General features: G+C 67.9%; 98 protein-coding genes and 24 pseudogenes (2 of these 122 only partly in view). 62 read left to right on the top strand and 60 right to left on the bottom strand.

Annotated elements, in window-relative coordinates; all coding sequences use genetic code 11:
• Positions 1-398, bottom strand: the 5' portion of a protein-coding gene (locus tag FNV62_RS51870; protein ID WP_143630332.1) for a hypothetical protein. It extends 259 nt beyond the left edge of the window; only the first 398 of its 657 coding nucleotides appear in the window; it begins with the start codon at positions 396-398; the stop codon falls past the left edge of the window.
• Between the two features lie 454 nt (positions 399-852).
• On the opposite strand from FNV62_RS51870, the gene FNV62_RS51865 reads away from it, so the two are divergent.
• From FNV62_RS51865 to FNV62_RS56595, 3 genes and pseudogenes are all read left to right on the top strand, one after another.
• Positions 853-1,887 carry a helix-turn-helix domain-containing protein gene (locus FNV62_RS51865; protein WP_225900723.1) on the top strand — a complete coding sequence of 345 codons (1,035 nt, stop codon included), beginning with the start codon at positions 853-855 and terminating at the stop codon, positions 1,885-1,887.
• A gap of 278 nt (positions 1,888-2,165) precedes the next feature.
• Positions 2,166-3,617, top strand: coding sequence for an NF041680 family putative transposase (locus tag FNV62_RS51860; RefSeq protein ID WP_143604719.1), 1,452 nt, complete (start codon positions 2,166-2,168; stop codon positions 3,615-3,617).
• A gap of 124 nt (positions 3,618-3,741) precedes the next feature.
• Positions 3,742-4,279, top strand: a pseudogene (locus FNV62_RS56595) (hypothetical protein).
• On the opposite strand, the gene FNV62_RS51850 reads toward FNV62_RS56595, so the two are convergent.
• Positions 4,236-4,877, bottom strand: a complete 642-nt coding sequence (locus FNV62_RS51850; RefSeq protein ID WP_143614779.1) for an IS5 family transposase — start codon at positions 4,875-4,877, stop codon at positions 4,236-4,238. The pseudogene FNV62_RS56595 and the gene FNV62_RS51850 sit on opposite strands and share 44 nt — an antisense overlap.
• A gap of 448 nt (positions 4,878-5,325) precedes the next feature.
• On the opposite strand from FNV62_RS51850, the gene FNV62_RS54935 reads away from it, so the two are divergent.
• Together FNV62_RS54935 and FNV62_RS54930 are read left to right on the top strand one after the other, a co-directional pair.
• Positions 5,326-7,128 carry a tyrosine-type recombinase/integrase gene (locus FNV62_RS54935; RefSeq protein ID WP_205522495.1) on the top strand — a complete coding sequence of 601 codons (1,803 nt, stop codon included), beginning with the start codon at positions 5,326-5,328 and terminating at the stop codon, positions 7,126-7,128.
• A gap of 9 nt (positions 7,129-7,137) precedes the next feature.
• Positions 7,138-8,190, top strand: a complete 1,053-nt coding sequence (locus FNV62_RS54930; RefSeq protein ID WP_205523197.1) for a tyrosine-type recombinase/integrase — start codon at positions 7,138-7,140, stop codon at positions 8,188-8,190.
• Between the two features lie 6 nt (positions 8,191-8,196).
• On the opposite strand, the gene FNV62_RS51835 is transcribed toward FNV62_RS54930, so the two are convergent.
• Positions 8,197-8,706, bottom strand: a complete 510-nt coding sequence (locus FNV62_RS51835) for an NUDIX domain-containing protein (RefSeq protein WP_143611722.1) — start codon at positions 8,704-8,706, stop codon at positions 8,197-8,199.
• A gap of 92 nt (positions 8,707-8,798) precedes the next feature.
• Positions 8,799-8,993, bottom strand: coding sequence for a transposase (locus tag FNV62_RS56590; protein ID WP_225900722.1), 195 nt, complete (start codon positions 8,991-8,993; stop codon positions 8,799-8,801).
• A gap of 333 nt (positions 8,994-9,326) precedes the next feature.
• Here FNV62_RS56590 and FNV62_RS51825 point away from each other — a divergent pair, with 333 nt between their 5' ends.
• A complete protein-coding gene (locus tag FNV62_RS51825) occupies positions 9,327-10,055 on the top strand; it encodes a DUF2625 domain-containing protein (RefSeq protein WP_144316274.1) in 729 nt (242 codons plus the stop codon).
• On the opposite strand, the gene FNV62_RS51820 is transcribed toward FNV62_RS51825, so the two are convergent.
• A protein-coding gene (locus tag FNV62_RS51820; protein WP_225900944.1) for an IS5 family transposase occupies positions 10,005-10,855 on the bottom strand; the annotation gives its coding sequence in 2 pieces (ribosomal slippage) (positions 10,005-10,528 and positions 10,528-10,855; 852 coding nt in all). The two genes, FNV62_RS51825 and FNV62_RS51820, sit on opposite strands and share 51 nt — an antisense overlap.
• Positions 10,856-11,130: 275 nt before the next feature.
• Here FNV62_RS51820 and FNV62_RS51815 point away from each other — a divergent pair.
• Entirely contained in the window at positions 11,131-11,667 is a 537-nt protein-coding gene (locus FNV62_RS51815) for a hypothetical protein (RefSeq protein WP_143630328.1), read from the top strand.
• Between the two features lie 178 nt (positions 11,668-11,845).
• The gene (locus FNV62_RS51810; RefSeq protein ID WP_164331906.1) at positions 11,846-12,121 is read left to right on the top strand and encodes a hypothetical protein; all 276 of its coding nucleotides are present in this window, start codon (positions 11,846-11,848) and stop codon (positions 12,119-12,121) included.
• A 65-nt stretch (positions 12,122-12,186) separates the two neighbouring features.
• On the opposite strand, the pseudogene FNV62_RS51805 reads toward FNV62_RS51810, so the two are convergent.
• Both FNV62_RS51805 and FNV62_RS51800 read right to left on the bottom strand, forming a co-directional pair.
• Positions 12,187-13,020 (bottom strand): annotated as a pseudogene (locus tag FNV62_RS51805) (IS5 family transposase); the annotation flags it as partial.
• 138 nt (positions 13,021-13,158) lie between these two features.
• Complete coding sequence (locus tag FNV62_RS51800; RefSeq protein ID WP_143630326.1) at positions 13,159-13,662, bottom strand: GNAT family N-acetyltransferase; 504 nt, start codon at positions 13,660-13,662, stop codon at positions 13,159-13,161.
• 333 nt (positions 13,663-13,995) lie between these two features.
• Here FNV62_RS51800 and FNV62_RS51795 point away from each other — a divergent pair, with 333 nt between their 5' ends.
• Positions 13,996-14,469, top strand: a complete 474-nt coding sequence (locus FNV62_RS51795) for a hypothetical protein (RefSeq protein ID WP_143630324.1) — start codon at positions 13,996-13,998, stop codon at positions 14,467-14,469.
• A gap of 33 nt (positions 14,470-14,502) precedes the next feature.
• Here FNV62_RS51795 and FNV62_RS51790 read toward each other — a convergent pair whose 3' ends face one another.
• The 3 genes from FNV62_RS51790 to FNV62_RS51780 all read right to left on the bottom strand — a co-directional run bounded on the left by FNV62_RS51790 (position 14,503) and on the right by FNV62_RS51780 (position 17,435).
• Complete coding sequence (locus FNV62_RS51790) at positions 14,503-15,015, bottom strand: DUF3291 domain-containing protein (protein WP_143630322.1); 513 nt, start codon at positions 15,013-15,015, stop codon at positions 14,503-14,505.
• 32 nt (positions 15,016-15,047) lie between these two features.
• Positions 15,048-15,728 carry a helix-turn-helix transcriptional regulator gene (locus FNV62_RS51785; RefSeq protein ID WP_143610846.1) on the bottom strand — a complete coding sequence of 227 codons (681 nt, stop codon included), beginning with the start codon at positions 15,726-15,728 and terminating at the stop codon, positions 15,048-15,050.
• 201 nt (positions 15,729-15,929) lie between these two features.
• Positions 15,930-17,435, bottom strand: a complete 1,506-nt coding sequence (locus FNV62_RS51780) for a GMC family oxidoreductase (protein WP_143652485.1) — start codon at positions 17,433-17,435, stop codon at positions 15,930-15,932.
• 889 nt (positions 17,436-18,324) lie between these two features.
• Here FNV62_RS51780 and FNV62_RS56585 point away from each other — a divergent pair.
• Positions 18,325-18,576 carry a hypothetical protein gene (locus tag FNV62_RS56585; RefSeq protein WP_240363102.1) on the top strand — a complete coding sequence of 84 codons (252 nt, stop codon included), beginning with the start codon at positions 18,325-18,327 and terminating at the stop codon, positions 18,574-18,576.
• 19 nt (positions 18,577-18,595) lie between these two features.
• Positions 18,596-18,673: pseudogene (locus FNV62_RS57355) on the top strand (hypothetical protein); the annotation flags it as partial.
• Between the two features lie 270 nt (positions 18,674-18,943).
• Here FNV62_RS57355 and FNV62_RS51770 read toward each other — a convergent pair.
• Positions 18,944-19,421, bottom strand: a pseudogene (locus FNV62_RS51770) (helix-turn-helix domain-containing protein); the annotation flags it as partial.
• Between the two features lie 180 nt (positions 19,422-19,601).
• On the opposite strand from FNV62_RS51770, the pseudogene FNV62_RS51765 reads away from it, so the two are divergent.
• Positions 19,602-19,835 (top strand): annotated as a pseudogene (locus tag FNV62_RS51765) (transposase family protein); the annotation flags it as partial.
• A gap of 410 nt (positions 19,836-20,245) precedes the next feature.
• On the opposite strand, the gene FNV62_RS51760 reads toward FNV62_RS51765, so the two are convergent.
• Positions 20,246-20,857 (bottom strand): TetR/AcrR family transcriptional regulator, encoded by a 612-nt coding sequence (locus FNV62_RS51760; RefSeq protein ID WP_143630319.1) that lies wholly within the window; start codon positions 20,855-20,857, stop codon positions 20,246-20,248.
• 237 nt (positions 20,858-21,094) lie between these two features.
• On the opposite strand from FNV62_RS51760, the gene FNV62_RS51755 reads away from it, so the two are divergent.
• Together FNV62_RS51755 and FNV62_RS51750 are read left to right on the top strand one after the other, a co-directional pair.
• The gene (locus tag FNV62_RS51755) at positions 21,095-21,541 is read left to right on the top strand and encodes a nuclear transport factor 2 family protein (protein WP_143604809.1); all 447 of its coding nucleotides are present in this window, start codon (positions 21,095-21,097) and stop codon (positions 21,539-21,541) included.
• A 236-nt stretch (positions 21,542-21,777) separates the two neighbouring features.
• Positions 21,778-23,253 carry an NF041680 family putative transposase gene (locus FNV62_RS51750; protein ID WP_143630318.1) on the top strand — a complete coding sequence of 492 codons (1,476 nt, stop codon included), beginning with the start codon at positions 21,778-21,780 and terminating at the stop codon, positions 23,251-23,253.
• A gap of 325 nt (positions 23,254-23,578) precedes the next feature.
• On the opposite strand, the gene FNV62_RS51745 is transcribed toward FNV62_RS51750, so the two are convergent.
• From FNV62_RS51745 to FNV62_RS51730, 4 genes are all read right to left on the bottom strand, one after another.
• Positions 23,579-24,418, bottom strand: a complete 840-nt coding sequence (locus FNV62_RS51745; RefSeq protein ID WP_143630315.1) for a transposase family protein — start codon at positions 24,416-24,418, stop codon at positions 23,579-23,581.
• 64 nt (positions 24,419-24,482) lie between these two features.
• Entirely contained in the window at positions 24,483-24,683 is a 201-nt protein-coding gene (locus tag FNV62_RS51740) for a hypothetical protein (protein WP_225900719.1), read from the bottom strand.
• Between the two features lie 175 nt (positions 24,684-24,858).
• Positions 24,859-25,341, bottom strand: coding sequence for a nuclear transport factor 2 family protein (locus FNV62_RS51735; RefSeq protein WP_143630313.1), 483 nt, complete (start codon positions 25,339-25,341; stop codon positions 24,859-24,861).
• A 392-nt stretch (positions 25,342-25,733) separates the two neighbouring features.
• Positions 25,734-26,744, bottom strand: coding sequence for an NADP-dependent oxidoreductase (locus FNV62_RS51730; protein WP_186003254.1), 1,011 nt, complete (start codon positions 26,742-26,744; stop codon positions 25,734-25,736).
• A 110-nt stretch (positions 26,745-26,854) separates the two neighbouring features.
• Here FNV62_RS51730 and FNV62_RS51725 point away from each other — a divergent pair, with 110 nt between their 5' ends.
• The 6 genes from FNV62_RS51725 (at position 26,855) to FNV62_RS51700 (ending at position 32,376) form a co-directional block, all read left to right on the top strand.
• Positions 26,855-27,448 (top strand): TetR/AcrR family transcriptional regulator, encoded by a 594-nt coding sequence (locus FNV62_RS51725; RefSeq protein ID WP_143630311.1) that lies wholly within the window; start codon positions 26,855-26,857, stop codon positions 27,446-27,448.
• Between the two features lie 480 nt (positions 27,449-27,928).
• Complete coding sequence (locus FNV62_RS51720; protein WP_143630309.1) at positions 27,929-28,531, top strand: sigma-70 family RNA polymerase sigma factor; 603 nt, start codon at positions 27,929-27,931, stop codon at positions 28,529-28,531.
• Positions 28,532-28,556: 25 nt separating this feature from the next.
• On the top strand, positions 28,557-29,336 hold the full coding sequence (locus FNV62_RS51715) for an anti-sigma factor family protein (RefSeq protein WP_143630307.1): 780 nt from the start codon (positions 28,557-28,559) through the stop codon (positions 29,334-29,336).
• A 639-nt stretch (positions 29,337-29,975) separates the two neighbouring features.
• Positions 29,976-30,398 (top strand): ATP-binding protein, encoded by a 423-nt coding sequence (locus FNV62_RS51710; protein ID WP_225900718.1) that lies wholly within the window; start codon positions 29,976-29,978, stop codon positions 30,396-30,398.
• A gap of 286 nt (positions 30,399-30,684) precedes the next feature.
• Positions 30,685-31,026: a hypothetical protein gene (locus FNV62_RS51705; RefSeq protein ID WP_225900717.1), complete on the top strand. Its 342-nt coding sequence runs from the start codon at positions 30,685-30,687 to the stop codon at positions 31,024-31,026.
• Positions 31,027-31,098: 72 nt separating this feature from the next.
• Entirely contained in the window at positions 31,099-32,376 is a 1,278-nt protein-coding gene (locus FNV62_RS51700) for a vanadium-dependent haloperoxidase (RefSeq protein WP_164331905.1), read from the top strand.
• 407 nt (positions 32,377-32,783) lie between these two features.
• Here the strand turns inward: FNV62_RS51700 and FNV62_RS51695 are convergent, their stop codons facing one another.
• From FNV62_RS51695 to FNV62_RS51685, 3 genes and pseudogenes are all read right to left on the bottom strand, one after another.
• Positions 32,784-33,320 carry a hypothetical protein gene (locus FNV62_RS51695; protein ID WP_143630302.1) on the bottom strand — a complete coding sequence of 179 codons (537 nt, stop codon included), beginning with the start codon at positions 33,318-33,320 and terminating at the stop codon, positions 32,784-32,786.
• Positions 33,321-33,596: 276 nt separating this feature from the next.
• A pseudogene (locus FNV62_RS51690) lies at positions 33,597-34,005 on the bottom strand (IS982 family transposase); the annotation flags it as partial.
• A gap of 72 nt (positions 34,006-34,077) precedes the next feature.
• A complete protein-coding gene (locus tag FNV62_RS51685; protein ID WP_164331978.1) occupies positions 34,078-35,040 on the bottom strand; it encodes a zinc-binding dehydrogenase in 963 nt (320 codons plus the stop codon).
• Positions 35,041-35,235: 195 nt separating this feature from the next.
• On the opposite strand from FNV62_RS51685, the gene FNV62_RS51680 reads away from it, so the two are divergent.
• The gene (locus FNV62_RS51680; protein ID WP_097282008.1) at positions 35,236-35,865 is read left to right on the top strand and encodes a TetR/AcrR family transcriptional regulator; all 630 of its coding nucleotides are present in this window, start codon (positions 35,236-35,238) and stop codon (positions 35,863-35,865) included.
• Between the two features lie 113 nt (positions 35,866-35,978).
• On the opposite strand, the gene FNV62_RS51675 is transcribed toward FNV62_RS51680, so the two are convergent.
• The gene (locus FNV62_RS51675; RefSeq protein ID WP_097282009.1) at positions 35,979-36,722 is read right to left on the bottom strand and encodes an SOS response-associated peptidase; all 744 of its coding nucleotides are present in this window, start codon (positions 36,720-36,722) and stop codon (positions 35,979-35,981) included.
• Positions 36,723-37,568: 846 nt separating this feature from the next.
• Between FNV62_RS51675 and FNV62_RS51670 the strand changes: the two genes are divergently transcribed.
• The 4 genes and pseudogenes from FNV62_RS51670 to FNV62_RS58285 all read left to right on the top strand — a co-directional run.
• A complete protein-coding gene (locus tag FNV62_RS51670; protein ID WP_143604799.1) occupies positions 37,569-37,865 on the top strand; it encodes a hypothetical protein in 297 nt (98 codons plus the stop codon).
• A gap of 190 nt (positions 37,866-38,055) precedes the next feature.
• Positions 38,056-38,196, top strand: a complete 141-nt coding sequence (locus FNV62_RS51665; RefSeq protein ID WP_164331904.1) for a hypothetical protein — start codon at positions 38,056-38,058, stop codon at positions 38,194-38,196.
• 457 nt (positions 38,197-38,653) lie between these two features.
• A pseudogene (locus tag FNV62_RS51660) lies at positions 38,654-39,106 on the top strand (ArsI/CadI family heavy metal resistance metalloenzyme).
• Between the two features lie 7 nt (positions 39,107-39,113).
• A pseudogene (locus tag FNV62_RS58285) lies at positions 39,114-39,272 on the top strand (MFS transporter); the annotation flags it as partial.
• Between the two features lie 613 nt (positions 39,273-39,885).
• Here the strand turns inward: FNV62_RS58285 and FNV62_RS51655 are convergent.
• Positions 39,886-40,542, bottom strand: a complete 657-nt coding sequence (locus tag FNV62_RS51655) for a response regulator (RefSeq protein WP_143604798.1) — start codon at positions 40,540-40,542, stop codon at positions 39,886-39,888.
• A complete protein-coding gene (locus FNV62_RS51650) occupies positions 40,539-41,555 on the bottom strand; it encodes a sensor histidine kinase (RefSeq protein ID WP_143630300.1) in 1,017 nt (338 codons plus the stop codon). The genes FNV62_RS51655 and FNV62_RS51650 overlap by 4 nt, the downstream gene beginning before the upstream one ends.
• A 126-nt stretch (positions 41,556-41,681) precedes the next feature.
• On the opposite strand from FNV62_RS51650, the gene FNV62_RS51645 reads away from it, so the two are divergent.
• Together FNV62_RS51645 and FNV62_RS51640 are read left to right on the top strand one after the other, a co-directional pair.
• Positions 41,682-42,416 (top strand): ABC transporter ATP-binding protein, encoded by a 735-nt coding sequence (locus FNV62_RS51645; RefSeq protein WP_143630298.1) that lies wholly within the window; start codon positions 41,682-41,684, stop codon positions 42,414-42,416.
• Complete coding sequence (locus FNV62_RS51640) at positions 42,416-43,204, top strand: ABC transporter permease (protein WP_143630296.1); 789 nt, start codon at positions 42,416-42,418, stop codon at positions 43,202-43,204. Before FNV62_RS51645 ends, FNV62_RS51640 begins: the two co-directional genes overlap by 1 nt.
• Before the next feature lie 414 nt (positions 43,205-43,618).
• Here the strand turns inward: FNV62_RS51640 and FNV62_RS51635 are convergent, their stop codons facing one another.
• The 5 genes from FNV62_RS51635 to FNV62_RS51615 form a co-directional block, all read right to left on the bottom strand.
• Positions 43,619-44,440 carry an IS5 family transposase gene (locus FNV62_RS51635; RefSeq protein WP_225900943.1) on the bottom strand — a complete coding sequence of 274 codons (822 nt, stop codon included), beginning with the start codon at positions 44,438-44,440 and terminating at the stop codon, positions 43,619-43,621.
• 108 nt (positions 44,441-44,548) lie between these two features.
• Positions 44,549-45,985: a hypothetical protein gene (locus FNV62_RS51630; RefSeq protein WP_205522493.1), complete on the bottom strand. Its 1,437-nt coding sequence runs from the start codon at positions 45,983-45,985 to the stop codon at positions 44,549-44,551.
• Between the two features lie 1,209 nt (positions 45,986-47,194).
• Positions 47,195-47,545, bottom strand: coding sequence for a nuclear transport factor 2 family protein (locus tag FNV62_RS51625; protein WP_143630294.1), 351 nt, complete (start codon positions 47,543-47,545; stop codon positions 47,195-47,197).
• A gap of 331 nt (positions 47,546-47,876) precedes the next feature.
• Positions 47,877-48,602 carry a hypothetical protein gene (locus FNV62_RS51620; protein WP_143630289.1) on the bottom strand — a complete coding sequence of 242 codons (726 nt, stop codon included), beginning with the start codon at positions 48,600-48,602 and terminating at the stop codon, positions 47,877-47,879.
• 111 nt (positions 48,603-48,713) lie between these two features.
• On the bottom strand, positions 48,714-49,850 hold the full coding sequence (locus FNV62_RS51615; protein ID WP_164331903.1) for an NACHT domain-containing protein: 1,137 nt from the start codon (positions 49,848-49,850) through the stop codon (positions 48,714-48,716).
• Positions 49,851-50,147: 297 nt separating this feature from the next.
• Here FNV62_RS51615 and FNV62_RS51610 point away from each other — a divergent pair, with 297 nt between their 5' ends.
• Positions 50,148-51,635: an oxidoreductase gene (locus tag FNV62_RS51610; protein WP_143630285.1), complete on the top strand. Its 1,488-nt coding sequence runs from the start codon at positions 50,148-50,150 to the stop codon at positions 51,633-51,635.
• A gap of 510 nt (positions 51,636-52,145) precedes the next feature.
• Positions 52,146-52,997 (top strand): annotated as a pseudogene (locus FNV62_RS51605) (ISKra4 family transposase); the annotation flags it as partial.
• 22 nt (positions 52,998-53,019) lie between these two features.
• On the opposite strand, the gene FNV62_RS51600 reads toward FNV62_RS51605, so the two are convergent.
• The 3 genes and pseudogenes from FNV62_RS51600 to FNV62_RS51590 form a co-directional block, all read right to left on the bottom strand.
• Positions 53,020-53,307, bottom strand: coding sequence for a hypothetical protein (locus FNV62_RS51600; RefSeq protein WP_225900715.1), 288 nt, complete (start codon positions 53,305-53,307; stop codon positions 53,020-53,022).
• 187 nt (positions 53,308-53,494) lie between these two features.
• Positions 53,495-54,661: pseudogene (locus tag FNV62_RS51595) on the bottom strand (RNA-guided endonuclease InsQ/TnpB family protein).
• 374 nt (positions 54,662-55,035) lie between these two features.
• The gene (locus FNV62_RS51590) at positions 55,036-55,668 is read right to left on the bottom strand and encodes a TetR/AcrR family transcriptional regulator (RefSeq protein ID WP_097282023.1); all 633 of its coding nucleotides are present in this window, start codon (positions 55,666-55,668) and stop codon (positions 55,036-55,038) included.
• A 105-nt stretch (positions 55,669-55,773) separates the two neighbouring features.
• On the opposite strand from FNV62_RS51590, the gene FNV62_RS51585 reads away from it, so the two are divergent.
• Positions 55,774-56,508 carry an SDR family NAD(P)-dependent oxidoreductase gene (locus FNV62_RS51585; RefSeq protein ID WP_060894495.1) on the top strand — a complete coding sequence of 245 codons (735 nt, stop codon included), beginning with the start codon at positions 55,774-55,776 and terminating at the stop codon, positions 56,506-56,508.
• Between the two features lie 354 nt (positions 56,509-56,862).
• Positions 56,863-57,486: an NADPH-dependent F420 reductase gene (locus tag FNV62_RS51580; protein ID WP_143630281.1), complete on the top strand. Its 624-nt coding sequence runs from the start codon at positions 56,863-56,865 to the stop codon at positions 57,484-57,486.
• A 263-nt stretch (positions 57,487-57,749) separates the two neighbouring features.
• Here the strand turns inward: FNV62_RS51580 and FNV62_RS51575 are convergent, their stop codons facing one another.
• Positions 57,750-59,279: a MauE/DoxX family redox-associated membrane protein gene (locus tag FNV62_RS51575; protein WP_143610820.1), complete on the bottom strand. Its 1,530-nt coding sequence runs from the start codon at positions 59,277-59,279 to the stop codon at positions 57,750-57,752.
• A gap of 267 nt (positions 59,280-59,546) precedes the next feature.
• On the opposite strand from FNV62_RS51575, the pseudogene FNV62_RS56575 reads away from it, so the two are divergent.
• A pseudogene (locus tag FNV62_RS56575) lies at positions 59,547-59,716 on the top strand (transposase); the annotation flags it as partial.
• Between the two features lie 145 nt (positions 59,717-59,861).
• On the opposite strand, the gene FNV62_RS51565 reads toward FNV62_RS56575, so the two are convergent.
• A complete protein-coding gene (locus tag FNV62_RS51565) occupies positions 59,862-60,845 on the bottom strand; it encodes a helix-turn-helix domain-containing protein (RefSeq protein ID WP_225900714.1) in 984 nt (327 codons plus the stop codon).
• 213 nt (positions 60,846-61,058) lie between these two features.
• Here FNV62_RS51565 and FNV62_RS51560 point away from each other — a divergent pair, with 213 nt between their 5' ends.
• The 3 genes and pseudogenes from FNV62_RS51560 to FNV62_RS51550 form a co-directional block, all read left to right on the top strand.
• Positions 61,059-62,006, top strand: coding sequence for an NADP-dependent oxidoreductase (locus FNV62_RS51560; protein WP_143630280.1), 948 nt, complete (start codon positions 61,059-61,061; stop codon positions 62,004-62,006).
• A 36-nt stretch (positions 62,007-62,042) separates the two neighbouring features.
• Positions 62,043-62,543: a cupin domain-containing protein gene (locus FNV62_RS51555; protein WP_143604786.1), complete on the top strand. Its 501-nt coding sequence runs from the start codon at positions 62,043-62,045 to the stop codon at positions 62,541-62,543.
• Between the two features lie 88 nt (positions 62,544-62,631).
• A pseudogene (locus tag FNV62_RS51550) lies at positions 62,632-62,814 on the top strand (IS5/IS1182 family transposase); the annotation flags it as partial.
• Here the strand turns inward: FNV62_RS51550 and FNV62_RS51545 are convergent.
• Positions 62,762-63,301, bottom strand: a complete 540-nt coding sequence (locus tag FNV62_RS51545; protein WP_225900713.1) for a hypothetical protein — start codon at positions 63,299-63,301, stop codon at positions 62,762-62,764. The pseudogene FNV62_RS51550 and the gene FNV62_RS51545 overlap by 53 nt on opposite strands.
• A gap of 822 nt (positions 63,302-64,123) precedes the next feature.
• Between FNV62_RS51545 and FNV62_RS51540 the strand changes: the two genes are divergently transcribed.
• From FNV62_RS51540 to FNV62_RS51520, 5 genes and pseudogenes are all read left to right on the top strand, one after another.
• Positions 64,124-64,690, top strand: a complete 567-nt coding sequence (locus FNV62_RS51540) for a dihydrofolate reductase family protein (RefSeq protein WP_054228387.1) — start codon at positions 64,124-64,126, stop codon at positions 64,688-64,690.
• Positions 64,691-65,030: 340 nt separating this feature from the next.
• The gene (locus FNV62_RS51535) at positions 65,031-66,338 is read left to right on the top strand and encodes a hypothetical protein (protein ID WP_143630278.1); all 1,308 of its coding nucleotides are present in this window, start codon (positions 65,031-65,033) and stop codon (positions 66,336-66,338) included.
• Between the two features lie 7 nt (positions 66,339-66,345).
• Positions 66,346-67,074 (top strand): helix-turn-helix domain-containing protein, encoded by a 729-nt coding sequence (locus FNV62_RS51530; protein WP_225900712.1) that lies wholly within the window; start codon positions 66,346-66,348, stop codon positions 67,072-67,074.
• 96 nt (positions 67,075-67,170) lie between these two features.
• The gene (locus tag FNV62_RS51525; RefSeq protein ID WP_097282031.1) at positions 67,171-67,725 is read left to right on the top strand and encodes a dihydrofolate reductase family protein; all 555 of its coding nucleotides are present in this window, start codon (positions 67,171-67,173) and stop codon (positions 67,723-67,725) included.
• Positions 67,726-67,917: 192 nt separating this feature from the next.
• A pseudogene (locus FNV62_RS51520) lies at positions 67,918-68,931 on the top strand (integrase core domain-containing protein).
• 253 nt (positions 68,932-69,184) lie between these two features.
• Here FNV62_RS51520 and FNV62_RS51515 read toward each other — a convergent pair.
• The 8 genes and pseudogenes from FNV62_RS51515 to FNV62_RS51490 all read right to left on the bottom strand — a co-directional run bounded on the left by FNV62_RS51515 (position 69,185) and on the right by FNV62_RS51490 (position 75,942).
• Positions 69,185-71,245 (bottom strand): glycosyltransferase family 39 protein, encoded by a 2,061-nt coding sequence (locus tag FNV62_RS51515; RefSeq protein ID WP_143630274.1) that lies wholly within the window; start codon positions 71,243-71,245, stop codon positions 69,185-69,187.
• Positions 71,246-71,324: 79 nt separating this feature from the next.
• Positions 71,325-71,594, bottom strand: coding sequence for a hypothetical protein (locus FNV62_RS51510; protein ID WP_097282033.1), 270 nt, complete (start codon positions 71,592-71,594; stop codon positions 71,325-71,327).
• A gap of 181 nt (positions 71,595-71,775) precedes the next feature.
• Complete coding sequence (locus FNV62_RS57350; protein ID WP_260691804.1) at positions 71,776-72,045, bottom strand: hypothetical protein; 270 nt, start codon at positions 72,043-72,045, stop codon at positions 71,776-71,778.
• 97 nt (positions 72,046-72,142) lie between these two features.
• Positions 72,143-72,355: pseudogene (locus FNV62_RS57345) on the bottom strand (transposase); the annotation flags it as partial.
• A 57-nt stretch (positions 72,356-72,412) separates the two neighbouring features.
• Positions 72,413-72,622, bottom strand: a pseudogene (locus FNV62_RS57340) (transposase).
• 541 nt (positions 72,623-73,163) lie between these two features.
• Entirely contained in the window at positions 73,164-74,075 is a 912-nt protein-coding gene (locus tag FNV62_RS51500; protein ID WP_143630272.1) for an ADP-ribosylglycohydrolase family protein, read from the bottom strand.
• Between the two features lie 328 nt (positions 74,076-74,403).
• Positions 74,404-74,889, bottom strand: a complete 486-nt coding sequence (locus tag FNV62_RS51495; RefSeq protein WP_143604782.1) for a hypothetical protein — start codon at positions 74,887-74,889, stop codon at positions 74,404-74,406.
• A gap of 183 nt (positions 74,890-75,072) precedes the next feature.
• Positions 75,073-75,942 carry an LPXTG cell wall anchor domain-containing protein gene (locus FNV62_RS51490; RefSeq protein WP_144316273.1) on the bottom strand — a complete coding sequence of 290 codons (870 nt, stop codon included), beginning with the start codon at positions 75,940-75,942 and terminating at the stop codon, positions 75,073-75,075.
• Between the two features lie 725 nt (positions 75,943-76,667).
• Here FNV62_RS51490 and FNV62_RS51485 point away from each other — a divergent pair.
• Entirely contained in the window at positions 76,668-77,036 is a 369-nt protein-coding gene (locus tag FNV62_RS51485) for a hypothetical protein (RefSeq protein WP_211179206.1), read from the top strand.
• 160 nt (positions 77,037-77,196) lie between these two features.
• Here the strand turns inward: FNV62_RS51485 and FNV62_RS51480 are convergent, their stop codons facing one another.
• Positions 77,197-77,586, bottom strand: coding sequence for a DUF6461 domain-containing protein (locus FNV62_RS51480; RefSeq protein WP_143604779.1), 390 nt, complete (start codon positions 77,584-77,586; stop codon positions 77,197-77,199).
• Between the two features lie 273 nt (positions 77,587-77,859).
• Here FNV62_RS51480 and murJ point away from each other — a divergent pair, with 273 nt between their 5' ends.
• The 5 genes and pseudogenes from murJ to FNV62_RS51455 form a co-directional block, all read left to right on the top strand.
• Positions 77,860-79,446 carry a murein biosynthesis integral membrane protein MurJ gene (gene murJ, locus FNV62_RS51475; protein WP_225900711.1) on the top strand — a complete coding sequence of 529 codons (1,587 nt, stop codon included), beginning with the start codon at positions 77,860-77,862 and terminating at the stop codon, positions 79,444-79,446.
• Positions 79,447-79,705: 259 nt separating this feature from the next.
• Entirely contained in the window at positions 79,706-80,047 is a 342-nt protein-coding gene (locus tag FNV62_RS51470; RefSeq protein WP_075033765.1) for an ArsR/SmtB family transcription factor, read from the top strand.
• Between the two features lie 3 nt (positions 80,048-80,050).
• Positions 80,051-80,557 (top strand): SRPBCC family protein, encoded by a 507-nt coding sequence (locus FNV62_RS51465; protein WP_144316272.1) that lies wholly within the window; start codon positions 80,051-80,053, stop codon positions 80,555-80,557.
• Positions 80,557-81,192, top strand: a complete 636-nt coding sequence (locus tag FNV62_RS51460) for a dihydrofolate reductase family protein (protein ID WP_143630266.1) — start codon at positions 80,557-80,559, stop codon at positions 81,190-81,192. Before FNV62_RS51465 ends, FNV62_RS51460 begins: the two co-directional genes overlap by 1 nt.
• A gap of 156 nt (positions 81,193-81,348) precedes the next feature.
• Positions 81,349-81,563 (top strand): annotated as a pseudogene (locus FNV62_RS51455) (IS256 family transposase); the annotation flags it as partial.
• A 706-nt stretch (positions 81,564-82,269) separates the two neighbouring features.
• Here the strand turns inward: FNV62_RS51455 and FNV62_RS54920 are convergent.
• The 3 genes from FNV62_RS54920 to FNV62_RS51440 form a co-directional block, all read right to left on the bottom strand.
• Positions 82,270-82,488: a hypothetical protein gene (locus FNV62_RS54920; protein WP_205522492.1), complete on the bottom strand. Its 219-nt coding sequence runs from the start codon at positions 82,486-82,488 to the stop codon at positions 82,270-82,272.
• Positions 82,489-82,528: 40 nt separating this feature from the next.
• Positions 82,529-83,937, bottom strand: a protein-coding gene (locus FNV62_RS51445) for an IS3 family transposase (RefSeq protein ID WP_399221741.1) whose coding sequence is annotated in 2 segments (ribosomal slippage) — positions 82,529-83,571 and positions 83,571-83,937 — 1,410 coding nt in all. Because the reading frame shifts where the segments join, the coding sequence is not laid out codon by codon here.
• Between the two features lie 218 nt (positions 83,938-84,155).
• The gene (locus FNV62_RS51440; protein ID WP_143612551.1) at positions 84,156-85,376 is read right to left on the bottom strand and encodes an IS110 family transposase; all 1,221 of its coding nucleotides are present in this window, start codon (positions 85,374-85,376) and stop codon (positions 84,156-84,158) included.
• A gap of 320 nt (positions 85,377-85,696) precedes the next feature.
• Between FNV62_RS51440 and FNV62_RS51435 the strand changes: the two genes are divergently transcribed.
• From FNV62_RS51435 to FNV62_RS51420, 4 genes are all read left to right on the top strand, one after another.
• A complete protein-coding gene (locus FNV62_RS51435) occupies positions 85,697-86,866 on the top strand; it encodes a sensor histidine kinase (RefSeq protein WP_186003187.1) in 1,170 nt (389 codons plus the stop codon).
• A complete protein-coding gene (locus tag FNV62_RS51430) occupies positions 86,863-87,522 on the top strand; it encodes a response regulator (protein ID WP_143630248.1) in 660 nt (219 codons plus the stop codon). Before FNV62_RS51435 ends, FNV62_RS51430 begins: the two co-directional genes overlap by 4 nt.
• Positions 87,523-87,635: 113 nt before the next feature.
• Positions 87,636-88,271 (top strand): GOLPH3/VPS74 family protein, encoded by a 636-nt coding sequence (locus FNV62_RS51425; RefSeq protein WP_143610806.1) that lies wholly within the window; start codon positions 87,636-87,638, stop codon positions 88,269-88,271.
• 15 nt (positions 88,272-88,286) lie between these two features.
• Positions 88,287-89,894: a carboxylesterase/lipase family protein gene (locus FNV62_RS51420; RefSeq protein ID WP_143630250.1), complete on the top strand. Its 1,608-nt coding sequence runs from the start codon at positions 88,287-88,289 to the stop codon at positions 89,892-89,894.
• Between the two features lie 25 nt (positions 89,895-89,919).
• Here the strand turns inward: FNV62_RS51420 and FNV62_RS51415 are convergent, their stop codons facing one another.
• On the bottom strand, positions 89,920-90,258 hold the full coding sequence (locus tag FNV62_RS51415) for a putative quinol monooxygenase (RefSeq protein ID WP_143630252.1): 339 nt from the start codon (positions 90,256-90,258) through the stop codon (positions 89,920-89,922).
• A 26-nt stretch (positions 90,259-90,284) separates the two neighbouring features.
• A pseudogene (locus FNV62_RS51410) lies at positions 90,285-91,375 on the bottom strand (alkene reductase).
• 118 nt (positions 91,376-91,493) lie between these two features.
• On the opposite strand from FNV62_RS51410, the gene FNV62_RS51405 reads away from it, so the two are divergent.
• Complete coding sequence (locus FNV62_RS51405) at positions 91,494-91,865, top strand: MerR family transcriptional regulator (RefSeq protein WP_143604769.1); 372 nt, start codon at positions 91,494-91,496, stop codon at positions 91,863-91,865.
• A gap of 236 nt (positions 91,866-92,101) precedes the next feature.
• Here FNV62_RS51405 and FNV62_RS56570 read toward each other — a convergent pair whose 3' ends face one another.
• From FNV62_RS56570 to FNV62_RS51385, 5 genes and pseudogenes are all read right to left on the bottom strand, one after another.
• Positions 92,102-92,356, bottom strand: a complete 255-nt coding sequence (locus FNV62_RS56570) for a transposase (protein WP_375336855.1) — start codon at positions 92,354-92,356, stop codon at positions 92,102-92,104.
• Positions 92,346-92,693: pseudogene (locus FNV62_RS56565) on the bottom strand (NAD(P)H-binding protein); the annotation flags it as partial. The gene FNV62_RS56570 and the pseudogene FNV62_RS56565, both read right to left, overlap by 11 nt.
• A gap of 11 nt (positions 92,694-92,704) precedes the next feature.
• Positions 92,705-92,875 (bottom strand): SDR family oxidoreductase, encoded by a 171-nt coding sequence (locus tag FNV62_RS51395; protein WP_225900710.1) that lies wholly within the window; start codon positions 92,873-92,875, stop codon positions 92,705-92,707.
• A 933-nt stretch (positions 92,876-93,808) separates the two neighbouring features.
• Positions 93,809-94,890, bottom strand: a pseudogene (locus FNV62_RS51390) (IS630 family transposase).
• A gap of 743 nt (positions 94,891-95,633) precedes the next feature.
• On the bottom strand, positions 95,634-96,191 hold the full coding sequence (locus tag FNV62_RS51385; RefSeq protein WP_097282063.1) for a hypothetical protein: 558 nt from the start codon (positions 96,189-96,191) through the stop codon (positions 95,634-95,636).
• A 339-nt stretch (positions 96,192-96,530) separates the two neighbouring features.
• On the opposite strand from FNV62_RS51385, the gene FNV62_RS51380 reads away from it, so the two are divergent.
• The gene (locus FNV62_RS51380) at positions 96,531-97,676 is read left to right on the top strand and encodes a PP2C family protein-serine/threonine phosphatase (RefSeq protein WP_143604765.1); all 1,146 of its coding nucleotides are present in this window, start codon (positions 96,531-96,533) and stop codon (positions 97,674-97,676) included.
• A gap of 170 nt (positions 97,677-97,846) precedes the next feature.
• Here the strand turns inward: FNV62_RS51380 and FNV62_RS51375 are convergent, their stop codons facing one another.
• Positions 97,847-98,239 (bottom strand): hypothetical protein, encoded by a 393-nt coding sequence (locus FNV62_RS51375; protein WP_143630253.1) that lies wholly within the window; start codon positions 98,237-98,239, stop codon positions 97,847-97,849.
• Positions 98,240-98,519: 280 nt separating this feature from the next.
• Between FNV62_RS51375 and FNV62_RS51370 the strand changes: the two genes are divergently transcribed.
• Both FNV62_RS51370 and FNV62_RS56560 read left to right on the top strand, forming a co-directional pair.
• Positions 98,520-98,879, top strand: a complete 360-nt coding sequence (locus tag FNV62_RS51370) for a hypothetical protein (RefSeq protein ID WP_143630255.1) — start codon at positions 98,520-98,522, stop codon at positions 98,877-98,879.
• Between the two features lie 748 nt (positions 98,880-99,627).
• Positions 99,628-99,838: pseudogene (locus FNV62_RS56560) on the top strand (SDR family oxidoreductase); the annotation flags it as partial.
• A 24-nt stretch (positions 99,839-99,862) separates the two neighbouring features.
• Here FNV62_RS56560 and FNV62_RS51365 read toward each other — a convergent pair.
• From FNV62_RS51365 to FNV62_RS51350, 4 genes and pseudogenes are all read right to left on the bottom strand, one after another.
• Positions 99,863-100,090: a DUF6480 family protein gene (locus FNV62_RS51365; RefSeq protein WP_054236231.1), complete on the bottom strand. Its 228-nt coding sequence runs from the start codon at positions 100,088-100,090 to the stop codon at positions 99,863-99,865.
• Positions 100,091-100,251: 161 nt separating this feature from the next.
• A pseudogene (locus tag FNV62_RS58280) lies at positions 100,252-100,477 on the bottom strand (CBS domain-containing protein); the annotation flags it as partial.
• Between the two features lie 310 nt (positions 100,478-100,787).
• Positions 100,788-101,488, bottom strand: a pseudogene (locus FNV62_RS51355) (HAD family hydrolase).
• 7 nt (positions 101,489-101,495) lie between these two features.
• Positions 101,496-102,271, bottom strand: a pseudogene (locus FNV62_RS51350) (TIGR03557 family F420-dependent LLM class oxidoreductase); the annotation flags it as partial.
• Between FNV62_RS51350 and FNV62_RS51345 the strand changes: the two are divergent.
• A pseudogene (locus FNV62_RS51345) lies at positions 102,262-103,039 on the top strand (proton-conducting transporter membrane subunit); the annotation flags it as partial. The pseudogenes FNV62_RS51350 and FNV62_RS51345 overlap by 10 nt on opposite strands.
• A 64-nt stretch (positions 103,040-103,103) precedes the next feature.
• Positions 103,104-104,090, top strand: a complete 987-nt coding sequence (locus tag FNV62_RS51340) for a YihY/virulence factor BrkB family protein (RefSeq protein ID WP_143610795.1) — start codon at positions 103,104-103,106, stop codon at positions 104,088-104,090.
• Here the strand turns inward: FNV62_RS51340 and FNV62_RS51335 are convergent.
• Positions 104,002-104,373, bottom strand: coding sequence for a transposase (locus tag FNV62_RS51335; RefSeq protein ID WP_143630259.1), 372 nt, complete (start codon positions 104,371-104,373; stop codon positions 104,002-104,004). The genes FNV62_RS51340 and FNV62_RS51335 overlap by 89 nt on opposite strands.
• A gap of 314 nt (positions 104,374-104,687) precedes the next feature.
• Between FNV62_RS51335 and FNV62_RS51330 the strand changes: the two genes are divergently transcribed.
• Entirely contained in the window at positions 104,688-105,926 is a 1,239-nt protein-coding gene (locus FNV62_RS51330; protein ID WP_375336837.1) for an IS701 family transposase, read from the top strand.
• 212 nt (positions 105,927-106,138) lie between these two features.
• The gene (locus tag FNV62_RS51325; RefSeq protein WP_143614479.1) at positions 106,139-107,260 is read left to right on the top strand and encodes an IS630 family transposase; all 1,122 of its coding nucleotides are present in this window, start codon (positions 106,139-106,141) and stop codon (positions 107,258-107,260) included.
• Here FNV62_RS51325 and FNV62_RS51320 read toward each other — a convergent pair.
• A complete protein-coding gene (locus tag FNV62_RS51320) occupies positions 107,257-108,495 on the bottom strand; it encodes a hypothetical protein (protein ID WP_143630261.1) in 1,239 nt (412 codons plus the stop codon). The genes FNV62_RS51325 and FNV62_RS51320 overlap by 4 nt on opposite strands.
• 90 nt (positions 108,496-108,585) lie before the next feature.
• Between FNV62_RS51320 and FNV62_RS51315 the strand changes: the two genes are divergently transcribed.
• Positions 108,586-109,994 (top strand): IS3 family transposase gene (locus FNV62_RS51315; RefSeq protein ID WP_399221741.1). Its coding sequence is split into 2 segments (ribosomal slippage): positions 108,586-108,952 and positions 108,952-109,994, totalling 1,410 coding nucleotides; the frame shifts between segments, so codons are not numbered across the junction.
• Between the two features lie 233 nt (positions 109,995-110,227).
• On the top strand, positions 110,228-111,070 hold the full coding sequence (locus tag FNV62_RS51310) for a hypothetical protein (RefSeq protein ID WP_164331418.1): 843 nt from the start codon (positions 110,228-110,230) through the stop codon (positions 111,068-111,070).
• A gap of 104 nt (positions 111,071-111,174) precedes the next feature.
• On the opposite strand, the gene FNV62_RS51305 is transcribed toward FNV62_RS51310, so the two are convergent.
• Positions 111,175-111,834: an MSMEG_1061 family FMN-dependent PPOX-type flavoprotein gene (locus FNV62_RS51305; protein WP_060894529.1), complete on the bottom strand. Its 660-nt coding sequence runs from the start codon at positions 111,832-111,834 to the stop codon at positions 111,175-111,177.
• A 245-nt stretch (positions 111,835-112,079) separates the two neighbouring features.
• On the opposite strand from FNV62_RS51305, the gene FNV62_RS56555 reads away from it, so the two are divergent.
• Positions 112,080-112,691 (top strand): transposase, encoded by a 612-nt coding sequence (locus FNV62_RS56555; protein WP_225900709.1) that lies wholly within the window; start codon positions 112,080-112,082, stop codon positions 112,689-112,691.
• A gap of 63 nt (positions 112,692-112,754) precedes the next feature.
• On the top strand, positions 112,755-112,882 hold the 5' portion of the coding sequence (locus FNV62_RS56550; RefSeq protein ID WP_225900708.1) for a hypothetical protein. Its footprint extends 40 nt past the window's final position; only the first 128 of its 168 coding nucleotides appear in the window; the start codon lies at positions 112,755-112,757; the stop codon falls past the right edge of the window.

Genomic DNA, 112,882 nt, shown 5'->3' with positions numbered 1-112,882 from the left:
AGGACGGCGTATCCGTCCAGCGCCGACGGTTCGTAGCCGTTGTACCCGTCGTTCCAGTCGGCCGCGACGATCCGGGTGGGATCCGCCAGCGGCAGGACGACCATGCTGACCCGGGCCACCGCCGGTTCGTCGCCCACCTGAGACCAGTAGAAGCCCGCGTACACCGGCGCCTTGCTGGGGCCGGAGAGCAGGCCGCCGTGAACCCATCGACCGGCGGTCGCCATCCCGTACCAGGTGACCTCCTCCGCCAGTTCCAACTCTCCGACGCGTGCGAACCATTCCGGCCGCATCATTCCCTTCTCACCGTTCCGATTGACGTGATCCACCCACCGCCATAACAGGGCGTCCATGGTGGCCGCTGGGGTGGCGGAAGCGGGCGAATCCTTGGCTGCTGTCATGGCTCACAGCATGGCAGGGGGGTGTGACAGTCCCACCGCGTCCAGGCGGGTGGCCGATGACAAGTCGCAGCTGTGCGTGCCTCCGCCGAGGACGGCGAGCATGCACAGTGTGAGCAGGGAGCCCAGGCGGCAGCGGCGGCCCCGGACCCGGCGGGGGTCGGGTATCCGGCCCAACGCGTCCGCCGGGCAGGTGAGCTGTGAGGGTTCCAGGCAGGTGGAATCGGTGTCCGCGCAGTGGCGTTGCAGGACACCGATTGGGCCACGGCGGCACGTACGCAGGCGATCAGCTCATCCCGCCGCATCAGAACGCATCAGCTCTGCCCCTCGACCGTTGCCATGCGGGTCGTCTGTAGGAAGATTGGCACAGTGCCCACATGAGCCACGGTGACGTCCTGCGGAACACGAGCACCACAGGATGGCGTTGTAGCAATGACGGTGAGGGGATCAGAGAGTCATGCACAGTTCTGGAGCGGGGGTCGACGGCGCGCGTGGGGTGCTCGCAGTGGACTCGACCGCCCCGGGCGCCGCGCCGCGGGGACTCGACGCCTTCCGGCGCGGGTGGGAGACGCAGATCGGCGACGATGTCTTCCAACTGCCGGCCTTCAGCGCGGACACGATCGGTGACTTCCGGGTCAAGGGCAACGTGGCCAAGGTGCACGGCGCGGCGATCGCCGATCTTCACGCCGCGTCGGCAACCCGGACCGCGGACGCCCCGGGCGGCGATCAGGATCTGGTGGCCATGTACGTAGTGCAGCGCGGCGCATGGACTCTGGGCGGCCCGCCCGGTCGCGGCGAGCAGACCGTACCGGCCGGGCAGTTCCTCGTCCGGCACGTCGGACGCCTGACGGCCTTCGAGACGACGGCGCACCTCACGGCGAAGTTCTTAGTCCTGCCACCCGGCGAGCTCAAACCCCTGCTCGGGAACCGGGTCATCACCGGGCCGACGGACTCGGCCGAGATACGCCTGCTGACGGCCCTCACGGACATGATCCACACAACTGTGGCCGACCTCGGCCCAGCCGGTGTGGAAGCAACCCACGGCGCCCTGATCGAGCTGGCCAAGGCGGTGGCGAAGGGCCGGTTCGACGACGTAGAACCCCGGCTGGCTCCCGCGCTCACCCAGGCAGCCAAGGACCTCGCGGACCGCCGGCTCGCTGATCCCGAACTTTCTCCTGCGATGCTTGCGCGTGAACTCAACGTCTCCGTCCGTACGCTGCACCGGGCGTTCGCCGCAGTAGGAGAACAGGTGGCCACCTACATCCGCCACCGCCGACTGCAAGAGGCCCGGCTCGCCCTCACCGCGCCATCAGGTGGCCTGAGTATCTCGGAACTCGCCGCACACTGGCAGTTCGCGGACAGCAGCCACTTCACCCGGACCTTCAAGAAGCACTACGGCCAGACTCCCACCGAGTACGCCCGCTCGACCGGAGCAGCCTCGCTCTCGCCGAACAGACACCTGCCGGGCCACGGGCCGGCCGAAAGCGCGTGACCAAAGGTACGACCGCAGTTCAGCGGATGCCGCCAACTCGTGTCCCAAGCAAGGCAGGGCGGCGCTGTGGGCGGCCTGGGCATGTGACCGCGACGGGATGTCGCCGATGACGGCGCGGATCTGGGTGACCTCATCGGCGGGGCCCTCGGTCTTTAAGCTTGATCTTTAACCTCGCCGGTCACCCGACCTGCTGATCTTGGTTTGTTCCCGGGACAGCAGGGCGGCCGTTCTTCACGCTTCGAGGTGTCGAGCAACGTCGCGTGAAGGAACGGCCGCTGGTGAAGAGTCTCGCCGCTGAACAGTCCGCTGACGCCGCGTTGGGCGTCCTGTCCCACTTTCGTGTCGAGTTCTACGACTGCCTCTACACCCGGGCGGATGCGCTCTTCGAGCTCACCGACGCGGTGCTGTGCTCGGACGGGCCAGTGACGTCGCTGGTCGAGCTGACGCTCACGGCCGAGCACCGGCGCGGGCACGGAGCGATGTACGACGCGGTCAACCATGGCTGGCTGGAGCCGCGCCGTCTGCGCAGGCTGCTGACCTCCACGCCGCTGCCGCGTGCCGCCGACGGGCGGATCGTACTCGCGGTGGACGTGAGCAACTGGCTGCGACCCGACGCCCCCACCAGCCCGGAGCTGCTGTTCTGCCACGTCTACGGACGGGGCCGCAGCGCGGATCAGTTCATCCCCGGCTGGCCTTACTCCTTCGTCGCCGCGCTGGAGACGGGACGCACGTCCTGGACGGCCGTGCTGGACGCGATCCGGCTGGGGCCGTCCGACGACACCACCGCGGTGACCGCCACCCAACTGCGCGAGGTGGTCACCCGGCTGGTGCACGCCGGGCAGTGGCGGCCGGGCGACGCGGACATCCTCGTCGTCATGGACACCGGCTACGACGTCACCCGCCTCGCCTACGTCCTGGCCGACCTGCCCGTCGAGCTGGTCGGCCGGCTCCGCTCGGACCGCGTCATGCTCCGGGACGTCGGCCCACGCCGCTCCACCCCGCGCGGCGGACAGCCCCGCAAGCACGGCGGCGTCCTCACCTTCTCCAAGCCGGAGTCCTGGCACACCCCCGACCAGGCCACGACGTGCGACACCACCCGCTACGGCACAGCCGAAGCCCTCGCCTGGGACCGCATGCACCCCCGATTGCAGGCCCGTGGCCCCTGGCTCGACCACTGCGGCGAACTCCCTTTGATCCACGGCACGTTGATCCGGCTGAAAGTTGCGCACCTGCCCGGTGACCGCGACCCGAAGCCGGTATGGCTGTGGTCCTCGCGCACCGGGATGACCGGCGAAGACGTCGACCTGCGCTGGCAGGCGTTCCTCCGCAGATTCGATCTTGAACATACCTTCCGGCTGTTCAAACAGACCCTGGGCTGGACCGTCCCCAAGGTCCGCGATCCGCACACGGCCGACCTGTGGACGTGGCTGATCATCGCCGCCCACACCCAACTCCGCCTTGCCCGGCCACTCGCCGAGGATCTTCGTCGGCCCTGGGAGCGGCCGGCGCAACCTCATCGGCTCACCCCTGCCCGAGTCCGCCGGGGGTTCCGCCACCTCCGCGTGAAGACCGCCCGTCCCGCCGACGTGCCCAGACCCTCCAAGCCCGGACCCGGACGCCCACCCGGCTCGAAGAACCGCAGGCCAGCCCCACGTCACGAGCCTGGAAAGACCGTGAAACGAATCGAAACCCTCACCGAACACGTCCGCCTGAAACAGCAGCGAGGTTAATGATCAAGTTAAGAAGCTGTTGTCTTTCCGGGTGTGATTGGCGTGTTTCCGCTGGTTGCGGATAGGTGCGTAAGACCCGTGGGAGTAGTGGTCTGTCAGGTCGTCGTTCCCCGGGAGGTCTCGAATGCCGTCAGTCGTTGGACTACTGGAACAGCACGAGCTCTTTGCTCGGCGTCGGGTCGATGGCCTGCGTGAGGAGGCCGACCGTATTCAGGCCGAGCTGGCCGCGGCCGAGGAGGAATGGCAGGAGTGGGCGATCGCCCGGCGGCGGGTCGATACGGTTCTGGCTCCGGACAGCGCCGCTGACGCCGGCCCCCGAGCCGCCGCCGGGCCTCGGGAGGCGGACAAGCAGCCGGCGTCCCGTGATGCGGCCAACCCGAGATCGCAGGTGCCGGTGTGGCGTGAGGAGGGTCGCCTCTTCGGTGCTGTCGGTCGACTACCAGCGCATCCTTCAAGCCGTCGCGGACCGTGTCCGTCTCGGCCAGGGGCCGCTGACCTGCCGGGAAATGGCCGCAGTGTTCGGCATGGACGTGGTGCCGGCGCGGGTGGGGGCATTGCGGTCGAAGGCGAAACGCCTGGTCGCCCGAGGCTGGCTGGCCGAGCCCGCACCCGGCCGGTTCACCCTCGGCCCAGGTGTGGCCGGGCCAGGCAACGGGTCATGAGGGCCGCCATCGACCAGTAGATCATCGCCTCGGCACTGGCGATACGACGCTCGAAGTCGCGGGCCAGGCGGAGGCTTCGCATCAGGTGCGCGAAAAGACGCTCGCCGATCCACCGCTTGGGCAGCACCACGAATCCCTTCATGTTGTCGCTGCGCTTGACGATCGCCAGGACCAGGGCGAACGTGGCCAGGCCGTGCTCGATCAGACTGCCGGTGTAGCCGCCGTCGGCCCAGACCAGGGCCAGGCGATGGTGAGCGGCAGCCACCTGTTCCCGCAGGATGTGGGCAGCGGCGCGATCGCCCACATCCGCAGCGGTGACCATCACGCCCAGCAGCAGGCCGAGGGTGTCGACCACGACGTGCCGCTTGCATCCGTTGGCCAGCTTGCCGCCGTCGAAGCCACGTGTGCCGGCGCCGACGACGGCATCCGCCTTGACCGACTGCGAATCAATCACCCCAGCCGTCGGCAGGGCATCGTGCCCTGCCCTCTCCCGGACCTGCCCCCGCACCCGGTCATGGAACTCCCGGACCAGGCCGCGATCGCGCCAGCGGCGGAAGAACGCATAGACCCGGTCCCACGGCGGGAAGACGGCCGGCATCGCCCGCCTTATGTGGAATCGAGCAGGGCTAGCCTGCTGTCATGGCCCCCATCCCGTGGGGCAAGTTCCCCACTCTCGCTGAACATCAACTGGCCCGACGGTGGCTGCAGTTCATGGCGAACATCGGTCGGGCTTCCAACACGATCGACGCGTACGGGCGGGCGGTCGAGGACCACCTGCGATTCTGTGCAGTTGAAGGCACAGATCCTGTACGGGCCGGTGCGGACACGGTTGCCGCCTGGATCGGGGACATGCTCGACCGGCCCCGCCAGCGATCAGCGAAGGCGTCGCTGCATCCGGAGACGGGACTGGCGAACGCGACCGTCCAGCAACGTCTGGTGGCCGTGTGGTCCTTCTACGAGTACCTGGTGGAAGACGGGCTGCGCGAACGGATCCGGTACGCCGGGGACAGCCGAGCCGCCGTGGCCGTCGTCCGCGGCAGGGGCTCGTGCGGCGCCTCGAGCAGGCACTTTGGATCCCCAACGACGACGTCTGGCAGCGGATCCTTGTTGCGTGCGCCACGGAGCCGCTACGCAACCGGCTCATGGTCGCGCTCGCCTATGACGGTGCCTTGCGCCGCGAGGAGCTGGTCCAACTCGATGTCGGGGACTTCGAGCACGCGCACCGCCTGATCCATCTGCGGGCAGAGACGACCAAGTCCCAGCGGGCCAGGGAAGTCGCCTTCGGCGTCACCTCGTCTCAGCTGTTCGTGGCCTACCTCAACGAACGCCGCGGCATGTTCGGCCGTATCGACGGACCGCTCTTCCGGTCCGCCTCCAACCGCAACTACGGCAAGCCGCTGGGGCCTTCCACCTGGTCAAAGACCGTCGAAGGCATCGCCCACAGGGCCGGTGTCGCACGACTGTCCACCCACACCTTCCGGCACCTGCGGCTGACCGATCTGGCCCGCGCCGACTGGACCATCGACCAGATCGCCCTGTACGCCGGCCACCGAGACTTGGCGACCACCATGCGATACATCCATCTGTCGGCTGGGAGCTCGCTGCCCGGCTGCACCGCGCGTCCGCATCGATCCAGCAGGACAGGGAGAACTTGCTGGCAGCACTGGCGGCAGTCCGGTGAGCGCGACCGAACCGCCAGCACCTGCATCGCTTGCACAGTACTGTGCCAAAACTGCAGCTCAGAGCCCAGTTCTGAAACCGGAAGAACGGGCGGCCCTCAGCCGCCTGGCCGGGCTGGATCATCAGGTGATCCACGAGCGAAACCGCTCGCTCTGGCCCGGCTGATCGATCCGCTGGAGGCGGTCTCGGCTCGGTGGGGCAACGCGCTGACCGACTCGGCCCGCAACATGCTCCTGATGGAGGTCGGCCGACGCTCCCGGGCCTACTGGGCCTGGGACGAGCAGATCTGGACGGTGTTCGTCGCCTCCGTCACGGGCGAGATCCGTCACCGGCGCCGGGCCCACCTGGTGGCTTGGGGCTACCTCTTCGGCGGACACCGGCGACTGCACCACCGCGTCGGGATGCCCAAGCTGCGCCCGCTGGCCGACTTCGTCTTCGGCCACGGGGCCGTCGACCCTGCTCTGGAACAGGTCTGCACGCTGCTGGAACGCTGGGAGACCTCACCGAAATCGCAGCCGGAACTGGTCCGTTCCTCGGTGCTCGATGCCCTGCTCAGCGCCGGCAGCCCGCACTTGAAGGACGTGACTCTGGAACTGCTGCAGGACCTGGTCGCCGACCATCCGGCATCCAGCGCACGGCGCCGCGGGTTATTCAAGATGTCCCGGGTCCTGGCGGCGAACGGCTTCATCCCCGAGCCGCTCACCGGCAGCCACCAACAGCGCGGAACGCGTCCGGAGACCGTGGCCTCGGTCCCGCTGGAGTGGTTGGAGATGGTCCGCTGGCGGAAGTTCAGCACCAACGAGCCCGGCACCATCCGCACCAAGTTCCCCTTGCTGCTGGTGGCCGGGCGCTGGGCGGCCGAACGGCACCCGGAGGCGACGAGCCCACAAGCCTGGACGCGTGACATCGCCGCGGAGTACATCGCGGACGCGGTGATCGCGGTTCGTGGTCAATGGGCCGGCCACAACCGCAACCGCACCGGCTGGGGCGAGCCCTTGAGCGCCAGCGGGAAGGCCGGTCGGGTTGACACCATCCGCAGCTTCTTCTGCGACCTGATCGAATGGGAATGGATCACCCCCAGGTTCGATCCCCGCCGCGTCCTGGCTCTGCCGCTGTCGGTCCGGGCCGGTCGCGACCCGGACCCCCGGATCATCGACGATGCCGCCTAGGCCAAGCTCATGGCCGCCGGACTGACGCTGACCTGCGACGACTTGCGCGCCTACGGGACACCGCGGGCGAAGGCTGCCGGATGGCACGCGAACTACTACCCGATCGAAATGATCCGTGCCCTGGTCGGGGTGTGGTTGTTCGGCGGGCTACGGATGGACGAGATCCGCCGACTCGAACTCGAATGCGTCCGCTGGGACCAGGCCACCGACCCCGACAACGGCGAGACCTACCGCGTCTGTCTGCTGCACATTCCGGCGAACAAGACGACGGCGGCATTCTCCAAGCCGGTCGACCCCATCGTCGGTGAGCTCATCGATGCCTGGAAGGACGTTCGCCCTGCCCAGCCGGACATCACCGATCGCAAGACCGGACAGCGACGCCAGCACCTGTTCTGCTACCGCGCTCAGCTCATCGGCTCCGCCTACCTCAATGACAAGCTCATCGCGATTCTCTGCGCGAAGGCCGGCATCCCCGAGTCCGACTCCCGCGGCGCACTTACGAGCCATCGGGCTCGCGCCACGATCGCCACCCAACTGCTGAACGCCAATGACCCCCTGTCTCTGGCTGACCTGCAGCAATGGCTCGGACACAAGCACCCATCCAGCACCCGCTACTACGTCAAGATCCTCCAGCGGACGCTGTCAGCGGCTTACAAGAAGGCCGACTACTTCGCCCGGAACGTGCGCACCATCCAGGTCCTCGTCGACCGTGAATCCATCCTCACGGGCGCTGCCGCCAGCGGCGAGCAGCCGTGGAAGTACTACGACCTGGGTGAGGGCTACTGCTCTTACGACTTCTTCGCCAAGTGCCCCCACCGGCTGGCCTGCGCCTGCTGCCCGTTCTACGTCCCCAAGACCTCAAGCCGCGGCCAGCTCCTAGCCGTCAAGGACGACATCGACGAAATGCTCGAACAGCTCAACCTCACCGACGACGAACGCGAAGCCCTCGAAGGAGACCGCGAAGCCGTCACCGCCCTTGCCGAACGTCTCACGGACACCCCCACCCCCGCCGGCCCCACACACACAGGGACCTCGGAACGACCGGCGCCTTCGTCCCCCTGACCCAGCTCATGAGCACCGTTCCTGCGAAGAACCCGGGGCAGCACGACAAGCGAGATACCGATCGAAAACCGCCTGGCTATCAGGAGTGAAGGTCCACTGCTGCAGAGCCCGCCGCAGCTCGGACTCAGTCAGCCACCCGTGCCAGGCCACCTCTTCCGGATCGGGGGCGACGATCTCCGGAAGCACGGCGTCACAGACCGCAAGCCAGTGAGGGCTGAGCCCGCCCCGGTTGAGGAACTTGAACCGAAGGCACGCTGTCGCCCGCACTCCCAGCTCCTCCCTGAGCTCGCGAGCAGCAGCCTGCTCATAGGACTCGCCGACTCCCGCAGCACCCCCGACCCCGAGTTCGTAGTGCCCTGGGAAACGGGACAGGTGCTCGGCCCGCCGATGGACGAGAAAACGGCCTTGCCTATCGCGGCACACCACCACGCCCACCCGGTGCAGCCAGCCCTCCCGAACGGCGTCCCGCCGACTGACTACCCCCAGCACACGGTCCTGAGCGTCAACACGTTCCACGAGTTCATCCACGACGCACACGATCGCAGAACCCACTGACACCCGCCCGGAATGCCCGGACAGGCACGCAGTCAACGGCCGTCGGACCGACCTCACCCCACCGAACGAAAGGACACAGCCCTGTCTCGATTCTCAATAACTTGCCACTTGATGCCGTTGTCCACGAGATAGCCGATCGCGTCCAGCATCGCCCGGTGGCAGTACGCTTCCGGCTGCCCGCCCTGGCCCTGCATCCAACCCGGCACCGGCAGCAGCGGCCGCACCACCACCCACTCCACGTCCGTCATGTCGCTCGGATGCCGACGCTCTCGCAGGCGATTGTCGGCAGCGTTTCCGAACCGGTGAGCCAGACAGTTGCACTTCCGAGTACCCGCGGTGGACTGCACGGGCATCGGCACGCAAGACTGCGACACCAGGGCCTCCTGATGCTCGGTGATTCGACACCGGCGAGCTGTTCAGGAGAACCTCCTCGCATGCGCCGAGCACCCGACGACCACCCAATCGAGACGGCCGTTCGAGCACCAAGTCCCCAGAGCATTAAGAGGTCATCTCGATAGGCGGGTGGGTGGTCGAAGCGCCCTGCCGGTTGGGACGTATGGTGCGGGTGCGACGATGCGTGCATGCGTGAGTTGAGCCAGCTGATCGGCGTCGATGAACCGGCCTGGCCGGAACTCAGAGAGACTCTCGATGCAAGCCCGGTGTCCGTCGAGGTGCTTCCACCCGATGGCGATGTGGGTGGGGTGTCGATTCTTCAGCTGCAGGTCACGGCCAGGTCGTACCTGGGCGCGGTGGTGCTGCACTGCGGCGGTCTGGTGGTGGACGACGGATGGCTGCGGGTCTTCGGCAGTCCCTCGAGTGGGGCTGAGCACGGGTTGGCGGGCCTGGCTCGCGTGAATCAGTTCCGTGGAACATTCGACCCAGCGTGGCGACCGGAAACCGGTTTGGTGGTGGCACACGACGTGCTGGGCGGCGTCTTCGCTCTCAACGGCGCCGCTCCCGCCGACGCCGACCGTCCAGGGGCCCCTGGCGAGGTTGTCTACTTCGCCCCAGATTCCCTTCGCTGGGAGGCTCTGGGTGTCGGTCACTCGACGTGGCTGGCCTGGCTGGTGTCCGGGGCACTGGATGAGTTCTACGCCGATCTGCGCTGGCCCGGCTGGGAGAAGGAGGTTCGGGCACTGAACAGCAATCAGGGCCTTACAGTCTTCCCGCCGTTGTGGTCTGCCGAGGCCCGTCAGGACATCTCCGCGACCAGCCGTCGCGCCGTGCCTATGAGAGAGCTGCTTGGCGTCGCACGGGACTCATGCCGACAGTTCGATGGGGTTGACCCGGGCTTTCTCGGCGCCGTGTGAATCGGTCGCCCCGTCCAGTCGGCGGTAGCAGATCAGGGCGGCGGCGATCCCGGCGAAGGCCAGGAAATGCTCCGCCTTACGCTCATAGCGACGATGCAGACGGCGGCAGCCTGTCAGCCAGGCCACCGTCCGCTCCACGGTCCAACGGTGGCGTCCCAGCCGCTGGGAGGACTCGATGCCCTTGCGGGCGATGCGCGGGGTGATGTTCCGGGACCGGAGCCATCGTCGCAGGTGATCGTAGTCGTAGCCCTTGTCTCCATGGAGCTTGGCCGGCCGTCGCCGCCGGGTCCCGCGCCGCGAGCGGATAGGCGGGATACCCCGCACAAGCGGCTCCAGCCCCTGGCTGTCGTGGGTGTTCGCGGCGGAGATGCTGATGGAAAGAGGCAGACCAGTCCGCTCAGTGATCAAGTGGATCTTTGATCCCTTCTTGCCGCGATCTACGGGATTCGGACCCGTCAGATCCCCCCTTTCGCTGCTCGCATATTGACCGAGTCGATCGCGCACCGCGACCAGTCCAGGGTGCCGCGGCCGAGCTCGTCCAGGATCAGTCGGTGGAGCTTCCCCCACACTCGTGCCCGGCTCCACTCGGTAAAGCGCCGGTGTGCGGTCGGCCCGGACGGACCGAAGCCCGGCGGCAGTTGCCGCCACGTGCAGCCTGTCGTGGCCACGAAGATGATCGCCGCCAGCACCTGCCGATCCCCATACCTGCGTCGGCCACCACCCTGGGGGCGTACCGGTGCAGCCGGAACCACCCGCGGGAACAACTCCCACAACCCATCCGGCACCAGACGCTCCACCATCGCCATCACGGCCGCCAGCCTAGTGATCAAGCCAGTTGAGACGATCTCTAACAGGTCGTTAAGTCCGATCTTCCTTGGTTCGTGATCGCTCGATCGTGGTACTGATCGCCGCCCGGGCCGTCTGCCGCTGACCGCCTGCGGGCAGGCGCTCAGCGGCCCTGGCCACGCCTCCAGTAAGCCGACTCCGACCTGGCGCTTTCCCGGGACAGCGGCGGGAGGGGAGGTACTGGCGGAGGCGGAGCAACAGTTCATAGAACACGTGATTCAATGACCGCATGGTGGAGGACCGTACATTTCTGGGGCCGCTGGAACTGGCCAACGGCCGTTGGGGAGTCGGGGACGCCACACGACCTGACGCCCACTGGGTGGAGTTCCGTCCGGACGGGCTCTACCAGCACGAGCCAGACTCCGAGGGACAGTTGATCCCGTGGTCCAGGATCATGAATGGCATCTGGATCACCTGGGGCAAGCACTCCTGGAACACGAACAGCAGAGGCGTATACACGCTGAGGGGAATGGTCGCCACGCGCAACGGCGGCTGGATGCACACGACACTGCGCCACCCGTACGAGGACCACCAGCTGCGCTTCGACCAGCACACGCGCCCGTACCGGGCGGTGGACGCCCTCCGGCTGGAGTCCCTGCTGCGGCAGCTCACCACTGAGGGAAAGCTACATCTCCTCGGCGACCCGGAATGGGTGGGTCGTGCCGCGGCGTACCTGGCCGGCGGGAAGAACCGCTGGATTACCAGCCGTGCACTGCGGCAGGTGGCGGCGGAGGCCCTGGCGGCAGCCGGCCCTGGCAGCCCCTGACAGCCGCCATCGCCATCGGCGCCGTGGGCGGACAACAGACATCAAGGTTGCCACTGCGGACTGGGCACGGCCCTCACCCCGCCATCGCCGGAGAGCACCCTATCTGCGTCATGTGCAAGGTCATCAAGTCCGTTTCTGGTAGCGGCCTCGTTCGGGTTGGGTGAGGAAACCTTGCCGGGTGAGGCGTCCGAGGCGGCTGCGGGTGACGTTGACGGACGCCCTCGTCGATGGGCATGTCGAGGAGTTCGTGCAGCTCACGAGCTCGGAACACCTGCCCGGGGTGCTGGTTGAACGCGTTCACGATGTCCTGGTAAGCGGTGTTCGCCCCGGGCGGATCGGGTTCGGCTCCTGCTGGTGCGAGCTCCGTGATGATTCTTCGAGTGGTGGCCAGATCCGCAAGGCGCGCTTCGCTCTCGGCCAGAGCAGCGGTGAGGTACTCGATCTGACCGCGTAGTTCCGCGGCCAGGGCGGTGCCCTCGTCGTGCTGGGCCTGGAGGCCGGTGAGGAGTCCGATGACGTTCACTCAGCCAGCCCTAGGGTGTCGCGCCAGGTGGGACTCGGTGTGGTGAGGCGGCGGGTCATGTTCGCGGTGGAGGCCCAGTAGACGCGTGAGGCGGAGGTGTCGGGCAGGTGGTCGTACTCACGGGCCAGACGCCGGTGCAGCAGCAATGTGCCGTTCGTCTGCTCGACCACCCACCGCTTCGGCTGCGGGACGAAGCCTTTGCCCTGGTCGGCCCGGTTGCGGCGGACGACCTCGACAGTGATGTCCAACAACGCGCCGTGGATGACGACTTCGTCCTTGAAGCCCTGGTCCACCAGGGCCTTCTCCAAACGCATCCGGCACCGCTCGGCGGCCTGGTCGAGCAGGGTGGTGCCGGCGGCATTGTCGTGGGCGGAAGCGGCCAGCACGACGACGCCAATGATCAGCCCCAGAACGTCGACGGCCAGTCCCCGCTTGCGCCCGGACACCTTCTTGTTGGCGTCCAGTCCCGTCGTGGTCTTGGGGACACCGGCGGTCGCGCGCACGGACTGGGTGTCAAGGATCACGAGAGACGGGTCCTCTAACCGGCGCGCTCTCTCCCGCACCTGGCAGCGCAGGAGTTCCTGGATCCGCTGGTCGAGCCCGTCCTTGCGCCACAGCGTGAAGTAGTAGAACACCGCCGACCAGGCCGGCAGATCATGGGGAAGATAGCGCCACTGGCAGCCCGTCCGGTTCTGGTAGAAGATCGCGTTCACGACCTCCTTCAGGTCGCAGGACCCGGGGTCCCCGGTCGCCGAACGCGCCACCCGATCCTGCTTCCAGGCCGTGATCATCGGCTCGATCAACGCCCACTGCGCATCCGATAAGTCGCTGGGTTACGGCTCTCTGTCCACGCCCGCATCCGAACATGAACATGCCCATCAGGTCGCCCCGTGCAGCGATCATTACCACGATCGAGCGATCGCAGACCGAGGAAGATCGGACTTAACGCCCACTAAGACAAAAGCTACTTACGCGTCGGGGTGCTCCGGCAGGGCGAGCCAGTCCGACCAGGAGATCTCGCGGCCGAGGAAGCGCGGCTGCTCGAACGGCCAGTCGGCGGCGATCCACTGCGGCACCAACTCGTCGAGGGCCCCCTCGACCTTGCTACCCACCAGCTCGTCCACCACCCACCAGGAGATCTCGCCGTCCGCGCCGGCCCTCTCCGGTGGATCGATGTAGACGCAGCCGAGCAGAGCTGTCTCTGCCCTGTCGAACAGCGCGTAGTTGAAAGACTGGTGTGCGGCGATCTCCTTCTCGTGCCGCAACAGGTCGGCCTGGTCGGCCTCGTAGGTCATGGTGGCCGCGGGCCAGCCCCAGGCTGGGCCGAAGATGGTCCACAGCCGCTCGCGCGAACCCATCACAGCCGGATAGTCGAGCGGGGTGTCCGCCTCCCGGATCGGCCGCAGGTGATGACCACTGCCCGGCAGCGGTACCAGGACGGGATGGACGAAGTCATCGGGGAGCCAGCTCATAGCGCCCGACCGTAGCAGCGCGCGGCCGTCCGCTCCCCTGGATTTTCCCCGTATACCGCCAGGCCCTGCTCTCATGCCGGGCAATGCCCGCGATCACCCGATCGAGACTCCCGTTCGATCGACAGACTCCATGATCGGTATGGCAACGGCTTCCAAGGAACTCGGCGCTTCCCAGCGACCTGAGAGGTGGTCCACCGCCCCGCGGCTCACCATTGGATGGTGCTTGCTGCCCGCCTCCCGCTAGGACTTGTCCGGGCGATCTCTGAGGCAACTGCGCCTGACGCCTGCGAATCTCGTTGTCGAGAGTCTCGCCGCGTGAGGTAGAAGGGCGGCATGGATGCCGCCGTACTTGAACAGATGTTGGACGAGACCTTCGATCACGCTGTCGTGCACCACGGGTACACCAACTACATGCGCGACTACGAGGTCATCGTCCATGCGACGGCTGATCCCCGTACCGGCCTCACGCCGTCCCACCTGCGCTACCTCTTCAGGTACTGCGTTGAGGTGCGGTGCGAGACGTCGGTGCCGGCGGAGACCTGGCGGGTCTCTTTGGACGACCGGCTCATCGACCACGAAACCGGCCTCGACCTCGGCGGATACGTCTGGGGCGTGAAGTGGCACTGCCTTTATCCAGGAGCCAAGCTCCTCCCCGAGTCGGAGGCGACCCGACGCTGGTCAAAGGCCCTCGGGCTCGACTTCCACGAGGTGCGCATCGAGCCCAACGCGCACAACCTGGCCTTGCTCTTCTCTGACCTTCAGGTGAGCGAGGTCCCGGTTGGATATGCGCCGTTCGTCGTGGAGTAGGGATCAGAGTGAGTAATCGTCAAGACCTGTGGCTCAGTTGATTGCTTCAGGCTGCGTTGGCGGCGCGGCTTGAAGGTGCTGGACGGCCTCGGCTGCGGTGTAGGAGGAGGCGAAGGTGAACGCGCGGGGGGACGGCCCGTGCGCCCGCAGGTCCGCCAGCCGCTCCAGGGCCTCGTCGACGGTCGGGAGGTGACCGGCGGGGACCCACCAGAGCACCAGGTGCGCCTCGACGTGCCGTTCAAACCATTCGCGGCGCCGCTGCATCGCCGCTAGGTGCCCGCTGCGGTAGGTGAAGTGCCACAGGGCTTCCGGGGTCTCCCACACCGACAGGGTGACGATGACGTTCTCGCCCGCGGGGCGCAGACCGGTGGCGTCGGCCGCCCCCTCCTCCACGAGTCGCCACACGAAGCCGGGCGCGGCGTCGGCGGAGGCGTTGACCGGGTCGAGCATTTCGACGAACGGCGCCGTGCGCGGGTCGTCGAGGGGGTGGCGGAGCGTGGCGACGTTGAGGTGGGCGAGATGGGCGGCATGCGTGGATGCGGTCATGGCCTCATCCCAGCACGGCCCACTTTTCTATGTCAATCACCATTGTTTTTAGAAGTCTCGACCACCACGCAGCAGTCACCCGGCCGGGCGTCCATGCGAGCGTGGACGGGACCGTCCGTGCCGAGCAACCCCTCCAGCAGCGCGAGATTCATGCCGCAGACGAGCGGTGGGAAGCGTTCGGCGACTGCATGGAAGGGGCAGTTGCGCATACGGACAACGCGTGCGGCTGCCCCGGTCGCCCCCTCGACGCCTTCCAGGTGCGGTTCGTAGCCGCGGGCGGCCAGCATCTCCACAGCCTGTTCGAGGCCGCCGCAGGGCGCAGCCGAGCCGCGCAGGGCCTCGCCCCGGCGCCGCGCGGCCGCGCAGAGCTCAGCGTCCAGCCCGGCCTGCTCGGCGGCCTCGGCCAGCAGCTCGGCGGCGGTGCGGTAATCGCGGGCGGGCAGCGAAACCGACCGCTCGCCCCGCGCCCGCGTATACACCTTGGCGGGACGGCCCGCCCCCGGCCCCGAGCGGCCCGTCAGGCGGCGGCTGCCGCTCTCCAGCAGCCCGGCCTCGGCCAGCCTGTCCAGATGGTGCGCAGCGAGCGTGCGCGCCACCCCGGCCGCCTCGGCAGCCTCGTTGCGGCCTACCTCGCGGCCCTGCGCCGCCACGTACTCGTACAGACGACGCCGCACCGGATCCTGCAACGCCGCAATCGCCTCGATGTCCTCCACCCGGCCATTCTAGGAACAACACAGGTTGGAGATAGAACGGCGGGACCCGACCACACCGGCTCTGGACCCGTCGAGCTCGCCGGCCGCCTTGAGTTCGGCAAGCAGGGTGCCGGCAGCTGGTTGAAGACTCCGACCAGCTGCCGGCGGTCCAGGCGTCGGGGATGAGCGCGTTGCGGAAGCGGCGTGGGCGCTGAAGAAGGCTCAGTCGATCAGTTCGGCGGCCCGTTCGGCGATGGCGTAGACGGTCGCGTTGGTGTTGGCCGAGGGGATGGCCGGCATCACCGAGGCATCGGCGACCCGCAGTCCGGCTATTCCGTGCACGCGAAGGTTCGCAGGGTCGACGACGGCATCGGCGTCGGTTCCCATGCGGCAGGTGCCGGTGAAGTGGAAGTAGGGGCCGGTGGCCTTGCGGATGAACTCGTCCACGGATTCGCCGCTCGTCCCGGAGCCCGGCACCGCTTCCTGCTTGCGCCAGTCGGCGAACGCGTCGGCCTCCCCGATGCGGCGTGCCAGGGCCAGGCCCTTGCGCATGATCTCCAGATCACGGTCGTCGCTCAGGTAGCCGGGGTCGACGACGGGAGCGCTGCCGGGATTGGCGTCCGCCAGGCGCACGGTGCCGCTGCTGTGCGGAGCCATCGCAGAGAAAGCAATGGAGTAGCCGTTGGCCGGCGGCTGGCCCCATGCCGACGGGAGCGGTGCGGCGACGACGTAGACCTGAAGGTCCGGCCGGGCCGCGGCGGAGTCGCTGTACAGCAGGCCCATCATTTCGGCCGGCGGGTTGGCAGGAACGAACGGTACGGGCTGGATGGCCTCGTACACCACGCCCGCCATCGGATGGTCCTGCAGATGGGAGCCCACTCCCGGCAGGTCGGCGACGACGTCGATACCGTGTTCCTCAAGGTGTTGTGCCGGGCCGATCCCTGACAGCATCAGGAGGTGCGCGGAACCAATGGCTCCCGCGGTCAGTACGACCTCGGCGCCATCGACGGACAGGTGCTCCCCACCGATGGTGTACTCGACGCCGGTGCAGCGGCCCGCGGTGGTGCACAGCCGCTGCACGGTCGCGTCCGTGACGACGTCCAGGTTCGGCCGGTCGAGGAACGGACGGATGTAGGCGTCGGCCGCGCTCTGACGGGCGCCGCCAGGCAGATTCATGTCACTCCACCCGAACCCGGTCTCCAGCCCGCTGCCGATGTCATCGGCGCGTGCGAACCCAGCCTCCACCGCGGCGTCGACGCCCGCCGTGGCCAGGGGATGGGGTTCCGGGACCGGGGCGACCACGACCGGCCCGTCCGTGCCCCGCACGGAGGCATCACGGCTGCGAGTGCTCTCGCTGCGGCGGAAATAGGGCAGCAGATCGTCGAAACCCCACCCTGGAGCACCGAGGCCGGGCCATTCGTCGTAACCGGAGCGGTGCCCCCGCAGGTGGTAGAGGCCGTTGATGCTCGACGATCCGCCGAGCGCTTTGCCGCGCAGCACGTCAGCGACCCTGCCGGTGCCGGCCTGCACGGTCGAGGCGCCCAGCCAGAGGGATGACGGGTCGAACCCCAGGAAGCCCCAAGGAGATGCCATCGTCTCGGTCGCGTCCCGGGCTCCGGCCTCAAGCAGCAACACCCGCACGCCGGGGCGTTCCGAAAGCCGGGAGGCAATCACGCATCCCGCTGTCCCCGCTCCCACCACGACATAGTCATAAGGACTCTTGCCCATCATGTCTCCGCTTTCCACGGCAGCCTTGTCCGACCACCGGATTTCAGGAAATCAGCTCCTCGACGATCACGGAGCCGATTATGTTTATGTACTAAAGGGGTCTAAAAGTGAGGATGGCTGTCTTCGCGTCAGCCCTATGGGCCGCCCAGCCGCGTCCGGGCTCAGTGCGCGGAAGGCGTGGAACCGGCTGATCAGCAGCAAGCGGGCTCCAGTGGAGCACGGCTGTCCGGGTGGAGGCTCGCCACGCGCCCCTGCTGGTGCGGGCGTTGCTGGTGCTGACGGACACCGAGGTGACCCGGTGACAAACGATCACCTTGACCCGGCGGCACTGGGCACTCCCGATCCGCACACGGCCGATCACCCCGTTGGGGCTGTCCATGTCGGCGCCGGTACCTGCGATGACGGCCACGCGGCCGGAATTCTCTTGGTTCACGAGTTTCTCGTCTTTGATGTTTACCCGTCCAGGAACAGCCCGGGTGTTCCCTCTGCCCTCGAAGCTTAGGAAAACCGACACAGCTCGCACTTGAACCACCGCGACGCCCGTTCGGAACCTGAGCGCCATAAGGCAACCTTGGAGCGCGCGCGGCCGGGCTCACGGTGGAGTACATCGACGACCGGCCGGACGAACCGGCGATGCGGAGGCACTTCTACCGGCTGTGGCAGCCACACGATGCGGAGCTGCGCCGGGAGCTCGGTGACGACCAGGCGGCGCGGGAGGCCGGGCTGGTGCGGCCCCGGTTGGCGACGCGCGAGGCCTTGGCCGTGACGCTGAGGAGGCCTTCGGGTGCAGATAGGGGCACCTGGGCCAGGGCTCGGCAGGTGGACGGGGTGTCGGGTGGCTCGGGTTGCGGTGCTCTCCGCAGGGTCGTGGGGGACGACTTTGGCGAAGGTGTTCGCCGACGCCGGCAGCGACGTCACGATCCACGCCAGACGGCCTGAGGTCGTCGCCGAGATCAACGTCCGGCACCAGAACGCCCGGTACCTGCCCGACGTCGTCTTGCCCGACCGGCTCCGCGCGACAGTAGCCCCGGTCGAAGCGCTCGCCGGGGCCCGACATGTCGTGCTGTCGATCCCGGCCCAGGCGCTGAGGGCGAACCTCGCCGCCTGGGCCCGCACATCGAGCCGGACGCGGTCGTGCTGAGCTCGATGAAGGGGTCGAGATGTACTCCGGGCTGCGGATGTCGGAGGTGATATACCAGGTCACGGGCATCCCGTTCGAGCGGATCGCGGTGCTGTCCGGGCCGAACCTGGCCCGGGAGATCGCCGGTGGGCAGGCGGCCGCGTCCGTGGTCGCGCCCGACGAGACGGCCCCGCACGACGGAGGCCGCACGGGGGCACAGAAAGCAGCCAGGCCTTCTTTCAGCTGTTCAGATCTGTCTCATGTGATCCGTGGTTCAGTCTCGACTCGTTGTCGTGGTACGAGACAGGTGAGCCGACGGGAGTTCCTTTCCGGGCCCCTGAGGAGGGGCAAGAATGGATCTTTCCTTTGTACAGTCTGGGCTGCCCGACCTGGAGGGCAGCATCCGCGCGGTGATCCGCCGCGAGTAGCCGGCGACCATGACCAGCACCGGCGGCCGCCCGACCTGGCCGAAGCCCAGCGGGATGTCCGGGGGCGGGAACCACAGGTCGCACTGACCGATCTCGCCCGGCTCATAGACGGTCCGCGAGGCCGGATCCGCGGCCCGATAGACCGGCCGCAAATCCGGATCCGGTCCTTGAGCACGGTCAGGCCGCGGTCCCAGCGATCCGCTCAGGGATCACCGTCGCCGGCATCTCCGGCCACTGCTCGAGCAGTTCACGGATCTGCGGCTCAACCGCATCCACGATCGAACCCTTCGGTGCCCGCTGGTACTTCGGCGGCGCGTCGTCCGGAATCGCCCTGCGGACGGTGTTCCTCGAGATCCCCAACTTCCTCGCGATGGCCCGCACCGGCATCTGTTCGGCCCTGTGAAGCCGGCGGATCTCCGCCCAGTGAGCGGTGTGCATCGTGAAGTCGCAGGTCACGGGTCTGGTGTGAATGGCGAGTTGGGTGCTCGTGCCGGTCGGCGGCCGATGACCATGGTGTAAATCATCGGGCAGGTCCCGGCTCCGGCGGGATGCCGGGTTCGGCCGCGCCCACGACCGACCCCCGCTACGATCCGTCAGCAGGTCGGCACGCCGTGAGAACCGGACGCCGACCCGGCGGTGATCACCGGTTACAAGGCGGCCCGGAACCGGCCCCTGACCCGCGGTCAGAAGCTGTCCAACAAGGCACTGGCCGCGGTGCGGGCCCCGGTCGAGCACGGCTTCGCCCATCTCAAGAACTGGCGCGTCCTCGGCAAGGTCCGCACCGACCCGAACTGGGCGACCGCGCTGGTGCGGGCCCTGCTCGTGCTGACGAACCGGGAAGTCGCCCGCTGACGGATGATCTTGTCGGTCGACTACCGCTCCGGACCTGCCCGAGCTTCCTGATGCCTACGCACACCAGGCCGTCTGACGTGCGGTTTTCATGATGCACGGGTCTCAGTGCGCCGCGCACTCCCGCAGACCGCCTTCGTCATCGCCACCCCATATCCCGGGCTCGTCTGCGGCATCCTCACCGTCGACCAATACGTCGACCTCTCGCCGACGACGCGCATTACCCCTTTGAAAGCTTCCCTGCCACGACGTCCTGGCAACAATGCTCCCCATTCGATCACTTGGGAGCCTGCCGACCGCGAGGGCCCCGAAGTGGCGCCCTGCCGGGGCAACGAGGGCATTCGGTCACGGGACTTCGGGCTCCCGGACGGCGGACCTACGGGATCCTGACAGCCGGCTGGGGCGGCCCGTCGTCAGCCCCGGGTGGCCCGGTTGGCGCCGTAAGCACGGCTGACGGTGTCCACGATGCCTGCCTTCGCCTCCTGGAACTGTGCATCGTCAATGCCGGACTTGCGCAGGAATTCGATGCCCTGCATGGCCGCGAGCAGGCTCATCGCGGCCTTTTCGATGTCTGTGTCCGACCGGATCTCACCTGCGGCCCTGGCCCGCTGCAGTGCGGTCGTGAAGACGGCGATGATGCGGTCATACGTGCGCCGTGCCGCTTCGCTGACGTCATCGTCCTGCCGGGCGAGCGCGGCGGCCGAGCCGGAGAGGTAACAGCCGTCCTCGGTCAGTCCCAGGCGGCCGCTGTCACCGAAGGTCACCGCGGCCATGAGCCATTCCCAGGCGCTCTCGGCCGACTCCTGGTCCGCCTGCAGCCCGTTCACCTGCTGCTCGCAGTAGTCCCGCAGGCTCTTCACGAACAGACCGTGCTTACTGCCGAAAGCACCGTACAGACTCTGCGACGCCACCCCCGTCGCCTCGCAGAGGTCCGCCATGCTCGTGGCCGCGTACCCAGTGCGCCAGAACTGCTGCCGAGCGGCCTTCAGCACCGTGCTCTCGTCAAATTTTCGTGGTCGCGCCATGGGGAGACTCTACCCCGCAATTTGAGTACACGACCAAAAATGGCGGCGCCGGGCCCTGGCGGGCCGTCCGCCCGGAGGCGATGGAGCAGGTTTTTGGTTGTTCAACCAGAAACCGTGTTACGGTCGTGCCATGCCGCGTACTCCTCGGCGGGCCGACGCGACTCCCAAAACGAATCAGGTCGAAACGGTGCTCCATGGAAACCACGAGCATCGGCAACACGGAAAGCGGAACGAACCATGAACGAAAACGACCTCCACGCGCAGCGCGAAGCAACAGCCATCCAGTACTTCCGCCTGGTCGATGCCGCCGATCCGGCACTCCTCGAACTCTTCGCGGACGACGCGCAGATGTTCTTCCCGAAGTTCGGAACCGCCAAGGGCCTGGCGCAGATCGGGGCCTTCGCCCAAGGCTTCGCCCGGGGCATCGCTGACATCGAGCACGACATCGCGCACTTCAACGTCCTCACGTCCGGCGACTACGTCGTCGTCGAAGGGGCCGTCAAGGGAGAGACGACATCCGGTGTGGAGTTCCCCGACGGATCCTCATCCTTCGGACTCTTCTGCAACGTGTTCGAGTTCCAGGGCGAAAAGATCAAGAGGCTCCACATCTACGAAGACCCCGACTTCGCAGGCACCCACACAGACGGAGCGTCCTGGGGTCAGTCCGTACGTGACAGCATGTAGCCGGCACGACCTGTTCGTGACTGCACCAAGGGGACCGATGGGCTCCGCTCTCTCCCCCCGCGTCAGCGGCCAGCCAGATTCCCCCGCTCGGGCCACTTAAGCTTGTGGTTTATCCTCCGGCTTCGCGCATGTTTCACACGTGAGTGGGGTTTGCCCAGATCAGGGCACGTAGGAACGGCCTTCCGCTGATGCTGTGCTCCGTCACAGATACACCGCTCAGCAGGAAGACCGTGAGTATGAGCCTGTCGTGTGTGAGGGTCCCGCAGGATGCGATCGCGCAACTGTCATGCTTCCGGGCGGACTTCTACGACTCCTTGACCAGTCGTGCGGATGCGCTGTTCGAGCTGACGGACGCTCTGCTGTGCGCGGACGGGCCGGTGAAGACGCTGGTCGGACTGGCTCTTGAGCCCGAGCACCGGCGCGGGCACGGCGCGTTGTACAGCGGTCTCAACCGGGGCCGAATCGAGGTCGCCCGGTTGCGGCGGGTCCTGGCCTCGATGCCGCTGCCTCGGTCAGCCGACGGCCGTCTGGTCCTGGCCGTGGACGTCTCACCGTGGCTGCGGCCCGACGCCGCCACCAGCGACGCCCGCTCCTTCTGTCACACCTACGGCCGCGGCGAGAACAAGCACCTGATGATCCCGGGCTGGCCCGTCTCCTGGATCGTCGCCCTGGAGACGGGCCGCTCCTCCTGGACCGCGCCCCTGGACGCCGTACGGCTGCGGCCGGGCGACGACCTCGCGGCCGTGACCGCCGCCCAAGTGAGGGACCTGGTCAGGCGTCTGGTCGAGGCGGGCCAGTGGAACGTGGGCGACCCGCTCATCTGGATCGTGCTCGACGCCGGCTACGACGTGATGCGTCTGGCCTGGCTTCTGTCCGACCTGCCCGTCGAACTCCTCGGGCGCCTGCGCTCGGACCGGGTCATGCGCCGTCCGGCGCCCTCCCGCGAGGAGTACTACCGGGCCCATCCCCGCGGCGGCCACCCGCCCCGGCACGGCGGCGAGTTCATCTTCAAGGACCCCAGGACCTGGGACACCCCCGACGCGGAGACGAAGACCCTCACCACCCGCTACGGCACCGCCCACGCCCAGAGCTGGTACCGGCTCCACCCTGAACTGCAACAACGTGCCGCCTGGCGGAACCACCCCGGCAGGCTCCCTGTCATCGAGGGCACCGTCATCCGCCTTCAAGTCGACCACCTGCCCAACGGCGGTGACCCCAAGCCCCTGTGGCTTTGGTGGTCACAGCCCACAGCCACCCCGGCGGAGACCGACCAGGTCTGGCAGGCGTTCCTCAGACGATTCGACATCGAGCACTTCTTCAGAATGATCAAACAGACCCTCGGCTGGACCGCCCCGAAACTGCGCGACCCCGAGGCGGCGGACAACTGGACCTGGCTGATCATCGCCGCTTACACCCAGCTCCGCCTCGCCCGCCCCCTGGCCATCGACCTACGCCGCCCCTGGGAACGCCCCGTCCCTTCGAACAGGCTCACCCCCGCACGGGTCCGGCGCGGGTTCCGACACCTGCGTGCCAAGATCCCGACGCCGGCCGCAGTGCCGAAACCCTCCCGGCCCGGCCCCGGACGCCCACCCGGCTCGAAGAACCGCCACCCCGCCGAACGCTACGACGTCGGCCTGCTCCTCGTCACCGGCGAACTCCACCGCCGACCCACACATCACAAAATCGGCACCAAACCACGCCGCACTGGATAAACCACAAGTTAAGTACCTGTGTCACATCCTCTTTCCGCAGGTCAACGGGCCCTGGAGCTAGCGGTGATCAGTTTTGCCGTTCGGTTGAGCGTCGATGGACGCCGAAGCGAACGGCAGCGGGAGGGTTCGTCGGGTGGCTACTGCGAGGGGAGTCGGGGCAGCTTCGGTCCGGCGGTTTCGTCGGGTGAGGCGGCGGGTCATGAGGGTGAGGAAAGCCCACTGAGACCCGTGCATCATGAAAACTGCACGTCAGACGGCCTGGTGTGCGTAGGCATCAGGAAGCTCGGGCAGGTCCGGAGCGGTAGTCGACCGACAAGATCATCCGTCAGCGGGCGACTTCCCGGTTCGTCAGCACGAGCAGGGCCCGCACCAGCGCGGTCGCCCAGTTCGGGTCGGTGCGGACCTTGCCGAGGACGCGCCAGTTCTTGAGATGGGCGAAGCCGTGCTCGACCGGGGCCCGCACCGCGGCCAGTGCCTTGTTGGACAGCTTCTGACCGCGGGTCAGGGGCCGGTTCCGGGCCGCCTTGTAACCGGTGATCACCGCCGGGTCGGCGTCCGGAGGATCGTCGTCGAGGCCGATGAACCCCAGGTCGGCTATGGCGCCGAGCCCGGCGGCCCGCAGGTGGGCGGTGAGCTTGTCGTGGCGGCAGGCGGTGATCTCGGATGTGCGTCCGGGCCGCACCGCGGAGATCCACACCAGTCGGCCGCGGTCGTCGGGGAGCGCGATCACGAGCAGGCCATGGCATCTGTGCTTGCCCGAGTAGTTCGGCCGCTTGTCCGTCCCGGTGCGACGGCGGGTGCGTATCAGGGAGCCGTCCAGCAGGACCACGCCACCGCCCTTTCGGGCGATCTCCTTCAACGCGCGGTCCAGGCGCGGGGCACGGGCGGCCAGGAGGCCGACGACCTTGCGCACCCACCGGCTCACGGTGCTGCGGTGCACCCCATTCCCGTCGGCCAGGTCGCCGGGCCGCTGGTCACAGCGCAGCACCGCCAGCACGATGGCGGCGATCTTCCCGGCGGGCAGCGCCCGCCACCGGGAGCCGATCTTCTTCAGGTGGCCGCGTATCAGGTCGGCGAGGTAGTTCAGGGTGGTGCTCGACAGCGGCAGGCGGGCGGTGTAGACAAGGCCGTCAGGGCCCTCGGCGAGACCGTTGTTTTTCTTCACACCAAACTCAACTGCCGCCGGGGGCCCGCCAGTTACTGTCCTGACCGCCATGGCGTCCGCGCGGTCACGAGCGGGCGGTGAACCGCCCATCGGGCCGCTTGTGCAGCCAGCCGCGGTCGGCGAGCTTGGTCATCTTCGCCCTCAAAGGTTCCAGCTTGCCGCGCACCGCAGTGTCCAGGCCCAGCCGCTCGCCGACCGCCCTGACCTGCACCGGGCCGTCGGCCTCCCGCACGATCGCCAGGATCCTGCGGTAGTCGCCGGGCAACGCACCCTTGTCGACCGTGTCGCTGCGGTGCGGGATGAGGGGGTCAACTTTCGCGTGCCGCCGGCGCGCGTGCCGCCAAGGAAGCCCGCGGACTGCCGACCGGACGGCGCTCCGCGGGGTCCGGCTGGGCGACATCACAGTTGCCCTGCACCGATACCTCAGTAGTCGCTGAGCTTCACGCGGCGTTGTCCAGACCAACGAACACCTTCGCGATACGCCACTCGCCTTCGGCACGCTGCTGAGTGAACGTGTAGAAGCCCGTCGCGATCACGGTCGCGCTCCCGCCCGCGTTCGACGTCAGCATCAGGTAGGCCCACACCACTGCCGTGTCGGCGTCCGCACGGCGGAAGACCATGTTGATCAGGTTGTGCCTTCGCTGATCGGTTTGCGCTTCCGTTGCATCTCGCACCAGGTCGAGAATCGCCGCGCGTCCGACGAAGGGGCCCTGCTCGACCTCACCGGCGATGTTGACCGTCCAGGTGGCGTCTTCGGTCAGAACGCCCGCCAACGTCACCAGATCTCCGTGGTCCAGGGCGAAGACGTAGGGTGCCAGCGTCTGCTGGACGGCGAGCCGCTCCGCAGGGTCGAGATCCACCTCTCCCGCCGGCGTTGTGTTGAGGTGGCTGCTTCCCCAGCCGAAAGCCGCAGTTGTCGTCATATCAAGCCTCGCTCGTGCTCGGTTGTCGGGTGAAAGGTCAGGCGTGCACAGCGACAGCGGCCATCTGGTGTGGCCGGGAGGGCGGAGGACGTGACATGAGCGGTGCGCCGCCTTGCGACCGACCGCTCCACCGTCAGGGCGCCGGACCGCTGCCGCTGGCGACGGTGATGTCCCGGCCAGTGATGTCGCCCTTCCGCCGGCATCAGGAATGCGACCGTCTCGGCGATCTCCTGCGGCGAACCGAGCCGACCGCACGGGTCGGCTCGGTTCGCCGCAGCGAGCATCGCGGCCGCCTGGTCGCCAGGCGCGCCCCAAATTCTCCGCGTCGGCGTCTCGATGGCCGCCGGTGCCCCGAGGGCGAGTGCCGGACGTGCCTATGAAACGGCTCGTTCCTAAGCGACCGTGAGTACGATCTTGCCCTGGATGTGCCCTCGGGCGGCGCGTTCGTGCGCGGCTCGCGCGTCCGCGAGCGCAAACGTGCTGTCGATCGCGACGTGGATTGTGCCCGCGTCGAGCAGGCGCCCCAGTTCAGCGAGTTGCGCGCCGTTCGAGCGGACCTGGGCGCTCGAGACCGTGACGCCCAGCTTCACGGTCTCTTCTTCGTCGAAATCCCCGGGAAGTACGGGGAACTGGGCGCCACCGCGCTTGAGCGTGCGCAGGAAGCGTTTGCTGTCGGGGCCGCCGACGGTGTCGAGAACGAGGTCGATGTCGTGCACGAGTTCCTCGGGACGGCTCTTGGTGTAGTCGATGAACTGGTCGGCGCCGAGTTCGCTCAGGAACGGTGCATGCGCGCCCGATGCCACCGCGATGACACGTGCGCCCTTCCATTTCGCCAGCTGTAGTGCGAAGTGCCCCACGCCGCCAGCGGCGCCGTTGATGAGCACCGTCGTGTCGGCGTCGAGTGCCGTCGGGCGATGCCGTGCCTCCTGGAAGGGCGAGGGGTGATCGTGTCCGACCTCGATCAGGAACTGCCACGCGGTGAGCCCGGCCATGGGCGCCCCGGCGGCGTGCACGTGGTCGATGCCGGCCGGCTTGCGTGCGAGGTCCGACGCGGGCGCGGCCACGTACTCGGCGTATGCGCTGCCGTTGAAGCTGGGAAAACGCAGAAGACCGAAGACTTCATCACCTACGGCGAGGCCGTCCACGTCCGCGGCGACGGCCTCGACGACGCCCGACATGTCCGTCCCCGGAATCACCGGCAGGCTGACCGTCGATTCCGTCTCCCCGGGCATCGCGGTCAGCCCGTCGCGCAGGTACCAGTCCGGAGGATTGACTCCGGCCGCGTGGACGCGAACGAGCACCTCACCCGGCCCCGGCTCGGGAATCGGTACCTCGTCGTAGCGCAGAACGTCAGGGCCGCCGTGCTCATGGAGCCGGACCGCCCTCATCGTGTGTGTCGGCATCGTTTTCTCCTGCCCGCGCTGCGGGATAGGCTTATTCGGATCAGCGATCCACATAAATGGACCACTGATCCGAATATATGGACCACTGATCCGGATAGTCAAGGGGACAGATGCGGGCCGACGCCAGGAAGAACCGCGACCACGTGCTCGCAGTCGCGGGCACCGCCATCACCGAGCAAGGCGTCGACGTATCACTGCGCGACATCGCACGCAGGGCCGACGTCGGGCTCGCGACACTGCTGCGTCACTTCCCGACACGCGAGGCGCTGCTCGAGGCCTTGCTCCGCACGAGCTTCGACGAGATGACGGCACAGGCAGGCGAGCTCGACGCGTCGAGCTCGCCCGAAGACGCTCTCGTTTCGTGGCTACGCGACTGCGTGGCGTGGACAACCGAATATCGGGGCGTGACCGTGCTGATGGCAGCCGCCATCGAGGACACCGAGTCCGCACTCCACGCTTCGTGCGTCACCCTGCGCGCAGCCGGGGCGCGGCTCCTCGCCCGCGCCCAGGCCGCGGGCATAGCGCGGACCGACATTGATGGCACCGATCTGTTCGCGCTGGTAGCGGCGCTCGCGTGGCTCAGCGATCAACCCTCGCTCACCCCACGTGCCGATCATCTCTTCGAGGTTGTCGCGAGCGCGATTCTGACGAGCGCAGGGAGCAGTGATGCCGAGGAGGAACGCCGCCCTCGGGCCCGCAGCTGAAATCGTCGCACACGCGGACCAGCGAACTCGGCCGCGCGCTCGGCAGGAGCGGTTCGACGCCGAGTTCGCCAAGGCGGTCAAGGGCACCGGCATCGAGCCGCGCGCGACGGCTGGACACTGCACCGGATCCGCCACAGCACCCTGACACACGACGCCGAGGGCGGCACGCCCAGCCCGATGCTGCTGGCCCGCTCCCGCCACGCCTCCGACCGCTCCCTGGAGCGGTACGCACGCCCCAGGGTCGACGCGGTCGCCCGGCACGTCGCCGAACGCGACCCCGCCGCCCGACGGATGCGGCCGTCCAAATCCTGGATCTGTTCCGCGAGCTGGCCGATTCGCTGGGCCAGTAGGCACAGGATGATGCGGGTGGCCTGCAGCACCGCCTCTTCACCGTCTTCGCCGTTCTTGCCGTCGTCGGCGAGCCGTGGCGCCGAGCTGCTCGTGCAGGATAAAGCAGCGCATATGCGCGATGATCGACTTATGTCCTGGAGTTCCCGAAAGCGTGACCCAGGGACCGATCCGGATCGCTCCGCGCACCGTGTCTCTGGTAAAGGGACCCTTTCGACCGCAGACGAGGAACTGCTGCGCACTCTGTACGCGGAGCACGCGGGACCCCTGTTCCACTACGTGCTGCGACTGACCTCAGGAGACTGGCAATGGGCGGAGGATGTCGTGCAGGAGACGCTGCTGCGGGCGTGGCAGCATCCCGCCGCGTTCGACCCGGCACGCGGCCCGGCCCGGGCATGGCTGTGTACGGTGGCCCGGCACCTGGTCATCGACGCCCACCGGGCCCGGCGGGCCAGACCGGCCGAGGTCGGCGGCGAGGCGCTGGAGCGAGCCGCCGAGCAGGCACCGGGCGAGGACGAGATCGAGCAGGCACTGCAGAGCTGGGCGGTGGCCGATGCCATCCGGACGCTCACCCCGGACCATCGCGCGATCCTGCTGGAGACCTACTACCGGGGCCGGACCATGACGGAGGCCGCCCGGGTGCTGGGCATCCCGCTGGGCACCGTGAAGTCGCGGACGTACTACGCCCTGCACGCCCTGCGGCTGGCGCTGCAGGAACGGGGCATCGAGCCATGACCGTGGCGGGCAGGGGGCGGTGAGCATGAGTGCGGAGCACGACGCCCTCCGGCTGACGCTGGGTGGATACGTCCTGGGCACGCTGCCCCCGGCCGACATGGAACAAGTGCGCGCCCACCTCGCGGCATGCACCGAATGCCAGGCCGAACACGCCCAGCTGGCGGGACTGCCCGCGCTGCTGACGACGGTGACCGAAGCCGAAGCCTCAGGCCAGACGGTGCCGACGGCCGACAGGGACCTGACCGACCGGCTGGTGGCACGGGCAGCCGAAAGCGCGCAGGGCTCCCTGCCCGAACGGCCCGCCGTGCCCGCGGTGTCGCAGACGCCAGAGGGGGGTGTGCTGGAGAGGCTGCTCCAGCAGGCCGCGGCCCGGCGCCGCAAGTCCTGGCGTCTGCAACTGGCTGGCGCTGCAGTCTCGCTGATGCTCATCGCGGCAGCGGCCGGCGGCACGTGGCTTGCGGCTGCCGGATCCGTGGGCAGTCAGGCGAAGCCACCCGGGTCGACTACCTGGCGCACTTTCTCCGGAAGCGATCCCACCACCGGTGTCTCCGCCTCGGTGAAGGTCTCGCCCTCTGCCTGGGGCAGTCTCCTGCAGATCTCCGCCAGGGAGGCACCCGCCGGAATCACCTGCCGGCTGCAGGCGGTCGGGCCCGGCGGGGCCAGGGCGGACGGCGCTACCTGGCGGGCAGGCGAGTACCCTCCCGGCACCACGATCCCAGGGGCGGTCGACATGGCTCCGGGAGCCATCGAGCACTTTGAGATCCTCGCAGGCAACGGTCAGAAGCTGGTGACCATTCGGGCGTGAGGCCAGGCCGTGGCGGTCATGTCACGGGACGGCCCGGCCGCCCAGTGACATGACGACAACAGCCGGGCGTGAGCGCATGGTGGCACAAGAGGCCAAGAAGACGTCGCCTTCGAAAGGCCGGGCCCTCAGCGGAGAGGGGCCTCGGGCAGTCGACAACACCCGTGCGGCCTCAAGACCGGTGGACCGGGTGAGTGGGCCGACGGGGCGTGCACAACTCTACTTTTTCCCCGAAGTCCGTACAGCCCGGAGAAGAGGATCCAGCACGTCTGCACGCCGAGGACCGCAGCCCAGCCGAGATGCGGGCAGGGATGTCCGTCCCGCTCTACGGCGCGACGCTCCCGCAGGGCCGTCCGGAAGACCACGGGCGAGGGGACCGAGCTGCCGGTGCCCGGTCCGGCAGTGCGGCAGCGAGCTCTGGGCAGAAGCGGCTGAGCCCAGACAGGCGCCGACATTGACATGACTCGCAAGAATCCGAATAAAAGAGGCGAATAGGTCGAACCGTCCGGCATGCGTCGTCCGTGGAACTGAATGAGCGCGCCCATGCAGGATCAGGATCCGGCCTACCGACCGCCCCCGACATTATTTGCGGTCACCCCGTTCCGGTCTCAGCCAATCCACAGAAGAGCCAAGAACATGTTTGTGACCGATTCCGCCAGCCCGACTTCACTGCTTGGCCGGCCCTGCCGCCGCCAGGCACTGCGCACCCTGCCGGCGCAGGAGGCGCACGTCTCCGCCGCCCGTCACTTCGCGGCCGATTTGCTGGAGACCTGGAGTGTGCCCACAAGCGAGCGGGACTCCGCCGTTCTCATCGTCGACGAACTCGCCGCCAACGCCGCCCAGTACGGCCATGAGCGCATGACCCTGCTGCTCGCCCTCGACCACGACACTCTGCACATTGTGGTCACTGACTCCGGCGCGGCCGTGGAACGCCATCGCCCCGACATCGCCCCCGACGAACACGGCCGTGGCACCGGCATCGTCCAGTACCTCGCCCAGTCGACCGAGATCCGCCAGACACGCAGCGGCCGCGAAGTCCGCGCCTGCCTGAGGTGCTCGCCATGACCGGACCGTACGCTCCGCACGAGCTGCGACCCCCTGCCGGGGCCGGCACTACAGCACAGCGACGGGCTACCGGGGGCGGCCACGGCGCCGGGTCACCCGACGCCCCCGCCGAGTGGGTCTTCGCGACCCACAAGCCGTGCCCCATCGACGGCCGCCCGGGCCCGGTCCACGTACCCATGCGGTCCACGGCACACCCATCGGCCCTCGATCACGGAGGCCCCCACCACGACACGGTGCTGTGTCAACGGTGCGGCGCCGGTCCCTGCGTACCGGCGGAGGTGTGAGCGTGGACGTCACCCCGAACAGCGGCAAGGGCATCGACGCCCCGCCCCCGCACGAGGCATATGCGAATGCGCCAGATCTGCGCCGCACGATGCACCAAGTGCTCGCCCTCGGAGCCGAACGCGACGGCCGCCAGGCCAGGCCCCTCACACGGCCCCCAATCGATGCGACGGCCGCCGAACGCGCCTGGCTGCTACGCCGGACCGCCCTCATGGACCGGATGGCCCTGGACGACCCCGGCCCCGGCCCGGTCGCAGAAACCGCCGAACAACTCCTCCGCCACGACCGCCGCCATCCCGACCTGGCGGCCGGCCCGCACCACTCCGACACCATCACGCCCGCGTAGCTGGCCCAGATGAACCACGTGCATGACCGCCAGTTGCCACAGCCCACCACCAGTGACAAGGAGCCACAGAACATGGGTGGAAAGCAGAAGACACTCGCCATACTTGCCGGAACCGTGCTGGCAGCCGGACTCACCAGCCCGGCCTTCGGGTCCACCGCCGCTCACCCGCCGGCCCTGCGCACCGTCGCGACGGGGTCGGGGATGTCGGTCGTGGAGTGGAACCGCGAGCTCATCACCATCCTCGGCGATCCGAAGGCGCAGCCGTCCAGCGTCCAACCCACGCGCAGCTTCGCGCTTCTCCAGGCCGCCGAGTACGACGCCGTGGTATCGATCACCCGGGCCGGCCCCGCCTACGTGTTCTCGGTGTCGGCGCCAGGAGGCGCTCGTGCGGATGCCGCAGCGGACCAGGCGGCCCACGATGTGCTGGTCGCCCTGTACCCGGCCAAGCGCGCAGGCGTGGACCAGCGGCTGAGCAGCCAGTTGTCCGCGATTCCCAACGTCCCGGGCAAGCAGGCGGGCATTGGTGTGGGAGCCGCGGTCGCCCGCCGACTGATCAGCCTGCGGTCCAACGACGGGTCCTCAGCCGAGCCGCCGCGGTTCCGCCCCGGCAACAAGGCCGGTGACTACCGGCCCACCCCTCCCAAGTTCCCGGCACCGGTGTTCACCAACTGGGGCTCGGTCAAGCCGTTCGTGCTGGCCAGCGGACGCCAGTTCCGCCCGGCACCGCCGCCGGCCGTGAGCGGCGCCGCCTACGCCACCGCCTTGAACGAGGTCAAGAGCCTGGGGAGCAAGACCAGCACCACCCGCACCCCCGATCAGACGGCAGCCGCGAAGTTCTGGGCGGCGGCACCCGTCTGGAACGTCTGGAACCAGGTCGCGCAGGGCCTTGTCACCTCCCAGAACGCGAGCCTGGAGAAGGCGGTGAAGGTCTTCGCCCGGCTCGACCTGTCCCTCGCCGACACCACAATCGCGATGTACGACGCCAAGTACGCCTACCGCGTATGGCGGCCCGTGAACGCCATCCGGCTCGGCGGTACGCACTACAACCCGAGCATCGTCGGCGATCCCAACTGGACCCCCCTGCTGCCGACCGCACCCGATCCGTCATATCCCGGCGCTCACGGCGCTCTCAGCCAAGCTGCGGCAACGACGCTCGCTGGGTTCTACGGTGCGCGGCACCATCTCGCGGTGACATCGAAGGGCGCCACCCGAACCTTCGCCGGCTTCCAGGACGCCGCCACCGAAGCGTGGCTCAGCCGGATCTGGTCCGGCCAGCACACCTCCCTCGACAACCGCGCGGGCCAGCAACTCGGCACCCAGGTGGCCGATTTCGTGGCGCGTCATCTCTGACCCCCCGCCGCGCGACAACCATTCACACCATGGCAGTGACCAGAAGCCAGTGGTCCCGGCGCATCGGGTACCACTGGCTCGGACCACGCTCAGAGAGCGGCCATCCTCCGCGCCGAGGGCCCGCAGCTGCTGGCCGGCAGGCCGGATGTCCGCCCATAAGAAGTCCTGGCTTCCTATCACCGCGACGCACTGACTGAATGACTGTCGCGGTCGGACCCGCCCGGCCGCCCCACGTCGCTGAGCGCGGGCCTGCCCATGTCACTGTCGGCGGACCCGCAATCGGGGGCCTCGCTCGGAGTCCCCGCAGGTGCCTCAACACCCCCGGGTCTGCAGAAGCTTCGAACCGCCGACCGCATCCCCACGCAGCTCACAGCCGAGTGACCACTGCCGCCGCAGGTAGGGCGCGGCTACTTGCCAGCCAGGCCGAGGTTGGCGCCGTCACGGAGGTCCGGGAATCCCTGGGCGAGGACAGCCGCCGGCTCCAGGCACGCATGGCGAGTGGCAGCCTCCGCCGGGTTCGTCGCGCAGCCCAGCTCCTGATACGTAACGGCGGCTTTCTCGATTTTCTCCGCGACCGAGCGCAGGGTGGCGAAGCCGTCCCGGCCACTGATCTGCGTCAGGGCAAACGACGCATCCTCGCTCGTCGCCTTCGCCGCGACGCCGCACTCCTGCGTGAACATCTTGGGCGACGCCGTTGAGCAGAGCGAATTGCCACCAGAGCCAAATCGCTCTTCGTGCACGGAAAGCCTCGACTCCACAGCGGACTTGACCTTCTCGACCGTTGCCACCTTCTCGGACATCGGATTCGCGGACTTGGCCGCGAAGCCACTCGCCGGCGGAGACGACTCCGGACCCGCTGCATCGTCGAAACCGGTGCAAGCAGAAAGCAGCGCGACAGCTGCCGTGACGCCGCTGACCATCAACCACAGCTGTTTCCGGTTCACGCGTTCCCACCCCGCATCGGACCTTGAACGCGTCACCTCAACCCGCGCCGATCAAGCCCCGCCAATGTGACCGCCGCCATAACCCTCCGCGCCGGGCAATCCGAATCGGAACGCGCGCAAACCGAGCAACGGGCCTGGAATAGCGCACCTCCGGAACAACCGCACTGCCCCAGTACCACTGCGCACACTCGCAGTTGCCTGGAGTGCCAGGACGGCACCCCCGCGGACCCCACCACTTACATCGCCCCGGACATGGCCTGGCAGCCTGACCAGCACCCATCCGGCCAGGTCGGAGGCTTGACGGTCTCACGGGAACGGCCGCACTCAACCGGCGTGGAGTCCACGCCCGATACGTCGTCGCTCCACAATGTGGTGTCCCGGGCCAGCGTGCGGGTCACGTGGCGGACGAGGTCTGCGGACTTGCGCAGGCGCCTGTTGTAGCCGGGCTGCTTGAGCAGGTTGGGGAAGAGGTACCGCAGGTGGGCGTGAGCGTGCCGCAGCCACCGTGCCTCGGAGGTGAAGCCGAGCATGGCCTGCATCATCGCCAGGGTCACCAACTCGGCGTCGCTGAGCCGCGGCGCGATGCCCACGGCCGGCCGCATGGCCCGCACTGCGGCGAACCCTTCAGCAGATCATCGGTCTTCACGTAGAGCGCGGTCGCGAGGGAGTCCAACTCTTTCTTCACGCACCGACATTGGACTCCCTCGCCTCGACTGAGCAGGGGTGACAGTGGCAATCCCGGCGTGGGTACCTTCGACTACGGTGTCAGCACGATCCTGCCGAAGACCTCGCCCGCGTCCATTTTCTGGTGCGCCAGCACGGCTGCGTCCAGTGGCAGCACCTCGTGCACCACTGTTTCGATCTCACCCCGGCTCGCTGCGGCGAACTGCTCGCTCCGCACGGCACGCCGGTCGGCTCCGGTGACGGTGGCTGCGCTGAAAGCGGCGAAGGACATCGACTTCTGGAACGCCGCCATGATCTTCGTGCCGAAGTCCGCCGGTGGCTGGCCTGCGACCGCGCCCACGGCCACCATGCGGCCGTTCGGGTTGAGCCGGTCGAAGAACGACGGCATGTCCTTGCCGGCCACCACGTCGATGATGACGTCATACCCCGCGGGAGCTGGTTCCCCTCCGTCACCGGAGCGGTCCAGCACGTGGGTCGCGCCGAGGCGTCGCAGCTGCTCGCCGCGCTCGGCCGAGGAGGTGGTGACCGCCACCGCGGCGGCGCCGCCGCGAGCGGCGAGTTGCACGGCCATGATCCCGATGCTACCGGCCGCACCACGCACCAGGACCGTCTCCCCGGGGGCGAAGTGGGCGTGGCGGAGCCCGAAGTGGGCCACCACGCCGGAACTGCCGAGTGTCACCGCATCGACTGCGGACAGGTTCACGGGCAGGAGGACGATCTCCTCGACCGGTGCGAGGGCCTGTTCGACGTAGGCTCCGCCGGTGCCGGTGAAGGCCCACACCCGCCCGCCGATCCACGAGGCGTCGACGCCGTCACCGACCGCGGTCACGGTGCCCGCCACCTCGCTGCCCGGGATGTGGCCCTCCTTGAAGCCGTAGGCGGCCAGGGCCCCGCTTCGGATCACAGTGTCGACTCCACCGACGCCCACGGCCTCGGTGGCGATCACCACCTGTCCGGCAGCAGGTGCGGGAGCCGGCAGGTCGACAACAGCCAGACCTTCAGGACCTCCGTACGTCTGGATCGCGATTGCCTTCAGTGTCGTCTCCCATGTTCTCGGACCGATCAAGTGCGGTCGTGCTCAGTACCCGCCGCCGATCGCCGCCAACGGCGGGAGGGGGTTCACGGCGCGGCAGGGGTTCGGTTCCGGTGCTGTGCGCCCCCGCTGATCTCGGTGAGCTGCTACGCCTTGAACGCTAACGGACGCCCCCGTCCGTTTAGGTAAAGTGAGAGCATGATCGACCGTTTGCCTCACACCCTGCGTTCCGACGCGCTGGACAACCGCGAGCGCATCCTCGACGCGGCCCGGGCACTGTTTTCCACCGACGGCCTGGACGTGCCGATGCGGGAGATCGCCCGGTGCGCGGGGGTCGGACCTGCCACCTTGTACCGTCACTTTCCGACCAAGCAGGTGCTGGCCACCGAAGCCTTCGCGGACCAGTTGCGCGCATGTCGCACCATCGTCGACGACGGGTGCGCCGATCCCGATCCGTGGCGTGGCCTTTGCCTGGTGATCGAGAAGATCTGTGAGCTGCACGCGCGGGATCGGGGTTTCAGCGAAGCCTTCATGTCGACCTTCCCAGGGGCGTCGGATGTCGCGGGCCGGGAGTACACGGTGAAAGCGGTCGCGGGACTGGCCCAGCGGGCCAAGGACGCAGGGCACCTGCGGTCCGACTTCGTCCTGGACGACCTCATTCTCATCCTCATGGCCAACAAGGGGATCCACACCAGATCGACCGACACCCAGGTCATGGCCTCCCGACGCTTCGCAGCGTTGGCGATCCAGGCGTTCGAAGCCTGCCCTCAGCACGCACCGCTACCACCAGCGGCACGACTGATCTCTGCAGCACCGGACAGCGCCTGACCGTGAGCGAGCGGTATCCACGCTCGACGCACGAACCACCGAACCCCTTGGAATAGATCATCTAGATATCGCGGCGCGCTTCAGAAGCGCCTTCGGCCGCCGAGCGACAACACCTACGCAGTGAACGCGTCGAGGAGCTGCGGGCCGTTGTTGCGGACGTTGTTGACGGCGGTGGAGACGAGCCGGGCGTCCAGGTGGCCGTTGGCGGGCTGGGTGAGCAGCGCCCGCAGTTCGTCGGGGTCCTGGTGGTGGGGGTCGAGCCATGCGTCGTAGTGGTCCGGTGTGAGGGCGAGCGGCATGCGGGGGTGAACCCGGCCGGCCGTGTCGGTGGCCTCGGTGGTGATGATGGTGCAGGTCGTCAACCAGGCGGCGGGGTCGTCGTCCTGCTTGACCTCCGGGTTGCGCCAGTACTCGTACAGGCCGGCGAGCGCCATCACCTGCTGGTCCTCTGGATGGATGAAGTACGGCTGCTTGCGGGCCTTGCCCGTGCCGGGGTCCTTGGCCTGCTCCCATTCGTAGAAGCCGTCGGCCGGCAGCAGGCAGCGGTGTTTGGCGAATGCGCGGCGGTAGGCGGGTTTCTCGTGCACGGTCTCCACCCGCGCGTTGATCATCCGCGCGCCGATCTTCATGTCCTTCGCCCAGGACGGCACCAGACCCCAGCGCAGCGGACGCAACTCCCGCTCCACCACGGTGGCATCGGTCTGGTCGCGCGGCATGCGCTCGAGGACGGCCCACACGTTGTCGGTCGGGGCGACGTTCCAGTTCGGCGCCAGCGCCTCCTCGGCACGCCAGTCGGTGACCTGGAAGAGCTGGACCAGGTCCTCGGGACTGCGGGTGGAGACGTAGCGGCCGCACATGGCACCACTGTGCCACCGGCGGCGCCGACCGCAGCGCCGTTCGGTGGCCCGTGTCGGACCGTGCACCTCGGCGTTGCAAGGCAGTCCCGAGGCTGCCTCCAGACGTTGCGTGAGTAGCCCGCCGATGAAGTATCGGGCGGCCCTTCGCAAGGTGGCCGTGGCAGAGCCCGCTCGGGCAATCGACTCGCTAGTGCCACTTCGAGGCCCACCCAGGTTTCGATCTGCGGAGAATCCGCAGGTCAGCACCATCGGATGAAGGGCCAGTCAGTGGCAGTGTCCTCCCGGTCCCGCAGTTGCGCGGATATCCGTCGGCTGCCTCATCGTGCTCATGGCCGACCAGTGGCAGCCCGCTTCCTGTTTCCTCTGCGCGTTCGTCCGCGCTCCCGATCTCCTCCGGAGTCCTCCCGTGATCCCACCCTCCCAGGGCTGCGCCCCTCAACAGCTCTGCCATCTCCCGCAGGGTGCCGGCTCCTTACGTTCTCAATGTGCGGCCCGCAGGAGGGGGTCTCGTCATAGCGCTCTCCGCTACCGGCCCGCTGCTGGTCGTAGGTCGGGGTGTCCGGGAACGCTCATGCCAAGCGGAGGGGGAACGGCATGCGGGATGCTCAGTACGTTGGCAGCACGTCACCTTCGGGCGGGGCTTTCAGCTCATCAGGGACGCTCTCATCACAGATAGCCGTATGGCCGACCGCGCGGCGCGCTCCCCCGCGGACGACACCAGGCAGGTGTCCGCCATCGTCTTCCTCCGTATCCGAGGAGCCCTGACGTGCTCTCGCGTCCACTCAGCGTGTCCCGCGAAGGCGGCGCAGGCCGGCTCTGCAGCCGTTGCACCGCCCGGTGCGTGGCATGAACGCTCCCGCAGTCACCAGCGGCATCACGGGCGGCCTGCTCGGAGCAGTGGCGGGCGCCCCCTGGTGGGGCAGCTGTGTCGTGGTCATCATCGTCGGGATCGGCCATGCAACACAGCTCGTCGACGCGTGGAACAAGCTCCTGCGCGGGCCCCACGAACGGAGAGCCCTCCGGGAAGCACAGGCCACCGATGTCCTCGCCTACTTCAGCCAGACCCCGGCCACCGATACGCCCGCGCAACCACTCACAGAGACATCAGCAGCCGATCCACCAGCCGGTGCGGGGACATCATGAAGGCGCAGGAGCTGCCGCAATCCGCCCTGGGCGGGCGGAGATCCGGTTCGAACAGACGTAACCTAGGGGCGTGGCAAGGTACAAATTTTCCCCCGCTGCTGATCGACGCCCAGAACGAGCTTGATCAGGTCCGCGTCGACCTCCGAGCTCTCTTCGAAAAGGTGCCGTGGTCGGTGGAGCCGATGGACGCGTGGGAGACGCACGAGAACGCGTGCGGCCGGCGTCCCGTCCCGCCTCGCCCGGCTGGGACCCGGAGGACGCCGCGGAGATCGCCCGGCTGCGGGCGAGAAAACTCGAACTCGCTGAGGTTCTCGTGTGCCACCCGTACTGAACCGAGTTCGCTCCCGACGATGTACAGGCCGCCCGCGATGCGCTCAAGCACCACCGCGAGCAGGAGTCGGCCAGCACGGCGAGCTGACCAGGCGACCGAGCAGCTGCGCAGAATCCTCTTGATCAGGAGTTCAGACGGCACTTCACCGTGCAGCGGCGGGCTCCGTCCTGGACGACGGCCTTGTTTGGGCCGGGCGCCGTGCCGTCGGACACTCCGGGCTGCGCCATCCCGGCGGAACGTCGTCCTAGGCGCCCCGCTGCCGTCGGGCCGGCTTCTTTGCCGTCGCGGTCTTCTTCGCGGTCTTCTTGTCGGGTGTCTTCTACGCTGGCTTCCTGGCCGCTGGCCTTTTCGACACCTCGTGGACCTCGGCATCGCCGCCGGCGTCCTCGTCGCGCGGCCTGGGCCTTGCGGACGCTTTCCTGGAGGGCGGCCATCAGGTCGACGCCCTTGTCGCCCGATTCCTCGGCTTCGGTGCTCGGCTTGGTGGGCGTCGGCCCTCGGTCTTCGCCTCGATAGCAAGCTGTTCGGCACCGAACCCGCCAAACTCCGCGACGGATACGCCAACTTCGCCATCGCCGAACCCCCGCTCAAGCTCGTCCTGATCGAAGGCACCTAGGGCGAGGCCACACGGATGGACCACCTCGGCGTCGAAGTCGAATCCACAGAAGCCGTCCACCCGGACACCACCCGACTCGCGGACCAGGACCTGACAACGGACGTGGAGAACGACACCACCTGCTGCTACGCCGTGCAGGACAAGGTCTAGGTCCACGGCCGGGGCCAGGAGCCGTGGGAGGTCTACGTCGTCAAGGCCGACGCCGAGTCCCTGGCCAAACAGCAGGGCAGCGCCTGCTGCGCGGCCCCCACCGGGACGGACGCGAAAGCGGCCCCCGCGGTCGGCTGCTGCTGATCCGCCGATGACCGAACTCCACACCAGCGGGGCCGCGACTGGCACGGGGGTCCGGTCACGGTCGCGCCGCGCTGCCTGCCCTGTGCGCCACCCAGATCACCAGCTGGCGCATCCTCTACTACGCCTCTCCCGTACTGAACCCCAGATCACCGCCGCCACCGGCTGGCCTCACCACGGCCAGCCGATCACGGCCGTCGTCGGGCACCGCGCTGGGGGGGCGTCACCAGCTGAGAAGGCCGGTGAGCACGACGTCGGCGAGACCTTCGGGATTTCGGCCCTGCGTCAGACCGCGTTTGAGATCTACTGGGATGCCAGCCATGCGGTGTACCACTCGCGAAAGTCTGGTCCTGGGGTGAGACCACCCCAGGCGCGGTCATCGAGCCACACTTGTCCGGCATTACTCCCCGCGATGACCAGGCGGGAGAAGGTGCCGCAACCAGACTCGCCGAGGACACGTGTCCCCGCGACGGAGTAGTCAGCGTTGCCTTCCCGGCCCGGTCCATGCCATTCGGTGGTGTGCGCGAACGCACTCGCCAGAAAGCCCACATGCAGACACTCTGCCCGAAGATCGTGCAGGGCCTCTTCCTCGTCTACTTCTTCTGCCAGGCCCAAGAGCCCGTAGTCCGGCCCCGCTCCACCGTCCGCGACTGTGCTGTAGGCCCTCAATTGGAATGTCCCGCTCCGCTGTGGCGACCTGGGTACTTGCGGTTTGTCTCATTTGCGGGCCACGGCGTCGTGTCTCACCATCTTGGGCTTTCGGGGGGCGTGGGCTGGGCGGACTAGCCAGTGAGGCCGCTGCGGTAGGCGTGGATGACGAGTTGGACGCGGTCGCGGGCATCGAGTTTGGTCAGCAGCCGGGCGACATGGGTCTTCACCGTGCCCGCGCCGATGTACAGCCGTTCGGCGATCTCGGCGTTGGTGAGTCCTTCGGCGACGAGCAGGAGCACTTCGCGTTCACGGGTGGTGACGGCCTCGGGCAGCCGCAGCGGTGTCTGACCGCGCGGTGGCTGTGCCGGCCTGTTGACGTACGCCGCGATGAGCCGTTTGGTGATGCGCGGCGCGAGCAGCGCCTCGCCCTGGGCGACGGTGCGGACGGCGGACAACAGGTCGAGGTGCGGAGCGTCCTTCAGGAGGAAGCCGCTGGCCCCGGCACGCAGTGCGCCGAAGACGTACTCGTCCAGGTCGAAGGTGGTGAGCATCAGGACACGAGCGTGGCCGGCGGCGGTGATACGGCGGGTGGCTTCGATGCCGTCCATCTCGGGCATCCGCACGTCCATCAGGACGACGTCGGGCCGGTGTTCGGCGGCGGCTGCGACGGCGTCCCGGCCCGTTGCGACGCTGCCGATCGACTTGAGGTCCGGGGCGGTGTCCACGATTCCGGCCAGGCCGATGCGGATCAGCTGCTGGTCGTCGGCGACCAGGACCCGGATGGTCACGGCCGCTCCCGCGCCGCAGCACTGGGCTGCGGCCCGTCCACGGGGATGCTGGCCCGCACCCGGAACCCGCCGGTCGCGGCCGGTCCCGCCTGCAGGATGCCGCCGTAGAGGGCGAGGCGCTCACGCATCCCGGGCAGCCCGCGCCCGGTGCGGCCCGGGGCCGGCCGGATGCTGCCGTCGTCGGTCACCGTGAGGGTCAGCTCGCAGGGTCCGTATGCGACGGTGACGTGCGCGTTGCTCGCGTCGGCGTGCTTGACCACGTTGGTCAGCGCTTCCTGGACGATCCGGTACGCGGCTGCCTCCAGCCCTGGGGGCAGGGGCCTGACGTGCCCCGTGACGGCGAGGTCGATCCGCAGGCCGGGACGCCGGGTCCGTTCGGTGAGACGGTTCAGGTCCGCGAGTTTTGGGGCGGGGGCCCGGCCCGCGTCGTGGGTGTCGTCGTGCAGCACGCCGAGCATGCGGCGCAGCTCGACGAGAGTCTCCCGGCCGGTGGTCTCGATCGCCTCCAGCGCGCTGCGCGCGTCCTGGGGACGGTCGTCGAGCACCAGACGGCCGAAGCATGCCTGGACGGAGATCACGCTCATAGAGTGGGCGATACTGTCGTGCAACTCGCGGGCGATCCGCAGCCGTTCCGCAGCCGCCTCCCGATCGGCGCGGTCGCGTTCCTGACGCACCAGCGTGTGCAGATACCGGCGCCGCTGGCCGACCGCGAAGCCCACCGCCCAGGCGACGGCGAAGAGCAGAGCGAAGGGCACCACGGCCCCGGTGTGTTCGAACCTGGGCAGGCCGGTGGACACCGCCATCGCCAGGGCCGCGGCCAGGGCGATTCCCGCGCTGCGGGCCGGGCGCAGGGACGTGACGCAGAAGAGCGCGAAGGCGAGCGGCAACCCGCCCCAGAAGATCGCCTGCGGATGCCATGGCGCCAGGCCGCACACCGCCAACGACAGGACAGCAAGAGCCTCCGGCCAATAGGGCCGGAACGACTCCGGGGCCGCATGTGTCTTCCGTTCCACGACCTGAGCCTATGCGCCTGCCGGTCATGCCCACATCGTCCGCGGGCCCTATGCCGTACGGCAGACCCGGGCCCGAAAAGACCTGCCTGCGGGCAGATGAAGCGTCCTGCCCGTCCCGGCATCGTCATGGACGTGATTCGATGCGAACACCTCACCAAACGCTTCGGCCGCAAGGTCGCCGTCGACGACCTCACCTTCGAGGTCCAGCCCGCCCGCGTGACCGGCTTCCTCGGTCCCAACGGTGCGGGGAAGTCGACCACCATCCGGGCCGTCCTCGGCCTGGACACCCCGGACGCCGGCCGCGCCCTGGTGGACGGCGTGCCCTACCGCCGGGCCGAACAGCCGCTGCGCCGCGTCGGCGCGCTCCTTGACGCCGGGGCCGTCCACCCGGGCCGTACGGCGCGGGCACATCTCGCCGCGCTCGCGGCCACCAACCACATCCGACGCAGCCGAATCGAGGAGGTACTCGCCCTCACCGGCCTCGCCGACGTCGCCCAACGCAGGATTGGCACCTACTCGCTCGGCATGAAGCAGCGCCTGGGCATCGCCGCCGCCCTGCTCGGCGACCCGCCCGTGCTCATCTTCGACGAACCCGCCAACGGCCTGGACCCGGAGGGCATCAGGTGGATCCGGAGCCTCATGCGGTCGCTGGCCGGCGAAGGACGCACCGTCCTGGTCTCCAGCCACCTGATGAGCGAGATGGCACTCACTGTCGACCACCTTCTCGTCATCGGACGAGGACGTCTGCTCGCCGATGTCCCGATCACCGACTTCATTCCCGCCGGAGCCTCACTGGAAGACGCCTACCTCAACCTCACCGAATCCGCCGTGGAATACCGGACCGAAGGGACGGGCCACTGATGCCGACCGCACTGACAGGCGCCATGGCCTGCGAGGTCATCAAGCTGCGCTCCCTCCGCTCGACCTGGATCACCGCCCTCATCGCCGTGGCATTCGGCCTGGCGCTCAGCATCATGGACGTCGCGCACACCGCCAACGCCTGGCCGCACATGACGACGGCCGACCGGGCCCAGTTCGACCCGGTGGGCGACTCACTCTCCGGCTTCGCCTTCGCCGTCCTCGCCTTCGGCGTCCTCGGCGTACTGGGCATCAGCAGCGAGTACACCACCGGACTGATCCGCTCGACGCTGACCGCGACACCCCGGCGCGCGCTCTCCTACACCGCCAAGACCCTCGTCATCGGCGGATTCGCCCTGCTGCTGGGCGAACTGACCGCGTTCACCAGCTTCTTCATCGGACAGGCCGTCCTGGCCAAGAAGCACCTCGACGTCGGCCTGGGCACTCCAGGCGTACTTCGCGCCGTGTCCTGTGCCGGGCTCTACCTGTTCGTCGTCACCGTCGTGGGCTACGGCCTCGGGGCCGTGATCCGACACACCGCCGGAGCCATCGCCGCGCTATTCGCCCTGGTCTATCTCGGCTACGGCGCAGCCAAAGCCGTCGAAGGCTGGTCCTCCCTGCCCAGCAAGCTCATGCTCAGCAACGCCGCGGACACCCTCGGCCAGCTCCACCCACACCCCCTCCACCCGGAACGCACCCCCTCCCTCTCCTTCGCCCTCTTCGACCTCGCCCTCTACCTCGCACTCGCCCTCACCTACGGAGCCTGGCGTTTCACTCGCGACGCCTCATAGACACTCCGCCCGACCGGCGGCGGACGCTTCCGACCCCCATGGCAGACCATCACCCAGCGGGATCCAGAGCGTGGCGGCAGCGCAGAGCAGCACCCCGACACGTAAACGATCAAAACAGAGTGCGTCTCATCGCCCTGTCCCTTGGGCCGGACAAAGGCGATCGTCAACGAGAAAGGGACACGCGAAATGCGAACCTACATGTGCTCAGGAAGCTTCGGTAGGTAGCAGGAAGAGTGATGCTGTGCAGCTGCTCGCAGTGTCGGATCGACTCCTCCGCCAGGGGCGCGTGAAGCCGGTACCCGTGGTGAGAAGCGCCGAAGCGGCAACGTTCGGGGTCTTCCAGGGTCATTGCGGCAACACGCGAGCGCACCGCGGCGCCATTCCAGGCCCCACCTGGGGCAGCAGCATCACTGGTCACGCCCGGACAGTACCGGCGTGCGACCTCACCTGGATCAACGGCTTGGGGCCAGGCCGCGCGGCGGGACAGCCGCGGGTGAGTCGGCGGACCATGATGCCGATCATTGCCCAGCGGATCATGGTCTCCGAGTGGGCGACGCTGGTCTCGTAGTCCCTGGCGAGGCGCCGGTGAGCGGTGAGCCACGAGAAGGTGCGTTCCACCGCCCAGCGCTTGGGTTGGACCTGGAAGCCGCGTTGGTCGGGATCCTTGCGGACGATCTCCAGCTCGCGGCCGAGGATTTGGGTGGCCCAGTCGACCAGGCGGCCGGCAAAGCCCTGGTCGGCCCAGACCTTCCGGACCTCGGGGTGGTCGAGCCTGGTCCACAACAGCGGCCGCTTCGCGCCGTCGCGGTCCTGGACGCTTGCCGCGACGACGTGGACAGCCAGGAGCAGGCCGAGGGTTTCGGTGACGATGCACCTCTTGCGGCCCTTGACCTTCTTGCCCGCGTCGAAGCCCCTGGTGGCAGCGGGGACGGTATCCGCGGTGCGGACGGACTGGGAGTCGATCAGGCCCGCGCTCGGCTCCGCGTCGCGGCCGTCGGCTTCACGGACCTTGCTGCGCAGGGCGTCATGGATACGCTCGACGGCGCCGTCGTCGTGCCACCACGTGAAGTACCAGTACACCGTCGGCCACGGCGCGAAGTCCTTCGGCAGCTGCCGCCAGGCACACCCAGTCCGCACCACGTAGAAGATCGCGTCGAGGATCCGCCGCCGCGGATGCTTCTCCCGTCGACCACCTTTCGGGCCCACCCGCGCTGGCGGGAGCAACGGCTCCACCAGTGCCTACTGCTCATCCGTCAGGTCCGACGGATACCCACCCCCAACACTGCTCACCGCAAGCTCAACGAGCGCTTCAGCAACGAGACACGGCAGATCTCAAACACGGCCTCAGACAAGGAACTCAGCGAGAGGGAAGGAGCGATGGCGACGTGGTGGAACCAGATAATTCTGCCTGTGGGTCGTTTGCAGGACCGAGTTGATGCCGGCGTGTGGGCTGCGCGGTGCGACCGGGAGTGTCATATCGGGATAGTGGCCGTCCATCGAGAGCCGAACGAGATTGAAGAATGCAATCGTCGGCTGGAACGAAATGAAGTGCAACCCGGCCGCCGGCTTCCTGCTGTAGTGGTCTGCCGTCGGATCGGATGTGTAGTGGAACGGATTGTCCAGTGTGTCAAAATCGCCGCGCACGGGGATGGTCGTCCCCGTGGGGTAGGCCTTCCCGTAATTGCTGGTCGTCGTTGATGTGGTGCTGTCCACGTTTGACATGCTCCCGGTGTGGCCGTAGGCGTGGTACCGCTGCACCCCTTGCGCCACTTCGGCCTCACTCTGCCCCGGCGGTTGGAGGGCAAGCGTACCCGGCGCGGGCCAGAGGCCGGGCTGGAGCATCGCCTGGACGCGATCCGCGTACTTAGGGAAGTTCTGTTCGTACCAGGTCACCAGATCTTGAAACAGGTGTGAGAGATGCATTGTGGTCCCCTGTTTGAAGTAACCATTGGGCCACTGATTGGTGAAGCCAGGCAGGGTCTCCAGATTGGCGATGTTTCCGGGTCCCATATTTGAGTCCAGGGTGGTGGCGAAGCCGAGGAAGCCCTGCGCCTGTCGAGGAATCGACGCTGCACCGGGGATACCAGCTGCGAGCGCCAGCTTGCTCGGCAGGCTCTGCTGCCCGTAGAAACCGCCCCCGGAGAAGCCCTGGCGGATACTCGTCACCTTGAACAGGCTGCCCGCCTGGTTGCTTCCGGGCCCGAAGAGGGCGTTTTGGGCTGCCTTGATGTTGGCGAGCGAGTCACTGCGGAGCAGTACGGCCACGTCATTCTGTTCCAAGCGGACCGGCCCGAAACCAGGTGGGGGCTGGTCGCTGGGGAACGTCCTGGCCTCCTGCAGTGCATATACGGTACGGCCCTCCGTCTTGGAGGTCATCAAATCGACCGGCAGATACGCTGGGTAAGGTGTTCCCGCCTTGAAGAAGCCTGAAGTCTTGCCCAGGGTTGGGATGTAGTGCTGGAAGTAGGAAAGTCCCCAGGCTACCGTGGTGGCCACTCCTGTGGGAGTGGGCGGAAATTTGCGTTCCAGCTCTAGGAGGGCGGACTCGAGGTGGTGCTGCGCCTCCTGCAACTCCTTGGCTTTCGCTGGCACATTCAGCCTTGCGGTAATGACATGATCGTGCAGGGCTGGCACCCGGACCGCAACCGTGCCGTTGCTACTCTTCACGCCAGAGCCATCGACCTTGACGACCTGCTCATTCTGCAGGATGTATTGTTCCTGAATTGGTGGAATGTCGGCGACAGCGGCCCGGTCCGGTGGTTTCGCAATGCCGTCGATCATCTCGTAGATGCCGGCGGATGCTAGAGCGGCACCGAAGGTGCCCGCTGTCCCTTGAAGAAGGCGTCGCCTACTCAAGTTCCCTCGCACTCGTCCCGCACGCGCATTGTCGTTGCTATCTTTCACCAATCGAATCCCGTCGTTGTGGAATAGATGTACGCCATCACCCGGGATCGAAGGGTCCACGCTACTCGAATGACCGGGACTGACCTTCCATCCACTCATGTGCGCCGGAGAGGTCAGGGGTTGAAATAGAAAGTGAGGGGTAGGCGAGTGCGCCGCCGTCACCTGATCAGCCTGCCACCACGCCTCCCTCATAAGCGGTCTGCTCAAGACGCAGGGTTCCCGGCGCGCCGGTACAACACTGCGCACATGCCGCCAGATAGCCGATAGGTGCGAGTGCGCAGATCAATTACCATCGCCCTCACCTTCGCCGCCACGATGTAATCACATGCGGCCTGGCCATTGAAGCCGACACACGGCCTGGGTCATTGGAGCCAACACCAAGGAGGTGCGGCTCACAACCTTAATGTTGCGACGATTCCCTGGCATTCATGGACTCGGTGGGGTAATCGTTCGGCAACACCCTGGCGGAGACCCTGTGGATAGTGGTCAGGACCGAGTGTGTCCGCTGCCTCATTTTCGCGACCCGGTCCAAGTCGAACCTATCGCTCTTTGAATGCATCAACGCCTTCTACACTCCAGGACGGCGTCGTTCGGGCGATTGGTCCGGTGAGCACATGATGCCCAGCGTGGCGAGTGGGTGGTTGAGTTCTGGGCGTGACACAGGAGGCAGGCTGCGATGTTGGTGTGGCTGGCCAGGCGGAGGGCTCCGATGGTGAAGTGGCGCAGCTCGGCCATCGGCCTGGGTGCGTTGCGGGAGGCCCCTTCCTCACGCACGTCTATCACCACTGGACTCCTCCGCACCGCCTTTACAGCCAGTGTGAGCGGCGTGTTCCGGACCGCCAGGGTGGCGCCGTAGGCGATCGCGACGCGCTCGGCGGTCTTCAGGGCAGGTTGTCGGGTGCGGGCAGGCGATAGGTGTCTGCCCGCACCATCTTCATGGGCGGGCTTCACGGGACGGTGGGCGGGCTAACCACGTGCACCACCAACCCTCCCGCAGAGCCCGTGACCGGCTGCGCCTCCGCACCCGACAGTCGTGGACAACGGACAGCCTCCAACCCTGTCCATAACTCGAAATCATTCGTCCAGCTAGGCCGGGAGGAAGAAGCCGGTGATGTCGGCGAGGCGGCCGTCTTCGTGGTGGCGGGCGGCGCTGACGCCGGTCGACGCAGTCTCGTCCTGCCCGCCGAGCTGGGTCCAGCGGGCGAGGGAGCGGTCGTGGTGCTCCAGCACTTCGTCGATGCGGAACCGGTGGCCGGGGAAGGCTTGGGCGAAGCCAGCCATGTAGGCAGCGAGTTCGGTCAGGCTGCCGACCTCGGTCCCGGGGTCGCGGTAGGCGACCTCGTCCACCGCGACCGCGCCGAGGGCGCCGAGCCGGTCGGCGGGGTCGGCCGACCAGCAGGCGGCGTAGTCGTTCCAAAGCCGCTGGGCGTCACTCATGGTCGTCCTGCTTTCGTGGGGCCCTCAGGGAGCCGATCGACGCCATCGCGCCGACCTGCGCGACCAACTCGCAGGATGGGAACCTGGACTGATCGAGGCAGCCCGGGCAGCAACCGAGAGCGTCCCACTGCGGCAGGATCGACAGGAACCCCTTTTCCATCCGGGCCCAAAACAGGCCGCGGCCGAAGAGGAAGCGGCTGAAAGTGTCGTCAGGGCGCAGATCAAGCGGGGCGTACGGGGCGCGGCCGCCGATCGAGGAGGAAGGCGATGTCACCAAGCCCGAGCGAAATGGTTGCGCTCCTGTTCTGCACCGACCCGTGTCAATCAGTGATCAGCCATCATCCCCAGCTCTGGCGAGATGACGTTGCAGGTCAATATGCCGAAACTGGTAAACCGCTCCAACTTGCCGCAGCACACCCCGATGCTGGTGAGCGTCGGCGAGGAATGCCATGAGGTTGCGAGGAATTCGATGGCGGGAGGCCAGGTGAAACTTGGCCGCTGAAAATGAGCCCCAGGCCGTCCTTGTGAAGGCGATGGTCAGGCCGAGCCATAGGGCACCCGCCAGCACAGCCGCTTGGCCCGCTGCGTCTGCACCGCTCAAGACGAGGAGTATCCACGGACCGAGTCCCGCAGAGGCTGCGACTCCGAGAGTGAGAGTCCAGAAGACGCGTCTGTCCCGTGACCAGAGCGCCACAGGGCCGACCGCCACGGCAGTGTCGGCTGAAGTGACTCCCAGCCCGAAGGCAATACACACGCCCAGTCCGACTGTCGCGGCCGAGGCAAGGGGCAGCCTGGCGGGTGCGACCAGTAGGACAGTGGTGGCTACCGCGAGGGCCGCCCCCGGCCAGTTCGGCGCCCACCGCATTCCCGATGCAGGACGACGTGGCTCTTCGTCGAAAGCCAACCAGCCCGGCACCGCGAGGACGATCCCGGCGAAGACACCGAGGATGGGTCCGACGAGCAGGGCCCAAATCCTGTTGTCGGCATCCGGAGCGATCATGAAGCCGATGTCCATAAACACGACGCTGAGAAATAGGCACATCGCCTGGGTGACCATCGCGGGGATGCTGCGTCGAACGGCTCGTCGTAGCTGCCACCAGGCTAGGTCAGGGGTGGCGTTATGGACGCGGTGAAGGTAGCGCGCGAGAAAGACGAAAGTTCTCTGGGCCTATTGAGGCGTCCACGGGCATGGATAGCGGGGATGGGAGCGGTAGGCAGCTGCGATGAACGCGGAGAAGAGGTGGCGCTCGACGGCGACACGGGTGGAAAAGCGCGACGTATCGCAGAGTTCTCCAGGGCTGGGCAAGCCGTGGGAGCTCTCGCCAGGGCGCGGGTTGTAAATGGCGCGGGCCAGGAAGAGCATGAGCGGTGTGCGCAATGCCTCGCCGAGGGGAGTTGCGGTACCCAGCTGAGCAGCCACAGGGCCCCAGCGGTCAGCGGCGTATCCGCCGGCTCCGGCATCGCGCCGCAAGTAGGCTGCGACATCTTCGGCGTCCAGAGGACGTAGCTCAATGCCTGCTGCTCCGGCCAGCCTGGCCGGCAAGCCGAAGTGGGGGTACAGCACCTCCCGGTATTCGCCGACTCGGCTGGACAGGACGACGGGATGCCCCATGGGAAGTGCTTCGTTGATCGCGCTGAGAGCTGCCGCGCGAAGGGGCGTAGGAATCTCGTCGAAGCCGTCCAAGACGGGGAGGATCAGACGGCGGCCAAGCAGACCGCGGGCGCGATCAATCTGCCCGTACCGCTTGGGTGCAGGCTCAGCCAGGGTGGGATAGTCCGAGGCGAGCCGCTCCGCCATCCAGGCGTAGAGATCCTGTCGTGTGGGATTCCACGTCGCCAGCGGAAACAGCACTGGAACGGCACTGGTGTGCGGGCCGGCAGCGCTCGTCATCCGTCGGTGAAGCAGACCCAACACCAGCCGTGACAGAAGGACTGTCTTTCCCGCGCCAGGTCCTCCCAGTACCAGAAGTCGCTGAGTAGGAACCCTTTCTGTGAATACTCGCGTAATTTCCGCCCCAGAGCCTTCCAACTCTGCTGGCGAATTCGCCCACTCCTCAGAAGCGCTGCCCAGCTCTCCAGGCCAGTCGCCAGCAGTCGCCTGGAGCAGCGGCCAGGATTCGACCAGATCGTCCGGGGCAGCCCTCCACCTCACCGTCATGGGATACGGATCGTTCACGCGCCGCACCTGGACCTCGGTCTCCCACTGATTCCGCACGGCCTGTGCCAGATGCTCTGCAATGTCCTCCAGCGGCTGCTCGGCAGCACGTTCAGCACCCGAGCGGAAGGTCACCCAGGACAAGAACAACGGAGCCAGTGTAGGCAACAGTGACGCTGCCGTCGCGGCCGCCCCAAGGTGAAAACGGTGCGCGACCCACAACGCGCCCAGGATCCCGCCTAATGCCAACGCAAGGTAGACCGCACTGACTCGCCGCGTTGCGCTTCTCCATCCCCCCATACCCGCCATCATCCTGCGCGCGTCCGCGCCTAGGAAGGCAGATGGCTGTATCAGCTGGTGTGGTCTGACGGATACGGATGCACTCGGGGACTCAGCCGATGTGGTCACGGCGCTGCCATCCAGGACCGTGCTGTCTACGCTGTATCAATGCTGTCGTACGAAGAACTGACCCCGCCCGAACGTGAGTTGTGGGACGCCTTCCCCGAAGGCCGCCAGGTGGACCTGCGCGTGGGCACGCCGAGCGGAGACGATCCGGCCGAAGGGTCGGACTGGGGGCCCGAGCGCACGCTTCGGGCGGCCGTCGTGACAGCTTTGGCGCGGGGAGGAAACGCGGCCCCACCGGGGGCGGTCACCGCTTTGCGGGTGGCTGGCGCGCGGATCACCGGTCATCTCGATCTCGCCGGAGCGGAGATCGACCACGTGTTGTGGTTTGAGGGCTGCTGGTTCGAGGAGGGTCCGAGCCTCTATGGAGCGGCCACCCGGACGATTGGGATCATCGGCAGCCGGGCGCCCGGCATGGACGCCACGTTGGCCCGGATAGAGGGCACCCTCAACCTGCAGCGATCGGTTCTCCACGGCACGGTTTCGCTCATGAGAGCTCGGATCGCAGGCGAGTTGAAACTGAGCGAGACGATGTTGTCGGCCTCGGACCAATGGGCGTTGTTCGCCGGCGGCCTTGTCATGGAAGGCGGGGTGTTCTGCCGCAGAGGATTCACCGCACACGGCGGGATACGGCTGCTGGGAGCCCACCTGCCCGGCGGCCTGTTCATGGAGGGAGCCCGACTGGACAACCCCGATGGCCCGGCGCTCCTCGCGGACAACGCCGTGGCCTCGACACTGGTCTTCTCCAAGGGGTTCACCGCACAGGGAGCCGTATGCCTTCGCGGCGCGCAGATATCGGATCAGCTCACCTTTGACGGCGCCATCCTGAACGGCGAGGACGTGGCGCTGGACTGCTCGCGGATGCAGGCAGGCGATGTCCACTTCACACCCGCCACACCACCCTCCGGCGCTGTGGACCTCCGGGGAGCCCAGGTCACGGCCCTTCACGACGGCGAGGGCGTCTGGCCGCGCCTCGTGCGGCTACAAGGGTTCAGCTACGCCTCCATCCAGTCCAGGGACGGTCTACGAGGGTACGACGCAACACGCCGCGTGGAGTGGATCCGGCGCGAGCCCGGCTACGCCCCACAGCCGTACGAGCAGCTGGCGAGCTGGTACCGGCAGGTCGGCCATGAGGACGACGCCCGCAAAGTGCTTCTGGCCAAGCAGCGTCACCGCCGCAGCACCCTGCATCCGGCCGGGCGGGTATGGGGACACCTGCTCGATGCCCTGGTCGGGTACGGCTACCGCCCCTGGCTGGCCGGAGCATGGATCATGGCTCTGACCATCCTCGGCACAGTTGTCTTCGGCGCCCACTCGCCGAAACAGGCCCAGCCCGGCCAAGGCCCGCCGTTCAGCGCCCTCGTCTATACCCTCGACCTACTGATCCCCATCGGCGGCCTCGGCCAGCGCACCGCCTGGTACTGGCCGGGAGGCAGCACCGCGCAATGGCTGTCCTACGCTCTGATCGCCGCGGGTTGGCTGCTGACGACGGCAGTCGTCGCCGGCGTCACCCGGTCACTGAACAAGAGCTGACAACCTCCACCGACACCATCAACAGGTCCGCCAGACGGCTTCCCGACCTCCCGCGGCGACGCCTTCACCAGCTCCAGCCGACAACTTCGCCGAACCACTCCGCGTGAGACATCGGGCGAACCGTCCCAGTTCGCTTACGACAGAGACCAGTTGACCAGAGACGGGACACGCCCCGATGTCCCCGTCTCAGACGATCTGGTCTTGAGGACGACAGCGACCTGCGCCGGACCAGATCAATGGAGACGCCGGGCGGTCGAGGATCTCGGTTGATCTGGTCCTCACCGCCTGGATACCGCGCGCTGTCTCCATTGATCTGATCCGGCGCTATGTCAGACCCTCCGGTTACCGCAAAGCAGTCGCCGCGTTCAAGAAGCCAGAACCATGACCGTTCATACCGATGTTGAAGCCCTGCTTCGGATAGTCCCCGCGCAGCACCGGGGCGAGGAGTGCATCGACTGGACGGCCGCGGAAGCCGCGCTAGGCACACAACTGCCAAGCGACTAAGCCACGTCCGGTGGCCATCGTGGCCGGCTCGCGCCGGGCGAGAAGCCGAACCGCAAGCGGATAGCCACCGTGGCCTGCGTCTTCGACACCCGCCCAGCCTCCAGACGTCCCCACGACGTGATCCACCCGCCCGGCGGCCGCAGCAGCGAACGCCTCGCCCGCCCGGGACCCCGGGCCGAGAACAAGTGGTGCACCGCGTCCCTGGTCCGATCGCCTGAGCAGGTCATCGCCGACGCCTTCGACCAGGCCCAGGCCCACGCCCCCAAGCACCTCCGGCCGTGGATCGTCCTGGTCGACGGTGCCCGCCACCAACTCGACCTGATCACTGCCGAGTCCATCCGGCGCGGCGTCACGCTCCACGTGCTGTTGGACTTCGTGCACATCGCCGAGTATGTCTGGGCCGCCGCCCACACCTTCCACAAACCTGGCACCACCGAGGACAAGGAATGGGCGGCCGGCCATCTGACCGCGATCCTCGCAGGTCACGCCGCTCGCACCGCCGACCAGATGACCGCCCAGCCCGACCGGGAAAACCTGTCGACCGCACCACGCGAGGCCGTCGACGCCTGCCAGCGTTACCTGGTCGGCCACCTCGACCAGCTCCACTACAACACAGCCCTCGCAGGCGGCCGGCCGATCGCCACCGAGGCCGTCGAAGGTGCCTGCCGCCACCTGATCGCGGACTGCCTCGACATCACCGGCGCCCGCTGGGGCCTTCACGGAGCCGAAGCCGTCCTCCGGCTCCGCGCCCTCGTCTCCAACAGCGACCTCGACACATACTGGCGCTACCATCTCGCCCGCGAACACAAGCGCCTCTACCCCACCCCCAACCAGCGGAACTACACCCTCACCGAGTGATTGCAAGCTTCAATCAGAGCCTTCAGCGGACTCTCCACCCGGTGGTCGGAACGCAGTCGTGCACCGTGTCGGACCAGCCCTCGAACTTCGCGAAGAACACGCGGGACAGCAGGACGTCACCTGCCCGCTGCGCGCGCAGCATGAAGCCGAGTTCGTCTGATGCCGCGTCGCCCTCGACAGACAGCGTGGGGCTCATGCCACGCTCGGTCACATAGTCGAAAACCTGCTCGGTGAGCTCGGACGGCACCTGTCCGACCAACCCGAGGCTGTCCAGTAGGACCTGCGGACCGCACAAGGCGTCGACGGCCACGCAAGTCAGGAGGTCAGGGACCCGGTATTACACCGTGCCGACGGTCGACCATCCAGGTGCGGCCGCCGCTCGGAAGTCGGCCCGCCGCGTCAGGGCGCTGTGCCTCGTCTCGCTCTGGAGCACAGTGCAGTTGACTTCTCCCCTTGTTGAAGGACGGGGATTCTTACGGCTCGCGCCGTGAGGGTTTCTACTTCGTTGCCAACTGCCCGTCCGGAGTACTCCGTTGAGGTCTTACACCAGCTCCACAGACTGTCACCGCCAGCCCGGCGGCCAGAAGATTGTGCGCCGCGTTCACGTCCCGGTCGTGGGTCACGCCGCAGTCGCACGTCCAGGTGCGGACGTGCAGCGGCATCGTGTCCCGCAGGGTGTTGCAGGCGGAGCACAGCCTGGAGGAGGGGAACCACCGGTCCACCGCGATCACCTCGCGCTCGTACCAGGCGGCCTTGTACTCCAGCATGCTCGGGAACTCGCCCCCCGCCGCGTCACTGATGGCGCGGGCCAGTTTCCGGTTCTTGACCATGTTGCGCACGGTCAGGTCCTCGATCACGACCGTTTGGTTTTCACGAACGAGCCGAGTGGTCAGCTTGTGCAGGCCGTCGCGGCGCCGGTCAGCGGTCCGCGCATGGATCTTCGCGACCTTCAACCGGGCCCTGGCCCGGTTCGCCGAGCCCTTCTCCTTCCTCGCCAGACGACACTGCTCCCTGGCCAGAGCGGCACGGTCCCGGCGCTCGTGCCGGGGGTTGGCGATCTTCTCCCCGGTTGAGAGGGTCAGCAGATGCTCCAGTCCGACATCGCCACCGACGGCCTGACCGGTGGCCGGGAGCGGCTGCACGGACGGGTCCTCGCACAGCAGGGAGACGAACCAGCGTCCCGCCGCGTCCTGCGAGACCGTCACCGTGGACGGCTTCGCTCCCTCGGGCAGCGGGCGCGACCACACGACAGCCAGCGGCTCGGTCATCTTCGCCAGTGTCAGTTTCCCGTCACGGAAACGGAACGCGCTGGAGGTGTACTCCGCACTCCTGCGCGACGTCTTGCGCGACTTGAACCGCGGGTACCTGGCCCGCCTGCCGAAGAAATGAGTGAACGCCGTCTGCAGGTGCCGCAGCGCCTGCTAGACCGGGACCGAGGACACCTCGTTCAGGTACGCGAGCTCCCCGGTCTTCTTCCACGCCGTCAGCATGGCCGAGGTCTGGTGGTAGCTGACCCGTTCCTGCCGCGTCCATGCCTCGGTACGGGCGGCGAGCGCCATGTTGTAGACCTTCCGCACGCACCCGAAGGTGCGCGACAGCTCCACTGCCTGCGCATCCGTCGGACAGAAGCGGTACTTGAACGCCCGCTTCACGTGAGTGTCCACAGCTCACAGATAATCGCATCAACTCATCGCTATCTGCGGGAAGTTGGCCGCTATCGACGACCCGCCCTGGCAGCGGATCGTCTTTCCCTGCCCTGCTCCGCAGGACTCCGATTCTTCTCCGCCCCTGAAAGGCGGAGTATCCACGGAGGGATCAGATGAACCCCTGGGCTTCCATAGCCACGGCCGCCTGCTCGTGGCTCATACCGAAACGCAGCGGTCCCACGCTCACGAACGGGGTGTAGTCCCACCCGCACGGTCGGCCTCGTCGACAACCGGCCGCACCCGGCACCAGCCCCCTTCGTCCCAAACCCCTTGTTGTTCCGAAAGGTCAGGACCCTACAGCCCGCAATGCCATGGGCTGCACAACCCCAGATTCACTCGAAACGAACCGCACCCTTTTCGCTTCCCCGGTCCCGGTCTGTCGCGGGGAGGGCGTTGTCGATGAGGACGGCGGCGATGGCGGCGGCGGTGGGGAAGGATTCGGCGTTGAGGACCCGGGTGCGGGCCGAGGCGCCATCGAGGAGCAGCGCCAGTTGTTCGCCCAGCTGTTCGGGGTTGGTGGCGCCGGCTTCGCGGGCCGTTTCGGCGAGCCGCGCGGCGATGGCGAGCTTGTAGTCGCGTGCGTATTGCGACGCGGGGTGTTGGGGGTCGTGGATTTCGACGGTCGCCGCGATGTAGGGGCACAGGGGCGTGAGCTCCTCTGGGCCGGATGTGGGGACCTCGAAGGCGGCGAGGAGTCGTTCGCGGGGCGTGAGGTCGGTGCGGTCGAACACTCCGGCCATGATGTCGGGATCGAATCGGCGCAGGTATTCGGCGACCAGGTCGTCCTTGCCGGTGAAGTGCTGGTAGGCCGTGCGCTTCGAGACCTGGGCCACTGCGCAGAGTTGGTCCATGCCGGTGCGGTTGATGCCCTGAGCGCGGAACAGTTGCTGTGATGCGCTGAGGATGCGCTCGCGCGCGCCCCTGCCGCGGCGCTGGCCTTGGGGGCCCTTCTCCAGCTTCGTCATGACTCCATCGTAGCCCAGTGCGGTACGGATCGGTGTACATAGCTTGCGTTCCCGCTTGGTCGTCGCCTACGTTAAGTACACAGCTCGGTGTACAAAGGAGTGATCGTGGGAAAGCTCGATGGCAAGGTTGCGGTGATCACGGGCGCGTCGACCGGCATGGCGCTGGCCGGCGCGAAGCTGTTCGCCGAGGAAGGGGCTCATGTCTTCATCACGGGCCGGCGGCAGGAGGCGCTGGATGACGCCGTCAAGGTGATCGGCCGGAACGTAACCGCCGTGCAGGGTGATGCGGCCGACCTGGACGACCTGGACCGTTTGTACGAGACGGTCAGGCGGGACAAGGGCTCGATCGACGTGTTGTGGGCGAGTGCCGGTATGGGTGAGCAGGGCAAGCTCGGCGAGATCACCGAGGAGCAGTTCCATCGCGCGTTCTGGCTGAACGCGCGCGGCACGCTGTTCACGGTGCAAAAGGCGCTGCCGCTACTCAACGACGGTGGCTCGATCTTCATGACCGGGTCGAACGCTTCGCTCAGGGGCTTCCCCGGGTGGAGTGTGTATGCGGGGAGCAAGGCCGTGCAGCAGGCCTGGGCCCGTGTGTGGCTGAACGAGCTGAGGGACAGGCGGATCCGGGTGAACGTGCTGACCCCCGGCCAGGTCGCCACGGCCAAGCAGGAGGAGTTGTTCGACGAGGAGACGAAGCGGCAGTTCGAGTCCCTGATCCCGCGGGGCAAGATGGGCCGCCCCGAGGAGATCGCGACGGTCGCGCTGTTCCTCGCCTCGGACGACTCAAGCTATGTGAACGGGCTGGAACTGACCACCGACGGCGGCACCACGGTGATTTGAACGGACACACCAGGTGACCAAATGGTGGCGCCCGCTGCCGTCCGCCGTCGAGATGCGGGGGCACCTTGCGCATGTCCTCGGCATGCAGCCCTGGGGACTGCGCACGAACGGAGACTAATGATCGTGGATGCCCTCGTCCCATGTCTGTGACCTCCTTGGAACAGGTCATCGAGGGGCAGGTTCACGCATCCCGACCTACCGGCGGAATATCAGCCGGGGGTCCGACTGGATGCCGGCATCCAGTCGGACCCCCGGCTCCTCCGCCAGCGCCGAGCTCTGCGGCTCACCCAGTTGGGTGACTCGGCACAAACGAAACAAAGCGAAAGTTCGAGAACAAGGAAGAGAGCACACCTCATGAGCAGCATCAGCATCATCGGTACTGGGAACATGGCCCGTACCATCGGCGCGCTGGCGGTAGCGGGCGGCAACACCGTCGAGGTCATGGGCCGCGATCACTCCAAGTCCGCTGACCTGGCCAAGGCTCTCGGCGGCGGCGCCACGACGGGAGAGTGGGGAGCCGTCCCGGCCGGGGACATCGTCATCGTCGCCCTGTTGTCCGACGGTGTCGTTCCGGCCGTCGCCCACTACGGAGACGCCCTCGCGGGCAAGGTCATCGTCGACATCAGCAACCCCTTCAATTCCACGTTCGACGGTCTGGCCCACCGCGAGGTCACCTCGATCGCGCAGGAAGTCGCCAAGGTGGCCCCGGCCGGTGCCAGCGTGGTGAAGGGATTCAACACCGTCTTCCGTCATGTCCTGGAGAACGGCCGGCCCGACGTCTTCATCGCTGGCGACGATGCGCAGGCCAAGGCGGGCGTGGAGGCGTTCATCAAGAGCCTCGGGATGCGCCCGATGGACACCGGTGGCCTGGAAATGGCGCACTGGCTGGAAGGAGCGGGTCTGCTCACGATGGGCCTCGCCCGCCACGGGGTGGGGGGCTGGGACTTCGCCCTCGGCGTCACGGAACTTCCCGCCTGAGCTGCACCGGAGGAGATACTCGCGATGAAGCTTGGAGCCGCTTTGGCGACATCGCCGATCGTGCGTGGGCTGGCGGCGATATGGCGTAGCGCCCGCCAGCGGCCGGTCATCAGCACCCTACAGCCCGCAATGCAATGTGCTGCACAACCCCAGCTTCACTCGAAACGAACCGCACCCATCCGCCTTTCTGAAACCACCTTTTGACGGACGGGTCCACAGACTGCCTGACTCGCCGGAAGCTTAAAGGGGCATGATCACTCGCCTCAAAGCAGCTCCAGCCCCAAGCCGCTGGGCGGAAGGTCATCGTCGTCCGTGCCTGTCGGGCATGCTTTGGGGAGTGTGACTGATAGGCCGATGCTCTCCATCGCGGCTTGGAAGGGGACTCCGGGTGGTGTTGCCGCTGACCAAATCACGGAGGTGCAGGTGCTGGTGTCGCAGTTTCCCCCGAATGTGAAAAAGTCGCCGCTCTCCACGGACTTGCAGCGGCACACAGCGTGTCCCGGGTTACGCGGGTCGATTTTGCATTCCATGTCCAGACAGTTTGCCCATTGTGCTGGGGATGCGCAGGTCATGGTGCGGGTATAGTGGTTGGTGTTTTGTGTCGAGAACGTCGATACCAATCTCTTGCCGACTGGTGCCCGTTCTGCACACGACTTATAGCCGTAGGAGTAGCCGTATTCCACCACGCAGCGGCAGATGAGGACGTTCGGGTCGCTCGGCGAGGGTTTACAGGCGGCTTTAGTACACAGCGCGTAGCGCTGTTTGCAGAGCCATCCCCCAGCGAACTTCACTCGTTTTGGGCGCCAGTTCGCCCCGGTGACGCCGTGGGCCATCGCGCGGGTGGAGGTGACCGCGGGTACCATCGTGGCCGAGGCGAACAACAGCGCGCGTCGTGCGACCGTTGATCTACCACGCGGTTGGAGTGCCCTGGTCACCAGGTCGGCGATCTCTGCTGACCCAGCTGCTGGCGCGGCGGCGAGGATCCGGTCGGTGTCGATCAGCAGTGCGCTGGGGGTGGCGGTCAGACCGTAAGTGGTGAGCAGCATGCGGTCTTCGTCCACCAGTACGTTCCGCAGCCCGTGCTCACGTGAGAAGGCAACGCTGTCTGCGGCGGGACCGCCGTTCACGATTGCGATGGTCAGCCGTTCTGCATGGGCCTGTTGCCACCGGGCCACCTGTGGCAGCAGCGCGTCGCACGCACCGCACGCCTGATCAGTGAAGAGAAGCAGGAGTGGCTGATGCGCAGCGGCAAGCAGTTTGTCGAGAGTCCATACTTGCCCCGTTGCGTCCGGCAGTGAAAAGCCCGGTGTGACCATGCCCGGTCGCACTTTCCCGGATCGCTTGAGTCCCAGCACCACCCAACACGTCGCTGCGATGGTCCCTAGGCCCGTGAAGAACCACGGGGCACGCCCGTCGGCTGCGACAAATCCCGCCGTAGCTGCGAGGAGCCCGTTGCGTGCGAGCGTGGCCCACCCGACCGGCGTGGCGCGTAGCCCTCCGAAGCAGTGGCAATCCGGGGCCCGGCCGCGTGCGATGCTCACCACGATGGCCAGGCAGAACGTCAGCAACAGTCCGAGCGCTCCAAGCGCACCGATTCTTGCCCATGGGTTGACGATAAGAGCCAGGGCTGTGACGAACTCGCAGGAGACGAGAAGGTATCCAAGCGGCTTCCCCGTTCGAGCTGGCAGGCCGAAGCTTGCGATTGCGCGAGGCAGACCCTCGCGGTCCATGAGTTTGGCGATCCCCGCAACCCCGAAGACCGCAGCCAATACCAGCCGTGCTGCCAGGACCATGCCCGCTCACTCCCATCGTTCTGGACGCCCTCCGGACGGAGCGCAGGCACCACGCACACATAACACGGCGCCCCGAACGACTCGTACCGCCTTGCGAGGCCGCGAACAACACTCCACAGGTCAGACTCACCCAGACGGCCGTGTACCCGGTGGCCGATCGACATCAATGGCGTCCATTGAAGGTCCTCGGCAGGATCCGAAATTTCTCCAAGGCCAGGTAGTCAGCGTTTCCGCAGGAGCAACGGAGCTCCTTGCGGGACAAGCTGCCGTCGCACCGACGCGGTTGGGAACTTCCCCGACCGCACCGCGTTGATCCGTCTGATCGGCGCGGTGCTGCCGAGCAACACGACGAGTGGACCGAGGCCCGCCGCTCCATGGGACTCGGCCTGCTGACCAAGGCCCGCCTCCACCCGATCGAGTCAGAAACCGACGAGACCGCCCTGCCCACCGAACTCACCGCACAGCCTCAAAACGAGATCACCGAGCGGCCGTCGATACACCACTCCCGCGGACGTGACCAGCACGTGGTGGATAGCATCGCGGCCTTCCTGGCGCTGCTCCGAACGGCGTCCGGCTGAGTCGTCACGTCAGCCGGCGTGCGAATTTCGCTGGTGTCGCACGGTATTGCTTCTTGAAAGCGCGGATGAAGTGGCTGCTGTCGGTGAAATGCCAGAGCGCGGCGGCCTCGGAGACGCTGAGCCGTGAGCCGGAGGCGGTGAGCGCCTCGGCCGCTTCCTCCAGGCGTCGGCGGCGGATGTAGGCGCTGAACGACTCGTCCAGACTCGCGAAGGCCCGCTGCAAGGTGCGTACTGATACGTGCAGTTGCGCGGCTATCGCGGCCGGCGACAACTCGGCGTCGGTGAGCCGGGCATCGGCCAGGTCCTTGGCCGCCTGCGCCAGCGCCGGGGTGAAGGCGGGCTCGCAGTCGTCGAAGTGGTCGAGGACCAGCCCCTTGGCCAGTTCGAGCAGGGCGTTGCGGGACGCGTGCGCGCCCGCCGGGCTGAGCTCGCTCACGGTCCGCTGCACCATGGTGGTGTGTGCCATGAGGATCTGCGCTGCGGGCGAGGTGGCCTGACCGGTGCGCGGTTTCCCGGCGACCAGGTGCCGCAGAGCGTCGCCGGGAAAGATGAAGATGCGGGTGCCGATCACGGGCGTGGTGTGGAAGTGATTCTCCGTCACGACATGGTGCATGAAGTAGGTGCCGGCCGAGACGTACGTGTCACCGCCCTGATCGTGAGGGTCCTGCAGGGCCACCGCCCCGCGCAGCCCGACGTACAACCGGATCTGATCGTGCTCGTACGTTCCGACTGCCTGGGTGCTCACGGGTGAGGATGCCCAGAGTTCGTTGATGGCGGTGTCTTCCAAGGCCACCGAGCGCATCGTTCCCTGGAAGCCGTCGACCGTGGGAGCGCTGAATTCCGGCAGCGGGTACAGGTCTCCCATGCGGTCGTTCCAGGTGTCGATGAACGGCTCCCACGTTCCCCGGCCGGTGCCGGTGGAGTCGGCGTCGACGGTGAATGTGCCCACCTTGCTGGCCGGGCCAAGGAAACGCGGCCTGCTCGTCATGTGTCCTCCGCCCCGATGAGGATGTCGCCGGAATCCCATTGTGTGTCGCGAAGGTACACCCCTTCTGCACACCGCTGTTCCTACGCTTGGCTGGCGCTTCAACCGCCACAACGATCTACCGCCTGCCGGCCGTGCCCGGCGCCGCAGACACCGTGCCTTGCTTCGCATACGAAGCAAGGCGACCGCGACCCCTCGGGTGAAAGTGAGAAAACTATGAAGGCAGTGCGTTTCCACCAGTACGGCGACCCCGACGTCCTGCGTTACGAGGACGTGGAACAGCCGGTTCCAGGCGCCGGGCAGGTGCGGGTCCGTGTTGCGGCGACGTCGTTCAACCCGGTCGACGCCAACATCCGCGCCGGTTTCATGCAGGGGCCGATCCCTGTGACGCTGCCGCACTCGCCCGGCATCGACGTCGCCGGCACGGTCGACGCGCTTGGCGAGGGCGTGACCGGCATCCAGGTCGGTGACCAGGTCATCGGCTTCCTGCCGATGGCGGGACCCGGCGCCGCCGCGGAGTACGTCCTGGCACCGGTTGAGGCCCTGACGCCGGCGCCCAAGAGCGTCGCGCTGTCCGACGCGGCCGCGCTGCCGCTGGTGGGCCTGACCGCGTGGCAGGCGCTGTTCGAGCACGCCAAGCTGACCGCCGGGCAGCGCGTGCTGGTCAACGGCGCGGGCGGAGCGGTCGGCGGCTACGCCGTGCAGTTGGCCAAGCAGGCCGGCGCCTTCGTGATCGCCACGGCCGGTCCGCGCAGCAGCCGGCGCGTCACAGCCGCGGGTGCGGACGAGGTCATCGACCATACGACCGCCGACGTCGCAGCGGCGGTGAGCCAGCCGGTCGACGTCGTGCTCAACCTTGCGCCGGTCGAACCAGCACAGCTCGATGCGCTCCTCGGTCTGATCCGCCCCGGCGGTGTCCTGGTGAACACCACCGTGTGGATGCCCGCGCCTAGCGACGAGGAGCGCGGCGTACGCGGCATCGACCTGTTCGTCCGTAGCAACGCGGAGCAACTGTCGCACCTGGCGGAGCTGATCGACGGCGGCGAGCTGCGGGTTGAGGTCGCCCGGCGGGTGCCGTTGGCCGAGCTGCCGGCCCTGCACGCCGACGCCGCCGCAGGCGCACTGCCCAATGGCAAGGTCGTCGTTGTTGCGTCCGGCGGCTGACTCCCAACTGACTGATCCTCGAAGGAGGCGACCACGATGATCCCCGATGACGATCCGTCACGCTCGCTGACCGTGGCGAACCCCGACGACCCCGGCACGACGTACATCTCGCTGGTGGGCGACACGTACGCCATGCTGGTCACCGGCGAGCAGACCGACGGCCGATACTGCCTGATCGACATGCACGTCCCCGACGGCGGAGGCCCACCGCCGCACCGGCACGACTTCGAGGAGATGTTCACGATCCTCGAGGGCGAGATCGAGTTCACCTTCCGCGGTGAGAAGCACACCGTACGGGCCGGGTCCACAATCAACATCCCGGCCAACGCGCCGCACAACTTCCGCAACGCATCGGGTGCGTCGGCCCGCATGCTGTGCATGTGCACCCCCGCAGGCCAGGACGAGTACTTCATGCGCATCGGTGACGTCGTCGTCGGCAAGGACGCGCCGCCGCCTCAGCTGTCGCAGGATGAAGTCGCGGAACGCCGCCGCCGCGCCGCCGAGTTGGCCTCGACCTACCGAAGCGAGTTCCTGTAGCTCGCAGGCCCGGCAAGCCCGGCACCGGTCTGCCGTGGGCAAACTCACCCTGGCCTTGGAGATCGTCAAGCGCACCGACGATATGACAGGGTTCGTGGTGCTCCCCAGAGGCTGGGTGGCAGAGCGCACGTTCGCATGGTTGATGAACTCCCGCCGTCTGGCCCGGGACTACGAGACGTTGCCGGCCAGCAGCGAGGCGGTGATCCGGTGGTCGATGGTCACGCGGATGAGCCGGCGTCTGGCACGGCCACGGGCCGCCGGCCGGCACTGAACATCCCCGATGCCTCCAGGAGGAGCCACCCGCGTTCTGCCAGGCGCCTGGCCCTGGAACGCACCCCCTCGACCTTCGCCGACGTCGTCCCAAAGCCCAACTCCCCGCGATCTCCCTGGTCTTCACCGGTCCATTGCCCGCGGACCGCCGCTCCTCCGGCACGCCCAGAATCCGCTGGTAGTCGGGCGCGAGCACGGACATCGGCAGCCCGTCCTGCCAGGGCGGCACCACCGACCCCGGCGCCGGCCGAGAGCACCGTTTCCTGCCCCGCCTCGGTCACGGCAGTCGTCTCGGAGGCGGACAAGGCCAGGGCCTCGACCAGTTCCTCCCTCGCGATCACCCGCCGATCCAGCTCGATCTCCGCGGCGTCCAACACCTCAGCCAACCGCGCGGCTTCCTCCCGCAGGCCCTCCACCCGCACCCGGGCAGCCGCCTCCCGCTCCTCCAGCATTCCCAGCACCGACGCCACCGCGCACCCCTCGGTCATGAAGCGGATAGAAGACGCCGCATGCCTCCCTCACTCCGAGCAAAACCATGCCTGACCAGCAGAAATCAACGGATCACGTTCGGTTGAGATACGGCTTCTCAGACAAGCGCACCTCGAGCACTGCTTGGACGGCGGGCCGCCGAACCGGAAGGACGTCAGGGCCCTCATCCTTTGGACCCAGCAACGAGCAGCACCCGACTGATGTCCTCGGCGGCTACCCGGCCCTGGCACTCCACCGGCGTCAGAGATGACGTCACCCGCTCACCGCGGAACGGGCCATCGATCGCTGCGGCCGCACAGCCCGACGATGCGATCTCGTCGGCACAGCGACAACTTTCGGTCGCTGTGTCGGTGCGGGGGCGCGTGATTGTTCACAAGAAGTGGTTCTGGCACCGATCTTGTGGAGCGGTCTCGGAGCGTCGCCGGAGCAGGACCGTCCTGTGGAGCGGTCTCGGAGCGTCGCCGCAGCAGGACCGTCTTGTGAAGCGGTTCGAATCCGGCTCGCCCGAGACGTTCCGGTCGGCCCCTCTGACGCTCAGTGGCGCGCCATCTGGCCGGTGATGACCGGGCGGGGCCGGGATCCGCGGGCGGGAGATGCGGCCGGGGACCGGATGCCGCAGGTCCATGATCTTGTGGCGGGAAAGAACTTCTCGGCAGTGTGTCGATCGGTGGGTCTCCCGTTCGACGCTTGGGTAGAGGCGCGACCCGCGAAGCGGAATCCGGACAGGCCGCGGCTCTGTGAGCAACAAGTGTTGTCCATTCGTCGACCGGCGGTGGGTTGCCGACCACATAGCCGGCCGCCGGACGTCCCAAGGAGAAATCATGCAGATCCGCGCCCGTATGAGTATGAGTGCCGATGGCTACGTGACCACGCCGAACGGGTGGCCCGCCCTGACCGCCGACCCCGCGTTCGTCTCCGGCGAAAGCCACGGTATCCGGGAGTTCCTCGATGACTGCGAGGCGGCGCTGATGGGGCGCACCACGTTCGAGCCCGCGCTGACCAACAACCGCTGGCCGTGGCCGGACCTCGACGTGTTCGTGCTCGGCTCGCACCGTCCGGACGGCACCCCCGATCACGTCACGACCGACAGTGACCCGGTGCGGCTGCTGGAGAAGCTCCGCTCGGCCAACCGGGGTGGCGACGTCCACCTCATCGGGGGCCCGAAGACGATCGGGACGTTTCATGCCATTGGCGCACTCGACACCCTTGAACTGGTCGTTCTGCCGATGCTGTTCGGCGGTGGGATGCAACTGACACCCGTGCTCAGGCCCGACACCGGGCTGACCTTCCAGCGCGAACGTGCTCTCCCCGGCGGTTCAGTGGAGATCGTCTACTCCTGCCGGGGAAGTCGCACCGAACTTCCGAGCAAGCCTGCCAGCCAACGCTGATCTCGGCCAGGACCCAGGTCGTGCAGGTGCGAGATAGCGAGCCCACGGCCGCTGGTGGCTGCGGAACCGCTCACCAGGGTTGCCAGGAAACGGCCTTCCGGGCCGTGGGAGGACGGTCGCTGCCCCAACTTCGTACGCCCATCCGTCGGTGTCGCAACTGTCAGCCCCGGGGTGGGCCCACTTACGTTCCCAGCCGACGCGATCTGCTGATAGCGAGGGCACGGGCGCCGACCGGTGGCACTGTGCAGGACGCACTCAACAAGGGATCGAAAAGCTCGAAGCCGGTGGCCAGGCAGCCCAGCGTGACGCAACGGACACCGTGGTCGCCGAACTCCCTCGGATGCGCAACGACCTGCGGGACACGAAGAACCGGCTGGTGGCCGGCCGCGACGAACTCAAGGAAGACGTACACGCAGCGATCACGCTTCTGCGACAGGCAGTCCAGAAGGTGAAAGACGCGATCTCAGCCCAGCCCAGGGTGGAAACCGACGCAACGGCCCCTCTGGTGGAGGCCGCCGAACCGGCGGCCGCTGCCGTCTCGTACGCCGTCACCCTCTCCCCCGGCGTCGACTCAAGCGAGACCCTCGCGGGTGATTCCCTGCCCCCTGCGGCTGCCGTCGGCCCCGCCGCGGCAGACACTGATCCTCCACCTGCCGGGCCGCTCCCCGTAGTGCCCGCTCAGCGCGTCGGCACGGAGGACAAGGCGCCGCCGGCTGGCCTCGAGGAGCAGGTGCAGCAGGCTGTTCGCGCCGTTTGGGCCGACGAACTCTCCACCCTGCGCGCCGTCCTCACCGGTCTCAAAGACGCCCAGGACGCACCGGCCACTGACCGGAACGAACAGCACCAGGAGCTCACCGAGATCCGCAAGGAGCTGACAGCACTGGCGGACGGCTTCGAAGACTGGCAGGCCCAGCAGCCCACGACAGCGCGGGGCGCCCACGCACCCGATGTCACCAAGGACCACAGCGCACTGCTGAAGCAGACCGCACGTGTTTCGTCAGCGATCCTGATCTGCCACCGCGACATGTGGGAGTTCATCACCGCGCACGCCGTCCGCCACCCCCACTTCCGGATCCCACCGCAGATCACCGATCTCGGCAACGAACGCGTCAGCACCACCATCTCCGGCCGCTGCCTGATCGCTGTTCTGATCAGCCTGTACAACATCAAGCACGCCGCGGAGGAGGTGAGAGACGCCGACTGGGAACTGGCAACCACCCTCTACCGCCGCATCCACCATCGGCTGACCACCCTGGCAGCCGACGGAGAACCTGTCACCATCGCCCAGTTCTGGACCACAGCTGCCTCAGGTCGTTCGACCTGCATGGTTCATCCGGACGACCTCGCCAGCATGGTCTACTCAGCGATCGCCAGGGGTGCGCAGCCCCTCATCAGGGGTCGAGTCGTCGTGTGGACCGGGCGGCCAGGTGGAGCTGGCCAGCGCGGGCAACCAACCACAAGCCTTACCGGGCCACTGGATCTTCCGGACCCTACGACAGCCCATCCGACCCATCAACAACGTAGGGCCAACCACCAACCCCGATCGCCCCTTGAGCAGAGTCACAGGGGTCCCCGCATCTCGCACGCATCTCGCACGCGCTCTGGCCGTCCGGACGGCGTGACAGACTGGCGGCTCAGGCAGCGGTGAACGGGGGTTGATCCGATTGGGTCTGGAGATCGAGAGCAGGCCGTCGGAGCTGCCGTACATCGAGCGGGTGTGGTGCAGCCGCAGTGACGACGTGGGTCGGATGACGTCGATCGCGACGTCGCACTGGGAGCTCGTCTTCTGGGAGCACGAAGGCCAGGTGCGGGCTGCCGTACTGGGCCCGGAGCCCCATGCCTGCCCGGCCCCTGTCCCCAAGGACGCCACGTTCTTCGGCATCAGCTTCGCCCTTGGCACCTCGATGCCGCACGTACCGATCAGCCGGCTCGTGGGCGGTAACGCGGAGATCCCAGACGTGACGCGGCGATCCGTCTGGCTGAAGGGCTCCGCCTGGCACGTCCCCGATTACGACAACGCGGAGGCGTTCGTACGGCGCATGGTGCGTGAGGGCATCGTGGCCTGCGACCCGCTCGTGCCCGCGGTGCTCGACGGCGCCATCCCCGATGTCTCCGAACGCACCCTCCAGCGGCGCTTCGTCGCGGCGACGGGCCTCACTCGGGGCACCATCAGGCAGATCCACCGTGCCCGCCAGGCGGCGGTACTGATCCAGGAGGGCGCGCCGGCCCAGGACGTCGTGCACCGGCTGGGCTACTTCGACCAGCCGCACCTGGCGCGGTCCTTGACCCGGTACATCGGCCGGACCGCCACTCAGCTGAGCGCTCCGGACAGGGCGGAGCCGCTGTCGCTTCTGTACAAGCCCTCCTCCTCGGTGCCCGCATAGTCTTCCTGACGTAGCCGACGGGGTCAGCTCGTCCCGGCTGGAGGGCCGTCCCGGCCGGGGCCGGGCAGACAACCCCGAACTCATCACGGAGGAATCATGCGCAAGGTCGTTTCGGGTCTGTTCGTCTCGCTCGATGGTGTCGCCCAGTCGCCGAACGAGTGGCAGTTCGCTTTCGACGAGGAGATGGGCGCGGCGTTGGGGGAGACACTGGAGACGGCCGACACAATTCTGCTGGGCCGTGTGACGTTCACCGAGTGGGCCGGGTACTGGCCGACGGTGACCAGCGGGGAGGACGCCGGCTTCGCCAAGTGGATCAACGACTCGCCCAAGTACGTCGTCTCCTCGACTCTGGACACTGTCGAGGACTGGGCGAACAGCACGCTCATCAACGGCGATCTGGCGGCCGCGATCGAGGAGCTCAAGGCGGGCGAGGGCAAGGACATCACCGTCGCAGGCAGCCCGACGCTGGTGCGTTCGCTGCTGGAGCAGGACCTGCTGGACGAACTGGTGCTGCTGATCCACCCAGTGGTGGCCGGCGAGGGCCGCAAGAAGCTGTTCGCCGACGACGCCACCCTGAAGAAGTTGCAGCTGGTGAGCGCCCGGCCGACCAGCAGCGGAGTGATCATCGCGACCTACCGCCCGACGCGCTGAGCGCAGGTCGGCGCAGGCTTGGCACAAGGACGGGCAGGAGATCGTCCGCTTGTCCATGTCGAGGCGGAACGCCGCCCCTGCCGAAAATCTCATCCGTGGGAGCGGGTGTGTGGGGTGCCGTCGATGTCGACCGAGGCCGCGCGAGTCGGCGTTCTCGCGCGGCTGGCGATCAACGCAGCATGATGATCGACCGTGCTGCTGCGACTGACCTGCCTGGGCGTGGTGAACGCGTTCGCCACGCTGCGCCTGCTGCCGATGAGCGATCGGGACCAGAACGCGGAGATCCTCGCCCTGCGCCATCAGATCACGGTGCTGAAGCGCCAACTCTGCACAGAGAAGGTGCGGTTCACCCCGCGCGACCGGGCGTTCCCAGCGGCGCTGCGGTACCGGCTGCCCTTGGACACTGTGCGGAGGTGGCGGCTGCTGGTGCGCCCGGACACGGTGCTGCGTTGGCACCGCGACCTGGTCAGACGTCGGCACGCGCAGGAGTCCAGGCCGAAGCGCCCGGGCCGGCCGCGCACCGTGCGCCCCGTCCGTGCCCTGGTGTTGCGCCTGGCGCGGGAGAATCCCAGCTGGGGGTACCGGCGCGTCCACGGTGAGCTGCTCGTCCTGGGGGTGAAGGTGGCCGCCTCCACGGTATGGGAGATCTTGACGGAGACCGGAGTCGACCCGGCACCCGAACGCTCCTCCAGTCCCTGGGCGGACTTCCTGCGCTCCCAGGCCGAGGCCCTGCCGGCGTGCGGCTTCTTCGGAACGGTCACATTGTCTGGGGTACGGATGTACGTGTTGACGGTGATCGAGCACGCGAACCGACGGATCCGGGGTCTTGGCTACGACCGCACACCCGACCGCTTCCTGGGTGGTGCTGGCCGCAAGGACACCGTCCTCGCAGATGCGGGGATCGAGGTCGTGCTCGGCGGCGTCCGGATACCGCGGATGAACTCGATCATGGAGAGGTGTGTACAGACCCGCCGCCGCGAACTGCTGGACTGGACCTTGATCTGGAACCAGCGCCATCTGCTCCACGCTCTGCGGGAGGTCCGAAGGTTCTACAACGGCCATCGGCCCCATCAGGGCATCGCGAACGCCGCCCCACCGCGCCCGCTGCCCGCACCCCTCGCCGATCCGGAGAAGATCACCCGCCTCGACATACGTCGACACGAACAGGTCGGCGGCATCCGGCACGAGTACCGACATGCGGCGTGACCAGCGTGGATGGGGTTGACGACAACCGCAGGGGTGCTGATGCCGGCCAAACCGCTGGCCACCGACTTCGACGCCGACGGCATCCGGGTCAACTGCGTGGTCCCGAGCATCGTCGACACACCGATGTCCCGCGCCGACCTCTGGCGCATCGGGAAGGGCTTCGAGGGGAAGCCCTTCCCGATGCGCCGGCCCGAGGAGATCGGGGCGGCGGCTATCTCGCATCGGACCTGGCACGAGGTGTCAACGGCACGACTCACGCACTGGACTTCGGCGCCCTGGCCCGGCCCGCCTTCCCCGCGTGACGGTGGTGCCGTGCCTGTGCCTTGTGCGGGGCGGGCGGCTTCGAGCAGTCGTAGAGATGGAACGTCTGGCCGGGTACCCAGGCACAATGGCCGCGCACCCAGGCGGCGTTGACGGTGCCGGTGTCGGTGGCGGCTCCGCCCAGGACGACGTAGCGCACCTTCCCGGTGGCGATCAGGTGGTGGAAGCCGGCGGCGGTGGGGGTCGGGACGGCGCCGGTGAAGCCGCCCATGGGGAGGACCGGGGCGCCGGCGTAGAGGATGTAGGGGGAGGCGGCGCGCCAGCTGGTCGTCGCGAAGACGAAGGTGGCGCGGCCCTGGCGGGCTCGGGTGTACTCCAGTAGACGCTGCTCCTCTCGAGTGAGCCCCTTGTGGCCGGTGCCCTTGAACGTCGAGCGGGCCGGGGCGGTCTTGCCCTGGGAGGAGGACCAGGTGGCCCTGTTGCGGTACTTACTGCCGTGCCGTACGAAGACCGGACCGGCCGCGCCCATGCCTGAGTGGCCGTACTGGGTGGTGAGGACCGAGGACGCCCAGGCGGCGGACGGCAGCAGCATCGCGGCGATGCCGAGCCCGACGCCCAGCACCGCGGCCCGGGCCCGCATCCCGGCGCGGACGCGGGAGAGGATCAGCAGCGCGAGCGCGCCGGCGCCGAGGACGAACGCGGTGGGCGCCAGCCAGGGCAAGAACGCCGGGAACTGGTGGGCGACGAACGCCGACCACACGACCGTGCACCCGACAGCCGTCGGCAGCGCCCACAGCCGAGCCCGGTCGCCACGCCGCCAGGCCCGCCAGAACTGCACCATTCCGCCGCCGAACAGCGCGGCGATCGGAACGCCCACCACACCCATGTAGTACGTGTGCGCGCCGACCGCGCCGGCGCTGAACACCAGGAAGTAGGTGGCCAGCCACACCGTCCAGAACAGGAAGCCCGCCCGCAGCGGATCCGTGCGCGGCCGGCCGCGCAGCCACACCAGACCGCATACGGCGGCGAGCGCGGCCATCGGATAGAGCCAGCCGATCTGGGTGGTGAGCGACGGCCCGAACATCTTGGCCCACTCGGTGAGGGTCTGTCCGGTGTGAGGCACCGGATCGGTTCCGGCCATGCTCTGCGCCGCGACACTTCCGGTGGACTTCGCGCTGACGCCGAGGCTGGAGAAACGGGTGAGGAAGTTGTAACCGACGACCTGGCTGAACGCGGAGTTGTCCGTCGTACCGTCGACGAACGGCCGGTCCTGCGCCGGGGTCAGGGTCACCAGCAGCACCCAGGACGCCGACACCGCGAGGCAGGTCGCGCCCGCCGCCGCCAGATGCGCGAGGCGGCGGCGCAGTGTCACGGGGGCCGACACGGCGTAGAGCAGGCCGAACGCCGGGAGGATCGCCCAGGCCTCCAGCATCTTGGACTGGAAGCTGAGGCCGATCCAGGCCCCGGCCGCGAGCAGCGGGCGCAGCCGGCCCTCACGGGCCGCCCGCAGGCCGGCGTTCGCGGCGAGCAGCACGCACAGGGTGAACAGCGGGTCCTCGACCTCGGTGCGGAACAGTCCGGCGATCGCCGGGGTGAGCACGAAGGCGCCCGCGGCGAGCAGGGCCGCGCTCTCCCCCGCCCAGCGGCGCACCGCGCGGTGCAGTACGACGACGCCGAGCACACCCTCGATCACCTGGGGCAGGGTCAGCGCCCACGGGCTGAAACCGAAGATCCGCGCGGACAGGGCCTGCGGCCACAGGAAGCCCGGCAGCTTGTCGATGGTGATCGTGTTGCCCGGGTCGAACGAGCCGAAGAGAAAGCCCTTCCAGCTCTGCGTCATGCTGCGCGCGGTCTCCGAGTAGAACGCGTGATAGCCGCTGTTCTGGATGTCCCAGCTGAACAGCACCACTGCCGCCAGCAGGATCGCCCAGTACGCGACCCGCGCCCAGCCGGGTCGGCTCGCCGCGCCCCGTCCGGCCCCTGAGCTGCGGCTGAGCAGCCGCACGCCTATCGGCGGGGCCGAGGCGATGGTTTCCGCGGTGGTACCGGCCATGGACAAACCCTCCCAAGTGCAACACGCTGTCGAAGTGCTAGATATCTGCAGCGACGATCTGGATGCTTCGAAAGAGTTGTCATTTGGGTGAGAATCCGGTAGCCGCGTTGACCTGTAGGTCGGATCCGTCGGTGTCAGGTCCCTTGTCGCGGGTGCGGGACGGCAGTGCGCGCACGGCCGGTACGGTGCACAGGGCGGCCATCGGGAGCTCCGCGCACTCGGCCATCACGACCGCGGTGGCCAGTTCAGGGCCGGGCTGAGAGGCCGTGACGTCGAACCACGCGTCGACGACGAGCAGCGAGGCCGTAGCGGTGGCCGTAAAACAGCGCCGCGGGTCGCGGCGGAGCACAGAGACTTGGCCCGCTGGAGCCCCTGCACCCTCTGCCGCCGACAACGCCGAGACATCCGCGGCGGCCAAGCACCGCACCGGTGGGCTTGGCGGGGCCACCTGCTCACGACGCAGCGCCGTTGTCAGTGGTGGGCTTCACGGTGCAGTCGTGGCTATCGAAGCCTTTGCGTACGTGTCGGCATCAGCGTGCGGTGACGCATGACAGAGCAAGGAACGCCGCTGCACGGGAGCACTTCTCGCACGCGTGAGCGGGAATCTGGGGTGGGGAGCTTGGACGGACTACGACGAACTGGTCGCGCTGCGCGGGCACCAACTGCCGTCCGAGCGTGTCGGCCACCACGTTCAGCTGGGTGCGGACCGCGTCTGCGGTGGTCTGCGCGACGATGCTGCGGATGGTGGCCGCCGCCATCTCTCCCGAGCCCTTCGCGATCACCGCGAAGACGTCGCGCACGAAGTGAACCCGGCAACGTTGCCAGGCCGCGCCCTAGGAAGATCGTGCGGATCGCGGCCACCAGCCCGCTTTGGCTGTCGGAGACGACCAGCTGGACGTTGTCCAGGCTACGGGCCCGTAAGGACCGCAGGAACTTCGTCCAGAACGGCTTCGACTCGCTGTCACCAACCATCAGCCCAAGGATCTCGCGATGCCCGGTGGCGGAGATCCCGGTCGCGATGACCACCGCCGGGGACACCCTCCGGTGGTTCATCCGGGCCTTGCAGTAGGTCGCGTCCAGGAAGATGTGGGGAACGACGGTGTGGTCCAGCGGCCGCTCCTTGAACGCCGTCAGTTCGCCGTAGAGTTCTCCGCAGATCCGCGACGCCTAGGACTTCGAGATCCCGGTGTCGGCGCCCGACGCTTTGACCAGGTCATCCACCGAGCGGGTCGAGACCCCGTGCACGTATGCCTCCATCACCACGGCGAACAGCGCTCGGTCGATCCGTCAACGCCGCTCCAGCAAGGAGGGGAAGAACGGCCCGGTCCGCACCTTGGGGATCTTCAGGTCCAGGTCGTCGGCCTGGGTGGTCAGCAACCGGTCACGGTGCCTGTTGCGCAAGGTCGTGCGCCGGTCGGAGTGCTCGCCAGGGCGGCACCGATGGCCTCGATCGCCTCGGCCTCAATGAGTTCCTGCAGGATGCCGCCCGCACAGCACCTTGATCGTCTCAACTCCGTCGGCCGTACGTAGTGACTCCAGCAGCCCCATCAGGTCGGAGTGGGACGAGGCCATCGTGCGCTCCTCCGGTTGAACTGCCCCGTTCACCAGGGAGACTTGCGCGGTGGCCTGCCCTTGTTCAGAGGGCATTCACCCCGGCGGATGCACGACCCGGGCAGACACCCGCGCGTTCACGACCCTTGACCGGCTGCACCACTCGGCTGGACGCCATCCACGCCTGGGACACCTGCGCATGTGGGGGTGAGTCCGTTCCGGCCACTTCTGGCTATGGTCGCGCGTGCGGTCCTGGCCTCCCTTACCGGGGCGCAAGGAGTCGGCGCACCTCAGCGAGTGGAACTTGTAGTTCGGTGGACTCCCCGGCAACGCCGAGCCTGCGCTGAGGCAGGCGCCCGGGGAAGGCTCACTCCGACACGACCGAGGGCAGCGGTTCGCGGGCGGCGTGCCAGGCCGGAGGAAGGGCGGCGATTCCCGTTCGGGCGGCGATCACCCCGCCCACGATGGCGCAGGTGGTGTCGATGTCGCCGCGTCCGGCGACCGTGAACCACAGGCCCTCGTGCAGGTCGTCGAGGTGACTCGCCGCGCACCACAAGGCGTACGGGACGGTGTCGGGCCCGGACATCCGGTAGCCGGAGCCCAGTACCTCCGCAGCGTGCCGGACCGAGGTCCGCTCCGACATCCGGGCCGCGACCCGCACTCCCGACCGGACGTCGCTGTCGGGGAGACGTTCGGCGACGGCGTGGAGGAAGTCCGGGCGGGCCGGAGCGGGCTCGCCCCGGCCACTGGTTGCCAGGGCGGCGGCAAGGGCGACGGCCACCGCCGCGGCCACCGCCTCCGGGTGGTGGTGCGAGACCACGCCCTGGCGGGCGGCCTGCTCGGCGGCCGCGTCAAGGTCGGCGGCGTGCCAGGCGCCGAGCGGCGCGGCGCGCATCGCTGCACCGTTACCCCAGGAGCCCTGGCCGCCGAACTGCCCAGCGACCACCTCCCGCCAGGGCTCGCCCGCGCCGATCCGGCGGAGCACGTCGTGCATCGAGGCTCCGTAGCCGCGATGCGTGTCGCCGGCGTAGGCGGCCGCGAAGCGCCCGGCGAGGCGGTCCTGGTCGACGGTGCCGCCGCCAACGGCGAGTTCCTGGACAAGGACGACCGCCTGGGCGGTGTCGTCACTCCACCGCCACAGCGGTTCCGCGGGCAGAGTCCGCGCCTCCAGGGCCGCCGGGCCGTTCCGGCGCAGGATGGCGAACCACTGGTCGCCGAATGCGTCCCCGAAGGCGAGTCCGTGCAACGAGTCCAGCACGGCGGCAGGCATGGTGATCATCGTGGCAGTTTCGCAGCGTGGCGGCGCCGCCGCACCCCGGTTTCGGTGCGGGCGTGCTCGGTGGCCTGATCGACGGCCTCCGGGGCTCCGCCTCGCTGGCTGGCCCATCTCACCCAGACATATGAACGGCGCGATCATCTCCCGGGCGGGCTTCTTGACTTGACCGCGTCCTCGACAGACCGCCGACCACTCATGCTCGATGCCGCCCCGGCTCACGTAGAGCGGCTGGATGACGGGACCGAGGTCAAGCTTGGGGTGTTCCTGTCGAACACAATGTCGAGGCGCGGCAAGTTCACCGCCGACAAGCGCCCGCCGCCGGCGCCGGTGGTCACGAGACGGCTGGTTCAGCCAGGAGAACGACCCGATCGCTCTCCACATCGAACCCGAGCACGGGATGCCCGTAGTCGCCCTCCGGATCCATCAGCACCGGCTTGCCCAGCCGCCGCCCGATCGCCCGTAGGAAACCGCAGAACACATCGAGTCGCTCCCGGCCCTGAAGCTCCCGCAGATCAACATCGAAGTCGATCTCTTCGGCCGCATGGAAACGGAAGATCGCCAGCACCTCGTCCGCCGGCCAGACGCGCAGCTCAGGGCACTCCGCGTCAGCCGGGCGGGAGAGCACTGCCTCCGCCCGGGGCACGGGCAGTGCCGCATCGCCCTCGGAGTACTGGCACTTCCAGCCGCTCTCACCAATCAAATCGAGGACCGCCTGCCAGTCCTCCATCGAGGTATCAGGGACACGCACGTCCGGCAGTGACCCCATCAGGTCAGGGTCGAAGAGGTACGCGACGTCATCCCACAGCAGCTCAGACACCCCGCCATGCTGCCTGGCACCCTGCCCCGCCGCAGACCGTTTTCCCTTGACGAACTACATAGGAGCACCCAGTAGCGGGCGTGGTCGTCCAGGACCCGGTGGAGGTCGCCGACATCGGCCTTGCCGATCCCGAATGGCATGCTCCGAGCCTCGCGGACGTCCATGGCCACCGGGCCGCGCTGGTCAGCCCCTGCGGCGGCGGGCGAACAGCACCGCTCCTACGCCGAGTACGGCGAGGGCCCCGGCGGCCGCGGCGAGGGGAACGGTGGCGTTCGAGGTGCCGGTCTCGGCCATCTCCCCGTGGGTGTCCGACGGCGCGGCGGGCGGAGCGGACGTGGTGGCGGGCGGCGACGTCGGGGCGGCCGTTGCCACGTCCGTCGGTGAGGGCGTCGAGGTCGGCTTGGTGGCGCTCGGCGTCGGCTTCGCGGTGGTGGGCTTCGGGGTGGTGGGCGGGGTCGGGCTGGTGGCTGTCCGTTGGATCCGGAAGGTGTCGTTGCCGTAGGCGACGCCCGCGCAGGCGACTTCCTTGCCGGTGTCCGGGAAGCGGTAGACGTCCGCGAAGGTGCCCGTGAAGGCGAACTCGGAGCCCCCGGGCATCTTCGGCACGTCCTTGACGACGCGCACGCGCAGCTCGTACGTCCTCGTCTCGCCGGGCTTCAACGGAGGCGCGTCGATCCTGCCGGAGCCGTCCAGCGGCTGCCACCCGCCGTCCGCGGTCCGTGCCTCCACCTTCACGAAGTCGCTCATGTCGTCCAGATCCGGGTCCTCGGTCTGGAGCCAGGGGTAGGCGCTCGCCACGACCGCCGGCAGGTCGCGCTTGCCGACGTTCGTCACGGAGCCCCGGGCCGGCTGCCAGTCGCCGCCCGCCATCAGCACGGTGGCCGCCACGTCGACCGAGACCGTCACCTCGTCCTGCTCGTAGCCGCCGTAGGCGGTCGACACGTCAGTGCACGCGGGCAGAGACCCAGGATCCTCCGCCGCCCGGGCTGCGGGCGAGCCGGCGAACAGGGCGATGGAGGCGGAGGCCGCGATCACGGCCGGACGGAACTTCATGGAAGGGGTCCTCACGGTGCGGGTGGGAACATCGGGACGTTGCTTGCCGTACACCGAGAAGACACCCCACAAGTGCCCAGGGTTGTACGCTCACCCCTCGGCGAGCAGCGGTGCCCAACAGATCGGCAGTGTTTCCAGAAGACAACGCCTCATACCAGCGATCACCGAACCTGATCCCTGATCAACACAGATGACAGGGCCTGACCACCCAGCCCACTACCTGAAAAAACCGCAGATCAGACCCACACGCCAAAGCACGGCCCACACACACGCCCACCATCGAGGAACCCGCACCGGTCAACCGCACCAACACACCAAACCGATCAGCCCAGGGCAACCCACCAACCACTGATCACGAAAGTCGCTCCCCGGCAGGAACTCGTCTCGTCGGCGACGCGGCATCAGCGGGGGACGCGTCAACCGAAGTGGAGGTCGCCCTCGATGGTGCCGGTCTGGATGACGGGACCGCGGATGTCGCCTCCACTGATGTCAGGAGTCCACACAACCCCTGATGATCACGCGTTGGCCGTTCTCGTACTCACCCGGGCCCGGCACAACATCGCAAGGGCCGGCCGGATGGGGATGGCGCGCTCTCGCCCGAGGCGGCTGATCCACCTGTCAATCCCTTTGCGCGACCGAGCAGGTCACCCCTAGCGTGCAAGCGCATAGGAACCGTGCGCCAGGGCAGGGCTCCACACGAATGAGGAGCAACCGCCGTGGGAACCATGGTCTCGGTCAGGGGCTGGCTGGAGTGTGACGACGGACAGCTGGCCCAGATCAAGGAGATTGTGGAAGCAGACGATCCGGAGCGCACCTACAGTGGGGGCTGGGCCTTCCCCGCTCGGCAGTACAACGGTGCCAGGTGGGCCTTCTACGGGGGCTACATCCGCGCGGTGTCCCTCGACTGGTTCGAGGAGAGGATGCGTCAGATCGCCCAGATCCCGGCCTCTTACCAGGATGACGAGTACGACGAGAGGCCCCGGGGGCTGTTTCTGGTCAGCCACGACGTCGACGGCATGAGCGAGTGGAGGGTCCACAACGGCGGCCTAGTGATCGGCTTCCCGGATGGGGATTACCACTACCTCGACGCCTAGCTAGATCACGAAGTCGCACTGGAGTACTCGGGGTTCATCAGCGCCGTGAACGAATGTGCCGTTCCACACGAGATGACCTTCGTGCGGAACGGCCTCCATCCAGGGCTCGAAGCAGGGTCATCGGGCGTCGGTTACGCTCCGAACCTGGCCGACGTGAGTGTCAGGGAGCGTGCGACGAGGGCCCGAGGATGACGATCGGCGCCTCCGCTGCGGTGCGGGCACGTGCCGAAGCGGCCTCGACCTCCTCACGGGTAACTTCCCTGTAGAACCGTTCCCCGTGAGCGTCGGTGATGTCGATGACGAACTTGGTCCATTCCTCGGCGGGCTCCTCCGGCACATGCCCGAAGGGGTACTCGGCGTCCTTGAGTAGCTCCTCCGTGAGCCGTACACCGGTCAGCCGCTCGGCGAGGGCGAGGACCGCCGCCTTGGCGTCGGTGCTCGGGCCAGTGCCGTCCTCGGTCAGGTCGAAACCGATCTCACGTATCAAGGCGACCAGTTCGTCTGGGGTGCTGCCGTACCTGTCGATGGGCCACTCACAGCTGGTCCCCAAGCCGGGATCGAACACCTGCGTTCGCAGACAAGCAACGGGCCAGGAGTGCTGCATCTCGTAACCCCACATGGACCATCACCGTCGTGACGATCTGAGCACGCATCCATGACGGAGGGCGCAGGACTCCCGAAGCCCGGGGTTCCTCCGAGGCGGTGAGGTTTCGAATCGTAGATTGTTCCCATGATCGAGGAGACGTCGCCCGAGCAGTTAGAGCGGTCAAGTACGAGACGCAGGAGGCATGCTGCCCCCAGGGAGGCCAAGGCCGGTGGAGTGATGCGGTCGTCCGCGCTGATGGCTGCCGGGACGGTGGTCTCGCGCGCCACCGGACTCATCCGGCAAGTGCTGCAAGCCGCGGCATTGGGCACCGGGCTGCTGGCCACCACGTACAACCAGGCCAACACCGTGCCCACCAGTTTGTACTTCCTGCTGATCGGCGGTGCGCTGAACTCCGTCCTAGTCCCCCAACTGGTCCGGGCCCGGGCAGAAGACCCCGATGGCGGGGCCGCGTTCGAACAGCGCCTGGTCACCCTCGTGCTGTGTGTCCTCGGGGCCGGCACCGCGCTGGCCACATGGGCTGCTCCCGAGATCATCAGCGTCTACCAGCAGGACACGCCCGCCACACACGACGCGTTCGAGCTGACCGTGGTCTTCGCCCGCTTCCTGCTCCCGCAGATCTTCTTCTACGGCGTGTTCAGCATCTTCGGGCAGGTCCTCAACGCCCGGAACCGGTTCGGGGCGATGATGTGGACCCCGGTCCTGAACAACGTGGTCCTGATCACGATGTTCGGCCTCTACCTCGGCATGATGACCGCCCCTGAAAAGGTCTCGGACATCACCGGTGCCCAGGTCAGGCTGCTCGGGATCGGAACTACTCTCGCCCTGACCGTCCAGGCACTCGCCCTGGTTCCGTACGCCCACGCGGCCTGCTTCCGGTTGCGACCGCGCTTCGACTGGCGGGGCGCCGGCCTGCGCAAGAGCGTGAACGCGGCCCGCTGGACCTTGCTGTTCGTCCTGGCGAACCTCGTGGCAAGCACCGTGGTCACCCGCTTGGCTTCCGCCGCGGATGCCGCCCTGCCCAGCGACGGAGTCGGCTACACCGCCTACAGCTACGCCCAGCAGATATGGATGCTGCCCCAGTCGATCGTCACCGTCTCCCTCGTCACCGCGCTCCTCCCGCGGATGAGCCGGGCAGTGACCGAGCATCGTCTCGACGACCTGCGCGCGGACCTGTCCCGCGCCCTCAGGATCAGCGGCGTCATCATCGTCCCGGCAGCCTTCTTCTTCGTCGCCTTCGGCCCGCAGATCGCACAACTGCTGTTCGCCCACGGAGCCACCGACGCCGCAGACACCGTCCCTCTAGGACACATGCTGCAAGCCTTCGGCCTGGGACTAATCCCCTTCTCCGCCCAGTACCTGCTGCTCCGCGGCTTCTACGCCTTCGAAGACACCCGCACGCCGTTCCGCATGGCGCTGTGGGTCAGCGGCATCAACATCGCTTTGGCGGTGGCCTGCCATCTTCTGCTGTCCCCCCGGTGGGCGGTCACCGGGATGGCCGCCGCCTATGCCCTGTCCTACGCCGTTGGACTGCTGATGACGGCTCTACGACTGAGGAAGCGCACCGAGGGCCTGCTCGACGGCCGACGCATCTGCCGCACCTATGCCAAGTTGACCTCGGCAGCCACCGGCGCCGGGGCTGCCGGCTGGCTCATCGCCCGCTCCTGCAGCCACAACCTGACACCGGTCTCCTGGACGCCAGCCGTCTCGCTGGCCGCAGGCGGAATCGCGATGGCCCTGCTGTTCCTTCTCTTTGCACGGCTTCTGCGCATTCGTGAACTACGCAGCCTGCCGGGGCTGGGCTGACTCGGCACCAACAGACGTAAGGCACATCCAGGGTCCAGGGCGAAGCACCATTCGTCCTGGACCCTGGATGCGTAATCTCCATCACGGACCACGAAGCATGCAATCCGACACCCCCCGGGGCCGACTGCGCACAGCGTGAGCGACCTGTTCGGCGTCACAGCCTCCAACCGCCGAGCAATGATCGGAACCTGTGGATCCTCCTCGGGCCGGACGCCGGAGGCGGCTTGACGTATGCCGATATCGGCATACGATAGCGGCCATGGCACGAGCAGCGACGACGTCGGACGTCTTCAACGCGATCGCCGAGCCGCAGCGCCGGGAGATCCTGGTACTGCTGCGGGCGGGTGAGCGGCCGGTGACCGAGTTGGCCCAGGAGCTGGGGATGACCCAGCCGGGGGCGTCCAAACACCTGCGGGTGCTCCGGGAGGTCGGGCTGGTGCGGGACCGCAAGGCAGGCAAGCAGCGCCTGTACGGCCTTGACGCCCGCGGGCTGCGGCCGGTCCACGAGTGGACCGGCGGGTTCGAGCGGTTCTGGAACGAGAGCTTCGACCGGCTGGACGCGTACGTGCAGGACCTCAAGCAGGCAAGGCAGGAGGAGTGACCGATGGCAGCGACAGGACGGGACGCGCCGGAGCAGTCAGCGACGGCCGACCGCGAGATCGTGATCTCCCGGGTCATCAGTGCCCCACGGGAGCTGGTGTTCGAGGCTTTCACCGAAGTCCGGCACCTTTCGCGATGGTGGGGACCGGAGGGGTTCACCACCACCACGCGGGCATTCGAGTTCCGCGTCGCCGGGGAGTGGGACTTCGTGATGCACGGACCGGACGGGACGGACTACCAGGAGTGGATCTCCTGGACCGAGATCGCCCCGCCGGAACGGATCTCGCTGCGGCACGGTGAGTCCCGCGGCGACCCGAACGCCTTCGAGTCGGTCCTCACGTTCGCGCCCGATGGCGCGGCGACCCGGATCGAGATGCGTACGGTGTTCCCCACCAAGGAGCTGCGCGACGAGGCGGTCGAGAAGTACCACGCGATCGAGGGCGGGCAGCAGACCCTGAGCAACCTGGCTGCCTACGTCACCGAGATCGTTCGGAAGGGAGTTGAGGACTGATGGCCGGCAAGGTGTTCTTCAGCGTGACGATGTCGCTGGACGGGTTCATCGCGCCCGAGGAGCGCATGGATGACCCGGATGCGCGGCGCTGGATGGCGCAGTGGATGGAGCTGCAGCAGTGGATATTCCCCCAGCGGTTCTTCCGGGAGAACCTGAAGCTCGGCGAGGGCGGCGAGGAAGGGCGCGACAACGACATCGCGCGGGAGACGTTCGAGCGCACCGGCGCGAGCGTGATGGGCAAGCGCATGTTCGACCTCGGCGAGCAGGCGTGGCCGGAGGAGGCGCCGTTCCACACGCCGGTCTTCGTCGTGACGCACGAGAAGCGTGACCCCTGGGAGCGGCCAGGTGGAACCACCTTCCACTTCGTCAACGACGGCATCGAGACCGCGCTCGACCAGGCCCGCGAGGCCGCCCGCGATCGGGATGTCCGCATCGCGGGCGGCGGCGCAACGATCCTGGAGTACGTGAACGCCGGCCTGATCGACGAGTTCTCGATCGCGCTCTCACCCGTGCTGTTCGGCTCCGGGATCCGCCTGTTCGAGGGCGTGGACGCGGGCCGCGTGGCCCTGGAGCCGGTCCGCGCGGAGCCGACGCAGCGGGTGACCCACCTGACCTACGCAGTCCGGGAGCGGTAACTGTCTCGACCTCAGCGCTCCCCCGCCGAGGTCAGCAGCGCGGTGAGATCCTCGACGCTCTGAGCGTCAGGAAGGGCGAGCGTTCGGGCCGCGATCTCGGCCGCACGCTCCTCCAGGGGGGGACCTCACGGCGTTGTCGTGGAACTTCCTCGCCCACTCAGGCTTCGTCGGCGAGTCACCAAGGGCCCCGGCTCCCGCGCCGCCGGTGCTCGCGATGGCGTTCGAGCTCATCGAATCAGCACAGACCCGGTGGCGGGCCGTCAACGCACCCCCACCTCATCGCGCTGGTCCGTGCCGGCGCGGTATTCAAGAACGGCAAGCTCATCGAACGCCCCGAAGAATCAGAGGGTGTTGATCAGCAAGTCGCCTGACACCCCGATCCACAGGTCTTGACTATTCCTCGCTGCGCGCCCAGCAGCCCATGCGGGGCCGAGCGGCGAGGAACCAACCGGGCGTCTCAGTTCTCCAGGAAGCGCCGACGCCACCACCCGCACGCACCCCACGAACTTGCCAGAATGAGGTGAGGACTGAGAGGAACAGTCCGTCGATCGAATTCGGTATCGAGCCTGGAGACGAGCCTGCCAAGGTCTTCCCGAGCACCACGGGGAAGCCACAGCAGCACGTCCTCCAGGCGGTCTCGCGCCACGAGAGGATCACAGCACTCGCAGGCCATCACTGGATCCGGCAGCACACGCCCTGGCTGATTCAGATACCACTGGCACTCGGCCAGGGCAGCAGCCACAGCCCCTGGCCATAGCCGGTCCTCTTCCAGCTTCCGCATCGCTACGCGAGTCGCCGCGGACACACCGCGGACCCGGCGAACAGGAATACCTCTTCTGGGCCGCCAGCGCTTGGCGCGCAGCCCCTTCGGACGCCTACGTGGCATCGGCCTTTCGGATCAGCATGCCAGCATCCTGCCACGGACCGAGCTGCCTCCGCACGTGGTCATCGAGAGCCCGCACCACGGCAAGTGCTCTTACTTCTCACCGACATTCATGCGCCCTCCGGACGAACAGTCGGACGCCCGGAGACCATCGCCGAACGCGACCAAATCCAACTCAGACGCTGAACATGGCTTCAGAAGGGAACGGACAGCCCGGCTTCTCGCAATCGAAGCAGTGCCGTGCCCATGCACTCGGCGACCGAGGCCCCGTCGGCCCTCATCCCGCCGTCCAGCGGCCCACCAGAAGCGGCAAATGTCCAAGCCGGCTGACCGTCACGCATGCGCTCCGCGTCGACCCGGATCATGGCACCGACACCCTGCTCGCCGAGCCATTCCAAGACGAGCAGCGTCACGTCCTCGGTAGCTGTCAAGTCAAATGAAACGCATATGCGGCTATGAACTGTGTTGCTGTGGTTCGCGCCGTCGTGCGGGGTCGTTGATCCACGCCTGCTGAGGAATCTTCGGCGGCGCCGGCCGGCGGTTGAAGCGTTCGGGATGCTGCTCGAACGCGACTGTGAGGGTGGCTGCCCGTTGCTCGCGGACGAGTTCGGCGGTGCCGAAGTGGACGCTGGCGGGGGTGTGGTAGCCGATCCCGGAATGCCGGTGGACGTGGTTGTAGTGCGAGATGAACGCGTCCATCCACTCCCGTGCGTGGGCGAGGGAATCGAAGCGCTCGGGGTAGTCCGACTGGTACTTCGTGGTGCGGAACTGGCTCTCGCTGAACGGGTTGTCGTTGCTGACCCTGGGCCTGGAGTGGCTACGGGTCACACCGAGATCGAGGAGCATCTGGGAGACCTGCCTGGAGGTCATCGAGGTGCCGCGGTCGGCGTGCACGGTGTGCGGCACGATGCCGTTGCGGTCGATCGCCTCACGGATCAATTCCTCTGCCCGCGCGGCGGATTCGGCCGCCTCGACGGTGTGGCCGACGGCGTAGCGGGAGTAGATGTCGAGGATCACGTACCCGTGGAACCAGACCCCCTTCGCCGGACCTGCCAGGCGTGTGATGTCCCAACTCCACACCTCGGAGGGCCCGTTGGCGACCAGCTCGGGAACCGTGCGGGGCGGATGGGTCGCCTGACGGCGGCGTTCACCGTCCTGCCCGGCCTCCTTCAGGATCCGGTACATGGTGCGCTCGGAACAGTGGTAGCGGCCCTCGTCCAGCTCTCGTGCGTAGATCTGCGCGGGCGGCAGGTCCACGTACTCGGGCCGGTTCATCAGCTCCAGCACCGCCTGCCGCTCGACGGCCGACAGTGCGTTGACCGGCGCCGGACGCGGCGTCTTCGCCCGGGGCGGGGCAGGGTTCAGCCGCCGGTGGTGGGTGGCCCGGGAGCGTCCGGTGATCCGACACGCAGCCACGATGCCCAGATACGGGGCCAGGTCCTCCACGGCCTCGTGGAGGAGAGGCTCCAGGGCGTCCTTCAGTCCGCGCTCTTGGAGAGTGCTTCCAAGAGCGCGTGTGTTTTTCCCAGCACCTCCAGCGCGGCGTCCCGCTTCGCGACCTCCTCCTCCAGGCGCTCCACCCGCCGCCGCAGCTTGTCGTTCTCGGCCTCTGCAGGGTGCTTCTTCGGGCGGGAGGGGCTGGTGCGGTGGTCGGTCAGCTTCTCCAGCGCGCCGGCGTCCCTGGCCTGGCGCCACTCGATGATGTGGGAGTGGTACAGCCGCTCCCGGCGCAGGATGGCGCCCTTGTCCCCGGTGGGGGCCGCGTCGTACTCGGCGACGATCCGCAGCTTGTACTCGGGGGTGAAGCGGCGCCGCTTCGGCCGCGGCGCGGGATCCTGCTCGGAAGGCTTGGTGCTGGTCATGCGGGTGATGCTCCTGTCGTGCCCGCCCACAATATCTGATCATTTCGGGGCGTCTCACCCGACGATGTCAGAGAGGGCCTCGACGCCGCTGTCCAGCTCCGCCTTGGGGCGCCGCCCCATTCCCTTGGCCATGGCCACAACCCTACTCAGCGTCCGGCCAGGCCTCGGCGCACGCGTTCAAGGCAGCTCGGACCTTAAAGAACTTCCCAATGCCGATGTCAAGCCGCCGCCGTGACTTTCGGTAGGGCTATGTAACACGCTCCGTCGCGGATCATGGCCCACAAAACGTTGGCTCGTCGGCGGGCCAAAGAGAGCAACGCCTGTTTGTGTCCTTTCCCTTCGTTCCGCTTGCGCGCGTAGTAGGCCTGGGAAGCGGTGCACGTTCTCAGGCTGGCCATGGAGGAGAGATAAAAGGCTCGGAGCAGGCCGCGGTGGTAGCGCCGGGGCCTTCGCATGTTGCCGCTGACGCGGCCTGAGTCACGAGGAACGGGTGACAGGCCGGCGAAGGAGGCCAAGCGGTCGGCCGTGCCGAACGGGTCCATGTCGCCTCCGGTGGCGGCGATGAACTCGGCGCCGAGGAGGGCGCCCATGCCAGGCAGACTGCGGATCACCGCAGCGTGCCGATGCTCGTGAAACCGGGCCTCGATGAGTGCGTCGAGTTCGGAGATCTCCTCGTCGAGAGCCAGGACCCCCTTGGCGATGCGGGCGACCATCGCGGCAGCGAGCTTTTCCCCAGGCAGCGCAGTGTGCTGTGACTTGGCCGCCCCGACGGCGGTCTCGGCCAGCGTGGCGGCGTTCTTCACTCTGCGGTTCCTCAGCCAGGTTCCGATCCGGTTGATCCCGCTGCGGCGGAACGCGGCCGGCGTCTGATAGCCGGTCAGCAGGACGACCGGGCCCTTCTTACTCAGGTTCAGTGCCCGTTCCAACGCCGGGAAGAACTCAAGAAGTTGAGCTCGCAGCCGGTTGGTCTGGCGGGTCCGATCGTTGACCAGGTCAGTGCGGCGGGCGGTCAGAGTGCGCAGGTCGACGGCTATCTCGTCGCCGGGTCGTAGTAGGCCAAGGTCTTGGCGCATGCGCGCCTGGTCGGCGATGACGAACGCGTCCTTCTCATCCGTCTTGCCCTGACCTCGGTAGGCGGTCGACGCCTGATGAACAGCAAGGCCGGTGATGTAGACCATCGGCTGGTCGTGTCCGAGCAGGAGCCCGATCAGCAACGCGGCACCGCCGTGGTTGATGTCCACCGCCCACAAGGCGTCTTCGGAGAGCGTGAGTACGTCCTTGATCAGCTCCAGCAGGGCCGGTTCATCGTTGAGGACCCGGCGGGAGAGCAGACGTTCGCCCCGCTCGTCGATCACCACACAGTGGTGATGTTCCTTGCCGATGTCCACTCCGGCCCAGATCTGGGGCACGGTCACCTCCGCCAGCTCGTCGTCACACATCGATCCCGTAGACGACCTCGCCGACGTTGTCCTACACAGCGATCAAGTCGCGTATCCCAATTAGCGGTCGAGTCGTCGCGGGGCTCCGGGCGGCCAAGTTCTTTGAGCCATCCAACGGCGACAAGCTCACAGCCATACCCGGAACCCTGGGTCCGCCGATCTTACGAATGACCGGCACAGAACCACGCTTGGAAGGTAGGACAAGCTCAGTGCCTGTTCCACATTTCGTTGGCCCAGCCCACGGCTGTCGGCCTCGACGGCCATCGTGAGGCGATGGTCTCCAGAGCGGCCAGGCCCGCGAGCCTGGCTAGGGTCGGGGCATGGATCGCAGCAGCAGACAGTCGGACGACGTGTTCGCCGGGGAAGCGCGGGGAGAGGTGTCGCCCCGCGCCGCCCGAGCGCTGTGGGCGGGGTCGGCCGGACTGGTGCTCGCTGTCCTCGGGACCTCGGTGCTCGTCGCCGGCGCGGAGCACGGCTGGAGACTGCTCGTCGCCGTGGCCCTGGTCGTTGCGCAGGTCTGTGCCCTGAGGTGGCAGGCGCGTGCCCCGGTTGCCGTACTGGCCGTGAATGCGGCGACAGGGCTCGCGGTGTGGGCGCTGCTGCCCGCGGTGACCTTGACGGGGGCGCTGCTCGCGGCGCAGGTCTCGTTGTGCGTGCTGTCGGCCATCAGGCCGCGGCGGGTGTCGGTGGGGGCGCTGGCGGCGATGTGCCTGCCGGCGCCGCTGGCGTTCGGGGCGGGCGGTACGGCGGGTCTGGCGGTCTATCTGCTGACGGTGGTTCTGGCGTGGACCGCGGGGCAGTGGCGCAGGGCGCAGCAGGAACGGACGAGGGCGGAGATGCGCCGGGCCGTGGTGGAGGAGCGGGCTCGCATCGCGCGCGAGGTGCACGACGTCGTGGCGCACACTCTGTCGGTGGTGGTCATTCAGGCGGGTGCTGCGGACGATGTGTTCACCCAGCGGCCCGAACAGGCCCGTCAGGCGCTGCGGGCCATTGAGACGGGCGCCCGCTCGGCGCTGGGCGAACTGCGGTTGCTGCTACGGGCGTTCGGGCCCGGTGAGGAGGAGGAAGGGGCCGGGGAGCAGCGGGAGCCGGGGCCCTCGCTCGCGCGCCTGGACGAGTTGGCCGACACCGTGCGCGCGACCGGCATGACCGTGCACGTGCACCGCGAGGGCGCCTTCGACGGGCTGCCGGCCGCGGTGGACCTGGCGGCGTACCGGATCATCCAGGAGGCCCTCACCAACACGCTGCGCCACGCGGTCGGCGCAGACGAGGTGAGTGTGCGCGTGACCGTCGAAGGGGAGTGCGTGAAGGTCACTGTGGTCGACAACGGGCGTACGCCGCAAAGTCGTTCGGCCGCAGCGGGGGCGGGACGCGGTCTTGTGGGGATGAAGGAGCGCGCGCGGCTCGTGGGTGGCAGTCTGCGTGCCGGTCCGCTGTCCCCAGGCGGGTTCGAGGTGGCGGCGCGGCTGCCGGTGGAGGACGTGTCATGACGCTACGGGTGGTGGTGGCCGACGACCAGGCCCTGGTTCGTACAGGATTCCGCATGATCATCAACGCCCGGGACGACCTGGAGGTGGTCGGTGAGGCGTCCGACGGCCGGGAGGCGGTGCGGCTGACGCGGGAACTGGCGCCCGACGTGGTGCTGATGGACGTACGCATGCCGGTCGTGGACGGCATCGAGGCGACCCGGCAGATCGTGGAGTCGGGTAGTCGCGTGCGAGTGCTCGTGCTGACCACCTGGGACGTGGACGCGCACGTCGTCGCCGCGCTGCGGGCCGGGGCGAGCGGGTTCCTGCTGAAGGACATGCGCCCCGCCGAACTCGTCGACGCGATCCGCCTCACCGCGCGCGGCGACGCGCTGCTGGCACCGGCCGTGCTCAGCCGCGTCCTCGACCGGTTCCTGCGCACCACGCCCGACCCGGCGCCGCCGCCCTCCCTGCGGGACCTCTCCGGACGCGAGCGGGAGGTGCTCACCCTGATCGGGCAGGCGCTGTCGAACGCGGAGATCGCCGAGCGGCTGCGCCTGTCGGAGGCCACCGTCAAGAACCATGTCACCGCGGTGCTGCGCAAACTGGGCCTGCGCGACCGCGTCCAGGCCGTCGTCGCCGCCTACGACCACGGCCTCGTGGAGCCGCGCCGTCCCTGAGGCACCACCTCCTCCTCAAGGAGGAGACCGGGCCGCGGTCCTCCTGCGTTCCCAGTGCCGGCCCGTTCCTGTGGCCGATCCGGGGCCGGGGTGCCCGGCCATAGCGTCGAGGGGTGAACGACGACCTGGCCTGCCTCATGTATCTGCTCGCCCACGACGACGCGGCCGAAGGCCCCTACGACCGTGCCCGCACGGAGCTGCTGGTCCGTGCCGCCGCCTTGATCGACCTCGCGCTGCGTGGCCGGCTGCGAGAGGACGGCGGCACGGTCACCGTGTCGGGCACGGCACCGACCGGCGACCCCGTCCTGGACGGGATTCTGCGTGACGCCGCCGGGCACGGCTGGAAGCAGCTCGTGCGCCGCCACCGCAGGCGGACCCTGACAGAGGTGGAGGACCGGCTCGCCGTGGCGGGGCTCCTCACCGTGAGGGCACCCCGCACCCGCTTCGGCACCCGGCGGTCGACGGTGACGGACCACGCCGTGCCCGCCGCGGTGCGGGCCCGCGTGTCCGCGGCGCTGCACGGGAACGGCCCCGTGCGGGAGATCCCCGCCGCCGACGCCGCACTGCTGGCACTGGCCGCGGCGGGCGGCATCCGCTCGGCCGTGTCACGCCAGGACCACAAGACCTTCCGGGCCCGTATCGACGCGTGCACGGGATCCCTCGGCGCCCTCGCGCCCGGCCTGGAGAAGGCAGTACGCACCCTGCCGATGACCATGATCGCCGCACAGGGCGGCATGGGCGGCAGCTGACCGAACCGGGAGACGATGAACATGCACCGCGTCCTGACCACCCTGGGCTGCGCCCTGACCGCCGTACTCGCGACGGCCTGGTCGGCTCCGCCACCGACGGAGCCCGCCGAGCCCGCCGCCACGACGGTACGCACGTCGGTGCCCGCCCCGTTCGCCGCCATCAGCACGACGGTCCGCACCCCCGACGGCCGAGTCCGCGGCACCGCCCGCGACGGCTACCGCACCTTCGAGGGCATCCCCTACGCGACACCCCCGGTCGGCCGGCTGCGTTGGACGCCGCCCCGCCGTCCGGCCCCCTGGTCCGGCGTACGGGACGCGACCCGGCCCGCGAGCGCCTGTCCGCAGCCGGCCGGTGAGGTGCCCGGCGGCAGCACCGACGAGGACTGTCTCCACCTGAACGTCACGACACCGGACACCGCCGGACCGGCACACCCACGGCCGGTGATCGTGTGGCTCCACGGCGGCGGCTTCACCACCGGAGCGGGCAGCTCGTACGACGCCCACCGCATGGCCACCCGCGGCGACGTCGTGGTCGTCACCGTCAACTACCGCCTCGGCGCCCTCGGCTTCCTCGCACACAGCGGCCTGCCCGGCTCCGGCACCTTCGGACTGGCCGACCAGCAGGCGGCGCTGCGCTGGGTCCGCGCCGAGATCGGCGCCTTCGGCGGCGACACGCACAACGTGACGCTGGCCGGCGAGTCGGCCGGCGGCTACAGCGTCTGCGCCCAGCTCGCCTCACCCGCCGCCGCGGAACTCTTCGACCGGGCGATCATCGAGAGCGGCCCGTGCACCGGCCGCCCCGACCGGCCCTTCGCCCCGTCCTCCATCCCCCTGAACACGGCACGCGCCAAGGGCGCGGCCCTCGCGGCACAGGTCGGCTGCGGCGCCGCCCGCGACGTGCCGGCCTGCCTGCGACACGTGGACGTCGCCCATCTCCTCAGCGCCCAGGAAACCGATCAACAGCCCGCGTACAGCACCCCGTTGCTGCCCAGTGACCCCGCTGCGGCCATCGCTGCCGGCCGCTTCCACCGCGTCCCCGTGCTCATCGGCAACAACCACGACGAGGGCAACGGCTGGGCCGCCGGGATCGTCCAAGCCGGCCATCCCGTCACCCCCGACACCTGGCCCGACGTCGTGGCCACCTTCTTCCCCTCCCCCGGTCAGGCGAAGAAGATCGTCCGCGAGTACCCGGTGCACCGCACCGACGGAGGACCGGTGTTCGGCGCGGTCATCGGAGATGCCAACTTCGCCTGCCCGACGGCGCGCACCGACGGCCTGCTCGGCGCCAAGGTGCCCGTCTGGCGCTACGAGTTCGCCGACGAGCACGCGCCGCCGCTCACCCCCCGCACCCCTCCGTTCCCGCTCGGCGCCCCGCACGCCAGCGAACTGCCCTACCTGTTCGACCTGGGCGGCCGCCCCCGCCACCTGACAGCCGCGCAGAACCGACTCGCCGACACCATGATCGGCTATTGGTCCCGCTTCGCTCGCGCCGCCGACCCGAACGGTCCGTCGTTGCCACGCTGGCCCCGGCAGACGGTGGTGTCCCTGGCGCCGGACCACGTCGTCCCCACCCGCACGGCGGGGCACCGCCACCACTGCGCGTTCTGGAACACCCTCGGATGACCACGGACACGTGACCCGGCTCGGCTCAGGCCCGGGGGTCCGTCTCGTCGGCCTGGAACCTGCGCACCTCATTGCGTGTGCGCGGGCCCCACTTGGTGAGGAGCGCCGTGACCTCCGGTGTGGCCACGTGCCGGTCGAGGGCCTCCTGGGACGCCCACTGCTCGAGCACCGTGACGGTTCCGGTCGCCGCGTCCTCCACGCAGAACGAAATCATCACGTTCCCGGGGTTCGCCGCGGCAAGCGGATACGACGTCGCCCGTGCCTCCTCGACGAACGTCTGGACGTCCTCGGCGGGGACGAACACCCGGCCCGCGATGATGACGGCCGTCCGGGCGTCGTCCTGGAGCTTGTTCAGCGAATTCATCGTTCTTTCTCGTCCTTCGTGGGCGATCAGGCGGTGTACTGGTAGGCGGGGTAGGTGAGATAGCCCGCGTCGCCGCCCTGGTAGTACGTGGATGGGTCGGCGGGCGCGAGCGGCAGGCCAGTGCGGAGCCGTTCCACCAGGTCGGGGTTGGCGAGGAAGGCGCGGCCGAAGCTGATCAGGTCCGCGCCCAGGCCGAACCAGTGGTCGGCGGCGGTCCGGTCGGCCTGCTTCGGGCCCATCGGCACCACCGGGTTCATGACCAGGCTGCCCGGCCATGCGCGGCGCAGCCCGACCAGCACTTCCTCCTCGGCGGTCGCCTCCAGGTGTACGTAGGCAAGGTCGAAGCGGGCGAGTTCGGCGAGCAGGGCCGCGTACAGTTCCGGCACTTCGGTCTCCTCGACACCCCAGAAGGTGCCGCCGGGAGAGAGCCTGATCGCGGTGCGGGCCGCACCCACGGCGTCCACCGTGGCGGCGACCGCTTCGACGGCGAAGCGGATGCGGTGGGCGATCGGGCCGCCGTAGGAGTCGGTGCGCAGGTTGGCGTTGGACGAGAGGAACTGCGAGATCAGGTAGCCGTTCGCGCCGTGCAGTTCGACGCCGTCGAAGCCGGCGTCGACGGCGCGCCGGGCGGCCTCGGCGTACGAGCGGGCCTGCTCGGGCACCTCGGAGAGGTCCAGGGCGCGCGGGACCGGCCGGGCCGCGGCCCGGCCGGGGTGAACACCTCACCGACGGCCGCGACAGCGGAGGGGCCGACCGGCTGGAGCCCGGTGGTGTCGGGGTGCGAGACCCGGCCGCCGTGCATGATCTGAGCGAAGATGCGCCCACCGTTGGCGTGCACGGCGTCGGTGACGGGCCGCCAGGAAGCGACCTGTTCGTCGGTGTACAGGCCCGGGGTACCCGGGTTGGACTGCCCGACCAGGCTGGGCTGCACCCCCTCGGTGACGATCAGCCCGGCGGTGGCCCGCTGGGCGTAGTAGGCCGCCATGGACGGGGTGGCGAAACCCCCGGCCGCGGCCCGGACCCGAGTCATCGGGGCCATCACAACCCGGTTGGGCAGCTCCAGACCACCGAGGCTGTAGCGGTCCAACAGCGTGGTCGTGCTGGTCTTGCCGGTCATGCCGGAACTCCTTCGTACGGGCGAGGGCCCGGGAAGAGCGAGCCCGACAGGTACGCTAAAACCTGACATCAATGTGAGGTGCAAGTCCTGGGGCCCAGGTCACGGTCAGGAGGGTGAGATGCGCATCGGCGAACTCGCGGCGCGCAGCGGAGTGAGTGTCCGTTCACTGCGCTACTACGAGGAGCAGGGACTGCTCGTCAGCACCCGAAGCAGCGGCGGGCAGCGGCACTTCACGGAGGACGACATCGAGCGGATCGACTTCATCCAGCGCCTGTACACAGCCGGGCTGTCCAGCCGCACCATCATGGAACTGATGCCGTGTCGCGACGCGCCCAGCGACGAGAACTCCGACTCCGCGCTGGAACGCATGGCCCAGGAGCGCGACCGGCTCTCCGCCCACATCGAGGAACTACTGCACACCCGCGACTCGCTCGACGGCCTGATGGCAGCGGCCCGGGCCGACCGCGACGGCCGCCGGAACGCCGCCTGAGGAGGCCTGGGCGGTCTCGTCGGCTGGGTTCTCACCCATGGAGCCGTCGGCCTCCGATGTGAAGTTGACAGTCACACCGGCGTCGTCCGGCCGCGCAGGAGCGCAGAGACCCTCAGACGGTTGTTCAGCATGATCTAGCGCGGAACCCCGGGCGTTCACGCCCGGGAGGAAGCGCTTCTCTGGACTCCTCTGACCCGCGCGCGTGCATGGGTCTGCACTGTTTTGGCCTCAGCTGTCTACTGCGGGCGCTTCTGGTTCTCGATGCACTCCTTGATGATGCTCAGCGGGGCGCCGCCGCAGCTCGCCGCGAAGTACGAGGGTGACCAGAAGCGCGCCCCACAGGTACTTGCGGATGTGGTCGGGGTACTCCTGACGGAGTCTGCGGGCGGAGACGCCTTTGAGGGAACCGACCAGCTTGGCCTTGCGGGAGGTCGCCAGGGGTTCGACGACGAAGGGGTCGTGCTCGGCGAAACTGTCCTGGCTCCAGGCACCCGCGGTGCGTTGCAGGAGCAAGCCGCTGCCGGAGAGGAAGATCAGCGTCTTGCCCGTTCCCGCCATGGCGCGGGTCAGACTCTCGACTGTCGCTGTCTCCAGCACCGGGTCGGCTTGGGCGGTGTAGACGACGACATCGGCCTGCAGCGCCGCGTCGATCGTGGCAGAGCGCCGGGAATTCAGGTCCGCGACCACGCGGGTGATCCCGTCGGCGGCGAGCGCGACTGCGGCGACGTCGGTGCGGGCCAGGCCGGTGACCAGGTGTCCGCGGGCCGTCAGATGTCGTGCGAGGGCACCGCCGACGAAGCCGGTGGCACCGATGACGAAGACGTTCACAGCGGCGTTCCTCAGCCGGGCAGAGCGCTGAGCTCGCCGCCGTCGGCGAACAGGATGGAGCCGTTGACGTAGCTGCTGGCCGGGCCGACCAGGAACGAGACGATGTCGGCGATCTCGTTCGGGTCGCCCGCCCGGCCGCGCGCATTGGTCCTGTCCAGGACCGCAGTGTGCTCGCCGAGCATCGCCGAGGTGCCCGGCCGCGCGGGGCAACGACACCAGAAGGCAGACGCTCAAGGTCGGTGGAGAAACCGGCCGCCTGGCGCGGTGCGCGGCTACGAGTGTCGTGAACGGTACCAGCGGTACTGAGGCTGATCCGCTGGACACCGTCGGGCCCACGCAGGCCGGATACGCGCTGATCTGTCAGCGTCAACGGCCCTTGACATCCCGGCTGATCGCGTGCGGGGCCTCCTCAGGCACAGAAAACAGCGGTTCCACGAGTCCGTCGCCGGGGCGGTCCGCGGCATTACCGTCGCGGTCCTCATGACCACGCTGCCCCGCTTGCAGCTCGGCGAGCCCTGGTATGCAACCGAAAGGATCCAAGGGCCCCGACGCGGGCTGCGTAAGGTGCAGCGAATGGCCTGGTGGCCTGCTGATCTGGATGGCAGGCTTCACTCCTCGTGAAGGGAGTACCGCGGTGAGCGAGAAGCAGCAACGGAACGTGGCCTGGGGGTGGGCGGCGCTCGCCGGATGCATCGTGGTGATCATTGCCACCCAGCGGACCCGGGCGGCCACCCGATGACCGGCCGCACTCGCTTGTGGCGGCATACCTGCTCGCTCACGGGTTGGTGGCTGCTGCTCGCTCTTGCCTTGTGGCTCCTTGGGCAGGCCGTCGACCAGGCTGCTTCTCTCACCGCATGCGCCGCATCCTCCGCGTTCCTGGTCGGAATCGGGGAGACCGGTGACTGGTTGCGTCGACGCTGGGCAGCGCGCCGTGAACGGGCAGGGACCGCTGCGAAGAGGTCCCGTTCGCGGTACATGCAGAGGTGAGCCGATAATTCTCGTTGGTGGCATGCCCTGATCGGCGTCGTATGCCTGCTTTGATTCCTTTGTTGCCGCGAGCGCGGGGGTCTGGGCCGATGGGCAGAAGATCGGCTGGTTGTCTTCCGGCTCCGTCGCTAGTCTTCTGAGTCAGGAATCCTGTTCAGATAGCTGGCGAGGCGTTCGAGGATCTCGTCTGCGGTCTTCGTCCAGACGTAGGGCTTCGGGTCGGTGTTCCATGCGGCGATCCAGTTGCGGATGTCCTTCTCCAGGGCTTGCACGGACCGGTGAACGCCTCGCCGTATCTGTTTGTTGGTCAGTTCGGCGAACCATCGCTCGACGAGGTTCAGCCAGGACGAGCCAGTCGGTGTGAAGTGCAGGTGGAACCGGGGGGGGCCAGCAGCCACTTCTTGATGGCGGGAGTCTTGTGGGTGGCGTAGTTGTCGCAGATGAGGTGGACATCCAGGCCGGCAGGTACCTCTTTGTCGAGCTTGATCAGGAACTTCTTGAACTCCTCGGCCCGATGCCTGCGGTGCAGAGAGCCGATCACTTTGCCGGTCGCGACCTCAAGGGCCGCGAACAAGGTGGTGGTGCCGGCGCGCACATAGTCGTGAGTCGCCCTTTCGGGAACCCCTGGCATCATCGGCAGCACCGGCTGGGACCGGTCCAGGGCCTGGATCTGCGACTTCTCGTCCACACAGAACACCAGTGCCCGCTCGGGCGGGTCCAGATAGAGGCCGACGACATCGTGGACCTTGTCGACGAAGTACGGATCGGTCGACAGCTTGAAGGTCTCGGACCGGTGCGGCTGCAGGCCGAACGCCCGCCAGATCCGTGACACCGACGACTGTGAGAGGCCGATCTCTTTCGCCATCGACCGTGTCGACCAGTGCGTTGCGTTCTTCGGAGTGGATTCCAGCGTCTTGGCGACCACCGCGGCGACCTGTTCGTCCGTCACTGTCCTGGGGCCACCGGAACGTGGCATGTCACCCAGACCGGCGATCCGGTACTGCACGAACCTGGCCCGCCAACGGCCCACCGCATGCGGCGTGGAACCGAGTTGAGCCGCCACGTCCTTGTTCGAGGCGCCCTCCGCGCAGGCCAGGATGATCCGACACCGCAAGGCCCACGCCTGCGGCGTGGAACGACCCCGCACCCACCCCTCAAGTGCGGCCCGTTCCTTGTCCGACAGCGTCAACTCGGCCTTCGGCCGCCCCATCCGTGCCATACGGCAAGCCTACATATATGAACGGAATTCCTGACTCAGAAGACTAGCGGTGGTGCCATGTTGGGCGTCGGGCTGGCCATGGCAGGCCGGAGCCTTCTACCCGGTCCGCTACGGCGGGCGATGTCCGAGTGCCTGCGCCCGAAGGACGGCACCGACGACCGGATCAGCCGCGCTGAACTGCCCGCAAGGGCGCGGGAAGGTTCGTTGTTGAGCCACCGCACTGGCACGCGGTCGCGGCGGCCTTCCGCTTTTTCTCATGATTGATGGCGGCGAGTTCTTCGTCGCCGACCGCCCAGAGCGCATACAGCGCAGCTCGCGACGAGAGCACCAGCGAGCCGGGTACGGATCGACGTCAGGACGCGTGAGACGCTCGCGAAGTGCCGATAGTGACGACATACCCGCCGATGGGGCACGGGTACTGGCCGCGGCTGCGGTCGGACGTCGCACCCTGCAGAACGACGCCACACGTGGGCAGTTGTGATTGCTGAGCCTGTCGCCGCGGACGATGAAAGGGCGGCCTGCGCGTCCTGAGGGCCGGCCGGCGATCGGTGCAGACCGTCCCTTGGCGATGCTCTGCCCGGAGTTCCGGAGTACCCCGCCGGGAGTGCGTCTGCCGGATGAGCGCCCCAGGCGTCCGGGAGCGGAGGAGATACGCAACGCGAAGGCATACCGGACACCGCCGCCGCGAGCGGCCTGTCCTACGGATCGAGGCGACGGGCCGTACGCTGAGCCCTTCAGGCTCGGGCGTGGCGGGGTCCGCCGCCGTCGGAGAGCAGTTCGTCGAACAGGGCCCGGTAGTGCACCATGGCACCCCGCAACTGTTCGGTGGTCGCCTCGTGTCGGGTGCTGAGCGCCTCGACATCGTGGGCGGCCCGGTAGTGCTCGAGTGTGCGGCCGTGCTCGACCGAGAGGTCCTTGAGTTGTTGATCGAAGTCCTGGGTCGGGTAGCCGCGTTCGTGCATCAAGGAGGTCACCAGGCGGTCCGCGTCGTGCACGGCGTCCTCTGGACGGTCCACGAACTCTTCCTGCGCGCTGGCCCAGTCCCGGGTGTACCGATCCCTGACAGTGCTGTCCAGCGGCTTGATGTCCAGCGCGTCATGCCGCTTCTCGCGGGCCCTGAGCTCACGCTCGCCGGCCATGCGGCTGCCGGCATCCCCCATCGTCCGTTCATACTCCGGGCCGAAACGCTCACGCAGCTTCTGGCGGCGCGTGAACATCGACGCCGTCACGGCCGCCACGGCGATCACCACCACGGCGGCAATGATGACCGCCAGAAGTGTTGATGTCGACATAAGGCAGGACCCCCTAACGCCAACACCATATTTCCCTATTTATATTAATAGTCGCTTCCTTGGCATTGAAACGCGATACAGGGACACATCACCGGCAGGCATACCAGCCATGCAAGGGTCCGCAACGCTGCTTGCAGTAGCGCGGGTGCGTACTCGTACAGCAGGCGACTGCGAGTCTCACCCAGATCGATCAGTGGATCGCGGTCGGGGAGCGGCGCCGGGGCGAGGCCCGGCGGCCTCCGCCTCGAGTGGCTGCTGGAACGCGGTGCTCACCTGCCGGCGGAGACTCGCTGCTCGTGGGGCCGCCCCGGGGGGAGCGCGTCGGGGCAGAATGGGCGCATGGGTGTCCGACGTGGGCGTTTGTCGCGTGATCGCCTCCTGGAGGAGCCATCGAACCGCGGGCTGGTGGCGATCCCGCTCGTACTGATCGTGGCGATCACCGCGCTGGATCTCTACACGCCAGCCGATGTCCACCTTGGGCCTCTGCTGGTCATCGCGCCCGCGCTCACCGCCTCTCTCGCCGGGACGCGGGTGACCGCTCTCGTCGGGGCCCTCGCGGTGGCGGCCCTGGTGCTCGTAGCCGCGCTCGACGGCACACTGACCACGGCCAACCGCCTGGCGCAGATCCTCGCGCTGCTCGTCCTCTGCGCCCTGACAGTTTTCCTGCGATGCGTCACGGAGCGGCGTGAGCGTGCGCTGAGCCAGGCACGCTCGGTGGCGGCGACCACGCAGCGGGTTCTGCTGCGGCCTCCGCCGCGCCGGATCGGACCGTTGCGGGTGGCGTGGCTGTATCTGTCCGCGGAGGACGAAGCGGAGATCGGGGGTGATCTCTTTGCGGTCGGCCGGGCCGGGCATGCCGCGACCCGGGTGGTGATCGGCGATGTGCGGGGCCACGGCCTGGCCGCGATCGGTGAGGCCTCGCTGGTGCTGAGTGCCTTCCGCGAGGGCACTCACCGCTGTGCCTCTCTGCTTGACCTGGTGGCTGCCCTTGACGACAGCGTCAGCCGGAACGTGGACGACGTGGCAGACACCAAGCACGATCCCGGCGAGCACTTCATCACCTGCCTCGTCCTGGAGATCCCCGACGAGGGCTCGGGGGCCGAGATGGTCAACTGCGGGCATCCGCCACCGCTGCTGGTGACCGATCAGCAGGTGACGGTTCTGCACGCCCGCCGCCCCCTGCCGCCGCTGGGCATGGGTGAACTGCCCGCCGAGGCGCGCCGCACCGACCCGTTCACCTTCCAGGCCGGCGACATGCTCGTGCTCTACACCGACGGTGTCATCGAGGCCCGCTCACCGGCCAGAGCGTTCTATCCGCTCGCCGAGCGGGTCGCGTCCTTCCCCGCCGCAGGCCCCGACGATCTGCTGGACCGGATCCACCACGACCTGCTCGCCCACATCGGCGGGCCTCCCGTCGACGACGCCGCCATCCTGGTCATCGAACACACCCCCTCGCACCACCTCCTTCGGCCCCGCACCCACTAGAAAAGCCTCAACAGCTCCCACCGGCTCCGCACCAGCGCCACATCCCAACTCCCGGCCAGCTGAAACTGGTCGACCGTCGTCATCACCCCCAACACCGGCGGCTGCCGGAACGAGGGGAAGCGCTCCAAGGGCGTCACGAGATATTCAGGCGCCGCGCGGCTGCCGTGCGCTCATCTTCTCCCCGCGGTCTTCTTGGCCGGCAGTTTCTGCGCCGTCGCCTTCTTGGTCGCAGCCTTCTTCTTCGGCTTCGGCTTCGGCTTGGAGCCCTCGGCGCGGGACGCCTTGGACTGGGCCACGGATTCGTTCAGCGCGGCCATCAGGTCGAGGACATTGCCCAGCCGTTCAGGCTCCGGAGTCTCGGAGAGCTCGAGGCCCTCGCGCAGGTGATCCCGCCCGAGGTATGCGAGCAGCGTCGGGCCGTCGCCTGGAACGAAACCGACACCAACCGCGGTGGCCGAACCGCCGGTAGGCCGAAGAAAGTCGGCCTGTTTCCTGATGAAGGACCGCTCGGCCGTCTCGTCGCCGAACTGTCCGGCGACGATGCCCTCGCCTACGAGGTGCACCCAGCCACCGATATCCCCGGCCGCCCGGGGACAGACCGGCTTCCTCCCCTGCCCACCTACGTCGCCGGGAACACGACCGTCACCTGAGTCTGACGGCGCCAGTGCCATGGGTGGCCACAGCCAACTGGTCGTCCTGGTCGGAGAGTCCTCCCGCGGCAAGACCCGCGCCTGCTGGGAGGCCGTCCGGACACTGCCGCCGGACTGGCGGATCTGACACCCGATCGCCCCCTCCCGGCCGAACGCCATCGCCCAGGTCCTGAACGACGCCCTCGTCGGCCGGATGCGTATCGCGCCGCGCACCGTCATCTGGCTCAATGAAACGCAGCACTACCTGTTCAACGCCTCTGACCCAGAACTAGGCGAGCGCATCGCCGCTGGCCTGCTTGCCCTGCTCGTCACCCCGGAAAGGGGCCCAGTGCTCATCCTCGGCACGATCTGGCCCGAGCATTTCGCCGCTCTCGCCGGGCCTCCCGCCACCGACGTCTTCGACAGTCGCGCGCAGGCCCGAGCTCTCCTGGCGGGACGCGACCTGGCCATGACGAGCACCTTTGCCGACATCGCCCTGGTGACCGCGAAGGCCACCGGTGATCCACGGCCCACCGAGGCCGCCCGACCGCGCCGACGGGGCCCGCCTTCCTGACTACGGGACACGGTCTCGTCCGCACTCGCCACCGCGAAATACGGCGTCCACAAGACGGCCGTGTTGACCCCGAAGTGCACCTCCGAAACCCCTGCGACCGGGACCCCGTGCACGCTCGCAACGCGGTACTGGTCGCCCACCGTGCTGCTAGTGCGCCACTCCCAGCCCAGCACAGAGCGGTAGAAGTCCTCCGCCGCCCGCAGATCGCGCGTGGTCAGACTCGCCCAGCAGGGTGCCCCGAACACCGAGTGACTGGCGGTGACCTCACCGTGCAGTGCTGCGTCGCTCTTCATCCTCGTACCGCCTGACCAGCCTGACACCACTGTCATCAAGGGGCGTGAATCGACCTCGGCCGGGCCCAGTGGCCGCCCAAGAACCGGGTGCCCCCTTCGAACGCACGGCAACCTGCTGCTCCGCGCTCTCCGTGCAGCAACCGCCGCCAGACGCGTCGAACTGTCTGCCGTGACGCGCAGCAATCGGAGGCGGTCGGTGCTGTCCCGACCGCTTCGATTCGGCTCACGCAGCCAAGCAGCAGGTGATGTTGATCGGGTGCCGACGATTGTTCGGACGACCCGGCGCCGGTTTCGAGAGGAACTCGCCGGACTCGAGCCTCGACGCCTCTCGGGAGACATCGATGAAGAGACGTAGAGACATTCGACCGACGCGACGATGAGTTCCTAGGGGTCGCGGAAGCCGTCGCTCGTACTTCCTGACTGCTGCCCACCACGCTCGCGCGCCCCGGCCCGTCGGATCAGCTCCCACCGACGTCACCGCCGAGCGACGGCCCAGTGTGCCGCTGGGGCGCCCGAGCGATGTCCGGGAGGTCGCGGCCGTGATCGCGTTCCTCGCAGAGGGGGTCGTTCTACGCCACGGGCGCGGGCGCTTCTTGCGTGAAGGACAGAGGGATGCTGCGGATGGGAGCACAGGCCGGCAGCGATCTCCCGGACGAGGCCTGGCGCGTCTCTGAGCATGTGCAGGAGGCGTTATCCGATCAGGGCCACCACCATGGCGATCAGCCCGATCGCTATCAGTGCCACCACCACCATGATCAGGACGAGTGCCATCGGTCCCCATGCCTTGCCCTGCTCGGGTGGCTCCGGATAAGAGATGCCATAGATGCCCCCTTCGGCGGGCGGTGTCTCACCGGGTGACACACCGCGGCCCGGCTCGATTTCCGGGGTTCGCGTCGGGTCGGGGTCAGGAGTCGTCATGACGCACGCTCCTCTCAGGGCCCAGCTCTTCGTGGGCTGGTCACGTCGTTGGGTTTAACAGGTGCTCAGCGGGCCGTGGGGCGGCGTGGTGGGCGTGGGGCCCGCCGCCCGACCACGTTGGAGTGGCGCAGCGCAGGCCGATCGATTCGAGTCTCCAGGCATCACACCACCATCGTATGGAGGAGGACGCGTGGCTTGTCGGGCCGCGCAGCGCTGATGTCGCCGAGAGCGGACTCTGGGTCGCGTTCGATGGCCAGGTCTCCGATGGAGACAATGCCCACCGCGTGCTGCGCTTCATTGACGACCGGTACACGGCGGACCGAATGCTCGCGCACTTCAACCGCGCGGCCGAGGTCGTCGTCGCTTGACCGTGACCAGATCGTCGCTGACACGCTGAGTCATGAACCATCCCTCCGTGTAGTGGGCGGTGCTTTCGCCGCTGTTCGGTCTCCGAGTACCCGTAGCCGATCGGTCCCAACGCCATCACCAGGAGCGCGCGGACGGAGCTCAGGATGCCTGGGGTGTCGGAGTGGCGGCGAACGATGAAAAGCGGCATCGTCGAGCCCGCGAGGCCGACGATCCGCAACGCCATAGCCCATAGCCCCAGTGACGCCCGCAGTCCGCGACCGGGCCGGCGCCTCCCACGAAGCGGTAGCCAGGCACAGAGCCACCTTCTACGACCAGACGCTGCGCCTGGTTATCGGCTCGGAACAGCGGTCTCCCCTGCCGACTCGCGGTCGGCGAAGACGCCGGCGTCCAGGTGTCTGAGGAGGTCGGCGGGATCTCGGTACAACGCGCGGGCGCAGGCCGCTTCCAGCTCCGCGCGGGGGATCCCGCCGGACAGCACCGCCACGGGGACCACCCCGTCCCGCACGGCGGCCTTCATGTCCCATACCGTGTCGCCGACGAACACGGCTCGTTCACTGGGCACGCCGGCCAGCTCCCTGGCCTGCCGGGCGGGGTCGGGGGCGGGTTTGCCGTCGTCGACGTCGTCCGCACTGGCCGCCCCGAGGATGCGGTCGTCCGCGTCGATGGCGCCGCGCAGCGCGGAGAGTTCCGCGCCACTCGCCGAGGTCGCCAGGACGATCTTCCAGCCCCGCCGGGCCCGTGCGCGCAGCAGGTCGCCTGCCTCGTCCAGCACCGGTAGCCGCTCGAACTACGTGGCGTGGAGGGCGTGGTGGGTCGCGGCGAGCCGGTCGTCGCCGTCAGGGCCGCGGTCGTCGCCGAGCAGGTGCTAGATCAGGTCGCCGCTGCCGAGGCCCACGGCCCGGTGGATCTCCCGCATGGGTCATGGCGGCCCGCCTGCCGGAACGCCTCCCACCAGGTGACGACATGCAGGTAGTTGCTGTCGACGACCGTTCCGTCGACGTCGACGATCGCCGCACGCTTCGTGGTCATCCCACGCTCACCATTCACGAAGGACGGGCAGCAGCTTCTGCTCGGCCCACTCCAGATACGGCTCCTGGTGCTCGCCGCCGATCTGTATGAGGGCGACCTCGGTGAATTCGGCGTCGACGTAGGGGCGCACGGCTGCGCCGACGACGCCCATGTCGCCACCGCAGGGAATGGACTTGGCCACGTCCTCGGGCCGTACGAACTCGGTGGCACCCGCGAACGCGGCGGGTCCGGGCAGCTCGGAGTTGACCGGCCAGCCGCCGCCGAACCAGCGGAACTGATCGTCGGCGCGGGCGATCGCCGCGTCGCGGTCGGTGTCGTAACAGATGGATAGCTGGCCCGGCCCTGGGCTTGCCTGTGCCGCCGTACCGGTCGAACGCGGAGATCAGTTCCGGCCTGGGTTCGGTGGCGATCATCAAGTCGGCGGCGTGACCGGCGAGTTCGCATGAACGGTCACCCGAGACGGCGACACCGATCGGCGGGGGTGCGTCGGGCAGACCCCACAACCTGGCGTTCTCTACGTCGAAGCGGGCACCGTGGTGGTTGAGGTTCTCCCCCGCGAAGAGCGAGCGGATGATCTCCACCGCCTCCCTCGATCATCTCCAGCCGGATGTGCGCAGCGGGCCAACCGCCGTCCACCACATGCTCGTTGAGGTTCTCCCCCGAGCCGAGTCCCAGGCGGAGGCGTCCCTGGGAGAGGAGTTGCATGGTGGCGGCCTTCTGGGCCACGTCGACCGGGTGGTATCGGGTCGTCGGGCACGTCACGTACGTCATCAGTCGGGATCGGCAGCCTCAGTCCCGAGGCCGACGAAGGGGTCGCGCTGTACATCCTGGGCCACGCAGGGGTGAAAGCCGCCCTGTTCGCCTGCACCGGCGTACTCCTCGACCGGTACGGCTCGGTTGACGAACACGCCCTGCACGGGCGCGCCCGCAGGCTGCGCGGAGTCGCCGTACTGTACGTCGTCGGCGGGTTGAGCCTCGCCGGTATGCCCCCCCTTCGGCATCGGGCTCGGGAAGGCGGTGCTGGAGAAGTCGGTCGGCGGCCCGTTGACCGTGCTGTTCGTCGCCGTGTCGGCGGTGACCGCGGGCGCGGTACTCCGGGTCGCCGCGCGGGTGTTCTTCGGCCTCGGCGCCCAGCCCGGCGACGAGTCGTCGTACGAGACCACCGGCATCAGAGAGGAACCGGAGACTCGGCACCGGCTGAGCCGGGTACCGGACACCATGACCGCGGTCCCCGCCGTGCTGCTCGTCGCGTCCCTCGCCGTGGGCGCGGTACCCGGCTTCGCCGCCGCGGTCCGGCACGCCGTGCCCGGCGGGGCCGCCCCATCGCCGCACTGGACCGTTGCTGGGCTACTCCTCGGTCTCACCTCGACCCTACTGGCCCTCGGTCTGGCCACGTTCGCCGTGACCCGCACGAAGCCGCTCGGCGAACCGTCATGGATGGCTCCGCTACGACGCCTGCAGTCCGGCCACATCGGCGACTACGTGGCGTGGATGCTGGTGGGCACGACGCTGCTGGCGGCGCTGGCCCTGCCGGGCGTCCTGAACGGCTGAGCGGACCAAGGCGACAGAGGCGACGCCGACGCATGATCGAGCCGGGTCGGGATACCTCAGAGGTATGGCACGGACATCGGGACCCGGACAGCAGGTCGAGCGGCCCAGGCCGGACAAGCCCAGCAAACTGCCGAAGCGGTCCTGGTGGGCGGTGCTCAAGGGCACGATCAGGGAATTCCAGAAGGACGAACTCGCCGACCGAGCCGCCGCGTTGACCTACTACGGGGTCCTGTCGCTGTTCCCGGCACTGGTGGTCCTGGTCTCACTGCTCGGTATCGCCGGCCGGTCGGCGACCCAGCAAGTCCTGGACAACATCGAGAAACTGGCGCCGAGTTCGGCCCGGGACATCATCAGCGACGCGGTACGGCAGCTTCAGGCGCCCGGCGGCCTCGGCTCGATCGTGGCCGTGGTCGGCATCGTGGTGGCGGTGTGGTCGGCCTCCGGCTACATCGCGGCGTTCATCCGCAGTGCCAACGTGGTGTACGACATGCCCGAGGGACGTCCCGTGTGGAAGGTGCTGCCGATCCGGGTCGGTGTCACCGTGGTGCTGCTGGTCCTGACGGTGATCAGCGCACTGATTGTGGTGTTCACTGGCGGCGTGGCTCGCGCGGCCGGTGCGGCGCTTGGAATCGGTGACGCCACGCTGAAGGTGTGGTCGATCGCGAAGTGGCCGGGACTGGTCATCCTGGTCATGGTCATGATCGCGATCCTGTACTGGGCGGCTCCGAACGTGAAGGGCCGCGGCTTCCGTTGGGTCACTCCGGGCAGCGTGCTGGCCCTGCTGGTCTGGATGATCACCTCGGCGGGGTTCGCGTTCTACGTGGCTCACTTCGCGTCGTACAACAAGACGTACGGCACGCTCGCCGGCGTGATCGTCTTCCTGATGTGGCTGTGGTTCAGCAATATCGCGGTCCTGCTCGGCCTCGAATTCGACGCGGAACTGGCCCGCCAGCGTGCCGTCATCAGCGGACTCCCGAAGGGTGAAGAGCCGTACCTCCCGCCCCGTGACACCCGCGCCTGGAGCAAGGAAGACCACCGCCGTATGGACTGACGCCGCTCGCGACCGAGAACGCAGCCGAGCACACATGGGGACTACGCGCCCTCGGCAGACACCCTGTGGACTGGCGCTGCGCCCCTGCGGAGGTGGTGCGCTTGTTCACGAAGCCGGTGTCGTCGAGGATCCACACACCGTCTGCGCAGCCGAGTTGTTCGGCCACGTAGGCCCGCAGGTCGTCGCGCAGGCCCTCGGCGTCCCAGCGGCTGTGGGAGAGAAGGTACTGCAGGCCGTGTTCGAGTTCCAGGTCCCAGGTGTTCGTCGGTACACCGTGGATCACGACAAAGGACTGCTCGTCGCACTGTCATTGCCTGCGGCGCGGGCACTCGTTGGTGGGACGGTCGGCCCAGGACCGTCCCCCCCATGCCGAACCCCCGCTACATTCCCCACCGCCAGGGCGTTGGCCAGGAGAAATACAGAAGTCCGGCTGGAGTACTAGTACTCCAGCAGCACTTTGACGTTTTCCCTGTTCAGGGTCGGTCTGGGTGAGTGTAGAGGGCTGATGGCCGGCCTGTGTTCTCTTTCCCGGGCCGCCCCTCGATCGTGTGCAGCCGCCGCTGATAGTGACAGCGGTCCGGGCAGCCTCCCGGCGTGATCGACGAGCGTGCAGTTGAGATCTGGAACGACGAACTCGAGGAACTGTTCCTGCGTACCGGCCACCGCTTCAGGCGTGTCGAGCCGCGTCGCCGGATGCGTGACTACATCCGTGGACTACTGGGCCCGGTCGGCCGCAAAAACGGCTGGCAGCTGGCCGAATACGCCGGACACCGCACACCCGACCGCCTCCAGCGGCTCCTCAACGGCGCCCGCTGGGACGCCGATGAGCTCCGCGACGACCTCCAGCACTACGTAGCCGAACGGCTCGGCGAGCCCGACGGGATCCTCATCCTCGACGACACCGGCTTCCTCAAGAAAGGCACCACCTCGGCCGGCGTCCAGCGCCAGTACTCCGGCACCGCCGGCCGCACCGAAAACTGCCAGATCGGCGTGTTCGCCGCCTACGCCACCACACACGGACGCGCCCTGGTGGACCGGGAGTTGTACCTGCCCAAGACCTGGACCGACGACCGCGACCGCTGCCGCGCCGCTCACATCCCCAACGAGCGGACTTTCGCCACCAAACCCGACCTGGCCAAGGCCATGGTGCTGCGGGCGATCGCCTCACCGCTGCCGATCGCCTGGGTGACCGCGGACGCCGCCTACGGCCAGGAATGGCGGCTGCGCCACATGCTGGAGGAGACCAGCCTGGGGTATGTACTCGCGGTTCCCAAGTCCCAGCAGGTGCCCCACTTCGGACGCATCGACCACCTCTTCTCCCAAGCACCCGACGAAGCGTGGGAGAGACGTTCGTGCGGTGACGGGGCCAAGGGCCCGCGCGTCTACCACTGGGCCGCCCTGCAGATCACGCCCATCGAGGACTTCGACGACGAGATGCCCACCCACCAGCGGTGGGCACTGGCCCGCCGCAGCATCAACAAGCCCGAAGAGATCGCCTACTACCTCGCCTACGCACCGCTCGGCACCACCATCGAGCACTTGGTCCGCGTCGCCGGGACGCGCTGGGCCATCGAGGAAGCCTTCCAGGCCGCGAAGAACGAATGCGGCCTCGACCAGTACGAAGTCCGCCGCTACACCGGCTGGATGCGGCACATCACCCTGGCCATGCTGGCGCATGCCTTCCTGGCCGTCATGGCCGTCGACGCCGCGGCAAAAGGGGCAGCAGAAACGGTTCCTGCCTCGCGCCCCTCACCGTGGCAGAAATTCGGCGGCTCCTGGCAACTGGCCACTCATCCATCGCCGTTCACCAGCCCCTCATCAGCGCACGCGCGTTGAGGTGGTCACACTGGCGCAGACGACGCCAAGCCGTCGCCCGCCGCTGTCACTATCAGCGGCGGCTGCACACGATCGAGGGGCGGCCCGGGAAAGAGAACACAGGCCGGCCATCAGCCCTCTACACTCACCCAGACCGACCCTGAACAGGGAAAACGTCAAAGTGCTGCTGGAGTACTAGTGTCCTGCGCCAGTAGTTGATCGTTAGAAGTTGCGTGACTTCTGCTGCTGGTGCGTCAGCTCCTCGTCGGGGCCCGAAGCTGGAACCGTTGCTGCTGTCTGATGATGAGCGGGCGGTGTTGGAACGGTGGACGCGTCGGGCGACATCGGCCCAGGCGCTGGCCCTGCGGGCTCGGATTGTGCTGGCGTGCGCGGGTCTGGAGGTACCGCCGATCGTCGCGGTCGCCCGGGATCTGCGGGTGACCGCGGACACCGTCCGCAAGTGGCGCCGACGCTTCCTCGCCGAGCGGCTGGACGGGCTGGCGGACGAGCCCCGGCCGGGCCGGCCGCCCACCATCAGCGTCGATCAGGTGGAAGCCGTCGTGGTCACCACGCTGGAACAGCTCCCGAAGAACGCCACCCACTGGTCGCGGACATCGATGGCGCAGCACAGTGGTCTGTCGAAGTCGACCGTGGGCCGGATCTGGCGGCAGTTCCAGCTCAAGCCGCATCTGACGGACACCTTCAAGCTGTCGACGGACCCGTTGTTCGTGGAGAAGGTCTACGACGTCGTGGGCCTGTACTTCAACCCGCCCGAGGGTGCGGTGGTGCTCTCGGTGGACGAGAAGTCGCAGATCCAGGCACTGGACCGGTCCCAGCCGGTGCTGCCGATAATGCCGGGCATGCCCGAGAGGCGCACCCACGACTACGTGCGCAACGGCCTGACCACCTTGTTCGCCGCGTTCGATGTCGCCACGGGTGAAGTCATCACTGCCCTGCACCGCCGGCACCGGGCCGTGGAGTTCAAGAAGTTCTTGATCCGGATCGACAAGGAGGTACCCGCTCACCTGCAGGTCCACCTGATCGTGGACAACTACGGCACCCACAAGACACCGGTGATCAAGTCCTGGCTGGCCAAACACCCGCGGTTCGAGCTGCACTTCACCCCGACCGGCTCGTCCTGGATCAACCAGGTCGAGAGGTGGTTCGGCTACCTCGCCCACCAGATGATCCGCCGAGGCGCACACAAAAACATCCAGGCCCTCGAAGCCGACATCCGGGCATGGGTCAAGGACTGGAACGAAGCCCCCAAGCCGTTCGTCTGGACCAAGACTGCCGAAGAAATCCTCGACTCCCTCGCCCGCTTCTGCCGACGGATCTCTGGCGCAGGACACTAGGAGCAGCCGGGTACGGTGCTGGGGCTACCACAGTTGTTGAGCCGGTTACGGACGATGGGACTGGCGTCCCGCGTCACCGTGCCGCTGGCTTTGAAGACGCCGCCACCGTCTGCTCCCGTTCCCAGCGCCTGGTTGTTGGTAACCGGGCTACGGGTGAGAGCCACCGAGCCGGAGCCCGTATTGAAGATGCCGCCACCGCGGGAGTTCGTGCCGTTGGTGGTGTTGCCGGCGACGGGGCTGCTGGTGAGCTGCACCGTGCCGTTAGTGTTGAAGATGCCGCCGCCCTGCGCATTGGCACCGGTGGTGGTGTTGCCAATGACCTCGCTTCTCTTCAGCGTCATGGTTCCGGCTTGCGCGATGCCGCCACCCTGCGCATTGTTACCGGTGACGTCGTTGCCGATGACCCGGGTGCTGGTCAACGTCACCTTCGTGCCGACGGCAGCGGCGATCCCGCCGGCCAGGATGGTTGCGTGGTTGCCGGTGATCCTGCTTCTGTCGAAGGTCGCCGTGCCGGAACCTCCGAATGGGTTGACAAACACGGCCCCGCCGGCACGCGCCTTGTTGTTGTGGAGCGTGCTCCTGTTGACGCTCACCGCGCCACTGTCATTGTCGATGGCCCCACCAAAGGTGTCGGCGGTGTTGGTGGTGAGGCTGGAGTTGTTCAACGTCAGTGCGGAACCGGCGCCATTGAGCCAGATCGCACCACCCCGTCCGCTGCCAAGGCCAGTGGACGCGTGACCGTTGCTGAGGGTCAGGGTGTTGAGAGTGAGGTTTCCATTGGGGCCGTCGATTTCGAAGAAACGGAAATTGGCCGCGGTTGCGGCTCGGGTGATGATGTCGCCGCATCCGTTGATCGTAACGCTATTCTTGATGACCGGCAGTCCGTTATCGTCGTTCGGCGGTACGGTGTCGGCGAGGGTGTAGGTGCAGCCGGGCCTGAGGTTGACCGTGCCGCCCACTGTGGCGACAGAGCCGATCGCGGCTTGCAGGTCGCTCTCGCTGCAGCTGGTCACGTTCACAATCGGCGCCCGGCTTGTGCCACTAGTGGTTCTGCTCGTCTCGACGGAGGGAGTACCGAGCCCCGGGTTGGTAGGCGCCGTAGCCGACTGCGACACGCCGAGTAGGTCCGGACCCGGTGTGGCAGGTTGTGCGGCAGCGGGCAGCATAACGACGTCAAAAGCGGCGATGGTGAGTCCCATGACAATGGGGGCGATACGAGAGATGCTCTGACGCATCGGGGCTCCTTCGCCCTCTCTGACATCGTCGGGTGAGACGCCCCGAAATGATCAGATATTGTGGGCGGGCACGACAGGAGCATCACCCGCATGACCAGCACCAAGCCTTCCGAGCAGGATCCCGCGCCGCGGCCGAAGCGGCGCCGCTTCACCCCCGAGTACAAGCTGCGGATCGTCGCCGAGTACGACGCGGCCCCCACCGGGGACAAGGGCGCCATCCTGCGCCGGGAGCGGCTGTACCACTCCCACATCATCGAGTGGCGCCAGGCCAGGGACGCCGGCGCGCTGGAGAAGCTGACCGACCACCGCACCAGCCCCTCCCGCCCGAAGAAGCACCCTGCAGAGGCCGAGAACGACAAGCTGCGGCGGCGGGTGGAGCGCCTGGAGGAGGAGGTCGCGAAGCGGGACGCCGCGCTGGAGGTGCTGGGAAAAACACACGCGCTCTTGGAAGCACTCTCCAAGAGCGCGGACTGAAGGACGCCCTGGAGCCTCTCCTCCACGAGGCCGTGGAGGACCTGGCCCCGTATCTGGGCATCGTGGCTGCGTGTCGGATCACCGGACGCTCCCGGGCCACCCACCACCGGCGGCTGAACCCTGCCCCGCCCCGGGCGAAGACGCCGCGTCCGGCGCCGGTCAACGCACTGTCGGCCGTCGAGCGGCAGGCGGTGCTGGAGCTGATGAACCGGCCCGAGTACGTGGACCTGCCGCCCGCGCAGATCTACGCACGAGAGCTGGACGAGGGCCGCTACCACTGTTCCGAGCGCACCATGTACCGGATCCTGAAGGAGGCCGGGCAGGACGGTGAACGCCGCCGTCAGGCGACCCATCCGCCCCGCACGGTTCCCGAGCTGGTCGCCAACGGGCCCTCCGAGGTGTGGAGTTGGGACATCACACGCCTGGCAGGTCCGGCGAAGGGGGTCTGGTTCCACGGGTACGTGATCCTCGACATCTACTCCCGCTACGCCGTCGGCCACACCGTCGAGGCGGCCGAATCCGCCGCGCGGGCAGAGGAATTGATCCGTGAGGCGATCGACCGCAACGGCATCGTGCCGCACACCGTGCACGCCGACCGCGGCACCTCGATGACCTCCAGGCAGGTCTCCCAGATGCTCCTCGATCTCGGTGTGACCCGTAGCCACTCCAGGCCCAGGGTCAGCAACGACAACCCGTTCAGCGAGAGCCAGTTCCGCACCACGAAGTACCAGTCGGACTACCCCGAGCGCTTCGATTCCCTCGCCCACGCACGGGAGTGGATGGACGCGTTCATCTCGCACTACAACCACGTCCACCGGCATTCCGGGATCGGCTACCACACCCCCGCCAGCGTCCACTTCGGCACCGCCGAACTCGTCCGCGAGCAACGGGCAGCCACCCTCACAGTCGCGTTCGAGCAGCATCCCGAACGCTTCAACCGCCGGCCGGCGCCGCCGAAGATTCCTCAGCAGGCGTGGATCAACGACCCCGCACGACGGCGCGAACCACAGCAACACAGTTCATAGCCGCATATGCGTTTCATTTGACTTGACAGCTACCGTCGAGCGGATCGCGAGTGTCGTTCCCGTAAGTGGTACCGGAACACCAACAGAAATGATTCATGTCGGATGAATCGGCGGGAAGGCAACACGCCCAGCTGCGATCACAATTCAACCGAGAGGCCCTCACCTGAATAGCCGCCAGTGACATATCGCACGCGCACTCACGGCGGCAGTAAATTCCATACGGACACCATTCGGTGACGGTGCACTCGGAAGCGCTGAGCGCGATTCGCCAGGGTATCTACGCGTCAACCGTAACCAAAGTCCACCGCAATCTGCTGGGCGCCAGAGGGCGGTTCGCATCGGTTCGCGTGCTCCGACCTGCGTTGATCGGTGCTATCGGCAGACGAGGCTCGATCGAGCCATCCTGCGGCAGAGTTGGCAGGGCTTTATCATGCGATATGGGAGGCGGAGTCGCGTTCCGGCAGATCAGGACGTTCCAGCGCGGGCCGGTCGTGGTCCTGCGCTCGGGTGACCCGGATCTGGTGCGTCAGGAGATCTGGGCGCACCCCCTGACTGTGCATCACCGCCTTACGCGGATCATCGTAGGTCTGGCCGACGACAACGGGATCGATCCGGGCCGCGTCTCATTCATCCAGGTCCTCAAGCACTCGCGGCGCAGCGTAGTCCGCCCATGCTCGGACACGCCCACGAAGATCAAAGAGTTCCTGGTCATGCTGGCAGCGAAGGCGCATCGGAAGCTCGGCAACGGCATCAGGCGCCTGCGGGAAGCGGACTGGTACCTGAAGCGCCCCGGCTCGAAGGACTCCTCGAAACTCTCCTATCGGATCAACACGCGCGATCGGCGGCCGACGCGGCGGATCATGACCAAGGGTAGCTTCAGGGACGTGGAGGACAGCCCCCTGTCCATCACGGATCGTCGCGAACAGGACGTTGACACGTCGTCGAGCCAGGGCGAGCACGGCCCGCTTGTGCTGTTTCTTCTCGGCCCGCTTGCCGCGCCCCAACTCCCGTCACCACTGCGGCTTGACAACAACACGCGGAGGTGGAGTAGCCGTGACTCAACGTGTCATTGGTGAGCCGGAGCGCGTGAGTGCAGGGGCCGCTCCGCAAGGTGGCGGCCTCCCTCTTTTCTGGGACCCTGATCCCTGTCGTCAGACCGCCTCCGTCGCACATCGGCCCGTTACTCGTACCGGTATTTCAGCGAGTCCGCCTCCGCCTGCTCGATGTCGGCGATCGTCAGCTCCGGCATCCGCAGTTGGGCCAGCGTCACCTCGGCCGAGGTCGGCTGGGCGTCGGCCGGCAGCCACTGCTCCGGCTTCCAGGCCCCGCTGCGCAGCAACGACTTGGGGCAGTGCGGGTAGACCTCCTCGATCCCCAGCACCAGCGCACTGGCCGGCGGCTTTCCCACGGCGGTCAGCTGCGACAGCAGCTCCGGGCGGGTGGAGACGACAGCTCTGCCGTTCACCCGCAGAGTGGTGGTCCGCCCGGGGATGACGAACAGTAGCCCGGCCCGTCCGGTGGCGATGACGTTCTGCAGGGTGTCCAGCCGCTTGTTGCCGGTCGCGTCCGGTATCGCCACCGTCCGTGCGTCCAGGACGGCGACGAACCCGGCGGGGCCGCCGCGCGGCGAGACGTCGCAGTTGCCCTCGGCGTCCGCGCTGGCGACCAGGACCAGCGATGAGCAGCCGATCAACCGCCGGGTGTGCTCGGTGAGTTCGGTCATCTGCTTGCGCACGGCCGCGTCGCCGGGGAGTTCGTACGCCCGGCGCAACGCCTCCTGGTCGGGCACGGCGTCGAGGCGGAGCGAGTCGAAGGCACTGCCGGCAAGGGGTGTCGTCATGCCTCCGACCCTAACGAGCCGACCTGCGATTGACCTTGGTCGGTGGGCGGGGACGTAGGGACGGCCGCGCAAGTCGTCTGGTGTGTGACGATCAAGTAGGCCCGAGGGGCCATGTCCCATCCTGCCTCCTGCGGGCTGTCGCGCCAACATCAGGGCGAGTTGGCCGCGGAACTCGCCCCCGCTGGGTGGCGCGCTGTGAGTCCGGGCGTCGTGGGCGACGTGAGGGCGACCGTCGGCGGAAGGCGGTGGCCGGCCCGAAGTACGAACTGGTCTTCATCGACCGGCTCCTGGTGACAACGGGCCATCTGCGGACCGGGCTCACCCATAAGGCATTGGGCGTGCTCTACAAGGTGGGGTCTTCCACGATCGGCCGGGCGATCCGGGAGGTCCGCCCGCTCTCGGCGGACCGTGGGTTCGCCGTCCCCGACCGGCCCGGCATCCGGCTGCGGACCCTGGAGGACCTGTTCGCCGATGCCGCGGCCGAGGACGTCACCATGCGGATCGACGGGAAGGAGACCCAGGTCCGCCGCCCACGGGCGGGTCGTCCCGGCCGACGGGCCTTCGTCTCCGGCAAGCGCAGGCAGAACACCGTCAAGATCACGACGATCAGCGACGGCCGGGGCCGCACCCTGTGGTCCGGGGCCCAGCGCCGAGGCCGGATGCACAACCAGACCTCCGTGCGCACCGAGGGCATCGCCGAGCAGTTCCACCAGCGCCCCGGCGTGAGAGCCGAGGTCGACAACGGCTACCGCGGCCTGGCCAGCGAGTCCCTCGACCAGGTCAGCGCCCCGCCAAAAGCCGAAGGGCATGAAGGCTCCGAACGACAGTCCGGTCACCGAGCGGTACGGCTGGCGTGACATGAAACGAGGCCAGTCCTTGCGCCGGATCTGCGTCAAGCACGCCACCGCCGAAGTCCGCCAGTGCGCCCGCTCCAGCGATACACCGGCCACCGGCCACCGGCCACCGGAGAAACCTACGGCGAAACCCGCCTCGCCATCGACGCCATGGTCTCCGATCGCGCCGCCAAACAACCCACCCGGCACAACGC

The sequence above is a fragment of the Streptomyces sp. RLB3-17 genome (assembly GCF_007113425.2).
In the GTDB taxonomy this organism is placed as follows: Bacteria; Actinomycetota; Actinomycetes; order Streptomycetales; family Streptomycetaceae; genus Streptomyces; species Streptomyces mirabilis_D.
Note: the sequence above shows the minus strand (reverse complement) of the source record. Positions and strands in the feature narration are given on the sequence as shown.

Coding starts and splice junctions, on each gene's coding strand:
- FNV62_RS51440 (WP_143612551.1), bottom strand. CDS start 85,376: ATGTGTGACGACGAGCTGGCGGAGGTGACCGTGCCCCAGATCTGGGCC.
- FNV62_RS51535 (WP_143630278.1), top strand. CDS start 65,031: ATGCGCAACGACCTGCGGGACACGAAGAACCGGCTGGTGGCCGGCCGC.
- FNV62_RS51420 (WP_143630250.1), top strand. CDS start 88,287: ATGAACATGCACCGCGTCCTGACCACCCTGGGCTGCGCCCTGACCGCC.
- FNV62_RS51385 (WP_097282063.1), bottom strand. CDS start 96,191: ATGTCGACATCAACACTTCTGGCGGTCATCATTGCCGCCGTGGTGGTG.
- FNV62_RS51625 (WP_143630294.1), bottom strand. CDS start 47,545: ATGAGTGACGCCCAGCGGCTTTGGAACGACTACGCCGCCTGCTGGTCG.
- FNV62_RS51470 (WP_075033765.1), top strand. CDS start 79,706: ATGGCACGAGCAGCGACGACGTCGGACGTCTTCAACGCGATCGCCGAG.
- FNV62_RS51850 (WP_143614779.1), bottom strand. CDS start 4,877: ATGCCGGCCGTCTTCCCGCCGTGGGACCGGGTCTATGCGTTCTTCCGC.
- FNV62_RS51565 (WP_225900714.1), bottom strand. CDS start 60,845: ATGACGAGCAGGCCGCGTTTCCTTGGCCCGGCCAGCAAGGTGGGCACA.
- FNV62_RS51670 (WP_143604799.1), top strand. CDS start 37,569: ATGAACGCTCCCGCAGTCACCAGCGGCATCACGGGCGGCCTGCTCGGA.
- FNV62_RS51415 (WP_143630252.1), bottom strand. CDS start 90,258: ATGAATTCGCTGAACAAGCTCCAGGACGACGCCCGGACGGCCGTCATC.
- FNV62_RS51545 (WP_225900713.1), bottom strand. CDS start 63,301: ATGACCGAGGGGTGCGCGGTGGCGTCGGTGCTGGGAATGCTGGAGGAG.
- FNV62_RS51500 (WP_143630272.1), bottom strand. CDS start 74,075: ATGATCACCATGCCTGCCGCCGTGCTGGACTCGTTGCACGGACTCGCC.
- FNV62_RS51555 (WP_143604786.1), top strand. CDS start 62,043: ATGATCCCCGATGACGATCCGTCACGCTCGCTGACCGTGGCGAACCCC.
- FNV62_RS54930 (WP_205523197.1), top strand. CDS start 7,138: ATGGCCGCCGGACTGACGCTGACCTGCGACGACTTGCGCGCCTACGGG.
- FNV62_RS51620 (WP_143630289.1), bottom strand. CDS start 48,602: ATGGTCACCCAGGCGATGTGCCTATTTCTCAGCGTCGTGTTTATGGAC.
- FNV62_RS51795 (WP_143630324.1), top strand. CDS start 13,996: ATGGATGCCGCCGTACTTGAACAGATGTTGGACGAGACCTTCGATCAC.
- FNV62_RS51580 (WP_143630281.1), top strand. CDS start 56,863: ATGAGCAGCATCAGCATCATCGGTACTGGGAACATGGCCCGTACCATC.
- FNV62_RS51515 (WP_143630274.1), bottom strand. CDS start 71,245: ATGGCCGGTACCACCGCGGAAACCATCGCCTCGGCCCCGCCGATAGGC.
- FNV62_RS51640 (WP_143630296.1), top strand. CDS start 42,416: ATGCCGACCGCACTGACAGGCGCCATGGCCTGCGAGGTCATCAAGCTG.
- murJ (WP_225900711.1), top strand. CDS start 77,860: ATGCGGTCGTCCGCGCTGATGGCTGCCGGGACGGTGGTCTCGCGCGCC.
- FNV62_RS51790 (WP_143630322.1), bottom strand. CDS start 15,015: ATGACCGCATCCACGCATGCCGCCCATCTCGCCCACCTCAACGTCGCC.
- FNV62_RS56590 (WP_225900722.1), bottom strand. CDS start 8,993: ATGACGGACGTGGAGTGGGTGGTGGTGCGGCCGCTGCTGCCGGTGCCG.
- FNV62_RS51305 (WP_060894529.1), bottom strand. CDS start 111,834: ATGACGACACCCCTTGCCGGCAGTGCCTTCGACTCGCTCCGCCTCGAC.
- FNV62_RS51435 (WP_186003187.1), top strand. CDS start 85,697: ATGGATCGCAGCAGCAGACAGTCGGACGACGTGTTCGCCGGGGAAGCG.
- FNV62_RS51865 (WP_225900723.1), top strand. CDS start 853: ATGCACAGTTCTGGAGCGGGGGTCGACGGCGCGCGTGGGGTGCTCGCA.
- FNV62_RS51760 (WP_143630319.1), bottom strand. CDS start 20,857: ATGGCGCGACCACGAAAATTTGACGAGAGCACGGTGCTGAAGGCCGCT.
- FNV62_RS51735 (WP_143630313.1), bottom strand. CDS start 25,341: ATGACGACAACTGCGGCTTTCGGCTGGGGAAGCAGCCACCTCAACACA.
- FNV62_RS51630 (WP_205522493.1), bottom strand. CDS start 45,985: ATGATCGACGGCATTGCGAAACCACCGGACCGGGCCGCTGTCGCCGAC.
- FNV62_RS51800 (WP_143630326.1), bottom strand. CDS start 13,662: ATGAGCTGGCTCCCCGATGACTTCGTCCATCCCGTCCTGGTACCGCTG.
- FNV62_RS51380 (WP_143604765.1), top strand. CDS start 96,531: ATGGGTGTCCGACGTGGGCGTTTGTCGCGTGATCGCCTCCTGGAGGAG.
- FNV62_RS51365 (WP_054236231.1), bottom strand. CDS start 100,090: ATGACGACTCCTGACCCCGACCCGACGCGAACCCCGGAAATCGAGCCG.
- FNV62_RS51370 (WP_143630255.1), top strand. CDS start 98,520: ATGCGTATCGCGCCGCGCACCGTCATCTGGCTCAATGAAACGCAGCAC.
- FNV62_RS51465 (WP_144316272.1), top strand. CDS start 80,051: ATGGCAGCGACAGGACGGGACGCGCCGGAGCAGTCAGCGACGGCCGAC.
- FNV62_RS51575 (WP_143610820.1), bottom strand. CDS start 59,279: ATGGTCCTGGCAGCACGGCTGGTATTGGCTGCGGTCTTCGGGGTTGCG.
- FNV62_RS51340 (WP_143610795.1), top strand. CDS start 103,104: ATGGCACGGACATCGGGACCCGGACAGCAGGTCGAGCGGCCCAGGCCG.
- FNV62_RS51540 (WP_054228387.1), top strand. CDS start 64,124: ATGCAGATCCGCGCCCGTATGAGTATGAGTGCCGATGGCTACGTGACC.
- FNV62_RS51405 (WP_143604769.1), top strand. CDS start 91,494: ATGCGCATCGGCGAACTCGCGGCGCGCAGCGGAGTGAGTGTCCGTTCA.
- FNV62_RS51730 (WP_186003254.1), bottom strand. CDS start 26,744: ATGCCGACACACACGATGAGGGCGGTCCGGCTCCATGAGCACGGCGGC.
- FNV62_RS51610 (WP_143630285.1), top strand. CDS start 50,148: ATGCTGTCGTACGAAGAACTGACCCCGCCCGAACGTGAGTTGTGGGAC.
- FNV62_RS51750 (WP_143630318.1), top strand. CDS start 21,778: ATGAGCCTGTCGTGTGTGAGGGTCCCGCAGGATGCGATCGCGCAACTG.
- FNV62_RS51590 (WP_097282023.1), bottom strand. CDS start 55,668: ATGACGAAGCTGGAGAAGGGCCCCCAAGGCCAGCGCCGCGGCAGGGGC.
- FNV62_RS51460 (WP_143630266.1), top strand. CDS start 80,557: ATGGCCGGCAAGGTGTTCTTCAGCGTGACGATGTCGCTGGACGGGTTC.
- FNV62_RS51395 (WP_225900710.1), bottom strand. CDS start 92,875: ATGCTCGGCGAGCACACTGCGGTCCTGGACAGGACCAATGCGCGCGGC.
- FNV62_RS51645 (WP_143630298.1), top strand. CDS start 41,682: ATGGACGTGATTCGATGCGAACACCTCACCAAACGCTTCGGCCGCAAG.
- FNV62_RS51430 (WP_143630248.1), top strand. CDS start 86,863: ATGACGCTACGGGTGGTGGTGGCCGACGACCAGGCCCTGGTTCGTACA.
- FNV62_RS51490 (WP_144316273.1), bottom strand. CDS start 75,942: ATGAAGTTCCGTCCGGCCGTGATCGCGGCCTCCGCCTCCATCGCCCTG.
- FNV62_RS51560 (WP_143630280.1), top strand. CDS start 61,059: ATGAAGGCAGTGCGTTTCCACCAGTACGGCGACCCCGACGTCCTGCGT.
- FNV62_RS51725 (WP_143630311.1), top strand. CDS start 26,855: ATGCGGGCCGACGCCAGGAAGAACCGCGACCACGTGCTCGCAGTCGCG.
- FNV62_RS51320 (WP_143630261.1), bottom strand. CDS start 108,495: ATGCGTCAGAGCATCTCTCGTATCGCCCCCATTGTCATGGGACTCACC.
- FNV62_RS51525 (WP_097282031.1), top strand. CDS start 67,171: ATGCGCAAGGTCGTTTCGGGTCTGTTCGTCTCGCTCGATGGTGTCGCC.
- FNV62_RS51675 (WP_097282009.1), bottom strand. CDS start 36,722: ATGTGCGGCCGCTACGTCTCCACCCGCAGTCCCGAGGACCTGGTCCAG.
- FNV62_RS51780 (WP_143652485.1), bottom strand. CDS start 17,435: ATGGGCAAGAGTCCTTATGACTATGTCGTGGTGGGAGCGGGGACAGCG.
- FNV62_RS51825 (WP_144316274.1), top strand. CDS start 9,327: ATGCGTGAGTTGAGCCAGCTGATCGGCGTCGATGAACCGGCCTGGCCG.
- FNV62_RS51485 (WP_211179206.1), top strand. CDS start 76,668: ATGGTCTCGGTCAGGGGCTGGCTGGAGTGTGACGACGGACAGCTGGCC.
- FNV62_RS51720 (WP_143630309.1), top strand. CDS start 27,929: ATGTCCTGGAGTTCCCGAAAGCGTGACCCAGGGACCGATCCGGATCGC.
- FNV62_RS51815 (WP_143630328.1), top strand. CDS start 11,131: ATGGTGGAGGACCGTACATTTCTGGGGCCGCTGGAACTGGCCAACGGC.
- FNV62_RS51755 (WP_143604809.1), top strand. CDS start 21,095: ATGAACGAAAACGACCTCCACGCGCAGCGCGAAGCAACAGCCATCCAG.
- FNV62_RS51715 (WP_143630307.1), top strand. CDS start 28,557: ATGAGTGCGGAGCACGACGCCCTCCGGCTGACGCTGGGTGGATACGTC.
- FNV62_RS51700 (WP_164331905.1), top strand. CDS start 31,099: ATGGGTGGAAAGCAGAAGACACTCGCCATACTTGCCGGAACCGTGCTG.
- FNV62_RS51680 (WP_097282008.1), top strand. CDS start 35,236: ATGATCGACCGTTTGCCTCACACCCTGCGTTCCGACGCGCTGGACAAC.